The sequence below is a fragment of the Streptomyces sp. NPDC041124 genome (genome assembly GCF_055592385.1).
On the sequence record NZ_JBVIYR010000002.1, the window covers coordinates 1 to 111,327 of the forward strand.

Below are 111,327 nucleotides of genomic sequence, written 5' to 3' on the forward strand. Positions count from 1 at the left end.
GTTAAGCACGCCGCCAGCGTTCGTCCTGAGCCAGGATCAAACTCTCCGTGAATGTTTTCCCGTAATCGGGACGACACATCACGAGAGCGGAACGGCCGGAGGAATAATCCGACCGTTCACAGCGTCCTCGCTGTGTTTTTTCAAAGGAACCTCGACCATCCGTATCCGGATGGACGGGGTATCAACATATCTGGCGTTGACTTTTGGCACGCTGTTGAGTTCTCAAGGAACGGACGCTTCCTTTGTACTCACCCTCTCGGGCTTTCCTCCGGGCGCTTCCCTTCGGTCTTGCGTTTCCGACTCTATCAGATCTTTCCGATCCGATTTCCTCGGCGCTTTCCAGGTTCCCGCTTTCGCGTTTCCCTTTCCGGCGGTTCCGACTCTATCAGATCCTTTCGGGCCTGATTCCCAGTCGGCGGGTTTGCCGTCGAGTCGATGGCTTTCGCCTGTCGGCCTTTCGACATTCACTACGCTAGCCGATTCCCTGGCCCGATTCATAATCGCGCTCTGCGGTGAGCGAATTCAGGCATGCGGACATGGCGAATTCGACCCCGCTGAGGGGTGATCGTAGGTAGTGGGTTGGCCGCTTCCGGCTGCAGGCGAACGCCGTACCCGGGTCAAGCGGCTCGGGCAACACTACGCAACCTCGGCCGAGGAGTCAACTCCGCCGACGCTGCGGCGCATGGGACCGGTACGTACTCACGGTCGGGTCGTCGTCGACCCAGCGGCGGAGACGGTATGCAGGAGTCCGGAAGCCATAGGCGGTGCGTGACAGCCCTCGACTCGGGTGGGGCGCACACCGGCTCAGTTGTTGTCGGACGTCCTGGCTCTCGGGCTCAGTCGGTACGCCGAGACCGTCGGATCACCGGCGAGGTAGAACCGGTGTTGCCAGTCGTGAGCCTTGCTCACGCCTACCCGAGGGCCGACCCGGATGTGCCCGGCAGGTACCGGCTCCCCCTCGGACAAGGTGACCGAGGTGCCGGCAAGGAGGTCCGCGCCGTTGTGCTCGCCGGTGATGCCGAGTGCCTGGCAGAAGTTTCCCGGGCCTCGGGCAAGACGTGGGGTCTCGACCCTTTCCCCTCGCCGCTTGCGTGCCAGGTCTTCCCCGTCGATGACCCTGCCGGCCCGGACGAGGACGGCCGAGGCGATGCCGTCCGTCCCCGTGACGACGTTGGCACACCAGTGGAGACCGTGGGACCGGTAGACGTACAGGTGTCCTGCGGGTCCGAACATGACGGCGTTACGGGATGTCCGGCCTCGGTAGGCATGCGAGGCCGGGTCGGCCGTGCCGGAGTACGCCTCGGTCTCCGTGATGGCGAGACTCACCGCCCCTTCCGGGGTCTTGCAGGTGAGGACGCTTCCGAGCAGCCTGGGGGCGACCTCTTCAGCAGGATGGGCGAGAAGGCCGACGTTCATGCCGACCGCCTCGGGCGGAGGGCGATCGGACCGTCCGGGGTGTTGCGGACCAGGATGCGGCCCAGGAGGTCGAGGGCGACCTCGGTGACGGGGCGGTCGAAGAACTTCCTGGACGGGGGCGTACGGTCGGGGGTCGCGATCATGCCGTCCGAGGGTACTGGAGACGGCCGGTGCCGCAGGGTGTTCACCGGGCGCCGCCCTTGCCGGGGTGAGGGCCGACGGAACCGGCCACGGCCGGATCGCGTTGTTAGGGGTCAGGGTCCTTGCACACAAGCGATGGCAGGACGACAGAGGGAGAGACATGGCGTTCAAGAAGCTGCTGGCGAGTCTGGGAGCCGGCGGGGCCTCGGTCGAGACGGTGCTGCACGAGGTCAACGTCGTCCCGGGCGGCGTCGTGCAGGGCGAGGTGCGGATCCAGGGCGGGTCCGTGAACCAGCAGATCGAGGGTCTGTCGGTGGGGCTGCAGGCCAAGGTCGAGGTGGAGAGCGGCGACCAGGAGTACAAGCAGGACATCGAGTTCACGAAGTCGCAGCTCGGTGGTGCCTTCGAGCTGCAGGCCGGCGCGGTGCACGCGGTGCAGTTCGGGCTGGAGATTCCGTGGGAGACGCCGATCACGATGATCGACGGCCAGCCGCTGCGCGGGATGAACATCGGGGTGAGCACGGAGCTGGCGATCGCGCGGGCCGTGGACTCCGGTGACCTGGACCCGGTCAACGTGCACCCGCTGCCCGCGCAGAAGGCGATCCTGGACGCGTTCATCCAGCTGGGCTTCCGCTTCAAGAGCGCGGACATGGAGCGCGGTCACATCCGGGGCACCCGGCAGAAGCTGCCGTTCTACCAGGAGATCGAGTTCTTCCCGCCGCAGCAGTACCGGGGGCTGCACCAGGTCGAGCTGAGCTTCGTGGCGGACGAGCAGGCCATGGACGTCGTGCTGGAGATGGACAAGAAGCCGGGGCTGTTCAGCGAGGGCAGCGACACCTTCCGTTCGTTCAAGGTGGGGCTGAACGACTACCAGGGGACCGACTGGGCGGCGTACCTCAACCAGTGGCTGTCGGAGGTCGGCAGCAGGCGCAACTGGTTCTAGGCTCGGTTCCGACCGAACGCAGACGATCAGGAGGTACCGAGGTGACCGAGCTCAAGCGGCGGCCGCTCCCCCACGACTTCCATCCGCCGGTGCCGTCGTTCACGGTGACCAGTGACGATGTGACGGAAGGCGCGACGCTCAAGGACGCTCAGGTTCACGCGGCCGGCAACACCTCACCGCACCTGCGCTGGGAGGGCTTCCCGTCGGAGGCCAGGAGCTTCGCCGTGACCTGCTTCGACCCGGACGCCCCGACGGGCAGTGGGTTCTGGCACTGGGTGGTGTTCGACATCCCGGCCTCGGTGACCGAGTTGCCGGTGGGTGCGGGCAGCGGTTCCTTCGAAGGGCTGCCGGAGGGTGCCGTACAGGTGCGCAACGACTACGGCGGCAAGGAGTTCGGTGGCGCGGCGCCCCCGCCCGGGGACGGGCCGCACCGGTACGTGTTCACGGTGTACGCCGTGGACCAGGAGAAGCTGGGTCCGGACTCGGACGCCTCTGCGGCCGCCGTGGGTTTCAACCTGCGGTTCCACACGCTCGCGCGTGCCCACCTGATCGGTGAGTACGAGGTGCCCGCGGAGTCCTGAGCCTTCCGCGCGGCTCCCGGCGTTCACGGAACGTTTGCCCGCCCCTGGTCTTGGAATTGATCAGGGGCGGGCATTTTTGTTTCCGGGGGCGCGGAGGGGGCGCCTCCCGCGGGAGCAGCGGATATTGCGTTGTCCATCCCGGCGTGCCCGGCCAGAGTTGATCCCAGCCCGCCGAGGGGTGGGCCGGTGCACACGGGAGGTGGGCTGGTATGCGGGACACGCTGGTACTGAACGCGAGCTTCGAGCCGCTGTCGACGGTGACGTTGAACCGAGCCGTCGTTCTGGTGCTCCAGGACAAGGCCGTCGTCGAGCAGGCCCACCCCGAACTGCGGATGCGTGGAGCCGCGGTCGACATACCGGCGCCCCGGGTGATCAGGCTCTGCCAGTACGTCAGGGTGCCGTTCCGAAGACAAGCGCCGTGGTCGAGGCGGGGTGTGCTGGTCCGGGACCGGCACCGGTGCGCGTACTGCGGCCGGCGGGCGACGACCGTGGACCACGTGGTGCCGAGGTCGCGCGGTGGGCAGGACACGTGGCTGAACACGGTGGCGTCGTGCGCGGAGGACAATCACCGGAAGGCGAACCGGACGCCCGAGCAGGCCGGTATGCCGTTGCTGCGGGAGCCGTTCGAGCCGACGCCGGCTGATGCGATGCTGCTGGCGCTGGGGGCGGAGGAGTTCGAGGCGTTGCCTGAGTGGTTGGCGCTGGACGCGGCGTGAACGGCTTCGCCTCAGGGGCGTGGGTCGCTGCCCGACCGCGGGTGGGTCGTGGCGTGTCGCGCAGTTACCCGCGCCCCTGAGGAGGTGCCCTAGTCGATGGAGGGCTTCTCGCGGCGTTCCTGGGCCGGGACGCTGGGGGCCGGGGTGTTGTTGCCGCCCATGGCGCCGAAGTTGCCCATCGCGCCGGAGAGGCCCTTGAGGGCGTCGCCGATCTCGCTGGGGACGATCCAGAGCTTGTTGGCGTCTCCCTCGGCGATCTTCGGGAGCATCTGGAGGTACTGGTAGGAGAGCAGCTTCTGGTCCGGGTCGCCGGCGTGGATGGCCTCGAAGACCGTACGGACGGCCTGGGCCTCGCCCTCCGCGCGGAGGGCGGCTGCCTTGGCCTCGCCCTCGGCGCGCAGGATCTGGGACTGCTTCTCGCCCTCGGCGCGCAGGATCTCGGACTGGCGGACACCTTCGGCCTGGAGGATGGCGGCGCGCTTGTCGCGGTCGGCGCGCATCTGCTTCTCCATCGAGTCCTGGATGGAGGTGGGGGGCTCGATGGCCTTGAGTTCGACGCGGTTGACGCGGATGCCCCACTTGCCGGTGGCTTCGTCGAGGACGCCGCGCAGGGCCGCGTTGATCTCCTCGCGGGAGGTGAGGGTGCGCTCCAGGTCCATGCCGCCGATGATGTTGCGCAGGGTGGTGACGGTGAGCTGCTCGATGGCCTGGATGTAGCTGGCGACCTCGTAGGTGGCGGCCCGGGCGTCGGTCACCTGGTAGTAGATGACGGTGTCGATGTTGACGACCAGGTTGTCCTGGGTGATCACCGGCTGCGGCGGGAACGGGACGACCTGTTCGCGCAGGTCGATGCGGTTGCGGATGGTGTCGATGAACGGGACGACGATGTTGAGGCCCGCGTTCAGTGTCCGCGTGTAGCGGCCGAAGCGCTCGACGATGGCGGCGCTGGCTTGTGGAATGACTTGGATCGTCTTGATCAGGGCGATGAAGACCAACACCACCAGGATGATCAGGACGATGATGATCGGTTCCATCGTCGGTTCCCCGAACCCTTCTTGACCTCGGCGCCTAGGGCAGCTGTCGTGCCTGGGAAGATCTCGTTGTTGAAGATCTTGCTGGTCGAGTCTGTCAGACCTTCGGTGCAACTGGGGGATTGTTCGCCGCAGTTGTGTCGTGAGGGGTCACATGACGATCGCCGTGGCTCCCTCGATGTCGACGACGTCCACTTCCTGGCCCGCCTCGTAGGCGCGGTCGGTGTCGAGGGCGCGTGCCGACCAGACCTCACCGGCGAGTTTGATCCGGCCGCCGGAGCCGTCGACGCGTTCCAGGACGACGGCCTGTTTTCCCTTCAGGGCGTCGACGCCCGTGGCGAGTTCGGGGCGTTGGGTGCGGTGTCTCCTGGCGATGGGGCGTACGACGGCGATGAGCGCCGTCGAGACGACGGCGAAGACCACGACCTGGGCGACGGCTCCGCCGCCGAAGACGCCGGAGACCAGTGCCGCGGTGACGGCGCCCACCGCGAGCATGCCGAGTTCGGGCATCGCGGTGATCACGAGCCCGATGCCGAGTGCCGTCGCGCCGATCAGCCACCACAGCCATGCGTCGATGTCCACCCGGCCATGGTAGGACCGCGCACCCGGTCGCCGACAGGGCGCCGATCAGTTTGAACGCGCCGTGCGGCTCGGGGTGTTGCGTCCTGTGGTGCGGTTCAGGCCATCGGCAGGCCCTGGGCGGTCCAGCGGTCACCGACCTGTTCGACGACGAGCGGGAGGCCGAAGCAGAGGGAGAGGTTGCGGGAGGTGAGTTCGAGCTCCAGCGGGCCGGCGGCCAGGACCTTGCCCTGGCGGATCATCAGGACGTGGGTGAAGCCGGGGGCGATCTCCTCCACGTGGTGCGTGACCATGATCATGGAGGGGGCGATCGGGTCGCGGGCGAGCCGGCCGAGGCGGCGTACGAGGTCCTCGCGGCCGCCGAGGTCGAGGCCGGCGGCGGGCTCGTCGAGGAGGAGCAGCTCGGGATCGGTCATCAGGGCGCGGGCGATCAGGGTGCGCTTGCGCTCGCCCTCGGAGAGGGTGCCGAACCTGCGGTCCAGGTAGTCGGACATGCCGAGGCGGTCGAGGAAGGCGCGGGCGCGCTGTTCGTCGATGTCCTCGTACTCCTCCTGCCAGCCGGCGGTCATGCCGTAGGCGGCGGTGAGCACGGTCTGCAGGACGGTCTGCTTCTTGGGGAGCTTGTCGGCCATGGCGATGCCGGCCATGCCGATGCGGGGGCGCAGCTCGAAGACGTCGGTGCCGGGCTTTCCGAGGGTCTCGCCGAGGATGGTGGCGGTGCCCGTGCTGGGGTAGAGGTAGCTGGAGGCGAGGTTGAGGAGGGTGGTCTTGCCGGCGCCGTTGGGGCCGAGGATGACCCAGCGCTCGCCCTCCTTGACCGACCAGGAGACCTGGTCCACGAGAGCCCGGCCCTCACGGACCACGGATACGTCCTGAAGCTCCAGAACATCGCTCATGAGCGCGTTGTCTCCCCTTGCAGTGTGGCCGGTCTCGGCTGTCGCGTACGCCTGGTGGGTCGGTCCGCCGCACCCGTGGGCGCAGCCCTTCATGAAATCTACGCCACTGGTCGACCCGGACATTCCTCCGGTCCGGGTCTTGGGCTCTGTCTAGGGTGTACGCATGCTCTCGGAACCACGCTCTGGACGTCTTGCCGCTTGGGGAAACGCCCTTCTTGCCGGACTTGCCTCGCCGGATGACGCCGCGGTCGCGGTCGTCGGGGAGGACGCGGTGCACCGGGTGGTGGGGCTGCCGGGCGAGGCCGCTCCGGTGGGACTCACGCTGGCGCTGGGGCGGCTGCGGGCGCTCGGGGTGGGCGGGCTGCGGGTGGCGCTGCCGGTGCCGGGACATCCGCTGGGGCTGAGCGGGCCGGCGGAGTTCAACGCGCGTGCGCTCCAGGCGGAGGAGGCGGTGGTCTGTTCGGGGGCGCCGCTGGGGCTGGTGCCGGAGGTGCACGAGGCCGGGCCCTCGGGTGATGTGCGGGTGGAGGTGGTCTGGCACTGTCTGCCGGTGCGGGAGGCGCCGCCTGCGGACGTGCCGTCGCTCGGGGAGGCGGAGCGGGAGCTGGCGGAGGCGTTGCGGGAGGCTACGGAGGTGCTGACGCGGCTGGACGTGGCCGGGTCGGGGCCGGTGGCGGAGGCGGCGATCGACGCGTACCGGGCGCGGGCGACGGCCTCGCGGGGGCGGGATGTGCTGGCGCCGGGGTATCCGCCTCGGGCGGTGCGGGTGCTGGAGCTGGCGGAGCGGGTGGGGGCGTTGGTGTCGCTGGCGGGGGGCGGTGGGCACGGGGGTGCGGTGAGTGCGTCGGAGATGGCGGGGAGGGCGGGGGCGTTGCGGCCGGTGGAGCGGACGGCTCGGCGGGCGCGGGTCGCCGCGTACAACTCCGTTGTGGAGGAGCGGGGGTTCGGGTGAGGGGCGTTCGGTCGGTGCCGGGGCTGGTGGTTCGGGGGCTGTAGCAGCCCGGGCTTGCGGGTGGCCCTGGCGTGGGTGTGGGCCGGGGGGTGTTCGCGCAGCCCGGCGCCGGCGGGGTGCCGTCGCGCCCACCCTCCCCCACTCTCGGCTTCGCTCGAGCGGGAGGTACCACCACCGCCCTGCGGCACGACTGCCCGCGGAGAGCGGAGAGCGGCCCGCGGCCTGCGGAGGGTGGGCCTCGGCGCGACCGCGCGCGAAGAGCGAGGCGGGAGCGGGCCTCGGGGCGACCGTGCGCGGGGAGCGGTAGGGCGCGGCGGGGGCGAAGCTCTGCGCGTGCGGGAGTGGGGGCGGGGAGCGGGTTGTGGCGCGGTCGTGTGCGGAGGCGGGATGGAGGTAGGGGGAGCCCCGGCGCCTCGGTGGGGGGGTGAGGGCCGGGGCTCTGGGGGTGTCAGTGGTTGACGGCGGTGTTGCCGAAGGCCGGGTTGAGGAGGCCGATGACGTTGACGCTGTTGCCGGAGACGTTGACCGGAACGTCGACCGGGACCTGGATGACGTTGCCGGAGACGACGCCCGGGGAGCCGACGGCCTTGCCGTGGGCGTGGCTGCCGTCGGTGGCGGAGGCCATTCCGGTGCCGGCGGCGAGCAGGCCACCGGCCACCATCGTCACGGCCGCTGCCTTCTTCAGGTTCTTCACTTTCCAAGCCCTCCTAGCGACGGCTGCGGCAGGCGCCGCAGCGTGCACTGGAGAACGGCCGGCGCCACCCGGGGATACGGCCATCCGGGGGACATTCCCCCTACGGTATGAATCTCGGACCGGAGGGGAACCTTCCGTCGGGCCGGAGGCGTACCGGGTCAGCCGCTGAGACCGTGGCGCACGGCCCACAGGGCGGCCTGGGTCCGGTCCGCCAAATCGAGTTTCATCAGGATGTTCGACACGTGGGTCTTCACGGTCTTCTCCGAGAGGACCAGGGCGCGGGCGATCTCCCGGTTGGCGCGGCCGTCCGCTATGAGCCCGAGCACTTCGCGCTCCCGCTCCGTGAGGGAGCCCGCGCGGCCCTGCCCTGAACCGGTCTCCTCCTGGGACAGCAGCGCGCCCGCCACCTCCGCCTGGAGCAGGACGTGCCCGGCGTGCACGGAGCGGATGGCTCCGGCGAGCGCGTCGGGGTCGACGTCCTTGTACACGTAGCCGGCGGCGCCCGCGCGCAGCGCGGGGACCACGGTGCGCTGCTCGGTGAAGCTGGTGACGATCAGCACGCGCGCCGGATGCCCGAGTTCGCGGAGCCTGCGCAGGGCGTCGACGCCGTCCATACCCGGCATCTTGACGTCCATGAGGATGACGTCGGGGTGCAGCTCCCCCGCCAGGGCGACCCCTTCCGCTCCGTCCGCGGCCTCGCCCACGACCTCGATGTCGTCCTGCACCTCGAGGAAGGTGCGCAGGCCCCGGCGTACCACCTGGTGATCGTCGACCAGCAGGACCTTGATCGTGTCAGCCACCGGGGACCTCCATCTCGATCGTGGTGCCCTTGCCGGGCGCCGATTCCACGGTCAGCCGGCCGCCGACCCCGCTCGCCCGGTCCCGCATGGAGACCAGTCCCAGATGGCGGCCCGCGCGGCGCACGAGACGCGTCTCGAATCCGCTGCCGTCGTCGGTGACCCGCAGGACCGCCCCGCCGCCCCTGCGTTCCAGGGTGACGTCGACGTGGTCGGCGCCGGAATGCCGCAGGGCGTTGTGCAGCGCCTCCTGGGCGACGCGCAGCACCGCCTCCTCCTGGGCCGCGGGCAGGGCGCGCACGCCGTGTCCGGTGAAGGTGACGTGTGCGCTGTGGGCGCGGTCGAGGACCTGGACCTGGGTGCGGAGCGTGGCGACCAGGCCGTCCTCGTCGAGGGCGGCGGGGCGCAGTTCGACGACCGCCGCGCGCAGTTCCTCGGCGGCCTCGGCGGCGAGGACGGCCACCTGCTGGAGTTCGCCCTTGGCGCGGGAGGGGTCCCGGTCGACGAGGCGGGCGGCGGCCTGGGCGGTGAGCCGCAGGGAGAAGAGTTTCTGGCTGACGGCGTCGTGGAGTTCGTGGGCGAGGCGGGAGCGTTCCTCGGCGATGGTCAGCTCACGGCTGCGTTCGTAGAGCCGGGCGTTGGTGAGGGCGATGGCGGCGTGCTGGGCGAGGATGCCCAGCAGGTCCTCGTCGTCCTCGGTGAAGCCGCAGGTCCCGTCGGTCCTGGGGCAGTTCTTGTTGGCGAGGAACAGGGCGCCGATGACCTCGTCGCCGTCGCGGATGGGCAGGCCCAGGAAGTCGACGAGATCGGGGTGGGCGCTGGGCCAGCCCTCGAAGCGGGGGTCGCGGCGCACGTCGGCGAGGCGCTGCGGGGTGGCCTCGTCGATCATCGCGGCGAGGATGCCGTGCTGCCGCGGGAGGGGCCCGATGGCCTTCCACTGGTCGTCGTCGACGCCGTCGACCACGAACTGGGCGAAGCCGCCGTGGTCGTCGGGCACGCCGAGGGCGGCGTACTGGGCGTCGAGGAGTTCGCGGGCCGAGGCGACGATCGTCTTGAGGACGTCGCGCACCTCGAGGTGCCTGCTCATGGCCAGCAACGCGGCGCTCACCGCGGCGAGGCCGGACCGGGGGCCGTGGCTCATGTCCCTCACGGTACCGGTGGGCGGTGACGGCGCGGATCGGGCGGGCGGCGGCCGTCGGCGGGGCGATGGTCCTAGGTCCCCGGTCCGAAGTGCCCGGCCGGGGGCGTAGGGCCGCGGACCCGTGTGCGCGGCCGCCGGCGTAGGGCGGCGGACCCGGGGACGGCGGCGTAGGGCGAACGGACCCGGGCTTCTGCGTCCCGGGGCCGAGGCGACGGCGGCCGGCCGGTCCCTACGTTGAGGGCACGCCGATCGGGGCGTTGCGGAGGACGAGGGGACGGTTGCCATGCCGGTTGCGATCATCACGGGGGCTTCGAAGGGGCTCGGGGCGGCGCTCGCGCGGGCGCTGGCGGAGCGTGGCTGGGATCTGGTGCTGGACGCGCGGGGGCCGGTCCCGCTGGCGGAGACGGCGGGGCTGGTGTCGGCGCACGGCACGCGGGTGGCGGCGCTGCCCGGGGACGTCACGGACGCGGGGCACCGTGCGGAGCTGGTGGCTGCCGCGTGGCGGCTGGGCGGGGTGGATCTGCTGGTGCACAACGCCAGCGCGCTGGGCGCCGAGCCGCTGGTGCCGTTGGAGGAGCTGCCGCTGGAGGGCCTGCGGCGGGCGCTTGAGGTGAATCTGGTGGCGGCGCTGGGGCTGGCGCAGGAGGCGTTGCCGCTGCTGCGGGCGGCGCCCGCGGGCGCGGTGCTCGTGGTGAGCTCGGACGCCGCCGCCGAGGCGTATCCGACGTGGGGCGGGTACGGGGCGTCCAAGGCGGCCCTGGACCAGCTGGCGGCGGTGCTGGCGGTGGAGGAGCCGGGATTGCGGGTGTGGGCGGTCGATCCCGGCGACATGGCGACGGAGCTGTACGCGGCGGCCGTGCCGGACGACGACGGTCCGCGGCCTGAGCCGGCCGACGTGGTGCCCGCCTTCCTGCGGCTGCTGGACGAGCGGCCGGTGAGCGGACGCTACGGCGCTCCGGCGCTGCTGGAGGAGCGGCGATGACGGTGGTCGTGGAGGTGCCGCAGGAGCTGTCTGCGCGGGTGCCGGTGGAGCAGAGGGGGCCGGGTCTCGAACGGGACTCGGTGCGGCTGCTGGTGTCGCGGGGTACGGAGGTGTCGCACCACGCCTTCGTGGAGCTGCCGCGGCTGCTGCGGGCCGGGGACCTGCTGGTGGTGAACACGTCGCCGACGCTGGCGGCGGCCGTCGACGGGCGGCTCGGTCATGCGGGGGTGGTCGTGCACTTCTCCACGCGGGGTGACGACGGCCGCTGGGCGGTGGAGCTGCGGGAGCCGGACGGGCGCGGCACCACGCGTGCGCGCGCGGGGGCGCCCGCGGGTACAGAGGTGCGGCTGGCCGGGGGTGCCCGGCTGGTGCTGGAGGAGCCGTTGAGCGCGCGGGGCGAGCGGCTGTGGTGGGCGCGGGTGTCGCGGGACGTGCCCGGGGTGCTGCGGGAGCACGGGCGGCCCGTCCGGTACGCGTACACGGAGCGGGATCAGCCGTTGTCGGCGTACCAGACGGTGTTCGCGCTGCCGTCGCCGGACGGTGCGGGGAGTGCGGAGATGCCGAGTGCGGGGCGTCCGTTCACGGCACGGCTGGTGGCGGAACTGGTGAGCCGCGGGGTGCAGTTCGCGCCGGTGACGCTGCACACGGGAGTGGCGTCGGCGGAGGCGCACGAGCCGCCGTACCCGGAGCGGTACGTGGTGCCCGAGGCGTCGGCGCGGCTGATCGGGGCGGTGCGGGCGGGGGGCGGCCGGGTGATCGGGGTGGGGACGACGGCCGTACGGGCGGTGGAGTCGGCGGCCGGGGCGGACGGGGTGGTGCGCGCCGGCGCGGGGTGGACCGATGTGGTGGTGACCCCGCAGCGGGGGGTGCGGGTGGTGGACGGGCTGCTGACGGGGCTGCACGAGACGGCCGCATCGCACCTGCTGATGCTGGAGGCGGTCGCCGGGCGGGAGGCCGTGGAGCGGGGGTACCGGGAGGCTTTGCGCGGGCGTTACCTGTGGCACGAGTTCGGGGATGTGCACCTGGTCCTGCCGCGGTGACCGGGACCACCTCACACAGTGCATTGCTCCAGCAACTGCGGGTGAAAAGTGAGGGTGGCGGGTGTGAGGCCGGGCATAGGGCGCACATCACGTACGAAGCGCCCTAGGAGAGACATACCGTCCGCGTGAGCGGGGCGTACCGCCCCCTCTGCCCCGATTCGCACCTCCCTGATCCACTACCCGGCTTCGTACGTCACACCTTTGCCCGGCGATTTTGCGGCCGCTAAGAATGGCTGCGTCGCTCAGCGCCGTGGGTTCCGATCCGCGGCGTTCGTGCCGGAAGCACCGTGTCCCCACCGGACGGTGAGCGACCTCCGCGCTATTCGAAGAGGTCCGTCCCGCATGTCGAAGAACTTCCTCACCCGTGGTCATAGTCGTGCGCTGACCCGTCACCACAAGCTGGCCGTCGCGGGCGTCGCCGCCCTCGGTGCCGCCGCCATCGGGTTCTCGGCCGTTCCGAGCAACGCGTCCACGACCACCACGAGCGGGGCCGCCTCCGCCCCCGCGGCGAAGGTCTCGTACAGCACGGAGCCGATCCAGGACGTCAAGGCCGACGTCACCGACCGGCTCGCCGCCTCCAGCGTCAAGGTCGAGCAGATCGCGGCGAAGAAGGAAGCCGCGGCCGCGGCCGCGGCGCAGAAGGCCGAGGCCGCCGCGCAGAAGAAGGCCGCCGCCGCTGCCGCGAAGGCCGAGGCCGAGCGGGCCCGCCAGGCCAAGGAGGCCGCCTCCCGCGCCGCCGAGCGCGCCGAGGTGAACACGTCGGCCGCCAAGAGTTACAGCAACACCCTGGACGGCTGGATCCGCGAGTCCCTGGCCATCATGAAGAAGCACGGCATCCCCGGCTCCTACGAGGGCATCCACCGCAACATCATGCGGGAGTCCTCCGGCAACCCCAAGGCGATCAACCTCTGGGACATCAACGCCCGCAACGGCATCCCCTCCAAGGGCCTGCTCCAGGTGATCCCGCCGACGTTCGAGGCCTACCACGTCCCCGGCACCCCGAAGAACATCTACGACCCGGTCGCCAACATCACCGCCGCCTGCAACTACGCGGCCGACCGGTACGGCACCATGGACAACGTCGACAGCGCGTACTGAGGCCGGCGCGGACCTCCGCACGCGAGCACAGACGCCGAAGGGCGGCACCCTCCTGACGGGGTGCCGCCCTTCGGGGCCTCACGGCGCGGGTTACTTGCGCATGACCTCGGGCTCGTGGCGGCGCAGGAAGCGGGCCACGAAGAAGCCGCAGACCACGCCGAGGACGATCAGCGCGCCCATGTCCATCGCCCAGGCGCCGACCGTGTGCTCCCACAGCGGGTCGGTGTCGCCGGCCGTCTCCGGCGGGCTGATCCTGTTGAAGTCCAGCGTGGCGCCCGACGCGGCGACCGCCCAGCGCGACGGCATCAGGAACGAGAACTGGTTGACGCCGATCGAGCCGTGCAGCGCGAACAGGCAGCCGGTGAAGACGACCTGGACGATCGCGAACATCACCAGCAGCGGCATGGTCTTCTCGGCGGTCTTCACCAGCGAGGAGATGATCAGGCCGAACATCATCGAGGTGAAGCCGAGCGCCATGATCGGTACCGAGAGCTCCAGCAGCGTGAAGCCGCCGAAGACCAGGCCCTCCTCGGGGAGCTCCCGGCTGGAGAAGCCGATCACACCGACGAGCAGGCCCTGCAGCACGGTGATCATGCCGAGCACGAACACCTTCGACATCAGGTACGCCGAGCGGGACAGGCCGGTGGCGCGCTCCCGCTCGTAGATGACCCGTTCCTTGATCAGCTCACGCACGGAGTTCGCGGCGCCCGCGAAACAGGCGCCGACGGCGAGGATGAGCAGCACCGTGGTCGCCGTGCCGTTCGGGACGATGCGGCCGCTCTGCGGGTTCGGCGGATTGGGCAGCAGACCCTTGTCCGGCTCGATGAGCAGGCTGACCGCGCCGAGGACGGCCGGCAGGATCACCATCAGGGCCAGGAAGCCCTTGTCGGAGACGATCACCGAGACGTAGCGCCGCACCAGGGTGACGAACTGCGACATCCAGCCCTGCGGCTTCGGCGGCTTCATGGCCTGCATCGCCGGAACCTGTACGGACTGCGGCGCGACCGCGTCGATGTCCGCCGCGTACATCTGGTAGTGCTGCGAGCCCTTCCAGCGGCCCGCCCAGTCGTAGTCGCGGTAGTTCTCGAAGGCGGAGAAGACATCGGCCCAGGTGTCGTAGCCGAAGAAGTTCAGCGCCTCCTCGGGCGGGCCGAAGTAGGCGACCGAGCCGCCCGGCGCCATCACCAGCAGCTTGTCGCAGATCGCCAGCTCGGCCACCGAGTGGGTGACGACGAGGACGGTCCGGCCGTCGTCGGCGAGGCCGCGCAGCAGCTGCATGACGTCGCGGTCCATGCCCGGGTCGAGGCCGGACGTCGGCTCGTCCAGGAAGATCAGCGACGGCTTGGTGAGCAGTTCCAGCGCCACGGAGACACGCTTGCGCTGGCCGCCGGACAGGGAGGTGACCTTCTTGTCCTTGTGGATGTCCAGCTTGAGCTCGCGCAGCACCTCGTCGATGCGGGCGTCACGCTCGGCGGCGGTGGTGTCGGCGGGGAAGCGGAGCTTGGCCGCGTACTTCAGGGCCTTCCTGACGGTCAGCTCCTTGTGCAGGATGTCGTCCTGCGGGACCAGACCGATGCGCTGGCGCAGCTCGGCGAACTGCTTGTAGAGGTTGCGGTTGTCGTAGAGGACCTCGCCCCGGTCGGCGGGCCGGTAGCCGGTGAGCGCCTTGAGCAGGGTGGACTTGCCGGAGCCGGACGGGCCGATGACCGCGATCAGCGACTTCTCGGGGACGCCGAAGGAGACGTCCTTGAGGATCTGCTTGCCACCGTCGACCGTGACGGTCAGGTGGCGGGCGGAGAAGGACACCTCACCGGTGTCGACGAACTCCTCGAGCCGGTCGCCGACGATCCGGAACGTCGAGTGACCGACGCCCACGATGTCGGTGGGGCCGAGCAGTTGGGAGCCGCCCTTGGTGATCGGCAGACCGTTGACGTACGTGCCGTTGTGCGAGCCGAGGTCGCGGATCTCCATGCGGCCGTCGGGCGTGGAGTGGAACTCGGCGTGGTGGCGGGAGACCTGGAGGTCGGAGACGACCAGGTCGTTCTCCAGGGCGCGGCCGATGCGCATCACGCGCCCGAGGGAGAACTGGTGGAACGTGGTGGGACTGCGGTCGCCGTAGACCGGCGGCGCCCCCGCGCCACCACCGGGGCCCTGCTGCTGCGGGATGTGCGGCGCGGGCCGCTGCGGTGCCGCGTGCTGCTGAGGCTGCTGCCAGCCGGACTGCTGGGCCGGCTGCTGCTGCGGCGCCTGCTGCTGCGGCGCCTGCTGGGCCCAGCCGGCGTTCGCGCCCTGGGCGGCGTACGGCTGCTGCGGCTGGGCCTGCGGTACGGCGGCCCCGGCGCCGGTGAGGGTCACGCGCGGCCCGTCGGTCGCGTTGCCCAGGTTCAGCACCGTGTCGGAGCCGAACTCCAGATGGTGGATCCGTTGTCCCTGCACGAACGTGCCGTTGGTGCTGCCGTGGTCCTCGATGACCCAGCTGCGCCCGTTGAAGCTGATCGTGGCGTGACGCCAGGAGACCCTGGCGTCGTCCAGCACGACGTCCCCCTGCGGATCACGTCCGAGGGTGTAGGCCCTGGACGGATCGAGCGTCCAGGTCCGTCCGTTTGATTCCAGTACGAGTTCCGGCACTCCATGCCCCACTGAGTTGTCCCCCGAATTTCCCCCATCGCAGGGAGTCTAGGGATGTCGAACATCGGGGGGAACTATTTCAGGCTCGTCCCCGTGACCGAAAGCCGGGCCTTGTCACGAGCGCGCACCAACGCATCGACGGGGATGCGTCGGCGGGGTTGAAATCGGCCCGGAGAGTGGTAAACCACGCGAGGGGGACAGGAACGGTGTTCTTGCCGCGCCGCGGATCGGGGGGTCTGCCATGAGTGCTGCCACGGGCGTCGGCACTACGGGGCCGGGTCGGCGCGTGCCGTGGGTCGACGTGCTGGTGTCCGCGGTCGCCGCGGTGAGCTGGGCACTGATCGGGATGGCGGGGACCGCGGCGCTCGGGCTGCGGCTGCTGGACGCGGACACGGCCGGTTCGCCGGGGCCGATGACCGTGGCCGTGGTGGCGCTGGGGGCGGGGGGTGCGGTCACGCCGTCCGGTGACCTGTCCGCCCACGGGCTGTCGGGCGCGGAGGTCCGCACGGCCGTCGACTTCACGCCACTGGGCGTGAGCCTCGTCGGTGCGCTGCTGCTGTCGTACTTCTTCCTGCGCTCCCTGCGGGCGGCGGGAGTTGCCGTCTCCCCCGCCGAACTCCTCGCCCGCGCGGGGGTGGTGGTCGCGCTGTTCACGGCGCTGACGGGCGGGCTGGTCCGGGCCGGTCACGGCGTGGTCACCGTCGACGGGGGCGCGCTGGGGCTGGAGGCCCTGCCGGGCCCGGGTGGCGACGAGGTCGAGATCCCGGGGCTCGGGGACGTCGGGGGGCTGCTGCCGGACCGGGCCGGTGATCTCGTCGACGCCTCGGCGTCCGTCGGGTTCACCGTCGACACGGTGCCGACGCTGCTCGGGGGTCTGGGCTGGTCGGCCGGTGTGCTGCTGGCGGCGCTGCTGGCTTCCCGCCGTACGCCGCTGCCGCACGGCTGGGACGCCGTGCACCGGGCGGTACGGCCGGCGGTGTCCGCCGTCGTCACGGTGCTGCTGGTGGCGGTGGCGGCGGGGTACGCCGCGGCGGGATACGCGGCGATCGGCGACGGCCATCCGCGGCGGATCGCGGGGGCGGCGCTGCTGGCGACGCCGAACGGGGTGTGGCTCGGGATCCCGGCCGGTCTGTTCGTGCCGTGGGACGGGAGCGCCGGCGGGCCACTGCTCGGGGTGCTGCCGCATCCCGTGGACAAGCTTCTGCGGGCGGGCCAGGACCGGCCCGTGACGCTGGGGCGGCTGGCCGAGCTCGACGGGCGGGTGTGGCTGCTCGGGGTGGCCGCCGTACTGGCGATGCTGCTGGCGGGGGTGCTGACGGCGGTGCGGACGCCGGTGTCGGCGGAGCGGGCGGCGGTGTCGGCGGAGCGGGCAGCGGAAGCGGCGCGGGCGGCGGGTTTCGCGGGGCGGTGCGCGCTGCGTCTGGGCGTCGCCACGGCGGTGACACTGCCGCTGCTGGTCCTGCTCACGGTGGTGTCCGTGGACGCCTCGGTGTCCGTGCCGGGCTTCGACGCCTTCGACGCGGGCATCGAGCTGCGCGGGCGGCTCGGCATGGCGCTGCTGCTGGGGGCGCTGTGGGGTGCGGGTGCGGGGGCGGCGGGTGCGCTGCTGGCCCGGGCGAGCGGGGCCGCGGGGGCACGGGTCGCGGTTCTGGCACGGGGTGACAGGGCGGCGGCGGGGGCCGTCGGGGAACGGGGGGAGGCCCGGCGGGCGGGTCCGTACGCGCCGGGGGTTCCTTTCCGGCCGCCGAACCGGGACACCAATCCGTATCTGCGGGTGCCGCCGGCTCGTGGTGGCGGTGAGGTCGACATCTCGGGCGCGCCCACCGTCATCGGGCCCGTCGGGCCCGTCGGGCGGAGGCGTGGCCCTCGGGGCGGGGAGGACCGGAGCGGTGGGGAGCGGCCGCCGCTGTGGCCGGACGAGGGGCCACCGCCACCGCCTCCAGCTGCGCCGCGTGAGTCGGAGAGCGGGCGGTGATTCGCGGGTGCGGTCGGCCCCGCCGTGACCGGCTCCTTCGAGGGAAAGCCGGGTGTTGCTGTCCGGGTGGCGGACCTCGGGAGCGCTGGGCACTGGGTGCCGGATACGGTGGGAGGCACCATGAGCGCATCGCAGACCTCCGACGTTCCCACCCTCCTGGTCAAGATCTTCGGCAAGGACAGGCCGGGCATCACCGCCGGCCTCTTCGACACTCTCGCCGCCTACTCGGTCGACGTGGTCGACATCGAGCAGGTCGTCACCCGTGGCCGCATCGTGCTCTGCGCACTGGTGAGCGAGCCTCCCGAGGGCCTGGAAGGCGATCTGCGGGCCACCGTCCACAGCTGGGCGGAGTCGATGAAGATGCAGGCGGAGATCATCTCCGGCAGGGGCGACAACCGCCCGCGCGGGCTCGGCCGGTCGCTGGTCACGGTGCTGGGCCACCCCCTCACCTCGGAGGCGACGGCGGCGATCGCCGCACGGATCACGAAGGCCGGCGGCAACATCGACCGTATCTTCCGGCTGGCCAAGTACCCGGTCACGGCCGTGGAGTTCGCGGTGTCCGGCGTAGAGACGGAACCTCTGCGCACGGCGCTGGTGACCGATGCCGCCAGGCTCGGTGTCGACATCGCCGTGGTCGGGGCGGGACTGTACCGGCGGGCGCAGCGCCTCGTCGTCATGGACGTGGACTCCACGCTGATCCAGGACGAGGTGATCGAGCTCTTCGCCGCGCACGCCGGCTGCGAGGACGAGGTCGCCGGGGTGACGGCGGCCGCGATGCGCGGGGAACTGGACTTCGAGCAGTCGCTGCACGCGCGCGTGGCGCTGCTGGAGGGACTGGACGTGTCCGTGGTGGACAAGGTGCGCAGCGAGGTGCGGCTGACGCCGGGCGCCCGCACCCTGATCCGTACGCTCAAGCGCCTGGGCTATCAAGTGGGTGTGGTGTCCGGCGGGTTCACCCAGGTCACCGATGATCTGAAGGAGCGGCTGGGGCTGGACTTCGCCCAGGCCAACACCCTGGAGATAGTCGACGGGAAGCTGACCGGCCGGGTGACCGGCGAGATCGTGGACCGGGCGGGCAAGGCGCGGCTGCTGCGCCGGTTCGCCGCGGAGGCGGGGGTGCCGCTGTCGCAGACGGTGGCGATCGGTGACGGGGCGAACGACCTGGACATGCTGAACGCGGCGGGCCTCGGTGTCGCCTTCAACGCCAAGCCGGTGGTCCGTGAGGCCGCGCACACGGCGGTGAACGTGCCCTTCCTGGACACGGTCCTCTATCTGCTGGGCGTCACGCGGGAAGAGGTCGAGGCCGCCGACACGCTCGAGCTGGACTGAGACGCGGGGCAGGGGCCCGGCACCGGTGGACGCCGGGTGCCGGGCCCTGGCGTGTCAGGTGTCACTCGGTCGGCGTCCAGTAGTCGACCAGGGTGCCGACGCCGGGCTCGAGGGACTTCCAGGAGCCGGTGAAGGACAGGACGGCGAAGGCGGCGGCGGGGTAGCCGAGGCGGCTCATGCGCGCGCGGGTGTCTCCCTCGGACTCGCCCGCCAGGATGTCGGCGAGCCCCTGGATGCCCGGGTTGTGGCCGACCAGGAGGACGTTCTGCGCGTCGTCGGGGGTTTCGTTGAGCAGGGCGATCAGCTCGCCGGGCGAGGCCTCGTAGATCCGCTCCTCATAGACGGTTTTCGGCCGCTGCGGGAACTCGTGGACCGCGAGTTTCCAGGTTTCGCGGGTCCGTACCGAGGTGGAGCACAGGGCCAGGTCGAAGGAGATGCCGGTGTCGGCGAGCTTGCGTCCGGCGACCGCGGCATCCGTGCGGCCCCGCTCGGCGAGGGGGCGCTCGTGGTCGGACACCGGTGGCCAGTCGGCTTTCGCATGCCGGAAAAGGGCGATCCTGCGGGGTTCTGCGACGCTCATGTAGCTCAGCTTCGCACGAAACAGGCCACGGGGCGCAGGGAGTTGACCGGCACCGTCGAAGGTGTTCACCGGGCTATGAGCTGCTGCGCGCGCTCGACGAGGTGGGCGATGACGGGTTCACCGGCTGCCCCGTGGGCGTCGGCGGGGTTGAGGATCAGGGTGAGCAGTGCCGCGAAGGCGAGGGCGGGCAGGACCAGGGCCCACCAGGGCAGCCGGGTGTCGGCGCCGTCCCGGGGGGCCGGGTGGGGCCGGGTGTGCGTGTGCGCCGACATGAGGGCCTCCGCTCTTCGTGTGTCCGTGACCCGCCGTCGCGGCCACATCTCGAAGGTACGGATCGTGCGGGTCTCAACCCATCCGGTGATCCACCCACTTGACCCTGAGCCTGGCCCCCTAAGGGACAGGGGTGCCAGCACCACCATGGCCGGTACCGACGCCGTAGGACGGGGCACAGGGGGCCGTCACGGCGCGAGGACGGTCGCGATCACGCCGATGACGATGAAGATGGCGAAGAACGTGGCGAAGACGAGCAGCAGCTTGCGCTGGCCGTTCTGCGGGTTCGGGTCGAGGACTGGCATGCGGCCAGTCTCGCATCCCGACGGGCCGCTGTGCGCTTCGGGGGCGTGGCGCGAGTGGTCTGCCGGGTGGGCCGGCTGCCCGGCGGCCCGCGGGCCCCAGCGGGGTCCGGGGTGGTCCGGAGGACTTCCCCGGCCGTGGAGGTGCCGGCTTTTTCCGCCCCCGCCGCCCCTTCCCGTCCCGTCCCTGGGGGCTGCGCCCCCAGACCCCCGTTTGCGCAGTTCCCCGCGCCCCTTGGGGGGGTCAGCGAGTCGTCTCGTCCTCCACCGTGCGGTCGCGGCCGGCGAGGACGCCGACGACCGTCTGCGGGATCATCAGGCCGGCCATCAGGGCGAGCGGCAGCCCCCAGCCTCCGCTGTGCTGGTAGAGCACGCCCACGAGGAGCGGGCCGGGGATGGAGATCAGGTAGCCGGTGCTCTGGGCGAACGCGGACAGCTGGGCCACTCCCCCGCTGGTCCTGGCCCGCATGCCGACCATGGTGAGCGCCAGCGGGAAGGCGCAGTTGGCGACGCCCAGCAGCACGGCCCAGAGCACGGCGCCGGCGGCCGGAGCCACGTACAGGCCCGCGTATCCGGCGAGGCCGCTCGCACCGAGCACGAGCACGATCGGGCCCTGGTGGGGAAGCCGGGCGGCCAGGCGCGGTATGACGAAGGCCAGGGGCACGCCCATCACCATGGTGACCGCGAGGAGCAGGCCCGCCGTGCCCGCGGGGACGCCCGCGTCCCGGTAGATCTGCGCCATCCAGCCCATGGTGATGTACGCGGCGGTCGCCTGGAGGCCGAAGAAGACCGCCAGCGCCCACGCGGTACGGCTGCGGGTGATGCGCAGGGCGGGCGCCTCGGTGGGAGCCCGCATGTCGCGCGGGGGGCCCTCCCCGTCCCGTGCCGGTGCGTGCTCGGCCGGCGTCGCGCCCCGTTCCCGTGCGAAGGCGAGCCACGGCAGTACGGCGGCGGCCGCCAGGCCCGCCCAGACGGCGAGGCCGGACCGCCAGTTCCCTCCGAGCGCGTCGGTCACCGGCACGGTCACCGCGGCCGCCGTGGCGGTGCCCAGGGCCAGGGCCATGGAGTAGAGGCCGGTCATGGATCCGACCCGGTCGGGGAACCAGCGCTTGACGATGACCGGCATCAGGACGTTGCTGACGGCGATGCCCATCAGCGCGAGGGCGCTGGTGGCCAGGAACGCCGCCGTGCCGCCCACGTACGGGCGTATCAGCAGACCGGTGCCGATGGCGGCCATGCCGGCGCAGACCACCGCTCCGGCGCCGAAGCGGCGGGCCAGGCGGGGTGCGGTGACGCCGAAGACGGCGAAGCAGAGCGGGGGCACGGAGGTGAGGAGGCCGGCCACGGTGCCGCTCATGCCGAGGCCGTCGCGGACCTCTTCCAGCAGTGCGCCCAGGCTGGTGATGGCGGGGCGCAGGTTCACCGCGGCCAGCACGATGCCGGCGACGAGCAGCCGTGTCCGCCAGGCGCGTCCCGTTCCGCCACCGGTGGACCCCCGGGCTGCGGACGCGCCCGGCGTGCATGCGGTCGTGGACGTGGGCGTCCGGGTTTCCTCGCGAGCCATGATGCCCATCATAGAATCATGGGATGATTGGTTGTCCATGGCGGAAAGGGCGCCGTACGGGGTCCCGGGCGTGCGAAGGTGTGTCATGCCTTTGAGTCATCCGCGCCGTTCGGCGCTGTCCGAGCAGGTCATCGCCGCACTGCGGGCGCAGATCACCTCGGGCGAGTGGCCGGTCGGCACACGCATCCCCACCGAACCGGAGCTGGTCGAGCAGCTGGGAGTGGCCCGCAACACGGTCCGCGAGGCCGTCCGCGCGCTGGCGCACAACGGGCTGCTGGACATCCGCCAGGGTTCGGGGACGTACGTGGTGGCCACGAGCGAGCTGGCCGGCGTGATGCACCGCCGTTTCGCCGACGCCGACCCCCGGCACGTCGGCGAGCTGCGTTCCACCCTGGAGTCGTCGGCGGCCCGGCTGGCCGCCGAGCGGCGCACGGAGAAGGACCTCAGGCAGATCGACACCCTGCTGCGGCGCCGGGAGGAGGCCTGGGAGTCGGGGGACGCGGAGGCGTTCGTGGCGGCGGACGCCACGTTCCACCTGGCGGTCGTGGCCGCCTCGCACAACGACGTGATGACCGCCGTGTACGCGGATCTGAGCGAGGTGCTGCGGGACTGGCTGCGCGGCGACGTGGGCGGGGACATGTCGCCCGCGGCGCACATGGACCACGGGCGGCTGGTGGACGCGATCCGCGCGGGTGACGCGGCGGCGGCGGCCGGGGAGGCCGCCTCCTATCCGTTCGTGTGCCGTCCGGGGCGGTTCGGTCCGCCCTCCGCCGGCTGAGCGCGGCGTGCAGAGGGCCCGCGTCCCTTCGGGGACGCGGGCCCTGGTGCGGCGTACGGTCAGGCGCCGATGGCGTGCAGACCGCCGTCCACGTGGACGATCTCGCCCGTGGTCTTCGGGAACCAGTCGCTCAGCAGGGCGACGACACCGCGGCCGGCCGGCTCCGGGTCCTTCAGGTCCCACTCCAGGGGGGCACGGGTGTCCCAGACGGAGGCCAGCTCGGCGAAGCCCGGGATGGACTTGGCGGCCATCGAACCGATGGGGCCCGCCGAGATCAGGTTGCAGCGGATCTTCTGCTTGCCCAGGTCGCGCGCCATGTAGCGGTTGGTCGCCTCCAGGGCGGCCTTCGCCGGGCCCATCCAGTCGTACTGCGGCCAGGCGTACTGCGCGTCGAAGGTGAGGCCGACGACCGAGCCGCCGTTCTGCATCAGCGGCAGGCAGGCCATGGTCAGCGACTTCAGGGAGAACGCCGAGACGTGCATGGCCGTGGCGACCGACTCGAACGGCGTGTTGAGGAAGTTGCCGCCGAGCGCGTCCTGCGGGGCGAAGCCGATGGAGTGGACGACGCCGTCGAGGCCGCCGAGCTCCTCACCGACCACGTCGGCCAGCCGGCCCAGGTGCTCGTCGTTGGTGACGTCGAGCTCGATGACCTTGGTGGGCTTCGGCAGCTTCCTGGCGATGCGCTCGGTCAGGGTGGGCCGCGGGAACGCGGTCAGGATGATCTCCGCACCCTGCTCCTGGGCCAGCTTGGCGGTGTGGAAGGCGATGGAGGACTCCATCAGCACACCGGTGATCAGGACGCGCTTGCCCTCGAGGATTCCGCTCATGGTGTTCAGTGACCCATTCCCAGTCCGCCGTCAACGGGAATGACGGCTCCAGTGATGTACGAGGCGTCGTCCGAGGCCAGGAACCGCACGGCCGCGGCGATCTCCTCGGGCTGCGCGTACCGGGCGAGCGGCACCTGCGCCAGGATCTTCGTCTGCTGCTCCCCGGTGAGCTCCCGGGTCATGTCGGTGTCGACGAATCCGGGGGCGACGACGTTGAAGGTGATGTTCCGCGAACCGAGCTCACGGGCGAGGGAGCGGGCGAAGCCGACCAGGCCGGCCTTGGAGGCGGCGTAGTTCGCCTGCCCCGCGGAGCCGAGCAGGCCGACCACGGAGGAGATCAGGACGACGCGGCCCTTCTTGGCACGCAGCATGCCGCGGTTGGCCCGCTTGACGACCCGGAAGGTGCCCGTGAGGTTGGTCTCGACGACCGAGGTGAAGTCCTCCTCGGACATCCGCATCAGCAGCTGGTCCTTGGTGATGCCGGCGTTGGCGATCAGGACCTCGACGGGGCCGTGGGCCTCCTCGATCTCCTTGTAGGCCTGCTCCACCTGCTCGGTGTCGGTGATGTCGCATCTGACGGCGAGGAAGCCGGCCGGCGGCTCACCCGAGCGGTACGTGATGGCGACCTTGTCGCCGGCGTCGGCGAACGCGCGGGCGATGGCGAGGCCGATGCCCCGGTTGCCTCCGGTGACGAGAACCGAGCGGCTCAACGGATCACCCTTTCGATAGCGGTTCTTTCCCCGCCCGAGCACCCGGACGACGGGCGGCGATGACGGACGGCCTACCCGAAAACCTATCGGTCCGCCCCCGCCCCGGGACATTGGGGCACCGACAGTGGCGCTCGCGGCCTCCTGTCGGGTTCCTACAGTTCAGTCCCCGCGGCAGTCCGGCATACCGGGCGCGTGGGCCGGGAGCCCTTCGGCGCGCGCGGTCTCCAGCATCCTGCGGTCGTAGGTCACCACGGCGGTCAGGTCGTCCCGCAGGGACACGGCGCTGGCCACGTGGATCGCGTCCGACGTCCTCAGGCGCCCGACCAGCAGAGCCGCCGCGTCACGGACCTCCCGGGTGAGGAGGATTTCGGTGATCCGGGCGTCCAGGTCCTCCATGACCTTGGGGAAGTGCCCCATCAGGTCCAGGTTCCGTACGGTTTCCACGAAGCCGAGCGTGCTGGTGGCGAGCGGTTCCCTGGCCCGTTCCCGGAGGAAAACGTCCAGCGCGCCCCAGTGACTGCGCCGGGTCATCCAGATGACCAGCGCGGACGTGTCCATGTAGATCAACGGTCGTCCTCTTCACGCTCGGCCAGCAGGAGCGCCACGGGATCGACGTCATCCGGCACCTCGTAGTGCGGCATGCTGTGGCGCTCGGCGGCGGTGACCGGCTTCAGCTTGATCTTCCCCTGCGCCACCAGGTGCGCGTACCGCTCCATGGGACTGCCGGCCGGTGACAGTATCGCGATCACGTTCCCGTGCCGGGTGACCTCGATCGCCTCACCCTTCTCGACCCGGGCGAAGACCGCGCTGGGGTTGTACGAGAACTCGCGGACGGAGATGGTGCTCATACCGTGTCCCCTCACTGCAGGCAGGTTGTGGGTACATATCCCTGAGGTACCTACAAAGCAGCTACAGCGGGGGAACGGTTCCCGTACCCGCCCGCCGGTCCGCGCCCGCGATCCCTACCTCTGCCCGCCCTCGCCGTACGTCCTTCTGCCCCACCCCTTCCCCGCTCCTGCGGTCCGGGCATTTCAGGGGAGCCCGACGCGTGAGACATGGTTCACTGCCTGACGATGGCCACTACAGGCAAGCCCCGAAGGGATCCCCTACCCGTGCCCCATGACATCGATCAGTCATTTCTGGCACTCCCCCTGCGCGCCCTCGCCGATGCCGCCCTCGCCCGTGCGCGGGCGCTGGGGGCGGAGCACGCGGACTTCCGCCTGGAGCGGGTGCGCAGCGCGTCCTGGCGGCTGAGGGACGCCAAGCCCGCCGGGTCGTCCGACACCACCGACCTCGGGTACGCGGTGCGCGTGGTGCACGGCGGGACGTGGGGGTTCGCGTCCGGGGTGGATCTGACCCTGGACGCCGCCGCGAAGGTCGCCTCGCAGGCGGTGGCGATGGCGAAGCTGTCCGCGCAGGTGATCCGGGCGGCCGGGTCCGACGAGAGGGTCGAGCTGGCCGAGGAGCCGGTGCACGCGGAGAAGACGTGGGTGTCGTCGTACGAGATCGATCCGTTCACCGTGCCCGACGGGGAGAAGGCCGGGCTGCTGGCCGAGTGGAGCGCGCGGCTGCTGGCGGCGAGCGGGGTGGACCACGTCGACGCCTCGCTGCTGACCGTGCACGAGAACAAGTTCTACGCCGACACCGCCGGGACCGTGACGACGCAGCAGCGGGTGCGGCTGCACCCGGTCCTCACGGCCGTGTCCGTCGACGACTCCAGCGGTGAGTTCGACTCGATGCGCACGATCGCGCCGCCCGTCGGCCGCGGCTGGGAGTACCTGACGGGCACGGGCTGGGACTGGGACGACGAGCTGGCGCGGATCCCGGAGCTGCTCGCCGAGAAGATGCGGGCGCCGAGCGTCGAGGCGGGGCTGTACGACCTGGTGGTGGACCCCTCCAACCTGTGGCTGACCATCCACGAGTCGATCGGGCACGCCACCGAGCTGGACCGTGCGCTCGGCTACGAGGCGGCGTACGCGGGCACCTCGTTCGCCACCTTCGACCAGCTGGGGAAGCTGAAGTACGGCTCCGAACTGATGAACGTCACCGGTGACCGCACCGCCGAGCACGGCCTGGCGACCGTCGGCTACGACGACGAGGGTGTCGAGGCGCAGTCCTGGGACCTGGTGAAGGACGGCACGCTGGTCGGCTACCAGCTGGACCGGCGGATCGCGAAGCTGACCGGGTTCGAGCGGTCCAACGGGTGCGCGTTCGCGGACTCCGCCGGTCATGTGCCGGTGCAGCGCATGGCGAACGTGTCGCTGCGGCCGGATCCGGCGGGGATGTCGACGGAGGACCTGATCGGGGGCGTGGACCGGGGCATCTACGTGGTCGGTGACCGGTCGTGGTCGATCGACATGCAGCGCTACAACTTCCAGTTCACCGGTCAGCGCTTCTACCGGATCGAGAACGGGCGGCTGGCGGGGCAGCTGCGGGACGTCGCCTACCAGGCCACGACGACGGACTTCTGGGGCTCCATGGCGGCGGTCGGCGGCCCGGGGACGTACGTCCTGGGCGGTGCCTTCAACTGCGGCAAGGCCCAGCCGGGGCAGGTCGCGGCGGTCTCGCACGGCTGCCCGTCCGCCCTGTTCAAGGGAGTCAACATTCTGAACACCACGCAGGAGGCCGGTCGATGAGCGCGCGAACCACCAAGCCGCACGAGATCGTCGAGCGCGCGCTCGAACTGTCCCGGGCCGACGGCTGTGTCGTGATCGCCGACGAGGAGTCGACCGCCAATCTGCGCTGGGCGGGCAACGCGCTCACCACGAACGGTGTGACGCGCGGGCGGACGCTCACCGTGATCGCCACGGTCGACGGCGCGCAGGGCACGGCCTCCGGGGTGGTGTCCCGGTCGGCGGTCACCGTCGACGAGCTGGAGCCCCTGGTGCGGGCCGCCGAGGCCGCCGCGCGGGGCGCGGGTCCGGCCGAGGACGCGCAGCCGCTGGTCGCGGGGGTGGCCCCCTCCCCCGAGTTCACCGAGCCGCCCGCGGAGACCTCCTCCGCGGTGTTCGCCGACTTCGCCCCGGCGCTGGGCGAGGCGTTCGCCCGCGCGCGGGCCGGCGGCCGGGAGCTGTACGGCTTCGCCAACCACGAGCTGGTCTCCAGTTACGTGGGCACGTCGGCGGGGCTGCGGCTGCGGCACGACCAGCCCAACGGCACGCTGGAAGTGAACGCCAAGTCGCCGGACCGCACGCGGTCGGCGTGGGCGGGGCGTTCCACGCGGGACTTCAAGGACGTCGACCCGACGGTGCTCGACGCCGAGCTGGCCGTGCGGCTGGGCTGGGCCGAGCGGCGGCTTCAGCTGCCGGCGGGCCGGTACGAGACGCTGCTGCCGCCGTCCGCGGTGGCCGATCTGCTGATCTACCAGCTGTGGTCGGCCTCGGGGCGGGACGCGGCCGAGGGGCGCACGGTGTTCTCCAAGCCGGGCGGCGGCACCCGGGTCGGCGAGCGGCTGACCGAGCTTCCGCTGACCCTGCGCAGCGACCCGGACGAGCCGGGTCTGGAGTCGGCCCCGTTCGTGATCGCGCACTCCTCGGGCGGCGACCAGTCCGTGTTCGACAACGGGCTGCCGCTGACGGCGACCGAGTGGGTGCGGCAGGGCGAGCTGAACCGGCTGACGACCAGCAGGCACGGCGCGTCCCTGACCGGACTGCCGACCGCGCCCGCGATCGACAACCTGATCCTGGACGGGGGCGGGGACCGCTCGCTCAAGGAGATGGTCGCGACCACCGAGCGCGGTCTGCTGCTCACCTGCCTGTGGTACATCCGCGAGGTGGATCCGGCGACGCTGCTGCTCACGGGCCTGACCCGGGACGGGGTGTACCTCGTGGAGAACGGCGAGGTGACCGGTGAGGTCAACAACTTCCGGTTCAACGAGTCGCCGGTGGACCTGCTCGGCCGGGCGGCGGAGGCGGGCCGTACGGAGAAGACGCTGCCCAGGGAGTGGAGCGACTGGTTCACCAGGGCCGCGATGCCGGCGCTGCGCGTGCCCGATTTCAATATGAGCTCTGTCAGCCAGGGCGTATAACCTCGTAGGCATTCGCATGCGGCCGTCACCCGACCGGCCGTGGACCACCGAGGAGACACGAGAGACGTGACGGACATCGTCGACGAGCTGAAGTGGCGCGGGCTGTTCGCCCAGTCCACCGACGAGGACGCTTTGCGCAAGGCGCTCGCGGACGGTCCCGTCACGTTCTATTGCGGCTTCGACCCGACGGCTCCGTCGCTGCACGTGGGGCATCTGGTGCAGGTCCTCACGCTGCGCCGGCTCCAGCAGGCCGGTCACCGGCCGCTGGCGCTGGTCGGCGGGGCCACGGGCCAGATCGGTGACCCGCGCCCGACCGCGGAGCGCACGCTGAACCCGCCGGAGACCGTCGCGGGCTGGGTCGAGCGACTGCGTGGCCAGATCGAGCCCTTCCTGACCTTCGAGGGCGAGAACGCGGCCACGATGGTCAACAATCTCGACTGGACGCAGAACCTCTCCGCGATCGAGTTCCTGCGGGACATCGGCAAGCACTTCCGCGTCAACAAGATGCTGACGAAGGACTCGGTCGCCCGGCGTCTGGAGTCCTCCGAGGGCATCAGCTACACGGAGTTCAGCTACCAGCTGCTGCAGGCGATGGACTTCCTCCAGCTGTACCGGCGCTACGGCTGCACCATGCAGCAGGGCGGCAGCGACCAGTGGGGCAACCTCACGGCGGGCCTGGACCTGCTGCACCGGCTGGAGCCGGACGCAGCGGCCCACGCCTACGCGACACCGCTGATGACCAAGGCGGACGGCACCAAGTTCGGCAAGACCGAGGGTGGCGCCGTCTGGCTCGACCCGGAGATGACGACGCCGTACGCGTTCTACCAGTTCTGGCTGAACACGGACGACCGGGATATCTCCGGCTACATGCGGATCCTGTCCTTCCGGTCCCGTGCGGAGCTGGAGGAGCTGGAGCGGCAGACGGCGGAGCGTCCGCAGGCCCGTGCCGCCCAGCGCGCGCTGGCGGAGGAGCTGACGACGCTGGTGCACGGCGCCGACCAGACGGCCGCCGTGATCGCCGCGTCGAAGGCCCTGTTCGGGCAGGGCGAGCTGGGTGAGCTGGACGACCGCACGCTGGCGGCGGCGCTCTCCGAGGTGCCGCACGTCAAGGTGGCCGAGCTCTCGGCGGTGGTCGACCTGTTCGCCGAGGTGGGTCTGGTGGCGAGCAAGTCCGCCGCGCGGCGCACGGTGAAGGAGGGCGGTGCCTACGTGAACAACGTGAAGGTGACCGCCGAGGACGCCGTCCCCGCCGCGGAGGACCTGCTGCACGGGCGCTGGCTGGTGCTGCGCCGGGGCAAGAAGAACCTGGCGGCGGTGGAGGTCACGGCCGGCTGAGCCCAGGGCTCGCGAGGGGCGGTTCCCGGCGTGCGCCGGGGGCCGCCCCTCGCCGTCGTACGGCGGCGGGTCAGGCCCGTTCGCTCCGCTCCTTGTTGCGCTTCATCGTGGTGTACAGCATGTCCACGAAGAAGACGATCACGATCGCCGCGATCAGCTGGAAGATGTGCCGGCTCCAGTCGATGCCGCTCGTCGCCTCCACACCGAAGCCCCGTGCCAGGGCGTTGCCGGCGATGGCGCCGACCATGCCGCAGATGGTGGCCAGCCACAGCGGGATGTGCTGCTTGCCGGGGATCAGCACCTTGGCGATCAGACCCAGCACGAATCCCACGATGATCGCCCACAACCAGCCCATGGCTGCCTCCTCGTACGGCTTGACGCGAGCACTGCGACCAGTGTCGGCGGAGAGGCGGTACGCCGCATGTCGGGCGGGCCGTACGTGCTACGGCGCAGGCCGTGCGGTCCGGGCGGGGACCCCGACCCGGGCTCGTGACCCGGGCGGGGGCGGCGTACCGTGGACCTGTCCGGGCCTGCGTTCCCCGACCGGGGCACGGGACGGTCAGGACGGGGAGAGTCCCCTGCGGGCGGATGGTGGAATGTGATGCGGAAGCAGCGTGGCGGCGGCGTCGAGGTGTTCCGGATCACCGGCGCGCGGACGGGTCTGCAGGAGGATGTGCGCGCCCGCCAGCGCCGGTACGTGATCTCGATGGTGGTCCGTACGATCTCGGTCATCCTCGCGGCGACGCTGTGGAACGTGGAGCGGCATGTCGCGATCGTGGCGCTGGTGCTCGGCGCGGTCCTGCCGTACGTGGCGGTGGTGATCGCCAACGCCGGGCGCGAGAATGCGCCGTCCCTGCCGTCGACCTTCGTGACGACGCCGATGAAGCCGATGATCACGCCGTCGCGGACGAATGACGGTGCGGCGGAACCCGATGCGGAAGATGTGGCGTCAGGGCCGGTGCCGGGCGCACGAACGGAGCGGCCCGAGCGGTCGTGAAGATCCTGGCGTGACGGGGCAGGACGGCGAGCGGAAGACACTTCCCCGCCAAGCTCAAGAAAACCTCAGATCAATCATGTGCTTCCGGTGCCGGGGGCGGGGTGACCCGTGACATACTTCGTACGCGCTCCGCATCCCCCGTCGGAGCGACGGACCGACGCCGGGCAGCTCCCCCCGTGGCTGCTCGGCGTCGCCTTTTCCGTCCGGGTTAGGGTCGGCGTGTGATGGTCCCTGATCCCGAGACGCCGATCTGTTCCGCGAAGAGCTGCCGCGCCGCCGCCGTGTGGGTGCTCGCCTGGAACAACCCCAAGGTGCACACCCCCGAGCGGCGGAAGACGTGGCTCGCCTGCGAGGAGCACCGGGAGCATCTGTCGCAGTTCCTCGGGGTCCGGGGGTTCCTCAAGGACGTCGTCCGGTTCGAGGAGTGGGAGGCGCGGGGGGTCTGAGGCGGACCCCTCCACGAAGGACCCTCAGCCCCCGATCGCGGACATCGGCCGGTCCGGCTGGACGAAGGACGGGTCGTCCAGGCCCGCGCCGGCCTTCTTGCCCCACATGGCACGCTTCCAGATGCGGGCGATCTCCTCGTCGCCGGCGCCGGAGCGCAGGGCGGCCCGCAGGTCGGTCTCCTCGGTCGCGAAGAGGCAGGTGCGCACCTGGCCGTCGGCGGTGAGGCGGGTGCGGTCGCAGGCGGCGCAGAAGGGGCGGGTGACGGAGGCGATGACGCCGACGCGGTGCGGGCCCCCGTCGACCAGCCAGCGCTCGGCCGGTGCCGAGCCGCGGGCCTGCTCGCCCTCCGGGGTCAGCTCGAAGCGGGTGCGCAGCGAGGCGAGGATGTCACCGGCGGTGATCATGCCGTCGCGCTTCCAGCCGTGCTGGGCGTCCAGGGGCATCTGCTCGATGAAGCGCAGCTCGTAGTCGTGTTCCACGGCCCAGGCGAGGAGGTCGGGGGCCTCGTCGTCGTTGAGCCCCGGCATCAGGACCGAGTTGACCTTCACGGGGGTCAGGCCGGCCTCGCGGGCCGCGTGCAGGCCGTCGAGGACGTCCCTGTGGCGGTCTCGGCGGGTGAGGGTCTTGAACACGTCGGGGCGGAGGGTGTCGAGGGAGACGTTGACCCGGTCCAGGCCCGCCGCCTTCAGGGCCGTCGCGGTGCGCCGCAGCCCGATGCCGTTGGTGGTGAGGGACATCTGCGGGCGGGGTTCCAGGGCGGCGACGCGCTCGACGATGCCGACCAGTCCGGGCCGGAGCAGGGGCTCACCGCCGGTGAAGCGGACCTCCTCGATGCCGAGGGCGGTGACGGCGACGTCGATGAGGCGGACGATCTCCTCGTCGGTGAGCAGGTCTGGCTTGGCCAGCCACTGCAGGCCCTCCTCGGGCATGCAGTAGGTGCAGCGCAGGTTGCACCGGTCGGTCAGCGAGACCCTCAGGTCGGTGGCCACCCGGCCGTAGGTGTCGATGAGCATGTGGCCCCCTCCCTAGACGCGTGTTACTACCGTCCCGATACCTGCGAGCCTACGTGACACCGCCGACAACCCACAGCGACCCGGTGCGACGAAACGCGCGGCGGCCGCGCCGTGGGACCTTCGGGGTCCACGGCGCGGCCGCCGCGCGAGGGGTGGATCTCAGTGGGCGCCGGTGCCGGTGAGGGACCGGACCTCCAGCTCCGCGTATTTCTTGGCGTCCGGCTCCTCCTTGGACAGGACGGTGCCGAGCCAGCCCATCAGGAAGCCGAACGGGATGGAGATGATGCCGGGGTTCTTCAGCGGGAACCAGGCGAAGTCGACGTCCGGGAACATCGCCTTGGGGTCGCCGGAGACCACGGGCGAGAACAGCACCAGGCCGACGGCGACGATGAGACCGCCGTAGATCGACCACAGGGCGCCCTGGGTGGTGAACCGCTTCCAGAACAGGCTGTAGAGGATGGTCGGCAGGTTGGCGGACGCGGCGACCGCGAAGGCCAGGGCGACCAGACCGGCCACGTTCAGGTCGCGGGCGAGGGCACCGAGCGCGATGGAGACGACGCCGATGAGGACGGTCGCCCAGCGGGCCGCCCGCATCTCCTCCTTCTCGGTCGCCTGCCCCTTGCGGATGACGTTGGCGTAGATGTCGTGCGCGAAGGAGGACGACGAGGCGAGGGTGAGTCCGGCGACCACGGCGAGGATCGTCGCGAAGGCGACCGCCGAGATCGTGGCGAGCAGGATCGCGCCCCAGGCCGAGTCGATGCCGCCCAGGTGCAGGGCGAGCAGCGGCGCCGCGGTGTTGCCGGACGGGTTGGAGGCGATGATCTCCTCCTGGGAGATCAGCGCGGCGGCACCGAAGCCGAGGGCGATGGTCATCAGGTAGAAACCGCCGATGATGCCGATGGCCCAGTTCACGGACTTCCGGGCGGCCTTGGCGTTGGGCACCGTGTAGAAGCGGATCAGGATGTGCGGCAGACCGGCGGTGCCGAGCACCAGGGCGATGCCGAGGGAGATGAAGTCCAGCTTGGTGGTGCCGTCGGCGCCGTACTGGAGGCCGGGCTCGAGGAAGGCGTCGCCCTTGCCGCTGTTCTCGGCGGCGCTGCCCAGCAGGTCGGAGATGTTGAAGTTGAACTTCAGCAGCACCAGGAAGGTGATGAGGAGCGTGCCGCCGATGAGCAGCACGGCCTTGACCATCTGGACCCAGGTGGTGCCCTTCATGCCGCCGATGGAGACGTACACGATCATCAGGACGCCGACGAGGGCGACGATGAGGATCTTGCCCGCGTCGGAGGTGATGCCGAGCAGCAGGGAGACGAGGACGCCCGCGCCGGCCATCTGGGCCAGCAGGTAGAAGATCGACACGACGATGGTGGAGGTGCCGGCGGCGGTGCGCACCGGGCGCTGGCGCATGCGGTAGGCGAGGACGTCGCCCATCGTGTAGCGGCCGGAGTTGCGCAGCGGTTCGGCGACCAGGAGGAGCGCGACCAGCCAGGCGACCAGGAAGCCGATGGAGTACAGGAAGCCGTCGTAGCCGAAGAGGGCGATGGCGCCGGCGATGCCGAGGAAGGACGCGGCCGACATGTAGTCGCCGGAGACCGCGAGTCCGTTCTGGAAGGCGCTGAACTGCCGTCCGCCCGCGTAGAAGTCGGCGGCGTCCTTGGTCTGCCGGCCCGCCCAGACGGTGATGCCGAGGGTCGCCAGGACGAACAGCGCGAACAGGGTGATGATCAGCGCGCGGTGCTCGCTCGCCTCGTTCGCGGCGAGGGTGACATGGGTGATCGCGGGGCTCATGCGCCGCCCTCCATACGGGTCTTGATGGCCTCGGCCTTGGGGTCGAGCTTGGCCGCGGCGTGCCGGGAGTACCACCACGCGATGAGGAAGGTGGTGACGAACTGCAGTACGCCGAAGACGAAGGCGACGTTGATGTTGCCGAACAGCTTGGTGCCCATGAAGCCGCCCGCGTAGTTGGAGAGCAGCACGTAGAGCAGGTACCAGACGATGAAGGCGATGGTCAGCGGGAAAGCGAAGGAGCGGTGGGAGCGGCGCAGTTCACCGAACTCAGCGCTCTCCTGCACCTCGGTGAACTCCTCGGGTGTGGGGAGTTTGTGTTGTTCTGTCGAGGGGGGCGGTGCTTCGGCGGCCACGGAGTCTCCTCGCGGTGCGGTTGTTCGGGCGGGGACGGAAGGCGAGTGTCCTCGCGCTTCCTGCCCAAGGGCACGGCGCCACGCGAGGGGCGGTTCAACTGCCGGCGCTTCTTTTCCCCGGCCGTTTTGCGAAGCCGTTTCCCGCAAATGATTGCTGGCCAGCGAGCGCGCGGGATAACTTCACCCTGCACCACCCCCGTCATGTACCTGCCCGATCACCACCCGTGTCTCGGGCTGGTTTCGTTTCCGGATGTTGTGGAGATCCCATGGCTCATCTGCGTTCCAGACGCCGGCTCGCCCTCGCCGTGCCCGTCGTGCTGTCGCTGACCGCCTCGCTCGGCTTCCTGCCGGCGGCGGCCTCGGCGGCCCCGCAGGCGGTGTCGGCCGAGCAGGCGACGGACGCGCCCGCCCTGGCGTATGTCGTCAACACCAAGGCGGACCGCCACACGATCGCCTCGGTGAAGCGCGCGATCGCCGCTGCCGGCGGGACCGTCGTGGTCACGTACGAGAAGATCGGTGTGATCGTCGTCCACTCGGCGAACCCGGACTTCGGCAAGGAGATCCGCACGGCGCGCGGCGTGCAGTCGGCCGGTGCCACCCGTACCGCGCCGCTGGCCCCCGCCGGGACGACGGACGTCGGCGCCGCCGACTACGTGAGCGCCGCCGAGGCCGCCCGGACGACGGCCGCCTCCGCCGAGACCCCCGGCAGCGAGCCGCTCGAGGCCGACCAGTGGGACCTGCGGGCGATCGGCGCCGACAAGGCGGCGAAGATCAACCCCGGCAGCAGCAAGGTGACCGTCGCCGTGATCGACACCGGCGTCGACGACACCCACCCGGACCTGGCGCCGAACTTCTCCGCCTCCCAGTCGGCCAACTGCGTGGGCGGCAAGGCGGACACCAGCGAGGGCGCCTGGCGGCCGTACACGGCCGACGACTACCACGGCACGCACGTGGCCGGTGAGATCGCCGCGGCCCGCAACGGCATAGGCGTCGCCGGTGTCGCGCCCGGCGTGAAGGTGGCCGGCATCAAGGTCAGCGACCCCGACAGCGGCCTGTTCTACCCGGAGAACGTCGTCTGCGCGTTCGTGTTCGCCGCCGACCACGGTGTGGAGATCACCAACAACAGCTACTACGTGGACCCGTGGCTGTACAACTGCATGGACGACCCGGACCAGCGGGCGATCGTCGACGCGGTCAACCGGGCCCAGCTGTACGCGCAGAAGAAGGGCACCCTGCACCTCGCGTCGGCCGGCAACTCCAACCACGACCTGGCCTCGGACGCCATCGACGACGCGTCGAGCCCGAACGACACCACGCCGGTCGAGCGCACCATCGACCCGAGCGAGTGCTACGACCTGCCGACGCAGCTGCCGGGCGTGGTCACGGTCAGCGCGACGGGCGTGCAGAACCTCAAGTCGTACTACTCCACGTACGGCCACCGTGTCGTGGACGTCGCCGCGCCGGGCGGCGACCGTCGTTACCAGCTGCCGGACACGCCGTCGAAGGACGGCCGCATCCTGTCCACCATGCCGAACGGCCAGTACGCCTTCCTCCAGGGCACGTCGATGGCCGCGCCGCACGCCGCCGGTGTCGCCGCGCTGCTGAAGTCCAAGCACCCGTGGGCCTCTCCGGCCGCGCTGCAGGCGCTGCTGAAGGCCCAGGCGAACAACCCGGGCTGCCCGGAGACGTACGACCAGGACGGTGACGGCACGCAGGACGCGACGTGCGAGGGCGGCGACCGGGTCAACGGTTTCTACGGCTTCGGCATCGTCGACGCGCTGCGCGCCGTCAAGTGAGCGCGCGCCGCCGCGCGTCTCGTCCGCCCGCACCAGTGAACGAAGTGGAGACTTCATGACAGCGTCCCACCCGCGCCACCGTCGCGCGCTCGTCGTCCCGGCCGGAATGGTCATGGCGACCGCGCTCGCGATCCTGCCCGGCACGGCGGCCACCGCCGCCCCGGCGGAGGACCGGCCGGCCGCGGCCGCCACCGACGCCGGCGCGGCCTCGCTCAGCTACGTGGTCAACGTCCGGGGCCAGAACGGCGCGCCGGCGCACGTGAAGAAGGCGATCGCCCGGGCCGGCGGCACGATCGTGGCGTCGTACGACAAGATCGGTGTCATCGTCGTCCACTCCTCGAACGCCGACTTCGCGAAGACGATCCGGTCGGTGCGCGGCGTGGAGTCGGCCGGTGCCACCCGCAACGCGCCGCTGCCGTCGGCGGCCACCCACGACACGGTCACCCCGAAGGTGCTCAGCGCCTCCGAGGTGGCCGAGGCGCAGGCGGAGGCCGCGGCCGGGCAGGACCCGCTCCAGGGGCTGCAGTGGGACCTGCCCGCCATCAAGGCGGACCAGGCGCACGAGAAGTCCCTGGGCAGCCCGAAGGTCACCGTCGCGGTCATCGACACCGGTGTGGACGACACCCACCCGGACATCGCGCCGAACTTCGACCGGGCCGCGTCGGTCAACTGCGTGACGGGCAAGCCGGACACGACCGAGGGCGCCTGGCGGCCGGGTGCTCAGGAGAGCCCGCACGGCACGCACGTCGCCGGTGAGATCGCCGCCGCCAAGAACGGCGTCGGCATGACCGGTGTGGCGCCCGGCGTGAAGGTCTCCGGCATCAAGGTGTCCAACCCGGACGGCTACTTCTACACCGAGGCCGTGGTGTGCGGCTTCATGTGGGCGGCCGAGCACGGGGTCGACGTCACCAACAACAGCTATTACACCGACCCCTGGTACTTCAACTGCGCGGACGACCCGGACCAGAAGGCGCTCCTCGAGGCCGTCACCCGGGCCACGCGGTACGCGGAGCGCAAGGGCGCGGTCAACGTCGCGGCGGCCGGCAACGAGAACTACGACCTCGCGGCCGACGAGATCACCGACCCGGTCTCGCCGAACGACGGCACCCCCTCGGAGCGGGTGATCGACCCCTCCGAGTGCCTCGACATCCCGACGCAGCTGCCGGGTGTCGTGACGGTGTCGTCGACCGGCGCCAAGGGTCTGAAGTCGTCGTTCTCCAACTACGGCCGGGGTGTCATCGACATCGCCGCGCCCGGCGGCGACTCGACCGCCTATCAGACGCCGGCCCCGCCCGCCACCAGCGGCCTCATCCTGGGCACGCTGCCCGGCGGGAAGTGGGGTTACATGGCGGGTACGTCGATGGCGTCCCCGCACGTCGCGGGTGTCGCCGCGCTGATCAAGTCGACGCACCCGTACGCCCCGCCGGCGATGGTGAAGGCCCTGCTGTACGCGCAGGCCGACGCCACGGCGTGCACGGACCCGTACGACATCAACGGCGACGGCAAGGTCGACGCGGTGTGCGAGGGCCCGAAGAACCGCAACGGTTTCTACGGCTGGGGCATGGCCGACGCGCTGGACGCGGTGACGCGGTAGTCCCGCGGGAGGTGTGAGCGAGGGGCCGGGCGGGTGCGCCCGGCCCCTCCGCCGTCCAGGGGGCGCCGTCGTGTCGTCGGTGGCGATGCTGCACAGTGCCGTCATGACTGACATCGCGACCGTCTGGTCCGCCCTGGGCGGCGATCCCGCCCTCCTCTCCCGTGTGTCGGCCGTCGACCGGCCGGGGGTGCTGCCCGCGCGTCTGCCCGTACGGGAAGCGGCGCGCGCCTGTGTGGGCGCGTGCGCACTGGCCGCCGCCGAGCTCGGGGCCCGGCGCGCGGGCGGTGCCGGGGTGCCGCAGGTACGGGTGGACGACGGGGCGGTGGCTACGGCGTTCGTCAGCGAACGGCACCTGCTGGTCGGCGGGCGCGCCCCGGAGAGCTTCGCTCCGCTGTCGCGGTTCTGGCGGACGGCCGACGGGTGGGTGCGCACGCACGCCAACTACCCCCATCACCGGGCCCGGCTGCTCACCGCGCTGGGTCTTCCGCGGGACCCGGCCCCGGCCCCCGAGGCGCTGGCGGCGGTGCTCGCGGAGCGCTCCGCGTCGGAGGTCGAGGAGACGGTGTACGCGGCGGGGGGTCTGGCCGTCGCGCTGCGCACGCCCGGGGAGTGGGCGGCACACGGGCAGGCCGCGGCGCTGCGGTCCCGCCCCCTGGTGGAGCTCGCGCGACTGGACGCGTCTCCCGTACGGGTGCCGGCGCGGGTGGGCCGGGATCCGCTGCTGCCCGCCGCCGGGGTGCGGGTGCTGGACCTCACCCGGGTCATCGCGGGCCCGGTCGCCACCCGCACGCTCGCCCTGCTCGGCGCGGACGTGCTGCGCGTGGACGCCCCCTGGCTGCCCGAACTGCCCGACCAGCACGCCGACACCGGCTTCGGGAAGCGGTCGGCGCGGCTGGACCTGGAGGCGGACCGGGACACCTTCGAGGAGTTGCTCGCGACGGCGGACGTGGTGGTCACCGGATACCGGCCGGGCGCCCTGGACCGGTTCGGGCTGACCCCCCGGGCGCTGGCCCGGCGGCGGCCGGGGGTGGTGGTGGCACAGCTGTCGGCGTGGGGTGCGTACGGACCGTGGGACGGCCGGCGTGGTTTCGACAGCCTGGTGCAGGTGGCCACGGGGATCGCCGCGGTCGAGGGGACGGGGGGACGGCCGGGCGCGCTGCCGGCTCAGGCGCTCGACCACGGCTCGGGCTACCTGCTGGCGGCCGGGGTGCTGCGGGCGCTCGCCGCCCAGACGGACGAGGGCGGGAGCAGGCTCGTCCAGGTGGCCCTGGCGCGGACGGCGGCGTGGCTGCTGGAGGGTGGGACGGGACGCGCGGAGGCGCCGGAGGCCGTTGACGTCCCGCCCGGTCCGTGGCTGGCGGAGACGGACAGTCCCTTGGGCAGACGGCGCTACGTCCTGCCCCCGGTGACGTTCGCCGACGGCCCGCGCGACTGGGCCCGCCCACCGGGCAGTTGGGGATCCGACCCGGCACGCTGGGCCTGACCGCCGGACCACCCGGGCGACGGGCAGGGCACTCCCGGTCCACGCGACTGGACCCGGTCACCGGACGACTGGGAACCTCACGGGGCGCGTCGAGCCCGACCGCCGGACCACGTGAACCCATGGGCGAGGCGCGTCCGGCGCGCACGCGGGCGACGTGCGGGGGCCTCGGGCCGGCATGCGGAGAACCGGCGCGGAGTCCGCGACGGAAAACGGCACCTGGGCTGCCGAGCCACGGAGGCTCCTGTGCGGGCGGGCCGGCGAAGCCGACACGGACGCGGGTCCGCGGGCGCGTGCCCCGGCCGTCCGAGCGTACGCGCGGACGGACAGGGGGTGCGGACGGCGGCAGGCCGGGAGGACCGGTGAAGTCGGCACGCGCTCCGGTCCGCCGAGGTGTACGGGTCGAGACGGAGCGGGGCGTGGGGCCGGGGAGAAGGGTGTGCACGCAGAGGGAGGGACAATGTGCGCATTCCGCCCGCCACTTGCCCTGCCCTTGTGATCTTGTGAAGATCCTGGGGTGACTGTGATGAAACCCAGGTCCGGGGTGACCGGTGCACACAGGGGCGTGCGGCGCCCCGGTGCCGGTCGGGCCGCCGCCGTCATCGTGCTGGTGGCGCTGGGCGCGCTGATACCGCTCCTCGGCCCGTCCCCGGCGCTGCACGGCACCGGGGAGGACGAGGCTCCCGGCACCGGCGGCATCGCCCTGCTGCGCACGGTGCTGTTCGCCGCGCTGGCGATACCCGTCGGCGAGCTGTTCGTGGCCCGGCTGGCCCGTTCCGTACCCGGCGCTCCGCCCGCGCTGCCCCGCGGCTGGTCCACCGCGGCGAACTGCGTCGGCCTGGCGGCCGCCCTCGCTCTCGCCTCCGTCGTGGCCACCGGCAACCTGATCCCCGCCGGCCCCGCCGACATCGACGTCGGCGGGCTGTACGCCTCCCGGGACGGGAAGCTCGCCCTCCTGGAGGTCAACGGCTTCCTCGCGGCGGCCCTGTGCGCCGCCTCCGCCCGTCCCGGCTCACAGGTGTGGCCCCTTGCCGCGATCATCGTCGCGGAGGCGCTGCGCGCGCACCCGGCGACCGAGTACAGCCCGCTGGCCGGCTCCGGGCTGACCCTGGTCCATCTGACCTGCGCGTCGCTCTGGGTGGGCGGCCTGGTGTACGCGCTGCGCACCATGAGGCTCTGGAAGCAGGACGTGGCGGGCGCCGCGCTGCTGGGGTGCTACGCCCGGTGGGCGGCCCTCCTGCTCGCCGCCCTCACCGCGACCGGGGTGGGCAGTTCGCTGCGCCGGATGCCGCCGGAGACCGTCCTCGAGCAGTTGACGGACACCGCGTACGGGCGGGTGCTGCTCGCCAAGGTGATCCTCATGGCCGGTGTCGCCGCCCTGGCGCTGTGGGCGCGGATCCGGCTGGCCCGCGCGGCCGACCCGCTCAGCGCGAGTTCCCCCGCACGGGCGGAGGTGTACGCGCTCGCCCTGGTGGTCGCGGTGTCGGGACTGCTGACGGCGCTTCCGGTGCCGATCCGCTGGTGACCGCGCTCCCGGCGGAGCATCCGTTTTCCCGGGGACCGTCCGGAGATGTCCGGTATTCGAACGGGCGGCCCGCACAGGGCACCTGACGGGCCGCAGTGTCGGTGGGGGCCCGTATCCTCGTGAACCATGCTCGAAGACCTCACCGCCGCAGCCCTCTCCCCCACCGTGTGGCCGGCCGCGTATCCGCAGGGATACGCGGTCGTTGACGTGGAGACCACGGGGCTGGCCCGGGACGACCGCATCATCTCCGCGGCCGTCTACCGGCTGGACGCGCGCGGCGAGGTCGAGGACCACTGGTACACGACGGTCAACCCGGAGCGGGACCCGGGCCCGGTGTGGATCCACGGCCTGACGAGCGAGGCGCTCGAGGGGGCGCCCCTCTTCCAGGACATCGCCGCGGAGTTCGCCTCCCGGCTGGAGGGCCGGGTGCTGGTCGCGCACAACGCCGTCTTCGACTGGCAGATGATCGCCCGGGAGTACGCCCGCACGCGTGGCGAGGCACCGGTGAAGCAGCGGCTGTGCACCATCGCCCTCTCCAAGGAACTGGGACTTCCGCTGCCCAACCACAAACTGGAGTCCCTCGCCGCGCACTTCGGCGTCGTACAGCGGCAGGCGCACCACGCGCTGGACGACGCGCGGGTGCTCGCGGAGGCGTTCCGGCCCAGCCTGCGGGCCGCGGCGGCGGGCGGCGTACGGCTGCCGCTGCACGAGTGCCTGCCGCTGACCGAGTGGACGGACCGGCCCCGCATCGGGCAGCAGGCGGGCCCCGGCGGATACCGGCCCGCCAGTTGGCGCCCGTCGCGCAAGCGGCCCGCCTGCCCCCACCCGAACCCGGGCCGGTACGAACCGGGCAAGCGGCTCAAGCAGGGCATGCGGGTGGCGTTCTCCGGGGACACCTCGACCGAGCGGGACCTGCTGGAGGACCGCGCGACCGAGGCCGGGCTGCACGTCGCCACCAGTCTGTCCCGGCTGACCAGCCTCCTGGTCACCAACGACCCGGACTCGGGCACGTCCAAGGTGGTCAAGGCCCGGCAGTACGGCACCCCGGTGGTCGACGAGGCGGCGTTCGGGCAGCTGCTCGGGGACGTCGAACCCGCGTCGCAGGGCTGAGCGGAGTACGCGGCCGACCCTGCGGACGGGTGATTGACGGGCGACTCGCCTGCCGCCCGCTCGCCCCGCGCCGGGCCGGCGGCCCACCCTGTGCCCCATGGCGACATGCGAAGTCTGCGGCAACAGCTACGGAATGACCTTCGAGGTGCACGCGCAGGGCGCGGTACACGTCTTCGACTGCTTCTCCTGTGCGATCCACCGCATGGCCCCGATCTGCGAGCACTGCCGGGTGCAGATCATCGGCCAGGGCGTCGAGGCCGACGGTCACTGGTACTGCGGCGCCCACTGCGCCCGCGCGGAGGGAAGGGCGGGGATCGTCGACCGGGTGTGAAAGGACGTACCCACCTGAAAGCACCCCGCGGCCGAGGTTGTACGGTCGTGGGGTGTACCGCTTCCTGTTGTCCCGCCAATGGGTGGCCATCACCCTGGCCGGCCTGCTCCTCATCCCCACGATGATCTGGCTGGGCACCTGGCAGATGGACCGCCACGACGAGCGCGCCGCGCGGAACCAGCTGGTCGCCGACGCGCTGGCCGCCCAGCCGGTCCCCGTGGAGCGGCTGGCGTCCCCCGGGCACGCCGTGACGCGCACCGAGCGGTACCGCACCGTGACCGCCGAGGGGCACTTCGACACGGATGACGAGGTCGTCGTCCGCCGCCGCACCAACGCCGACGACGAGGTCGGCTTCCACGTGCTCACCCCCTTCGTCCTCGACAGCGGCCGGGTGCTGCTCGTCAACCGGGGCTGGATCCCCGCGGACGGCCCGAGCCAGACCGCGTTCCCCGAGGTCCCCCCGCCGCCGCGCGGCGAGATCACGATCCGGGGCCGGCTCATGCCCGACGAGACGACCGAGGCGAGCGGCATCAAGAACCTCGAGGGCCTCCCCGACCGGCAGATCATGCTGATCAACAGCGAGCTGGAGGCCGAGCGGCTCGGCGCCCGGGTGCTCGGCGGCTACGTGGCGCTGACGGCTCCCGAACCGAAGAGCGGCACCCCGCAGCCGCTCGGCAGCCCCGGCAACGAGAACGCGGCACTGAACTACGCCTACGCCGTCCAGTGGTGGCTGTTCGCGGTGGCCGTACCGGTCGGCTGGGTGGTGCTGGTCCGCCGCGAGGTCCGGGAGCGGACGGCGGCGTCACCCACGACGGACGACGAGGAGACCGTGCCGGCCGCGGTCTGAGGCACCGCGCGGCGGAGCCGCGCCCCACCGTCGCGGGCCGCGACCCGCGCTCCCCTCCCGGTTCCGGGCGCTCTGTGCGAGAGTGACGCGGCGTACCGGACGGAAGCCACCTGGGACGGGGACGGTGAAGCATGGCCGACGGCGCCATGACCGCGGCGTTCCTCGCCGTGATCGGCGGGGCGTCGCTGCTCGCCGTCACCGCGCGGCGGCTGAGGCCCGGCGACCGGCTGCCGTCGCTGGAGGGCTGGGCGCTGGCCGACCGCAGTCTCGGCGCCGGCTGGACCTGGCTGCTGCTCGGCGGGACGGTCTACACCGCGTACACCTTCACCGCCGTCCCGGGGCTGGCGTACGGCAACGGCGCGCCCGCGTTCTTCGCGGTGCCGTACACGGTGATCGTCTGCCCGCTCGCGTTCGTGCTGCTGAGCCGGTTGTGGAGCGTGGCCCGCCGGCACGGTTACATCACCGCCGCCGACTTCGTGCGCGGCCGCTACGGTTCGCCCCTGCTGGCCCTGGCCGTGGCGCTGACCGGGATCCTGGCGACGATGCCGTACCTGGCGCTCCAGCTGCTCGGCATCCGGGCGGTGCTGACCGCGGGCGGACTGTATCCGCGCGGTGCCACCGGGGACCTCGTGATGGTGGCGGTGTTCGCGGGGCTCGCCGTGGCCACCTACCGGCACGGGCTGCGGGCGCCCACGGTGATCTCCGCGCTGAAGGCAGTGGCGGTGTTCGTCTCGCTGACCGCCGTCTGCTGGCTGGTCCTCGCACGGTTCGGCGGGCCCGGCCCCGTGTTCGACGGGGCGGCGCGCGCCCTCGGCGGCACGGACGCCGCCCACTCGCCGATGCTGCTCACGCCCGAACAGCAGCCCGCCTACGCCACGCTGGCTCTCGGCTCCGCGCTGGCGCTGCTGATGTATCCGCACGTGCTCACCGCCGGGTTCGCCGCCGACGGCCCGCGCACCCTGCGCAAGGTGTCGGCGGGGCTGCCCGCCTGGACCGCGCTGCTGGCGCTGTTCGGGTTCCTCGGCGTCGCGGCCCTGGCGGCCGGGGTGCGGGCGCCCGAGGGCGGCGCCGAGGCGGCGGTGCCGATGCTCGTCGAGCGGCTGATGCCGGGAGCCCTGGCCGGGCTGGTGTTCGGGGCGATCGTGGTGGGCGCGCTGGTGCCGGCGGCGGTGATGTCGATCGCCGCGGCGACCTCCTTCGTGCGGAACGTGTACGTCGAGTACGTCCATCCGACGGCCACGCCGAAACGGCAGGTGCGCGTCGCCAAGGCGGTGTCGCTGACCGCGAAGGCGGGTGCCGTGGCGTTCGTGTTCGGGCTGCGCGACCAGGACGCCATCAACCTCCAGTTGCTCGGCGGGGTGTGGATCCTGCAGATCTTCCCGGCGGTGGCGGTCGGCCTGTACACGCGGTGGCTGCATCCGCGGGCGCTGCTGGCCGGCTGGGCGGTGGGCATGGCCGCCGGGACGTACCTGGTGGTGCGCGAGGGGTTCTCCCCGGTCGTGCCGCTCGGCGCCGCCGGCCGACCGCTGGAGATCTACGCGGGCGTCGCGGCCCTGCTGCTCAACCTGACCGTCGCGGTGGCCGGCACCGCCGCCCTCGCCAGGCTCGGCGTCCCCCGCGGCGCCGACGCCACCGACCTGCCGTCCCGCCTGCCGGCCGGGCGACGTCCGCAGAAAGGAGCGCACCACACGTGAGACGCGGAGAGCATGCCCGTACCCGGACGGCCCCGTCACCGGCCCCCGCGGCGCCCCCGCCCTCCCCCGCGGTCCCGGCCGCACCGCTCGGGCCCGCCGTCACCGCACCGGCGGATCTGGAACGGGAGGCCGGCGTCGCCCGCCTCTTCGAGCTGCACTACTCCTCCATGCTGCGGCTCGCCGTGCTGCTCGGCGCGGACGACCCGGAGAACGTGGTGGCCGAGGCGTACTACCGCATCTACCGCAAGTGGCGGCGGCTGAGGGACGTGGCGGCGGCGGAGGCACGGCTGCGCTCCACGGTCTGTCACCTGACCCGGCTGCGGATCCGCCACCTGCAGGCCGCCCGCCGCCACGAGGAACGCCCGCCCGCCCCGGCCGACGAGACCGTGACCTCCGCGGAGAACACCGCGCTGCTCCGCGACGACCAGCGGGTGCTCATCGACGCCCTCCAGCAGCTTCCGGCCCGCCAGCGCGAGGCGCTGGTGCTGCGGCACTGGCTGGGACTGAAGGAGAGCGAGATCGCCGCCGCGATGGGCATCTCCCGGGGCTCCGTCAAGACGCACACCTGGCGCGGCATCGCCGCGCTGACCCAGGCGATGGAGGCCCGGCGATGAACGACACCGGCCAGGACCGCACGGACCACGACCGTGCCGGAGCGCCCCCGCCGCCGGGCGCGGAGCGCACCGAACGGGAGCTGCGCGACGCCCTGCGGGCACTGGCCGGCGGGGTGTCGCCCGACCCCGACGCCTACCGCACCGCGCGCGGCGAGTGGCTGCGCCGGGAACGCCGGCGGCGGCTCGTCCTCACCGTGCTCGTCGCCGTGGTCTTCACGCTGGCCACACTGATCGGCCTGTGGGTGCTCAACCAGGCCCCGACACGCCCCGGGGTGATCTTCTCCGGCAACGGCGCGGCGGCGGCCGACGGTCCGTCACTCCCCCGGCTTCGGCCCTGATTGCGGCCCCCGAAGGCCGGGAACCCGCACCCCGTGCAACGTATCGAGGACTACGCGCTCATCGGCGACGAACAGACCGCTGCCCTGGTGGGCGCGGACGGCTCGGTCGACTGGCTCTGCCTGCCGCGCTTCGACTCGGCGGCCTGCTTCGCCCGGCTGCTCGGGGACGAGAACCACGGGCACTGGCGGATCGCGCCGGCGGGCGCCGACCGGTGCACCCGCCGCTCCTACCGCGAGGACACGCTCGTCCTGGACACCGAGTGGGAGACCTCCGAAGGGGCGGTGCGGGTCACCGACCTGATGCCGCAGCGCCACCGCGCACCCGACCTGGTGCGGATCGTCGAGGGTCTGCGGGGTGAGGTGACCGTGCGCAGCACGCTCCGCCTGCGCTTCGACTACGGATCGGTCGTGCCCTGGGTGCGCAAGGAGGACGGCCACCGGGTGGCGGTGGCGGGCCCGGACTCGGCGTGGCTGCGCAGCGTGCCGGAGGTGCCCACGTGGGGCGAGGACCTGGGCACCCACTCGGAGTTCACGGTGAAGGAGGGCGAGCGGGTCGCGTTCGTACTGACCTGGCACCCCTCCCACGAGCCGCGGCCCGCGCTGGTCGACCCGTACTCCTCGCTGCGGCACAGCGTCCACGACTGGCAGGCCTGGGCGGCGCTCTGCCGGTACGACGGCCCGCACCGGGACGCGGTCGTCCGGTCGCTGATCACGCTCAAGGCGCTCACCTACCGGCCCACCGGCGGTGTCGTCGCCGCGCCCACCACCTCGCTGCCGGAGGAGCCGGGCGGGGTGCGCAACTGGGACTACCGCTTCTGCTGGCTGCGTGACTCCACGCTGACGCTGAACGCGCTGCTGGCCGCCGGGTACCAGGAGGAGGCGGAGGCCTGGCGCAACTGGCTGCTCCGCGCGGTCGCCGGCGACCCGGCGGACCTGCAGATCATGTACGGGCTGGCGGGCGAGCGGCGGCTGCCGGAGTTCGAGTTGTCATGGCTGCCCGGGTTCGGCGGCGCCACGCCGGTGCGCGTCGGCAACGACGCCGTGAACCAGCTCCAGTTGGACGTGTACGGGGAGGTCGTCGACTCCCTGGCGCTGGCCCGCCGTTCGGGACTGCCGGCGCATCCGGACGTGTGGGACCTTCAGTCGGTGCTGCTGACGTTCCTGCGTACGGCCTGGCGGCAGCCGGACGAGGGGCTGTGGGAGGTGCGCGGCGGCCGCCGCCACTTCGTGCACTCCAAGGTGATGGTGTGGGTGGCCGCCGACCGCTCGGTGCGCGCCCTGGAGGAGGACCCGGACCTCGAGGGGGACCTGGAGGGCTGGCGGGAGCTGCGCGACGAGGTGCACCGGGAGGTGTGCGAGAAGGGGTACGACCCGGAGCGGAACACGTTCACGCAGTCCTACGGCTCGCGCGAACTCGACGCGGCGCTGCTGCTGATTCCCCGGGTGGGTTTCCTGCCTCCCGACGACCCGCGGGTGCTCGGCACCATCGAGGCGGTCCGTGCCGAGCTGGGGCAGGACGGGTTCGTACGCCGCTACACCCCGGACGCCGCGCCCGTCGACGGTCTGCCCGGCGAGGAGGGCACGTTCCTGGTGTGCTCGTTCTGGCTGGCGGACGCCCTGCACATGACCGGCCGGACGAAGGAGGCGCGTGAGCTGTTCGAACGGCTGCTGGGGCTCGCCAACGACGTGGGGCTGCTGGCGGAGGAGTACGACCCGGTGGGCGAGCGGCAGCTGGGGAACTTCCCGCAGGCGTTCAGCCACATCGGGCTGGTGAACACCGCCCTCGCCCTGTTCGGGGACGAGGGGGCAGGATAGGGCCATGGATCTTGGACTGAAGGACCGGGTGTACGTCGTCACCGGGGCGACCCGCGGGCTGGGCAACGCCTCCGCGCGCGAGCTCGTCGCCGACGGTGCGAAGGTGGTCGTCACGGGGCGGGACGAGCAGTCGGTCGCGGAGGCGGCGGCGGCGCTGGGGCCGGGTGCGGTCGGGGTGGCCGCCGACAACGCCGATCCGGAGGCGCCGGCGCGGCTGATCGCCACCGCGCGGGAGCGGTTCGGGCGTTTCGACGGCGTCCTCGTCAGCGTGGGCGGACCGCCGCCGGGGTTCGTCACCGACACCACCGACGAGCAGTGGCAGTCGGCGTTCGAGTCGGTGTTCCTGGGCGCGGTGCGGATGGCCCGGGCGGCGGCGGAGGAGCTGCGTGAGGGGGGTGTCATCGGGTTCGTGCTGTCGGGCTCGGTGCACGAGCCGATCCCGGGGCTGACGATCTCGAACGGGCTGCGGCCGGGGCTGGCCGGGTTCGCCAAGTCGCTGGCCGACGAGCTGGGACCGCGAGGGATCCGGGTGGTGGGGGTGCTGCCGGGGCGGATCGACACCGACCGGGTGCGGCAGCTCGACGCGCTGTCCGCGGATCCGGAGGCCACCCGGCAGGCGGCGGAGTCGAGGATTCCGATGCGGCGGTACGGGACGCCGGAGGAGTTCGGACGGGCGGCGGCGTTCCTGCTGTCACCGGCGGCCTCCTATGTGTCCGGCGTGATGCTGCCCGTGGACGGGGGCTTCCGGCACGGGTTCTGACGCGTGGAGGGCCCGCACCGGGCGCGAGGTGCACGGGAACGGCCGGCACGAGGCACCCGCAGGATCGTGCGGAGCGGTGGGCGCCGGGGCCGGACGGTGTGCGGGAGCGGGGCCGGAGCGGTGTGCGGGGTCAGGTGACGCGTTCCGGGCGGTGTTTCCGGGCCTGCAGGCGGGCCTCCGTCGGGAGTGCGGTGAGGCCGGCCGAGTCGCGGGCGTGGGCGACGGCGCCCATGGTGAGGCCGTGCAGGGCCGCTCCCGGCTCGACGTGCGGTTCCAGGGTGAGCAGCATCCGGGCCCGGGGGGCATCGCGACGGCCGGTGAGCTGGACGTGGGCTCGGGCTACTCCGTCCAGGCGGTTCGCCTCCTCTTCCAGCGCGTGCTCCAGGGCCCGGCCGCGCAGCGACGCGCCCTCGCCGTCGCCGGTGTCGACCAGCACCTCGGCCGGCCGCCGCCGGCGCAGCACCGCGAGCAGCCACCACAGGCAGAGCAGGACCAGGACGGCGAGCACGGCGATGACGACCGGCCACCACCAGCCCTCGTCCCGCCACCGGGTCCGCTCGGACTCGTCCAGGAGCACGTCGTGCCGGCCGTCGTGCAGCCACCAGGAGGGCGCGGGCGCGCCCAGTCCGATCGCCAGCACGGACCCGCCGAGGGCGATCAGCACCAGGCCGGCGATCGCCAGCAGCACACGGTTGACACCCTTGAGCACCGCTACCGTCCCTTCCGTCCGGGCCGCCGCACGCGCAGCGACGGCGCGGAGGGCCGGGCCAGGCCGAGATCTGCGACCGCGTCGTCGAGCACCGCGGTCAGGTCGGTCCGTACGTCGTCCAGTTCGCGGAAGTGCGACACCGCGCGGACGTCGGTGCGGCGTCGCTTCACCCTGACCCGCACCGATTGCACACCGGCCACCTCCATGGTCCGGTCGCGCAGCACCATCGCGGCGGCGTCGCGGTGCAGTGCCGCGCGCACGTCGGGATGGGGGCGGCGCATCGGGAGCAGGGAGCGCAGGCCGGGTGTCACGGCGAGCAGGAACAGCCAGAGCCCGAGCGCGGCCGCGACGCTCGCGCCGGTCAGCACCCAGACGTCGTCCAGGGGCCGCTCGGCCAGTTGCCGGGCCAGTTCCCGGCGCCAGCTCATCCCGTCCCGGTCGGCGCGCACGGCGACGATGTCGTAGAGGAAGACGCCCGTGACCGCCAGGAGCAGCAGCGCGAGCACGCCCGCGGGAACCCGGCGGGCCGACCAGAAGCGCTTGTGTCGCTCGTCGGCCCGTCGGGGCCCGTGCGCCCGGTCGGGTGACGGTGGCGGGTCCTGTGCCACGACCGTGCCGTGGGGTTCGCTCATCGCGTCCTTCCCTGTTCGGCGGTGAGGGCGGCGGCCGGATGCAGCCGTTCCACCTGGACGACGACCTCCGGGACCGTCATGTCCGCCAGGTCGCGCACCCGGTCGACCACACGGCGCCGCACCTGCCGGCAGCGGCCTCCGATGTCGCCCGGGTAGTCGAGTTCGACGTGTACCCGGACCCGGGCGGCGTCGTGGCGCACCGTGACGCTCGCGTGCGGTGGCGCGGCGCCGGGCGGCAGGGTGCCGATCGCCTCGCGGGCCGCCTGCGAGGCGATCTTCGCGACCACCCGGTCGGCGATCGTGGTCGCCCCGCGCTCGCCCGCCGCGACGGCGGCCGGTTCTCCGCCCGTTCCGGCGGCGACCGTGCTCACCGCCGTCACCGCCGCCGTTCGTCACGAGGGCGGAAGAAGTCGCCGAACTCCAGGTCCCCCTCGAGGAACCGCCCGACGACGAAGCCGACGGCGCCGAGGGCCGCCACCAGCAGGAAGGCCCCGAATCCACCGAAGTATCCGGCGAAGCCCAGCGCCATGCCGGCGATCATGCCGACCACGGCCATGTTCATGGTGCGCTCCTCCTCCGCTCAACGGGTCTCATTGGAGGCGGGTCTCCTGTTCCTCCTCTTCCTCCTCCTCGGGCAGTTTCACGTCACTCACCGCGATGTTCACCTCGACCACCTCCAGGCCGGTCATCCGCTCGACCGCCGCGACGACGTTCTCCCGCACGTCCCGGGCGACGTCGGAGATGGACACGCCGTAGTCGACGACGATCTCCAGGTCGAGCGCGGTCTGCACCTCGCCGACCTCGGCCTTCACACCGCGCGTCACCGCTTTGGAGCCGCCGGGCACCCGGTCCCGCATGGCCCCGAAGGTCCGCGACAGTCCGCTGCCCATGGCGTGGACGCCGACCACGTCCCGGGCGGCGAGCCCCGCGATCTTCTCCACGACGCCGTCGGCGATGGTGGTGCGGCCGCGAGTGGCGGGGTCACCGCCGCCGCGCCGGCCTCCGGGTCCTTTGCGCGAGGTGGATTCCAGAGGGTTCTTCTCCAGATCGGAGGCCCTTACCGAGCCTCCGTCGGTCATGTCGCTCATCGCCGTACGTCCCTTCGGTCGTCCTCCTTCGACCACCGTAAGCGCGGTTGCCCGGTCCCGCGCCAGGGATGCGGCAGTCTGGAGGAATGACGGCGGACGAATGGACGCACGCGGTGCGGCGACAGATCGGGCTCGGCAGGATCGTGCCCCTGGGTGGAGCGCGTGACGGTGCGTGGATCACGGAGCGGGCGGCGGCGGTGCTGCTGCGTCGTGCGGTGGCACAGAGTGCGCCCGGCGTGCGCCTGGACGGTCTGCGGCTCGGGCTCGTCCGGCCGGAGGAGGCCGGGGAGCCGCAGGAGCCGGTCGTGCCGGCCCCGCCGAGCGCGCTGCCGCCGGGCCCGTTGCGGCTGGCCGCGGAGTTCGCGGCGACGGCGGCGCGGCCGCTGCCGGTGACGGTGTCCCTGCTGCGCGCGGTGCTGGCCGGGGCCGCGACGGAACGGATCGGGCTGACGGTGACGGAGGTGGACCTGCGGGTGACGGAGCTGCTGGACGCGGACGTGCCGGTGGCGTCCGGCGCGCCGTCGCGCGAGAGCGGGCCGTCCGGGCCGGCGGACCCCGGCGGCCCGGAGACGGGCCGGATCGCGGCGGCCGTGCTCGCCGTCCCGGGGGTGGCCCGGCTGACGGGCACGTCGGGCCGCGCGGTCCGCCTGTCCGAGCACCCGGGGGGCGCCGCCCTCCCCCGCCGCCACGCGCGCGTGGACCTCGCGGTCCGGGCGGACCACCTCCCCCTGGAGGTGGCCCGTGCGGTCCGCGAGGCCGCGTCGGCGGCCCTGCCGGACCGTCCGTCGGTGACGGTCCTGGTGACCGACCTGGAGTGAGCGCGTTTCGGGAGGGGTGTGTTATTCGCCCAGGCCGGACAGGTCGCGCAGGCGGCGGGCCTGGGCGGCCCGTTCGGCGGCGCGCTGCTCGTCGTAGGTGCGGTCCTGGGCGCCGCGCAGGAGGGTCTTCGTCTCGATGACGGCGTCCCGGGGTGCGGCCAGCAGCGCCGCGGCGAGGTCCTGGACGGTGGCGTCCAGGTCGGCCGCGGGCACGGCGAGGTTGGCGAGTCCGGTGTTCACGGACTCCTCGGCCGTGACGAAGCGGCCGGTCGCGCAGATCTCCAGCGCGCGGGCGTACCCGACGAGGCCGACCAAGGGGTGCGTGCCGGTGAGGTCGGGGACGAGTCCGAGGCTGGTCTCGCGCATGGCGAACTGCACGTCGTCCGCGACGACACGCAGGTCACAGGCGAGGGCGAGCTGGAAACCGGCTCCGATGGCGTGTCCCTGCACGGCGGCGATGGACACGATGTCGCCGCGCCGCCACCAGGTGAACGCCTCCTGGTACCCGGCGATGGCCGCGTCGAGCGCGGCGTCGTCGCTGCGCGCGAGGTCGATGAACGAGGGCTCGCCCTCGATCCCCTCGGGGCTGAGCATCTGCCGGTCGAGCCCCGCGGAGAAGGACTTGCCCTCACCGCGCAGCACCACGACCCGGACGGAGCCCGGCAGCAGCCGGCCCGCCTCGGTGAGCGCCCGCCACAGAGCGGGGCTCTGCGCGTTGCGCTTGGCCGGGTTGGTCAGCGTCACCGTGGCGATCGCGTCGTCGACGGTGAGCCGTACGCCGTCCTTGTCGAGTACCGGACCGAGGTCCTGGGCGGACGAAGCCATGGGGCGCCTCCGATGAGTGCGGTCGTCTAAGTGACTGCACAGTAACCACCCGGCCGGTCAGTCCCCCGACCGGGTGGCCACCATCGGTCCTCGTGGCGCCGGGATCACTCCGACGGGGCCTTCTTGCCCCGTGTCGCCCCGCCACGCCCTCGCAGCGTGACGCCCGACTCGCTGAGCATGCGGTGCACGAAGCCATACGAGCGGCCGGTCTCCTCGGCCAACGCCCGGATGCTCGCACCGGCGTCGTACTTCTTCTTCAGGTCTGCCGCGAGCTTGTCGCGCGCGGCGCCGGTCACCCGGCTGCCCTTCTTCAGAGTCTCGGCCACCCGTGCCTCCTCATGGGAAGTGCGCTCTGGTCTCCTCATGATCACCCCTACCGGCCTCCATGGCCACCCATTCGGCAAGGTCGATGAGACAAGGTGGTGACGACGGGAGCGCGTCCCCACGAACGGAATCGACAATTCCGAGGGGTGTCGCCGGTACCTCCCATCGGGTTCTTCCGAGAAGCACCAGGTCAGGAGCGCGCGACGGCCGAGCCCCGGTTCTCCGGGAACTCGGCCGCGACATCGGTGGAGGACACACCCCGGGATGAGGAGATCTCACACGAATGATGGATCACCGATGGGCCGAATGATCCATACGCAGTGGATCACACCTTCGGTCAACCCCCGCTGACGGTCGCGCCGCCTCAGGCCAGGGCGACCAGGTCCGCGTAGTCGGAGCCCCACAGGTCCTCCACGCCGTCCGGCAGCAGGATGATCCGCTCCGGCTGGAGCGCCTCGACGGCGCCCTCGTCATGGGTGACGAGGACGACCGCGCCCTTGTAGGTGCGCAGGGCGCCGAGGATCTCCTCACGGCTTGCGGGGTCGAGGTTGTTGGTCGGCTCGTCGAGCAGCAGCACGTTCGCCGACGACACCACGAGGGTGGCGAGGGCGAGACGGGTCTTCTCGCCGCCTGAGAGGACACCGGCCGGCTTGTCCACGTCGTCGCCGGAGAACAGGAACGAGCCGAGCACCTTGCGGACCTCGACGAGGTCCATGTCGGGTGCGGCGGAGCGCATGTTCTCCAGGACCGTGCGGTCGGGGTCCAGGGTCTCGTGCTCCTGGGCGTAGTAGCCGAGCTTGAGGCCGTGGCCGGGCACGACGGCGCCGGTGTCCGGCTGCTCGACGCCGCCCAGGAGCCGCAGCAGGGTGGTCTTGCCCGCGCCGTTGAGGCCGAGGATGACGACCCGGGAGCCCTTGTCGATGGCCAGGCTGACGTCGGTGAAGATCTCCAGGGAGCCGTACGACTTCGACAGGCCCTCGGCCATCAGCGGGGTCTTGCCGCAGGGCGAGGGCTCGGGGAAGCGCAGCTTGGCGACCTTGTCGGACTGGCGGACCTCCTCCAGACCGGACAGCAGCTTCTCCGCGCGGCGGGCCATGTTCTGCGCGGCGACGGTCTTGGTGGCCTTGGCACGCATCTTGTCGGCCTGCGCGTTGAGCGCGGCGGCCTTCTTCTCGGCGTTCTGCCGCTCGCGCCGGCGGCGCTTCTCGTCCGCCTCGCGCTGCTGCTGGTAGAGCTTCCAGCCCATGTTGTAGACGTCGATGGTGGCGCGGTTGGCGTCCAGGTAGAACACCTTGTTGACGACCGTCTCGACCAGGTCCACGTCGTGGGAGATGACGATGAATCCGCCGCGGTAGGTCTTGAGGTAGTCGCGCAGCCAGACGATCGAGTCGGCGTCGAGGTGGTTGGTCGGCTCGTCGAGCAGCAGGGTGTCCGCGTCGGAGAACAGGATCCTGGCGAGCTCGACGCGGCGGCGCTGACCGCCGGAGAGGGTGTGCAGGGGCTGGCCGAGCACGCGGTCGGGCAGGTTCAGCGCGGCGGCGATGGTGGCGGCCTCGGCCTCGGCGGCGTACCCGCCCTTGGTGAGGAACTCCGTCTCCTGGCGCTCGTACTGCCGCAGCGCCTTCTCGCGGGTGGCGCCCTGGCCGCTCGCGATGCGCTGCTCGTTGTCGCGCATCTTGCGGATCAGCACGTCGAGGCCGCGGGCGGAGAGGATGCGGTCGCGGGCGAGGACGTCGAGGTCGCCGGTGCGGGGGTCCTGGGGCAGGTAGCCGACCTCGCCGGAGCGGGTGACGGTGCCGCCGGCGGGGATGCCCTGGCCGGCGAGGACCTTGGTGAGGGTGGTCTTGCCCGCGCCGTTGCGGCCGACCAGGCCGATGCGGTCGCCCTTGGCGACGCGGAAGGTGGCGCTTTCGATGAGCACGCGGGCACCGGCGCGCAGCTCGATACCGGAGGCGGAGATCACGGACAGACTCCAGGGCGGGTGTGGATTGGCGGTGGGCGGCTGAGGACGTTCCCGCCGTCTAATGCGCGAGGAGAATGGCCATGGGAGCCATTCTAACGGGGCCGTGCAAGCGCTTTTCCGGATGCGTGCGTCCGGGCCGTTGCCGGTGGCCGGTGCCAGACTGGGCGGGAGACGGACATTCCGGTGTACGCGAGACACAGAGGAGTGATCGCCATGGCAGGGACGGGCGGCGGGCGTCCGAGCATCGTTCCGACGTTGCTGTACGGGGACGCGAAGGCGGCGATCCGGCAGCTCACGGAGGCCTTCGGTTTCCGGGAACTGTCGGTGTACGAGGGCGAGGACGGCACGGTGATGCACGCCGAGCTGGTGCAGGGCGACGGGGTGGTGATGCTGGGCTCGAAGGGCGGCGGCGGGGCGTTCGACACGGCGATGAAGGGCGCGGGGCCGTCGGCGGCGTACGTCGTGGTGGACGACGTCGACGCCCACCACCGGCGCGCGGTGGACCAGGGCGCGGAGATCCTCATGCCCCCGACGGACCAGGACTACGGCTCACGGGACTACATGGCCCGTGACGTCGAGGGCAATGTCTGGACCTTCGGCACGTACGCGCCGGAGACCGGGGGCTGAGGGCGCGACCTCGGCGGACCGCCGAAGGGCTGGGGTCGGACCCTGGCCCGAAGGGCCGGGGCGGGACCCCGGCCGGAGCGGGCCAGGGTCCTCCCGCACGGGTCCGGGAGCGGGGTCAGCCGCCGGTGTGGACCTGGAAGGCGGCCCGGCGGACGGCCTTGGCCAGGGCCGGGTCGGGGTGGGCGGCGGCGAGGGCGACCAGGACCTGCACGGTGCGCGGGTGGCCGACCGCGCGGACCTCGTTGAGCAGCGCCGGGACGGTGGGCTGCACCGCCGACTCCAGGTGCCGCACCAGCAGCGGGGCCTCACCGTGGTCGGCGACGGCGGCGGCGGTGTCCACCCACAGCCAGGTGGCCTCCTCGCGGGTGAGCACCCCGTGGGCGTCCTCGGGGTCGGCGCCGTCGTGCTCGGCGAGCCACAGCAGGGCGTACGGCCGCAGCGTCGGTTCGTCGAGCACGGTGCGGACCTCGGGTTCGGCGGGGGCGCCCACCACGCGCAGCGCCTCGAAGGCGAGACCGCGCAGCAGCGCGTCCTCGCCGCGGGCGGCGCGGATGAGCTCGGTGACGGCGCTGCCGACCGGCCGGGCGGCGAGCCAGGCCCGGTATTCGGCGCGGGCCGCGTTGGGGCGCAGCCGGGCGCAGCCGCGCAGCATGTCCTCGGCGCCCTGCTCGATGTTCCCGGCGGGGCTCTGCGCGGCGACGCAGATCTGCTCCAGCTTGACCCACACCGCCCAGCTCCCCAGCGGGGTGAGGGTGGCCTGTCCGTCGCCGTAGGTGAGGGCCCCGACGGAGGCGAGGGCGCACAGCGCCCAGTCGAGCAGCGGCTCGAGCGGGGCGTCGGCGGCGGCCGGCTCGGCGAGGGCGGGGCGGGGCGCGTCGGCCTGCGGCGCGTAGTCGATCTCGCAGCGTTCCGTACGGAGTTCGGTGACGCGCTGCTCCAGGAGGTCCAGGAGCTGCGGCACGGGGACGGGGCCGGCGGACAGCTGGAGGAAGGAGAGCACCTGCGGCATGGCCGTGACGACCTCGGCGACGGCGGCGGGCTCGTACTCCTCGGGCTCGGGGTACGCCAGCGACCAGGCGTCGCACAGGGCCACCCAGCCGCGCAGTACGGCGCTGTCGTCACGGTTCCAGGCGCGCAGCCGCCAGCCGGGGCGGGCGGTGCCGCCGTGCACCTCGACGAGGCCGGCCAGGCGGGCGGTGTCCCAGTCGGCGCGCACCTGAGCGGGGGTCAGGCCGAGGGCCTGGGCCGCCCGCTGCGCGGTCGCCTCGGAGAGGGTGGCCTTGCCGTCGGCGGTGGCCCCGTCTCCGCCGGGGCCGAGGGCGGTGTCGGCCCAGCGTGCGACGCGGGCCGCCGCGGCCAGGCCGGAGCGTGCCATTCTGGCCAGCTCCGCCGGTGCGGGGGTGCCCTCCGGAGGTCGTGGCGCGGGGCGGCGCGCGCGCCGCTGGTTGATCGCTGTGGGGGCGGCGGCCAGGGGTCGCGGGCGGACGAGTCGAAGCCTGGAGTCGCGCGGGATACGGGACGTCACGGATGCAGTCTCGCGGGTGACGGTCCGAAATCCCAAACGGAATGACGACGGGGGCGCGGGGGCGGCCCGCGCCCCGGGCCGGGACACGGTCGCAGCGGCCGGATCAGGCCAGTGCCGCGGGGTCAAACGGAATCCGCGGCACCGGCCTCACATCAGAGGGGTGAGGAAGCGTCGCAGGGCCTCCTCGTAGGCCTCCGGGCCGGCGTTCCACATGGCGCCGTGCGCCGCGCCGTTGACGGTGTGCAGGGTGATGGTGTTCGGGTGGGCGGCGGCCAGGCGGCGGGAGAACCGCCAGGGGGCCACCGTGTCGTCGGGGCCGTGGAAGATGTGGGTGGGGACGCCGATCCGGTCCAGGTGGACGGCGCCGGGGCTGCGCTCGCCGTAGAGGCCGGTGCGGCCCTGAGCGGCGCGCACGGCGAGCGGGAGCAGCGCGCCCGGGGTGCGGTGGGCCGCGGCGAGGGCGCGCAGGGTCGCCTCCCAGCTGAGCACCGGCGAGTCGAGGACGAGACCGGCGACGCGGGCGCGCAGCTCCGAGCGGGCCGCGGTGCGCAGGGCCATGGTGGCGCCGCTGGACCATCCGTACAGGACGACCTGCCGGGCGCCCGAGCGCACCGCGTGGTGCAGCACGGCGTCGAGATCGCGCCACTCGGTCTCGCCGAGGTGGTTGAGTCCGTCCGGGGAGCGCGGCGCTCCGGGGTCGCCCCGGTAGGCGGGGGCGAGCACCGGTAGGCGGAGGCGGTGCAGGAACTCCATGACGTTCATGGTGTGTTCCCTGGTGGTGCCGAGACCGTGGACGGCGATCACCCAGGTGTCCCGGACGTTCGGCAGGAACCACACGGGCACGGGTCCGAGTTCGCCGGGGACCTCGAGGGCGGTGTGGTCCAGGCCGAGGGAGGTGCCCGGGTCACCGACGTGGAGGTTCGGGGTGAGCCAGGCGCGGTCGCCGGGTCGCGGGGTGCCGTAGGTGACGCGTTCCAGCCGGCGGACGACGGTGTCGGCGGATCTGGAGGTGCCGGACAGCACGGGTCCGACGACCGCGTGGAACCCGTCCCCGGTGAGGCCGTAGCGGCCGGGGCGCAGCGCGGCGAGGTCGCGGGTGAGGCTGACCTGGCCGGCGGCGGTGGCATGGACGGTGAGGCGGGGCTCCGTGGGCAGGGGGCCGCCCGGGGGGATCCTGAGGGCGGAGTCGCTGGCGAAGCGGCCGGCGGCCACCGCGGCGGCGCCGGCGCCTATCACGGCGGTGACGGCTGCGGCCGTCGCTCTGACAGTGCGCACGCCTTCCAGTGTCGGGGTGGGGGGTCCCTCCGGCCAGTGGGCGGGGGCTCGGCGGTCCCGCGGACGAGGGTCGGTCCGGCTGTCCGGGTGACTGCGGGAGGGCTCGGGCGGTGTGGCGATGGCCTTCTTCCGCCCCCGCCGCCCCTTCCCGTGCCGCCCCCTCCCGTCCCTGGGGGTTCTGCCCCCGGACCCCCCGTTCACGCGGTTCCCCGCGCCCCTAGTGGGGCTGGCCGTAGTGCCGCAGGTGCTGTTCGACCTCTGTCAGCTGGTCGCGGCTGAGGAGGGTCGGGGTCAGGCCGGGGACGGAGGAGGCGGTGAGCCAGAGGCGGCACATCCATTCCAGCTGGGCCGTGCGGTCGTAGGCCTGGAGGAGGGTCGCTCCGTGGGTGACCGTGCCGTGGTTGCGCAGCAGGCAGCCGGTGCGGCCGTCGAGGGCGCGGAGCATGTTCCCGGCCAGTTCGTCGGTGCCGTACGTGGCGTAGCCGGCGACCCGGACGGGGCCGCCCAGCGCGGCGGCCATGTAGTGGATCAGGGGCAGCTCGTCGACGAGCGTGGAGACGGCCGTGGCGTGCACGGCGTGGGTGTGCACGACGGCGCGCGCGGCGGTGGTGCGGTACACGGCGAGATGCATGGGCAGCTCGCTGGTCGGGACCAGTGTGCCGAGCACCTGCCGGCCGGAGAGGTCGACGCCCGTCACGTCGTCCGCCGTGAGCCGGTCGTACGGCACTCCCGACGGTGTGACCAGCACCGTCTCGCCGACCCGCACCGACACGTTGCCGGAGGTGCCGACGACGAGTCCGTCGGCGACGGTGCGGCGGGCGGTGCCGACGAGTTCCCGCCAGGCGTCCGCCTCCTGCGCACTCGCCCGCCGGGATTCGCCCCGGCCTCCGGTGCCCTCCGCTTGCCGCCCGTCCCGCATCCGCTCCGTCATGCGGCGATCCTGTCAGGCGGCCTGCCCACTGCGCTGTCCGGCGGAGCGTCGACCCCCTCTTACAGTCACCACGATGCCCATTCCAGTTCATCTTCCGTTCACCCTGGTTACCTACGTTCGACCAGCCAATGACTTCGAACGATTGCCTGGGTAAATGGAAAGCTTCTCGCTGATCCTCGCGATTGTGGTGGTAACCGCACTCGCGTTCGATTTCACGAACGGTTTCCACGACACCGCGAACGCGATGGCAACGACCATTTCGACCGGTGCGCTGAGGCCCAAGGTCGCGGTGGCCATGTCCGCCGTGCTGAACCTTGTGGGCGCATTCCTCTCGGTGGAGGTCGCCAACACGATCTCCAAAGGCCTCGTCGACGAGGCGGGCATCCGTCCCGAGGTCATCTTCGCCGCCCTGGTCGGCGCGATCCTCTGGAACCTGGTGACCTGGCTGGTCGGACTGCCGTCCAGCTCCTCGCACGCCCTGATGGGCGGTCTGATCGGCGCCACCGTCGCCTCCGCCGGCTTCGGCGCGGTGCACGGCGACGTCCTCGTCACCAAGGTGCTGATCCCCGCGATCGCCGCCCCGCTGGTGGCCGGTCTCGCCGCGATGTTCGCGACCCGGCTCACCTACCGCCTGGGCAGGAAGGCCGACGGGAAGGCCTCCGCGAAGGGCTACCGCGCGGGCCAGATCGCCTCCGCCGGCCTGGTCTCGCTGGCCCACGGCACCAACGACGCGCAGAAGACGATGGGCATCATCACGCTCGCCCTGGTCTCGGGCGGCGTCCTCGTCCCCGACTCCGACCCGCCGCTGTGGGTCATCGTCTCCGCGGGTGTCGCCATCGCGCTCGGCACCTACCTCGGCGGCTGGCGCATCATCCGCACCATGGGCAAGGGCCTGACCGACCTCCAGCCGCAGCAGGGCTTCGCCGCCCAGACCAGCGCCGCGACGGTCATCCTGGCCTCCTCGCACCTCGGCTTCTCCCTCTCCACCACGCACTCCGTCTCCGGCGCCGTGATGGGCGCGGGCCTGGGCCGCAAGGGCGGTGTCGTCCGCTGGTCGACCGCCACGCGGATGTTCGTCGCCTGGGGTCTGACGCTTCCCGCGGCGGCCCTCGTCGCGGCCGTCGCCGAGTGGATCTGCGGCTTCGGCAGCTGGGGCACCGCGGTCGTGGCCGTCTTCCTGGTCGCCTCCAGCTTCGCCATCTGGAAGATCTCCCGGCGCGAGGTCGTCGACCACACCAACGTCAACGACCACGACGTCCCGGGCGAGGAGCCCGGCGTGGTGACGCAGGCGATGGCCGCCGTGACCCCGCCCCCGGCGGGCATCGTGAGCGAGGAGCTCGCGGCCACCATCCCGGCACCCAACGACCCGGCGTCACCGGCCAAGACCACCGTCTGACCGCGAACCGGTACGAAGGAAGAGAAGCACCATGCAGATCGACTGGGCAGCCCTCGGCTCCGTCTTCGGCGTCAGCCTCGTGGTCACCGTGGCCCTGGTGGCCCTGTTCACCCTCGGCATCACCGGCCTGTCGCGCCGCGAGCGGGCCGCCGCGCAGGGCGAGTCCGCGGTCCTGGCCGTCACCGGCGCCTACGCCTGCTTCGCGGCGTGCGCGGCCGCGGTGGGCTACGGGATCTACCTGATCATGGCCTGACCGCGGACCGGATCATGCCCTGATCCAGGATCGCCACCGTCCGGCGGGCGGTGCGGGAGCCACGGCTCCCGCACCGCCCGCCGACGTGTGCCCGCCTTCGCCCGCGGTTCACCCACCGGAACCCCTCTGTGGATCTCGGCACACTTCAGCCTCGCAGGTCAACGGCAGGTTGACGGCCCTTCGGGGGCCGTGGTGGACTGCCACAGCCAATACGGCGGCAGGAGAGGAAGCCGGTGCGATTCCGGCGCGGTCCCGCCACTGTCACCGGGTGAACACCCGGGAGCCAGGAACTCTCACCGCCGGTCTCGTCGAACCAGGGCGCGGACACCCTGAGTGAGGACATATCGCCATGCGCGGCAGCCTGTCGAGGTCGATCAGCGACACCCCACCCCGTTCCGGGGCCGTTCCCTCCGGATCCGTCACCGGCTGACCCATGGGTGCCGATCGCGTGTTCGCGTACGGCGCCGCCGCCGGCCTCCTCGGCGACCTGCTGCTCGGCGATCCCCGCCGTGGGCATCCGGTCGCCGCTTTCGGGCGGGCCGCGGCTGCCGTGGAACGGGTGCTGTGGCGCGACGACCGGGGCCGTGGCGCCGTGCACACCGCCGTGTGCGTCTCAGGCGCCGTGGCGCTGGGCGGCCTGGCCGCCCGCTGTGTGCGCTCCTCCCCCGCCGCCTCCGTCGCCCTGACCGGCGTCGCCACCTGGGCGGTCGTCGGCGGCACCTCGCTGGCCAGGGAAGCCCGTGCCGTCGGCCGGGCCCTGGAGGCGGGGGACGTCGAGGCGGCCCGGGCACGGCTGCCGCACCTGTGCGGCCGGGACCCGCAGGCGCTGGACGCCGACGGGATCGCCCGCGCGGTGGTGGAGTCGGTCGCCGAGAACACCTCGGACGCCGTGGTGGGGGCGCTCGTGTGGGGCGCCGTCGCCGGTGTGCCGGGCCTGCTCGGCTTCCGGGCCGTCAACACGCTGGACGCGATGGTCGGCCACAAGTCCCCCCGCCACCGCCGTTACGGCTGGGCCTCCGCCCGCCTCGACGACGTCGCCGGCTGGCCGGGTGCGCGGCTGACGGCCGTGCTCGCGGCCGCCGCGGGACCGGATCCGCGCGGCGCGGTGCGGGCGTGGCGGGCCGACGCGCACCGGCACCCGAGCCCCAACGCCGGCCCCGTCGAGGCGTCCTTCGCCGGTGCGCTCGGGGTGCGGCTCGGCGGAACGCTCTCCTACGGCGGCCGGGTCGAGCACCGGCCGGTGCTCAACGGCGGCGGCCGGGCCGTCGCCGTCCCCGACATCGACCGGGCGGTACGGCTGTCACGGCGCGTGGGCTGGCTGGCGCTCGGCGCCGGTGCCCTCGCTCGGAGCGTGTGGAAGGGACGCAGGTCATGAACGGTGGGGGGCTGCTGGTCGCCGGGACCACCTCGGACGCCGGCAAGAGCGTGGTGACCGCCGGGATCTGCCGGTGGCTGGTGCGGCGCGGCGTCAAGGTCGCGCCGTTCAAGGCACAGAACATGTCGCTGAACTCGTTCGTGACCCGGGAGGGCGCCGAGATCGGGCGGGCTCAGGCCATGCAGGCGCAGGCCTGCCGGGTCGAGCCGACGGCGCTGATGAATCCGGTGCTGCTCAAGCCGGGCGGCGAGAGGTCCAGCCAGGTGGTCCTGATGGGCAGGCCGGTCGGCGAGATGAGCGCGCGCGGCTACCACGGCGGGCGGCAGCAGCGGTTGCTGGGCACGGTGCTGGACTGTCTGGAACAGCTGCGGAACACGTACGACGCGGTGATCTGCGAGGGCGCCGGCAGCCCCGCCGAGATCAACCTGCGGCGCACGGACATCGTGAACATGGGGATCGCCCGGGGCGCCGGGCTGCCCGTGCTGATCGTGGGGGACATCGACCGGGGCGGCGTCTTCGCGTCCTTCTTCGGCACCCTCGCCCTGCTGTCCCGGGAGGACCAGGACCTGGTCGCCGGGTTCCTGGTGAACAAGTTCCGGGGCGACGTGTCCCTGCTGGAGCCGGGGCTCGACATGCTGCACGGCCTGACCGGAAGGCCGGCGTACGGCGTGCTGCCCTTCCGGCACGGGCTCGGCATCGACGAGGAGGACGGGCTCCGTGTCTCGCTGCGGGGCGCCGTGCGGGAGTCGGTGGTGGCCGCGCCGGTCGGCGAGGACGTGCTGCGGGTCGCGGTGTGCGCGGTGCCGCTGATGTCGAACTTCACGGACGTGGACGCGCTGGCCGCCGAACCGGGCGTCGTGGTGCGGTTCGTGGACCGGCCGGAGGAACTGGCCGACGCCGACCTCGTCGTCGTCCCGGGGACGCGCGGCACCGTACGGGCGCTCCGGTGGCTGCGCGAGCGCGGGCTGGCCCGGGCGCTGGTGCGCAGGGCGGCCGAGGGGCGGCCCGTGCTCGGTGTCTGCGGCGGCTTCCAGATACTCGGCGAGCACATCGAGGACGAGGTCGAGAGCCGCGCCGGGCACGTGGACGGCCTCGGGATCCTGCCCGTGCGGGTGCGGTTCGCCCGCGACAAGACGCTCACCCGGCCCGCCGGCCGGGCCCTCGGGGAGCCCGTCGAGGGATATGAGATCCATCACGGGGTCGCCGACGTCCTGGGAGGCGAGGCGTTCATCTCCGACGACCATGGCCACAGCCTGGACGGCTGCCGGGTCGGGCAGACCTGGGGCACGCACTGGCACGGCTCACTGGAGTCGGACGGGTTCCGGCGGGCCTTCCTGCGCGAGGTGGCCGCCGCCGCGGGACGCCGCTTCGTCCCGGCCCCCGACACCTCGTTCGCCGCGCTGCGCGAGGAGCAGCTCGACCGGCTCGGCGACCTGATCGAACAGCACGCGGACACGGACGCGCTGTGGCGGCTCATCGAGTCCGGCGCGCCACGAGGACTGCCCTTCATTCCACCGGGAGCGCCCGCATGAGCACTGTGTTGTTGTTGTCGACCGCCGACACGGACCTGTTGGCGGCCCGTGCCTCCGGCGCCCCCTACCGGTTCGGCAACCCGACCCGCGTGGACGTGGCGGAGGAGCTGCCCGCGCTGCTGGACGGTGCGGACCTCGCCGTCGTACGGCTGCTGGGCGGCAAGCGTGCCTGGGAGGACGGGCTCGCGGCGCTGAGGGCCTCCGGGATCCCGGCGGTGCTGCTCGGCGGGGAGAGCGTGCCGGACGCGGAGCTGATGGCGGAGTCGACGGTGCCGGCCGGTGTGGTCGCTCAGGCGCTGCGCTACCTCGTCGAGGGCGGCCCGGAGAACCTGACCGAGCTGGCCCGGTTCCTGTCGGACACCGTGCTGCTGACCGGTGAGGGCTTCGAGGAACCGCGGAAGATGCCGGAGTACGGCGTCCACGGCGAGCGTGCCCAGGAGCGGGGCCGCCCGACGGTCGGCGTGCTGTTCTACCGCGCCCACGAACTGAGCGGCAACACCGCCTTCGTGGACACGCTGTGCGACGCGATCGAGGCGCGCGGCGCCAACGCCCTGCCGGTGTACTGCGGTTCGCTGCGCGGCGCGGACCCGGGACTGTACGAACTGCTGGGACGGACGGACGCGCTGGTCGCCACGGTGCTGGCGGCCGGCGGCACGCACGCCTCGCAGGCGTCGGCGGGCGGTGACGAGGATGCCTGGGACGTCGGCGCGCTGGCTGAGCTGAACGTCCCGGTGCTGCAGGGGCTGTGCCTCACCTCCTCGCGCGCCGCGTGGGAGGAGTCCGACGCCGCCCTGTCCCCCATGGACGCGGCGATGCAGGTCGCCATCCCCGAGTTCGACGGACGGCTGATCACCGTCCCGTTCTCCTTCAAGGAGCAGGGCCCGGACGACGTCCCGGTGTACGTCGCCGACCCGGAGCGGGCCGCGCGGGTGGCCGGGATCGCCGTGCGGCACGCCCGGCTGGGGCACAAGCCGAACGCGGAGAAGAAGCTCGCGCTGGTCTTCACCGCCTACCCGACGAAGCACTCCCGCGTCGGCAACGCGGTGGGCCTGGACACGCCCGCGTCGGCGGTCCGGGTGCTGGACGCGCTGCGGGAGGCCGGCTACGCGGTCGACGGCTACCCCTCCGGCGGTGACGAGCTGATCCACCGGCTCATCGAGGCGGGCGGGCACGACGTGGAGTGGCTGACGGAGGACCAGCTGGCCGCCGCGCCCGCGCGGGTGCCGCTGGCCGACTACCGGGCGTGGTTCGAGAAGCTGGACCCAGAGCTGCGGGACGCGATGACCGAGGCGTGGGGAGAGCCACCGGGGTCGCTGTACGTCGACGGGGACGACATCGTGCTGGCGTCCCTGCGGTTCGGGAACGTCGTGGTGATGATCCAGCCGCCGCGCGGCTTCGGGGAAAACCCGATCGCGATCTACCACGACCCCGACATGCCGCCGTCGCACCACTACCTGGCGGCCTACCGCTGGCTGGAGAACAGCTTCGGCGCCGACGCGATCGTGCACATGGGCAAGCACGGCACGATGGAGTGGCTGCCGGGCAAGGGACTGGGGCTGGGCGCCGGATGCGCCCCGGACGCGGTGCTCGGCGACCTGCCGCTGATCTACCCGTTCATCGTCAACGACCCCGGCGAGGGCACCCAGGCCAAGCGGCGCGGGCACGCGACGGTGGTCGACCACCTGGTGCCGCCGATGGCGCGGGCCGACACGTACGGCGATCTGGCCAAGCTGGAGCAGCTGCTCGACGAGTACGCGCTGGTCTCCGACCTGGATCCGGCGAAGGCGCCGGCGGTGCGCGCGCAGATCTGGACGCTGGTGAAGACCGCCGAACTCCACCACGACCTGCACGTGGACGACCAGCCGGACGACGACGACTTCGACGAGTTCGTCATGCACATCGACGGCTACCTGTGCGAGATCAAGGACGTGCAGATCCGCGACGGCCTGCACGTCCTGGGCGGTGGCCCGGTCGGTGAGCCGCGCGTCAACCTGGTGCTCGCGGTGCTGCGCGCCTCGCAGGTGTGGGGCGGACAGGCGAACGCGCTGCCGGGCCTGCGGGCCACGCTGGCCGAGCACTTCGGGCTGGTGGAGAAGGAGCTGCTGGCCCGGCCCGGCGCCCCACTGGAGGTGCCGGCGGAGCTGACGGGGCTGGTGGACGGTCCCGCGCGGTCGGCAGCCGACGCGGTCGACCTGCTGGAGCAGCTGTGCCGGCGGATCGCGGAGGGCATGGAGGAGCGCGGCTGGGCGGTCGGGGACAGCGCGCCGCTGGTGCGCGAGGTGCTGGGCGCCGAACTCCCGGACGCGGTGGCCGTGGTGGAGTTCGCCTGCACGGAGGTCGTCCCCCGGCTCGCCCGGACCACGGACGAGATCGGGCACGTCCTGCGGGCGCTGGACGGCGGTTACGTCCCGGCGGGACCGTCGGGTTCACCGACGCGCGGGCTGGTCAACGTGCTGCCGACCGGCCGGAACTTCTACTCCGTCGACCCCAAGGCGATTCCTTCCCGGCTGAGTTGGGAGGTCGGGCAGTCGCTGGCGGACTCCCTGGTGCAGCGGTACCTGCAGGACACGGGTGAGTATCCGAAGTCCGTCGGCCTGACGGTGTGGGGTACGTCCGCGATGCGCACCCAGGGCGACGACATCGCCGAGATCCTGGCGCTGCTGGGGTGCCGTCCGGTGTGGGACGACGCCTCACGCCGGGTGACCGGCTTCGAGGTGGTCGGACTGGAGGAGCTGGGCCGGCCGCGCATCGACGTGACGGTCCGCATCTCCGGGTTCTTCCGGGACGCGTTCCCGCACGTGGTGGGGCTGATCGACGACGCGGTACGGGCGGTGGCGGAGCTGGACGAGCCCGCCGGGTCCAACTTCGTGCGCGCCCACGCCGACGAGGACACCGCCGAGCACGGTGACCGGCGCCGGGCCACGGCCCGCGTCTTCGGCTCCAAGCCGGGGGCGTACGGGGCGGGGCTGCTGCCGCTGATCGACGCCCGCAACTGGCGCTCCGACGCGGACCTCGCCGAGGTGTACGCGGTCTGGGGCGGCTACGCCTACGGGCGCGGGCTCGACGGGCGGGCGGCGCGCGGGGACATGGAGACGGCGTTCCGGCGGATCGCGGTGGCGGCGAAGAACGTCGACACCCGCGAGCACGACCTCGTCGACGCGGACGACTACTTCCAGTACCACGGCGGCATGGTCGCGATGGTGCGGCACCTGACGGGCACCTCGCCCGAGGCCTACGTCGGTGACTCCGCCACACCCGACCAGGTGAGGACCCGGACGCTGGGCGAGGAGACGCACCGGGTGTTCCGGGCCCGGGTGGTCAACCCCCGCTGGATGGCGGCGATGCGGCGCCACGGCTACAAGGGCGCCTTCGAGATGGCGGCCACCGTCGACTACCTCTTCGGATACGACGCCACGGCCGGGGTCGTGGACGACTGGATGTACGAGAAGCTCAGCGCCGAGTACGTCTTCGACGCCGAGAACCAGGACTTCATGCGGAAGTCGAACCCCTGGGCCCTGCGCGGCATCACGGAACGTCTGCTGGAGGCGGCGGACCGCGGTCTGTGGGCGGAGCCGGACGCGGACACGCTCGAGCGGCTGCGTGCCACCTACCTGGAACTCGAAGGCGACTTGGAGGGCGACGACAAGTGACCACCCCGTTCCCGTTCACGGCCGTTGTCGGTCAGGACGACCTGCGGCTCGCGCTGCTGCTCAACGCGGTGTCACCGCAGGTCGGTGGCGTACTGGTCCGTGGGGAGAAAGGCACCGCCAAGTCCACGGCCGTGCGCGCCCTGTCGGCGCTCCTGCCGGCGGTGGACGTCGTCCCCGGGTGCCGTTTCTCCTGTGCCCCCGGCTCCCCCGACCCCGCGTGCCCGGACGGGCCGCACGAGCCGGGGGCGTCCGCGTCGCGGCCGGCGCGCATGGTCGAGCTGCCCGTCGGCGCCTCCGAGGACCGGCTGGTGGGCGCGCTCGACATCGAGCGGGCGCTGGCGGAGGGCGTCAAGGCGTTCGAGCCGGGTCTGCTGGCCGACGCGCATCGCGGGATCCTGTACGTCGACGAGGTCAATCTGCTGCATGACCATCTCGTCGACCTGTTGCTGGACGCGGCGGCGATGGGTGCCTCGTACGTCGAGCGCGAGGGCGTCTCCGTACGGCACGCGGCGCGGTTCCTGCTCGTCGGGACCATGAACCCGGAGGAGGGCGAGCTGCGTCCGCAGCTCCTCGACCGGTTCGGGCTGACCGTCGAGGTCGCCGCCTCGCGCGAGCCCGGCCAGCGGGTCGAGGTGGTCCGGCGGCGGCTGGCGTACGACGACGACCCGGCCGGCTTCGCCGCCCGCTGGGCCGGCGAGGAGTCCTCCGTACGGGCGCGGATCGTGGCGGCGCGGGAACTGCTGCCGTCGGTGCGGCTCGGCGACGCGGCGCTGCGGCAGATCGCGGCGACCTGCGCGGCGTTCGAGGTGGACGGCATGCGCGCCGACATCGTGATGGCGCGTACGGCGACCGCGCTGGCCGCGTGGGCCGGGCGCACCGACGTGCTCGCCGAGGACGTGCGGCAGGCCGCGCTGCTGGCGCTGCCGCACCGGCGGCGGCGCAACCCCTTCGACGCGCCCGGACTCGACGAGGACAAGCTCGACGAGACGCTGGAGGAGTTCGGCGGGCCCGGTGAGGACGGGGGCGAGGACGATCCCGACCCGGGACCGGACGGCGGTCCGGGTGGACGGCCGGCACCCGATGAGGGCCCTCAGGGCGAGGGTGACACCGCTGCCCGGCCCGACGCCGGCGAGGGCGGGGAACCGCAGGCGGGGTCCGGTGCCGGGGAGCAGTCCGCCGTACGGGCCGCGGAGCCGTTCCGCACGAAGGTGCTGAACGTGCCGGGCGTCGGTCAGGGAGCCGCCGGGCGGCGCTCCCGCGCACGCACCGAGCAGGGGCGGACCACCGGGGCACGGCGGCCGCGGGGGGCGCTGACCGCGTTGCACCTCGCGGCGACCGTGCGGGCGGCGGCTCCGCACCAGCGGGCACGGGGACGGTCCGGGCCGGGGCTGGTGGTACGCCGGGACGACCTGCGGCAGGCCGCGCGTGAGGGGCGTGAGTCGAACCTGGTGCTGTTCGTCGTGGACGCCTCGGGGTCGATGGCGGCGCGGCAGCGGATGAGCGCCGTGAAGGGCGCCGTGGTGTCGTTGCTGCTCGATGCCTATCAGCGGCGGGACAAGGTGGGTCTGGTGACCTTCCGGGGGTCGGCGGCCGATGTGGCGCTGCCGCCGACCTCGTCGGTGGACGCGGCGGCGGCCCGGCTGGAGTCGCTGCCGACGGGCGGGCGCACACCGCTGGCGGCCGGACTGCTCACGGCGCACGACGTGCTGCGGGTGGAGCGGTTGCGGGATCCGGCGCGGCGGCCGCTGGTGGTCGTGGTGACGGACGGACGGGCGACCGGTGGTCCGGAGCCGGTCGCGCTGGCGGGGCGGGCGGCGCGGCTGTTCGCGGCCGGCGGGGTCGCGTCGGTGGTCGTGGACTGCGAGTCGGGGCCGGTGCGGCTGGGGCTCGCCGGGCGGCTCGCGGGTGAGCTGGGCGGCAGCGCGGTGACGCTGGACGAACTGCGGGCCGATTCGATCGCCGGGCTGGTCAGGGACGTGCAGGGGACTTCGAGGAGGGCCGCGTAGTGCCGAAGGGGCAGCCGAGTGTCGTACCCGACGACGGTCTGACGACGCGTCAGCGGCGCAACCGGCCGCTGGTCGTCGTGCACACCGGCGTGGGGAAGGGGAAGTCCACCGCCGCCTTCGGGCTGGCGCTGCGGGCCTGGAACCAGGGGTGGCCGATCGGGGTGTTCCAGTTCGTCAAGTCGGCGAAGTGGAAGGTCGGCGAGGAGAACGCGCTGCGGGTGCTCGGCGCCTCCGGTGAGGGCGGGACCGTCGACTGGCACAAGATGGGCGAGGGCTGGTCCTGGGTCCAGCGGGATCAGCAGATGGACAACGAGGAGAAGGCCCGGGAGGGCTGGGAGCAGGTCAAGCGGGATCTCGCCGCCGAGACGTACCGGCTGTACGTGCTCGACGAGTTCGCCTACCCGATGCACTGGGGGTGGGTCGACACCGACGAGGTGGTGTCCGTGCTGCGGGAGCGGCCGGGGACGCAGCATGTGGTGATCACGGGGCGGAACGCGCCCGGCGGGCTCGTGGAGTTCGCCGACCTGGTGACCGACATGTCCAAGGTCAAGCACCCCATGGACGCCGGGCAGAAGGGGCAGAGGGGCATCGAGTGGTGACCTCCGTACCCCGGCTGGTGATCGCCGCGCCCTCTTCGGGCAGCGGCAAGACCACCGTCGCCACGGGGTTGATGGCCGCGCTCACCGCGCGGGGGCTCGCGGTGTCCCCGCACAAGGTCGGGCCGGACTACATCGACCCCGGGTACCACGCGCTCGCCACCGGGCGTGTGGGGCGCAACCTCGACGCGTACCTGTGCGGTCCGGAGCTGGTCGCTCCGCTGTTCGCGCACGGTGCGCACGGGTGCGACATCGCCGTCGTCGAGGGTGTGATGGGGTTGTACGACGGGGCGGCCGGTGAGGGCGAGCTGGCGTCCACCGCGCAGGTGGCGAAGCTGCTCCGGGCGCCGGTCGTGCTCGTCGTCGACGCGTCGTCGCAGTCGCGGTCGGTGGCGGCGCTGGTGCACGGGTTCGTGAGCTGGGATCCGGAGGTGCGGGTCGGGGGCGTGATCCTGAACAAGGTCGCCTCGGACCGGCACGAGGGGTTGTTGCGGGAGGCGCTGGACTGCGTCGGGGTGCCGGTGCTGGGGGTGCTGCGGCGGGCCGCGCGGGTGGAGACGCCGTCCCGGCATCTGGGGCTGGTGCCGGTGGCCGAGCGGGGCACCTTGGCCGTCGAGGCCGTCGCGGCGATGGCCGCTCAGGTCACCGGCGGGTGTGATCTGGCGGCGCTGGTCGCGTTGGCGCGGAGCGCGGGGCCCTTGGCGGGTGCGGCGTGGGATGCGGCTGAGGTGGTTTCCTCGCCCCCGCCGCCCCTTCCCTCCCCGTCCCCGGGGGCTCCGCCCCCGGACCCCCGTTCGGCCCTGGACGGGCCTCGTCCTCAAACGCCGGACGGGCTGGGAGAAGGCGGGCCTCGTCCCGAAGCGCCGGACGGGCTGGGAGGAGGCGGGCCTCGTCCCGAAGCGCCGGACGGGCTGGGAGAAGGCGGGCCTCGTCCCGAAGCGCCGGACGGGGGCGGAGGACCCGGGCAGGCTGTGCGGGTCGCCGTTGCCGGTGGGGCCGCGTTCACGTTCTCGTACGCCGAGCACGCGGAGTTGCTGACCGCCGCCGGGGCCGAGGTCGTCGTCTTTGATCCGTTGCGGGACGAGGAGCTGCCGGAGGGGACGGCGGGGCTGGTCGTCGGCGGGGGGTTTCCCGAGGTGTACGCCTCGGAGCTGTCGGCCAACGAGGCGCTGCGCGGGGCCGTCGCCGAACTCGCCCTCGGCGGGGCTCCGGTGGCGGCCGAGTGTGCCGGGTTGCTGTATCTGTGCCGGGAGCTGGACGGGCTGCCCATGTGCGGGGTGCTGGACGCCTCCGCGCGGATGTCGGAGCGGCTGACCCTGGGGTACCGGGACGCCGTGGCCGTGAGCGACAGCGTGCTGGCCGGCGCCGGTGCGCGGATGCGGGGGCACGAGTTCCACCGGACCGTCGTCGAGCCGGGGGCCGGGGCCGAGCCGGCCTGGGGGATGCGGGCGCCCGAGCGGCGCGTCGAGGGTTTCGTACAGCGTGGTGTGCACGCGAGCTATCTGCACACGCACTGGGCGTCCGAGCCCGGTGTCGCCCGTCGGTTCGTGGAGAGGTGCCGGACGTCATGAGCAGCAGGCTGATCGGGGTCGGCGTGGGGCCCGGGGACCCGGAGCTGGTGACCGTCAAGGGCGTCAACGTGCTGCGGGCCGCGGATGTCGTGGTGGTGCCGGTCCTGGACTCCGGGGAACGCGGGCGGGCCGAGGCGACCGTGCTGCACTACGTGCCCGCCGGGAAGGTCGTCCGGGTGGTGTTCGCGCTGAACGAGCGGACCGACCGGGCGCGGCGCGAGGCGGCCTGGGACGCCGCCGGGGAGCGGGTCGCCGGGCTGCTGCGGGAGCACACGGCCGTCGCCTTCGCCACGATCGGGGACCCGAACGTGTACTCGACGTTCACCTATCTCGCGCAGACCGTCGGCGCGTCGGTGCCGGGGACGGTCGTGGAGACCGTGCCGGGGATCACCGCCATGCAGGATCTGGCGGCGCGGTCGGGCGCGGTGCTGACCGAGGGGACCGAGCCGCTGACCCTGGTGCCGGTGACCGCGGGGGCGGCCGTGCTCAGGGACGCGCTGGCCGGGCCCGGGACCGTCGTCGCCTACAAGTTCGGGCGGCAGGCCGGTGAGGTGGCCGAGGCGCTGCGGGAGACCGGGCGGATCGGTGACGCGGTGTGGGGGTCGGCGCTGGGTCTGCCGGAGGAGTCGGTGCGGCCGGCCGCCGAGCTGGACGGGGCGCCGCTGCCGTACCTCTCGACGCTCATCGCGCCGCCGCGGCGTGACGGCGGGCGGGGCGGGAAGCTGTGAGCCGGACCGGGTCGCGTTCAGTGCGCGGCGCCCACCACGAGCCAGATGAACAGCACGCCCGTGATCGTGCACAGCAGGGTGGAGCGGGCGGGGTGCCGGTGGTGGGCCTCGGGCAGGATCTCGGCCGCCGCCAGGTAGAGCAGCGCGCCGCCGAACAGGCCCAGGTAGCCGCCGAGCAGGGGCTCCGGGATCGTGAAGAGGAGCGTGGAGGCGGCGCCGGCGACGGGTGCGGCCGCCGCCGCGAACAGCATCGCCAGCGCACGGCGGCGGGCGTTGCCGTAGACGCGGGTGAGCGTGTACGTGTTGAAGCCGTCCGCGAAGTCGTGCGCGATGACGGCCACGGCGACGGCGGCGCCCATGCCGCCGCCGACCTGGAAGGCCGCCCCGATCGCCACGCCGTCCATGGCGCTGTGGCCGACCAACGCCGCGGCCGCCGTCAGGCCCACCTCGGGGTTGCGGTCGTTGGGGAGCCGCAGGGGCGCGCCGGTGTCCGGCACGGGCCCGGAGGGCCGGGACGTCGACACGGTCTCCCCGGCGCCGTGCGGGGCCTGCCGGTGGGCCAGCAGGCGTTCCACCAGATGGGCGAGGAGGAAGCCCGCGACGAAGAGCAGCAGGGCCGCCGGTACGCCGTGGATCTCGGTGCCGGCCGCTTCCAGGGACTCCGGGAGGAGTTCCAGGCCGACCACGCCCAGCATCAGCCCGCCGGCGAGGCCCAGCACCAGATGGCGGCGGTCGGTCACGCGGTGTGCCGTCCAGCCGCCGGCCAGCGTCATCAGGAACGCGCCGAGCGCGACGAGAACCGCCATGTGCCCTTCGTATCGGATCGGCGGCCCGTCGCGCACGCGTGACAGCCCGCTCGCCGCCCCCCGTCTTCGATCAATCATCCGCAGGAGAGGACCCTTCCCATGACCGATGCCCCGACCGACGCCCCGACCGGTGTCCCCACCGGCAAGGTGACCTTCGTCGGGGCCGGTCCCGGCGCCGCCGATCTGCTGACGTTCCGCGCCGCGCGGGCCATCTCCGAGGCCGATGTGGTCATCTGGGCCGCCAGCCTGGTGCAGGAGGAGGTGCTGCGGCACGCGCGTGAGGACGCGGAGGTCCTCGACTCGGCGGCCATGTCGCTGGAGGACGTCGTGGCCGTCTACGAGCGGGCCCGCGCGGAAGGGCTGAAGGTCGCGAGGATCCACTCGGGCGATCCCGCGCTGTGGGGCGGCACCCAGGAGCAGGTCGACCGGTGCGCGGAGCTCGGCATCGCCACCGAGATCGTCCCCGGGGTGTCGTCCTTCTCCGCGGTCGCGGCGCTCGCGGGGCGCGAGCTGACCATTCCGGAGGTGGCGCAGTCGGTCGTGCTGACCCGGCTCGGCGGCGGCAAGACACCGATGCCGCCCGGCGAGGAGGTCCGCGAGTTCGCGCGGCACGGCACCACCATGGCGGTCTTCCTGTCGGCCGCGCGCAGCGGGCAGCTGGTGCGGGAGCTGCTGGAGGGCGGCTACCCGACGTCCACGCCGGTCGTCGTGGCGTACCAGGCGACCTGGCCGGAGGAACTGGTCGTGAAGTGCACGGTCGGCACGCTGGAGGAGACGGTCAAGGAGCACAAGCTGTGGAAGCACACGCTGTTCCTGGTCGGTCCGGCGCTCGACGCGCGCGGTACGCGCTCCCACCTGTACCACCCCGGTCACTTCCACGGCTTCCGCAAGGCCGATCCCAAGGCGCGCCGGGCGTTGCGTTCACAGGGTGCGAGCACGTGATGACCGTCGTTCTCCCCCGCCCCGTTTCCCTGCCGTGGGGCGTCCGGTCCCACGGCCGTACCGAAGGAGTCGACACGTGATCGGCCTCATCTCCGCCACGGCGGCCGGAACGTCGGCGCGGGACCGGCTGGCCGCCGCGTGGCCGGACCGCACGCGCGTGTACGGGGGCCCGGTGGCGGACGCCGTGCGGGCCGCGTTCGCCGAGTGCGAGCAGCTCGTGTGTTTCCTCGCCACCGGCGCCGTGGTGCGGCTGGTGGCGCCCCTGCTGGACGGCAAGGCGTCCGATCCGGGCGTGGTCTGTGTCGACGAGGCGGCACGGTTCGCGGTGTCGCTGGTCGGCGGGCACGGCGGCGGGGCGAACGAGCTGGCCCGCGCGGTAGGCGAGGTGCTGGGCGCGGAGCCGGTGGTGACCACGGCGACCGACGCCGCCCGTCTGCCCGGTCTGGACACCCTCGGGCTGCCCGTGGAGGGGAACGTCGCCGCCGTGTCGCGCGCCCTGCTGGACGGTGAGGCGGTGGCGCTGCGCGCCGAGGTGGCCTGGCCGCTGCCGCCGCTGCCGGTCGCCGGGGAAGGGGCGTACACGATCCGCGTCACGGACCGGCTGGTCGAGCCCGGTGAGCGGGAGGTGGTGCTGCGGCCGCCGACCCTCGTCGTCGGGGTGGGCGCCTCCCGGGGCGCCCCCGCCGAGGAGGTACTCGGTCTGATCGAGGGGGCGTTGCGCGACGCGGGACTGTCGGGCGCGTCGCTCGCCGCACTCGCCACCGTCGACGCCAAGGCGGACGAGCCCGGCGTCGTGGCGGCCGCCCGGCGGCTGGGGGTGCCCCTGGTGACCTACACCGCCGGGGAGTTGGCGGGTGTCGAGGTGCCCAACCCCTCCGACGCGCCGCTGGCCGCGGTCGGCACCCCGTCCGTCGCGGAGGCCGCCGCGCTGCTGGGCGGGGGTGAACTGCTGGTGCCCAAGCGGAAGTCGGCGGCGCGTCCGGCGATGGCGACCTGTGCCGTCGTACGGCGCCCGGTGCGCGGGAGGCTCGCGGTGGTCGGGCTCGGGCCGGGCGCCCGGGACCTGCTCACCCCTCGGGCGAAGGCCGAACTGCGCCGCGCCTCCGTGCTGGTGGGCCTCGACCAGTACGTCGACCAGATCCGTGATCTGCTGCGGCCCGGCACGCGGGTGCTGGAGTCCGGTCTCGGCGCGGAGGAGGAGCGGGCCCGCACCGCCGTCGCGGAGGCCCGGCGCGGGCAGGCGGTCGCCCTGATCGGCAGCGGCGACGCGGGGGTGTACGCCATGGCCTCCCCCGCCCTGGCCGAGGCGTCGGACGACATCGACGTGGTCGGCGTGCCCGGTGTGACGGCGGCGCTGGCCGCCGGGGCGGTACTGGGGGCGCCGCTGGGCCACGACCACGTGTCGATCAGCCTGTCGGACCTGCACACGCCGTGGGAGGTCATCGAGCGGCGGGTGCGGGCCGCGGCCGAGGCGGACATCGTCGTGACGTTCTACAACCCGCGCAGCCGGGGCCGTGACTGGCAGTTGCCCAAGGCGCTGTCGATCCTCGCCGAGCACCGGGAGCCGGGCACGCCGGTGGGAGTCGTGCGCAACGCCTCCCGTGCGGACGAGTCGAGCCGGCTGACCACGCTGGCCGCGCTGGACCCGGCGACGGTCGACATGATGACGGTGGTGACCGTCGGCAACACGGCGACCCGCGAGATCGCGGGGCGCATGGTCACCCCGCGCGGGTACCGCTGGCAGCAGGAGCCGCGGTGAACCACCTCCCCGCGCACCCACCCACATCCACACCCGAGTCCGAGGAGGACCTGTGACCACCCCGCCCGCCCTGCTCATCGCCGGACACGGCACCCGGGACGACGCCGGAGCGGAGGCGTTCCGCGACTTCGTGCGGGAGCTGGGCCGCCGTCACCCCTCACTGCCCGTCGCCGGCGGCTTCATCGAGCTGTCCCCGCCCCCGCTGGGCGAGGCCGTCGCCGAACTGGTGGAGCGGGGGGTGCGACGGTTCGCCGCCGTCCCGCTGATGCTGGTGTCCGCCGGGCACGCCAAGGGGGACATCCCGGCGGCGCTGGCCCGCGAGAAGGAACGCCACCCGGGGATCTCGTACACCTACGGCCGTCCGCTGGGCCCGCATCCCGCGCTGCTGCGGGTGCTGGAGCGGCGGCTGGCGGAGGCCATGGACCCGTCCTGGGACCCGTCCGGGGTGACGGTGCTGCTCGTGGGGCGCGGCTCGACGGACCCGGATGCCAACGCCGAGGTGTTCAAGGCGGCGCGGCTGCTGTGGGAGGGGCGCGGCTACGCGGGCGTGGAGACGGCGTTCGTGTCGCTGGCGGCGCCGGACGTGCCGGGCGGACTGGACCGGTGCGCGCGCCTGGGCGCCCGCCGGGTCGTGGTCCTGCCGTACTTCCTGTTCACCGGGATCCTGCCGGACCGGGTGCGGCGGCAGACGGCACAGTGGGCGGCGGCGCATCCGGACACCGAGGTACGGTCGGCGGACGTCGTCGGGCCGGAGCCGGAGCTGCTGGACCTGGTGATGGAACGGTACGAGGAAGCCGTGAAGGGTGATCTCAGGATGAACTGCGACTCGTGCGTGTACCGGATCGCGCTGCCCGGGTTCGAGGACAAGGTGGGGCAGCCGCAGCAGCCGCACTTCCACCCCGACGACGACGGGCACCACCACCACGGGCACGGCCACGCCCACTCGCATGCGCACTGATCCGGAGGCCGGCGGACACGACCTGCGCCACCACGGGGACGCCGAGGTCCGCGACGACGGGTCCGCGCTGGTCGACCTCGCGGTGAACGTCCGCACGGACACACCCCCGGCGTGGCTGCGGGAGCACATCGCCGCGTCGCTGTCCGGGCTCGCCGCCTACCCGGACGGGCGGGCCGCGCGGGCCGCGGTGGCGGCGCGGCACGGGCTGCCGGTGGAACGGGTGCTGCTGACGGCCGGTGCGGCGGAGGCGTTCGTGCTGCTGGCGCGGGCACTGAAGGTGAGCCGGCCGGTGGTGGTGCACCCGCAGTTCACCGAGCCGGAGGCGGCACTGCGCCATGCCGGGCACACGGTGGACCGGGTGCTGCTGCGGGAGGCGGACGGCTTCCGGCTGGACCCGGGGGCGGTGCCCGAGGAGGCGGACCTGGTCGTGATCGGCAACCCGACGAACCCGACGTCGGTGCTCCATCCGGCCGCCGGCGTGGCCGCGCTCGCCCGTCCCGGGCGGACGCTGGTGGTGGACGAGGCGTTCATGGACGCGGTGCCGGGCGAGCGGGAGGCGCTGGCCGGCCGGACGGACGTACCGGGGCTGGTGGTGCTGCGCAGCCTCACCAAGACCTGGGGGCTGGCGGGGCTGCGGATCGGTTACGTCCTGGCGGCCCCGGAGACCGTCGCGGAACTGGAGCGCGCCCAGCCGCTGTGGCCGGTGTCCGCGCCGGCGCTGGCGGCGGCGGAGGCGTGCGTGGGGGCGGCGGCCCTCGCCGAGGCGGCGGGGGCGGCGGACCGCGTCGCGGCGGACCGGGCTCATCTGATCGCGGGGCTGCGCTCGTTCGCCGCCCGCGGGGTGCGGGTCGTGGAACCCGCGGAGGGGCCGTTCGTCCTGGTGCGGCTGCCGGACGCGGCGGCGGTACGGGCCCGGTTGCGCGACGCCGGTTACGCGGTGCGGCGGGGGGACACGTTTCCTGGGCTGGGTGAGGAGTGGCTGCGCGTGGCGGTCCGGGGGCGGGGGACGACGGACGGCTTGCTGGACGCGCTGGGCCGGGCGTTGCACACGGCCTGAATCCGCCCCCGCCGCCCCTTCCCGTTCCCGTCTTCCGGGGCGGAGCCCCAGTGTCGGGTCGGGAAGGGGCGGCGGGGGCGAGAGACCTCAGTTCCCGCGGCCCCGGCGGGACACGGCCACCGCCGCGCCGCCCGCCGCCAGCAGGGCCACCGCGCCGCCCGCGACGTACGGGGTCAGCGGATCGCCCCCCGTCTCGGCGAGGTCGGCCTCCGTGGGAGCGGCCCGCTCCGCGCGCGCCCCCTGCGGCTGGACGCCGTCGGCCTCCGGAGCGGCAGGAGCCGCTGCCGCGGGAGCGTCCGCTGCGGGAGCCGCCGGGGTTTCGCACCTGGCCTCGGCCAGGGTGAGGGTTCCCTCCACCTCGGCCACGTTCAGCTTCAACGGGTTGACCGACACCTCGAGCCGGAGGGCGGTGGCGGCGGCCGTGGTCGACGTGGTCCCGGTCTTGGACAGGTCCAGCCGGACCTCGCCGACGCCGGGCACCTCGACGTGGGTGGGACCTCCGGCGGTCAGCGCGACCCGCTTGCCGAGGACCGTCACCGAGGCGGGCAGGGTCGCCGAGGCGTGCGGGCTCCGCCCGGCCTCGCAGACCGCCTTGGAACTCACCGCCTCGAGCTCGACGACCGACAGCAGCGGCAGACCCGGCACGTGCAGGCGGACCTTGGCGAGGCTGGTGGACGCCTCCGCCCGCCCGCCGTTCACCGTCGCCTTCGCGTCAGCGGCCTCCGCCCGCAGCACGCTGAAGGGCTTGCCGCCGTCGACGCCGTCGAGGCTGGCGGTGAGGGCCGTCCTCCGCGCGCTCTCGGGTGCCCGGACCTCGTTGAGGGAGACGGCGAGCGGGGCGTGCACGGTCTTGTCGAGCAGGGCCACGTCGAGCCCGGTGCGCAGGACGGCGGCGCTCGCGCTGCCGCTCTCCCCGGTGGCGTGCGCGGAGCCCGCTCCGCCCAGCGCGGCGGGACCGGCGGTGAGGGCGGCTGCCGCCGCGACGACTGCCCAACGGCGTGCGGGCGTGAGGAAGTTGATGGTGTGCAAGGTGGTGGGACCCCCATGAGACACGACTGGGACCCGGAAAGGATGTCCACGCGAACAGCAGGCCGTCAGCGATCCACCGACTCTTCACTCCTTCGGGGAGAGCCGACGGATCCGTTCGAATCCCGGGGCACGGCTGTTCCCCGCCGTCACCCTCGTGCGCACCACCGGGCGCGCGCCGCTAGCCGACCACGCGCCCGTTGAGCACCACCCGGCGCGGATCGGTCAGTACGGTCACGTCCGCGCGCGGGTCGGCGCCGTAGACCACGAGGTCGGCCGGGGCGCCCTCGTCCAGGCCGGGGCGGCCGAGCCACTTCCTGGCCGCCCAGGTGCCTGCGGCCAGCGCCTCCAGGGGCGGGATGCCGGCCCTGGTGAGCTCCGCGACCTCCTCGGCGGCCAGCCCGTGCGGCAGCGAGCCGCCGGCGTCGGTGCCCACGAAGACGGGGACGCCGGCGTCGTAGGCGGAGCGCACGGTGTCGTAGCGCCGTTCGTGGAGCCGGCGCATGTGGGCGGACCAGCGCGGGAACTTGGACTCGCCGCCGTCGGCGAGTGCGGGGAAGGTGGCGATGTTGACGAGGGTGGGGACGATCGCCACGCCCCGCTCGGCGAACAGCGGGATGGTCTCGTCGGTGAGGCCGGTGGCGTGCTCGACGCAGTCGATGCCGGCCTCGACCAGGTCCCGCAGGGAGTCCTCGGCGAAACAGTGCGCGGTGACGCGGGCGCCCAGCCGGTGCGCCTCGGCGATGGCCGCCTCGACGGCTCCGCGCGGCCAGCAGGCCGACAGGTCGCCGAGGTCGCGGTCGATCCAGTCGCCGACCAGCTTCACCCAGCCGTCGCCGCGCCGGGCCTCCCGGGCGACGTACGCGGTGAGGTCCTCGGGCTCGACCTCCCAGGCGTAGTTGCGGATGTAGCGGCGGGTGCGGGCGATGTGCCGCCCGGCCCGGATGATCTTCGGGAGGTCGTCGCGGTCGTCGGTCCAGCGGGTGTCGGAGGGTGAGCCGGCGTCGCGCAGCAGCAGGGCGCCGGCGTCGCGATCGGTGAGTGCCTGCTTCTCGGCGGTCTCCGCGGGGACCGCTCCGTGCCGGTCCAGGCCCACGTGGCAGTGGGCGTCGACCAGTCCGGGCAGCACCCAGCCGTCGACGGTGCGGACGTCGCGGGCGCCGGCGGGGCGGTCGTAGGAGATCCGCCCGTCGACGACCCACAGCTCGTCGCGGACCTCGTCCGGGCCGACGAGGATCCGCCCCTTCACGTGCAGCACCGCGCGCTCAGTCATACCCGGCACCCTAGCCAGGCCCCGGGACGAGGCGGCCACCCGGTCCGGGGTCTCCTCCTCGGCGTCCGCCACGGCGGGCCCGCCCGCCCGGGAGCCCCGCGGTCGGGCTCCGTGGAGGGTGAAGGTCTACTCTCGACCTCGTCGTACCTACCCGCGCAGCCGCGAAGCAAAGAGAGTCCCGCCGTGACCCACCTCCTCCTCGACCTGCCCCCGATGAACGCCGCGCACTTCGCCTCGATCGAGGACCGCGTGGCACGGCTGCTGAGCACCACGCAGGACGTCGTGATCACGCAGGGTGAGGCGCTGCTGCCGCTGGAGGGCGCGATCCGTGCGACCGCCGGTCCCGGCACGACCGCGCTGAACGTCGTCACCGGCCCCTACGGGCAGACCTTCGGCGACTGGCTGCGGGACTGCGGCGCCACGGTGATCGACCTGACGGTGCCGTTCCACACGGCGGTGACGGCCGAGCAGGTCCGGGCCGCCTTCGCGGAGCACCCGGAGATCGACTTCGTGTCCCTGGTGCACGCGGAGGCGGCCACCGGCAACACCAACCCGGTCGCGGAGATCGGCGAGGTGGTGCGGGCGCACGGGGCGCTGTTCTACCTGGACGCGGTGGCGTCCGTGGGGGCGGAGCCGGTGCTGCCGGACGCGTGGGGTGTGGACCTGTGCGTGATCGGGGCGCAGAAGGCGATGGGCGGTCCGGCCGGGGTGTCGGCGGTGTCGGTGAGCGAGCGGGCGTGGGCGCGGATGGCGGCGAACCCGCGGGCGCCGCGCCGCTCCTACCTGTCGCTGCTCGACTGGAAGGAACGCTGGATCGACGGCGGCCGCAAGGCGCTGCTGCACGCGCCGGCGCAGCTGGAGATGCTGGCGCTGGAGGCGTGCGTGGAGCGCATCGAGGCGGCGGGCCTGGAGACGGTGATGGCCCGGCACGCGTCGGCCGCGGCGGCGACGCGGGCCGGTGCGGTGGCGCTGGGCGGCGGACTGGAGCCGTACGTGCGGGACGCGGCGGAGGCCGCGCCGGTCGCCACGACCCTGCGGGCGCCGTCCGGCACGGTGGCGTCGGACCTGGTGGCCCGCGCCCTGTCCGCCGACCCGGCACTCCCGCTGGCCGCCGGGGGCGGGGCGCTCGCGGGCGAGATGATCCGCGTCAACCACTACGGGCCGGAGGCGAGGCCCGGTGCCGTACGGGCGAGCCTGGCGGCGCTGGGAGCCGCCCTCGGCGCGACGGGCCTGGACGTGGACACGGACGGGGCCCTGCGGGCCGCGGACGCCGCCTGGCGCTGATCCGCCGCGCCTGACGGCGGCCCCGCCCGGAAACGTCGGGCGGGCCACCGGGAGGTTAATTCCAGGGATTCCCGAAAGCATTCGCGCGCATTCCCCCGACGCATTCCATCGCTTATTTTTCTATTATCCGGCGAGTAGCTTCCCGTCTTCTTCTGCCCCGATTCTCCGAGGCTAAACGCCACGATTTCGTGAGCGTCCCGAGGCCCGTCACGGGAGTTACACACTTGTGACCGGTTCCACAAGCGGTCCCTTTTGTGCGGTATGCACCAGGACAAACGGTGCATACCGCCGGGTTCTCGCGCGGACCCGCCCGTACGCGCGATAACACAGATCGAGCTCGTACGTAACCCCGACAGGCGATGCAATTTTGAATTTACCTGGGTAAGTTCAATTTGCATGACTGCCGCACAAGCAGACCTGCAAATCGACCGCCCCACCGTGGCGGACGGAGCCGAGCTGTGGCGAATAGCCAGGGACTCGAAGGTCCTCGACCTGAACTCGTCGTACAGCTATCTGCTGTGGTGCCGTGACTTCGCCGCCACGTCGGCCGTCGCTCGTGACGAGCACGGCGCGCCGATCGGCTTCGTCAGCGGATACCTGCGGCCGGACAGCCCGCGCACCCTGCTCGTCTGGCAGGTCGCGGTCGACGCGTCCCACCGCGGCCGCGGTCTGGCCGCCGCCCTGCTCGACGGTCTGGCCGCCCGGACCGCGGCCGAGCACGGGGTGGACACCGTGGAGACCACCATCACGCCGGGCAACACCGCGTCCGAGCGCCTGTTCACCGCGTTCGCGGAGCGCCACGGCGCTCTGCTGGAGCGCGAGGTGCTGTTCGACGCCGGCCAGTTCCCTGACGGACCGCACGACCCCGAGGTCCTGTACCGCATCGGGCCGTTCGCGCTCTGAGGCGCCCGGCCCGACCCCCCTGAACTTCCGACTCCCTCTGACTTCCCACGCCACCGAGGAGCGATCCGCCGTGACCATCACCCAGCCCGACCTCAGCGTCTTCGAGACCCTCGAGTCCGAGGTGCGCAGCTACTGCCGCGGCTGGCCCACCGTCTTCGACCGTGCGCACGGCAGCCGCATGTACGACGAGGACGGCCATGAGTACCTCGACTTCTTCGCCGGAGCCGGCTCACTCAACTACGGGCACAACAACCCCGTCCTGAAACGGGCGCTGATCGACTACCTGGAGCGGGACGGCGTCACGCACGGCCTCGACATGTCGACCACGGCCAAGCGGGCCTTCCTGGAGTCCTTCCAGAACTACATCCTGCGCCCGCGCGACCTGCCGTACAAGGTGATGTTCCCGGGCCCGACGGGCACCAACGCCGTGGAGTCCGCGCTGAAGCTCGCGCGGAAGGTGAAGGGACGCGAGGCGATCGTGTCGTTCACCAACGCCTTCCACGGCATGTCGCTGGGCTCGCTCGCCGTGACCGGCAACGCCTTCAAGCGGGCCGGTGCCGGCGTCCCGCTGGTGCACGGCACGCCGATGCCGTTCGACAACTACTTCGACGGCAAGGTCGAGGACTTCCTGTGGTTCGAGCGGCTCCTGGAGGACCAGGGCTCCGGCCTCAACAAGCCCGCCGCCGTGATCGTCGAGACCGTGCAGGGCGAGGGCGGCATCAACGTCGCCCGGCCCGAGTGGCTGCGCGCCCTGGCCGAGCTGTGCGAACGCCAGGACATGCTGCTCATCGTCGACGACATCCAGATGGGCTGCGGACGTACCGGTGCCTTCTTCTCCTTCGAGGAGGCCGGCATCACGCCCGACATCGTCACCGTGTCCAAGTCGATCAGCGGCTACGGACTGCCGATGGCGCTCACCCTGTTCAAGCCGGAGCTGGACGTCTGGGAGCCGGGCGAGCACAACGGCACCTTCCGCGGCAACAACCCCGCCTTCGTCACGGCCACCGCGGCCCTGGAGGCGTACTGGGCGGACGGCTCCGCGATGGAGAAGCAGACCCGTTCGCGCGGCGAGCAGGTCGAGCAGGCGCTGATCGCCATCACCGAGGAGAACCTCGCCGACGTCAAGGAGTACCGCGGCCGCGGCCTGGTCTGGGGCCTGGAGTTCCACGACAAGGAGCGCGCGGGCCGGATCGCCAAGCGCGCCTTCGAACTCGGGCTGCTCATCGAGACGTCCGGCCCGGAGAGCGAGGTCGTCAAGCTGCTCCCGTCCCTGACCATCACCGCGGACGAGCTGGACGAGGGCCTCACCGTCCTCGCCCGCGCCGTCCGCGAGACCGCCTGAAAGACACACCCGAGCCGAGGAGGCATCGCAACACCGTGATCGTCCGTTCGTTCAAGGACCTCGAAGGCACCGACCGGCACGTGAAATCCGCGTCCGGCACGTGGGAGAGCAAGCGGATCGTCCTCGCCAAGGAGAAGGTCGGCTTCTCCCTGCACGAGACGATCCTGTACGCGGGTACGGAGACGTCGATGTGGTACGCGAACCACATCGAGGCCGTCGTCTGCACCAAGGGCGAGGCCGAACTGACCGACCGCGAGACCGGGGAGACGTACCGCATCACTCCCGGCACCATGTACCTCCTCAACGGCCACGAGCGGCACACGCTCAAGGTCAAGGAGGACTTCCACTGCATCTGTGTCTTCAACCCGCCCGTCACCGGACGGGAGGACCACGACGAGAACGGCGTGTACCCGCTGCTCACCGAGGAGGTGTGAGTCACCGTGACCACGACGACCACGAACGTCACCGACCTCTATCCCACCCGCGGCGCCACCGAGGTGGCGACTCCCCGGCAGGACCCGGTCGTCTGGGGCTCCCCGGACACCCCCGGGCCCGTGTCGGCCGGTGACCTCCAGGCGCTGGACCGCGACGGCTTCCTCGCCATCGACCAGCTCATCGGTCCCGACGAGGTCGCCGTGTACCAGCGGGAGCTGGAGCGGCTCGTCACCGACCCGGCCGTCCGCGAGGACGAGCGCTCGATCGTCGAGCCGCAGTCCAAGGAGATCCGGTCCGTCTTCGAGGTCCACAGGATCAGCGAGGTCTTCGCGAATCTGGTGCGCGACGAGCGGATCGTCGGGCGGGCCCGGCAGATCCTCGGTTCGGACGTCTACGTCCACCAGTCGCGGATCAACGTCAAGCCGGGCTTCGGGGCCAGCGGCTTCTACTGGCACTCGGACTTCGAGACCTGGCACGCCGAGGACGGCCTGCCGAACATGCGCACCATCTCGGTCTCGATCGCGCTCACCGAGAACTACGACACCAACGGCGGTCTCATGATCATGCCGGGGTCGCACAAGACGTTCCTCGGGTGCGCGGGGGCCACGCCGAAGGACAACTACAAGAAGTCCCTGCAGATGCAGGACGCGGGGACGCCGTCCGACGAGGCGCTGACCAAGATGGCGTCGGAGTACGGCATCAGGCTGTTCACCGGCAAGGCCGGTTCGGCGACCTGGTTCGACTGCAACGCCATGCACGGTTCCGGCGACAACATCACGCCGTTCCCGCGCAGCAACGTGTTCATCGTGTTCAACAGCGTCGAGAACGCGGCGGTCGAGCCGTTCGCGGCACCGATCCGGCGACCCGAGTTCATCGGGGCGCGGGACTTCACTCCGGTGCGGTAGTCGCCGTGACGGCGTGGTAGTCGCGCCACCAGGACCGCGGGCCGGGGCCTCCTCGTGTGGGACAGGGAGGCACCGGCCCGCTGCCGTGTGCGGTGGCGTCAGCCGGACAGGGCGTCGAGCAGCCGGTCCACGTCGTCGGCCGTGTTGTACAGGTGGAAGGACGCCCGCAGGTTGCCCGCACGGTCGGACACCTGGATGCCGGCGGCCGCCAGTTCCGGCTGGAGGTGGCCGAGTCCGGGCACGGACACGATCGGGGAACCGGGCGCGGGCACGGGCGTGTGCCCCAGGTCCGCGAGCCCGGCGCGGAAGCGCTCGGCGAGGTTCAGGTCGTGGGCGCGGACGGCGTCCACGCCGATCTCCTCGACGAGTTCGAGGGAGGCCCGCAGGCCCGCGTAAGTGAACAGGGCCGGGCTGGAGTCGAACCGCCGGGCCGAGTGGGCGAGTTCGGCGACGGGGCCGTAGCAGCTGGCCCAGGGGTGCTCCGCCGCGGCCCAGCTCGCCTGGACCGGCGGAAGGTCGCCGAGGTCCTCGGGCACGACGAGGAAGGCCGCCCCATGCGGTCCGAGCAGCCACTTGTAGGTGATGGCGACGGAGTAGTCGAAGGTGCCGGCTTCCATGGGCAGCCAGCCGGCCGCCTGGGAGAAGTCGACGTAGGTGCGCGCCCCGTGCGCCCGGGCCGCCTCGCCGAGTGCCGTCAGGCCGGCGATCCGGCCGTCGGCGGACTGGACGGCGCTGACGGCGACCAGCGCGGTGCCCGGCCGCACCGAGTCGGCGACCCGCTCCAGCGGAACGGCCCGCACCTTGAGGTCGCCCCGGGTGTGGAACGGGTTGAGTACGGAGGTGAAGTCGTCCTCCGCGGTGAGGACTTCGGCGCCCGGCGGCAGGGAGGCCGCGACCAGCGAGGTGTACAGCGCGGCCGTGGCGCCGGCCGCGACCCGCTCGACGGGGACGCCGGCGAGCCGGGCATAGGCGGCCCGGGCGGCCTCGACGTCGGTGTACAGGGGGTCCAGCGAGCGGCCCTCCACGCGCAGCCGCACGGCGTCCTGGAGCGCGGTCGCCGCGCGGGCCGGCAGCAGGGCGCTGGCCGCGGTGTTCAGGTGGGTCGTCTTCGGGGCGAACTCGGCACGGACGAGGTTCTCCACAGTCTCCATGGGTCCACTGTGCGGCCTCGGGATCTCCCCGTCCACGGCCGGGAGGTGCGCGCTGTCGCCAGGTAGTGCTTACGCGTCCGTCCCGACCTGCGCCTTCCCCTGCTGCGGCACCGCGCATCCGTCCGGGCCGCAGGCCTCGGCTCCGGCGCCGCCGTCGACCAGCCGCAGCGGCGGCCGGTCGCCCCAGGCCCGGGTGAGCGCCTGGGTGAAGACCTCGGCGGGCTGGGCGCCGGAGACGCCGTACGTGCGGTCGATGACGAAGAACGGCACACCGTTCGCGCCGAGTTCCGCGGCCTCGCGTTCGTCGGCGCGGACCTCGTCGGCGTACGCCCCGGGGTCGGCGAGGACCTCGCGGACGGCGCCGGTGTCCAGGCCGGCCTCGCCGGCGAGCTCGACGAGCCGTTCGTCGTCGTCGAAGACGGACCGCTCCTCGGCGAAGTTCGCCGTGTAGAACCGGTCGAGCAGCTCCTCCTGGCGTCCCCGCTCGCGGGCGAAGTGCAGCAGGCGGTGCAGGTCGAAGGTGTTGCCGTGGTCGCGGTCCCGGGTGCGGTAGGGCAGGCCCTCGGCGGCGGCCTGGGCGCCCAGGTTGTCCTCGCCGGCCTGGGCCTGCGCCTCGCTCATGCCGTACTTCCCGGTCAGCATGGTGATCACCGGCTGGACGTCGCCCTTGGCGCGGCCCGGGTCGAGCTCGAAGGAGCGGTGCACCACCTCGACCTGCTCACGGTGCGGGAAGGAGGCCAGCGCCTTCTCGAAACGGGCCTTTCCGACATAGCACCAGGGGCAGGCGATGTCGCTCCAGATCTCGACGCGCATGAATCGGCTCTCTCCAGGGTCGTACGGATACGTACGGGTACGGACGTTCGGGTGCGGAGGCTTTCTCCGTAAATGGATGAACCTTCAAGCAGCCGGTTCCATTCCCGTCAGCTGCCGTCCCGCAGATCACGCGGCCAGTGCGGCCGGTACTCCAGATGGTCGTAGGTCACCACGCAGCCCTCCCCCATCGGTGACTGCGCCATGAAGCCGACCAGGGCGGCGCCGGTCTCCTCCTCGCCGCCGAGGGTGAAGAGCCGGACGAAGGTCCACAGCTTGCCGTCGCGCGAGGCGTGGAAGGCGAAGGCACGGCCGGTGCGGCTCACCCGGAGCCAGACGGAACTGCCGTCGACGGTGAAGGAGTTGGCGTCGTCCGAGTGGCCCCGGGTGACCACGGTGCAGACGGTGGGCACGTCCGGGGAGTACTCCAGGCAGAGCTTGGCCCAGGCCCGCTCGCCGACATGGACGTACAGCACTCCGGCGTCGAAGGAGCCGGCGAAGCCGGCCGTGACCCGCGCGATCAGCTGGAAGTCGCCCTCGGGGGCGCCCAGCAGGCGCGGCGCGTCGGCGGCGGGGTCCAGGGCCTCGCCGGTGGGCGGCACGAAACGGTCCTGCCGGGGTCCGGCCCATCCGGTGAGGACGCCGTCCTCGTAGGACCAGGAGCCGTCGGGGCCGTAGGTGCGCAGGAGGAAGGGGAGTTCGGCGATTTTCAGGTCCATGGCGGAAGTGTCCCAGGCACGGCCCGCCACCGGGGCCGAGGGGTGAGGTCGAAGTGGTACGGCCACATGAACGGCACGAGGGCGAGTCTCCGTCAGTCGACGTCCTCGACGACCCGAGAGGACAGGGGCGTCGGCCGCACATCGTGGACACGCTCGCCTCCCCCGCCGCGACCGTGCGCGGCGAGGAGGCGCGCCGGCGCCTGACGGACCGCGAACGCGAGGTGCTGTCCCTGCTCGGCGAGGACCTGTCCCACGCGGACGCCGGCGCCCGGCAGCACATGAGCGAGGCCACGGTGAAGACGCACGTCAGCCGCATCCTGACCGAGCTCGACCGCGACAACAGGGTGCAGGCGGCGCTCCTGGCCCGGGACGCGGGCCTGGAGCCGACCGCCGCGGGGTGAGCGTCCTCAGCGCTCCAGGGCGCCGTTGAACCTCCGGGGCAGCCCCAGGGGGTTGGCGTCCCTGAGTTCCGGGGGCAGGAGCGCCTCGGGGGTTCCCTGGTAGACGACCGGCCGCAGCCAGCGCTCGATGGCCGTGCCGCCCACCGAGGTGGAGGTGGAGGTGGTCGCCGGGTACGGGCCGCCGTGGTGCTGGGCCGGGGCGACCGCGACGCCGGTCGGCCAGCCGTTCACCAGGACGCGTCCCGCGAGCGGCGTGAGGTCCCGCACCAGTTCGGCCCCGCGGCCCTCGCCGGCCGCCTCCGCGGCGGAGAGCTGGACCGTCGCCGTGAGGTTGCCCGGCAGCCGGGACAGCACACCGCGCACCTCGTCGTCGTCCTCGTAGCGGGCCACCACGGTGACCGGTCCGAAGCACTCCTCCAGGAGCAGGTCGTGCGCGCCCTCCTCGGCCAGCCGGCTCGCGGGCACGGTGAGGAAGCCCGCGCTGACGGTGTGCTCACCGCCCGCGCCGGGGGTCACCGGGGACTCCACGCCGGGCAGCCCGGTGCGCTCGGCGACACCGGCGACGAAGTTGTCCCGCATGCGGTGGTCGAGCAGGACGCCCGCCTCGGTGTCGCTGACCGCCTCCGTCAGGGACGTGAGCAGCGCGTCGCCGGCCGGTCCGGCGGGGGCGAGGACCAGGCCCGGCTTCACGCAGAACTGGCCGACGCCGAGCGTCATCGAGCCCGCGAGCCCGGCGCCGATGGCCTCGCCGCGCTCGGCGGCGGCGGCCTCGGTGACGACGACCGGGTTCAGGGAGCCCAGTTCACCGTGGAAGGGGATCGGCACGGGCCGGGCCGCGGCCGCGTCGAAGAGGGCGCGGCCGCCGCGGACGGAACCGGTGAAACCGGCGGCCGCGACCAGCGGGTGCTCGATCAGCCGGATGCCGGCCTCGAAGCCGTGCACCAGGCCGAGGACGCCGCCGGGGATGTCGTGCCGGGCGGCGGCCCGGCGCAGCACCGCGGCGACCAGCTCGGACAGGGCGGGGTGGTCGGGGTGTGCCTTGACGACGACCGGGCAGCCGGCCGCGAGCGCGCTCGCGGTGTCGCCGCCGGCCACGGAGAACGCGAAGGGGAAGTTGGACGCCGAGTAGACGGCGACGACACCCAGCGGGATCTTGTAGCGGCGCAGGTCCGGCACGGGCGGGGTGGCGGTGTCGTCGGGGTGGTCGATGACGACGTCGAGGAAGGCGCCCTCGTCGACGATGCCGGCGAAGGCGCGCAGCTGGTAGCAGGTGCGGGCGAGTTCGCCGGTGAGCCGGGCCGGGCCGAGCGCGGTCTCCGCGTCGGCGGCCTCGACGAGCCGGTCCCGGGCCGCCTCCAGCTCGTCGGCGGCGGTGCGCAGGAAGGCCGCGCGGACGCCGCGGTCCGTCAGCGCGCCGCGCGCGTCCTGCGCGGCGCGCACGGCGGCGTCCACCTCCTGGGCCGTGGCCTCCACCGCAACCTGTTCCCGCTGCTTCCCGGTTCGGGGGTCGACACTCCAGACTGGTGCTGCTGCCACCGGGGTCCCTCCACTTGATCGCCGCGTGCGATGCCGCAGTATGTACGTCATCCATCAGCGGTGTTCGATATGCTGAACGCTGTCTCTGTAGATGAATGCGCTTCGGAGACTATTTCCCGGCGAACGAAGGGGTCAAGGGCGATGTCGGCTGGCGAGACGGGCGGCGGGGCGCAGGTCAAGTCCGCGGTGCGGACCGTTGAACTGCTCGAATTCTTCGCCGGGCGCCCCGGCATGCACTCCCTGGCGGCGGTCCAGGAGGCCGTCGGCTACCCCAAGTCGAGCCTCTACATGCTGCTGCGCACGCTCGTGGAGCTCGGCTGGGTGGAGACCGACGCGACGGGCACGCGGTACGGCATCGGCGTGCGGGCCCTGCTGGTGGGCACGTCGTACATCGACGGCGACGAGGTCGTCGCGGCCGCCCGGCCCACGCTGGACCGGCTCTCGGACGACACCACCGAGACCATCCACCTCGCCCGGCTCGACGGCACCAACGTCGTCTACCTCGCCACCCGCCAGTCGCAGCACTACCTGCGTCCCTTCACCCGGGTCGGCCGCCGACTGCCCGCGCACTCCACGTCGCTGGGCAAGGCGCTGCTGAGCACGTACTCCGACGAGCAGGTGCGCAAGATGCTCCCGGAGACGCTGCCCGCCCTGACCGAGAACACCGTCACCGACCGGGAGCAGCTCATCGAGGAGCTGCACCAGGTGCGGGAGCAGGGCTTCGCCGTGGACCGCGAGGAGAACACGCTGGGGCTGCGCTGCTTCGGCGTGGCCATCCCGTACCGCACCCCCGCGCGGGACGCGATCAGCTGCTCCGTGCCGGTGGCCCGGCTCACCCCCGCGCACGAACAGATGGTCAAGGACGCCCTGTTCGACGCCCGCGACCGGCTGACCCTGGCCACCCGGAGGCTCTGAACCGTGGACATCGCCCTGCGACCGGTACACGACAGCGATCTGCCGGTCTTCTACCGCCAGTCGAACGACCCGGAGGCGCTGCGCATGGCCGCGTTCACCCCGGAGGACCCGGCCGACCGGGACCGCTTCGACGCCCACTGGGCCCGTATCCGCAGCTCGCCGGAGATCGTGGCGCGCACCGTGCTCGTCGACGGCGACGTGGTCGGCAACGCGGCCGTCTACGGGGAGGCGGGCGAGCGCGAGGTGACCTACTGGGTCGACCGCGCCCACTGGGGCAAGGGCATCGCCACGGCCGCGCTGCGCGCCCTGCTGGCCGAGGTGGACGAACGCCCGCTGTACGCGCGCGTGGCCGCCGACAACGAGGCGTCGCTGCGGGTGCTGCGGCGCTGCGGCTTCACGCTCTCCGGGCGGGCCACGGCGTACGCGCCGGGGCGCGGCGGGGAGATCGAGGAGCTGGTGCTCGCGCTGGAGGGCTGACCCGGCCCTCCCCCGCGCGGCGGAGGCGGATCGCCGCCGCGCAGGACGTGGCGGCGGGCCGCCGCGCGGGAGTGTGAGGGCATGTCGCAGACACTCTCCTCCCCGGTCGTCACCGGCGGCCGCGCGCTCCCCCGCTCCCGCAGGCTGCTGCGTGCCGTCGCCGTCGCCGCCTGCCTGCCGTACCTCGGCCTCAAGACCGCCTGGGTGGCGGGCAGCCGGATCGGCATCCCGGCGGGCAGTCCCCTGCTGGACCATCCCGCCGCCATGGCCGCCGCCAACGTACTGACGATCCTGATGGACGGCGCGGTGATCGTGCTGGCGCTGCTGCTGACCCGGCCGTGGGGCCGCGCGGTGCCCGCGTGGCTGCTCACGGTGCCGATGTGGGTGGCGACGGGACTGCTGGCGCCGGTCATGGCCGGCTATCCGCTCCAGATGCTGGTGCGCGCCCTCGGCGGGAGCGCCGCGGGCACCTCGGGCGGCGGCGAACCCTTCCTGCACGCGTGGGTCTTCACCGTCGTCTACGCCGGGTTCATCGTCCAGGGCCTCGCCCTGGGTGCCCTGTTCGCGCTGTACGCACGGGACCGCTGGGGCCATGTGTGGCGGGGCCGCGTGGGGGACCTGCCCGCCGGGGCGGCGGGGGCGGCGCAGCGGCGCCTCGCGGTGGCCGCCGCCGTGCTCGTGCCGTTCCCGCTGGCGCTGCGGACGGTGTGGGCCTGCGGCGGCACCACCGGGCTGAGCGAGGGCGTCGTCGCGGACCGGGGCAGCGACTTCCACGTCCTGGAGTCCCTGTACGTGGTCTTCCTCCTGGCCGCGGTCACCGGGGGCCTGGTGCTGGCCTTCCGGTGCCTTCCCGCGCTGCCGGTGCGGGTGCCGCTGGCCCTGGCCGGGATCGGGTCCGGTGCCGTGGCCTGCTGGGGCGGCTGGATGGCGGCGGCCGCGCTGGTCGCCCCGGGCGATCCCGCCGACGGTCCGACGGCGACGGTGCTGCTGACCTACGCTGGCCAGATGATCGTCGGCCTGCTCGTCGCCACCGTCGGCGCCCGCTTCCTCGCGGCACGGTCCGCGCGGCACCCGCTGACGTGAGGGCCGTCCTGCGGCCGCTGTTCGGCCGCCGGGCGCGGCTGCGCTGGATCCACCTGATCCTGGGCGGCGCGCTCGCCATGCCGTACGTGCTGGTCGGCTCGCTCGTCGTCGGCCCCCTGACCGGCTCCGGCGAGGTCTTCTCCTCGACGGCCGCGCAGCTCGCCTCGTTCGCCGTCGGTCTGCCGCTCGCCGCCGTGACCTCCCTGTTCCCGCTGACCCGGCCGCTGGAGAGCGCCGCGGTGCGCTGGCTGTGCGGGGTGGACCCGGCCCTGCTCTCCGACGGGCCCGCCCGCGGCCGGGCCGCGAAGGGCCGTACGGCGGCCTGGTTCACGCTGCACCTGGGGCTCGGCGGGATCGTCGCGGGGATGTCGCTGGCGGTGCCGCCGTTCGCGGCCGTGCTGCTCGCGCTGCCGCTCGCGGCCGGACCGGGCGGTCCGCCGCTCGGACTGCCGGAGGTCTTCGGGCACACGTGGGCGGTGGCGCTCGCGCCCGTCGCGGGCGTGGCGTCGCTGCTCGCGACGGCCGCCTGCGCGGCGGGGGCGGGCGCGCTGCTGGCCCGCAGGGCGCCCGCGCTGCTCGGCCCGGCTCCCGAGGACCGGCTCGCCGCCGCCGAGGCACGCGCCGCCGACCTCGCCGTGCGCAACCGGCTGGCGCGCGAGCTGCACGACTCGGTGGGGCACGCGCTGAGCGCGGTGACCCTCCAGGCGGGCGCGGCCCGCCGGGTCCTCGACCACGACCCGGAGTTCGTCCGCGAGGCCCTCACCGCGATCGAGGAGACCACCCGGCGCACGGTCGGCGAACTCGACGCGGTGCTCGCCGTGCTGCGGGACGGTGACGCGCCCGGCACGGCCCCGGCCCCCACCCTCGCCGCCGATCTGGACGGTCTGCTGCGCCGCACCCGGGCGGCCGGGGCGACGGTGACGGCCGCGGTCGGCGCGCCGCTCACCGCCTTGCCGCCGGTGCTCTCCCGGGAGGCCTACCGCATCGTCCAGGAGGGCTTGACCAACGCGCTCCGGCACGCCGGTGCGGACGTCCCGGTGACCGTCCGCGCCGAACTGTGCGCCGGCGGGCTGGAGATCACCGTGGAGAACCCCTGCGCGGGGCCCGCCCCCACCCGTCCCGGCGGCGGCCACGGCCTGGCCGGCATCGAGGCCCGCGCGCGCCTCCTGGGCGGCATGGCGTGGGCGGGCCCGGCGGACGGCACCTGGCGGCTGCGCGTACGGCTGCCCCTGACCCGCCCGCCCGCCGATCCCCGCCCCGCCGCACCGCGTCGACTTCCCGAGGAGGCCCCATGAGCGGCCCCGCCCCGATCCGCGTCGTCCTCGCCGACGACGAGCGCATGGTCCGCTCCGCCCTGCGGGCCATCCTGTCCGCCGAACCCGGCCTGGAGGTGGTCGGTGAGGCCGCCACGGGCGCGGAGGCGGTGTCCGTCGTGCGGGAACGGCGGCCGGACGTCGTGCTGATGGACGTCCGCATGCCGGAGGTCGACGGCATCCGCGCCACCGAGCGGATCCTCACCGGCCTCGACGCGCCACCCCGGATCCTCGTCGTCACCACCTTCGAGAACGACGCGTACGTGTACGACGCCCTGCGTGCCGGGGCCGCGGGATTCCTCCTCAAGCGGGCGGAGGCGGACACGCTGGTCGGAGCCGTGCGGCTGGTGGCCCGCAGCGACACACTGCTGTTCCCGGCGGCGGTGCGCGCCCTCGCCACCGAGCACGCGCGGGCGCGCCCCGCTCCGCCCGCGTGGGTGGCGCGGCTGACCGGGCGCGAGAGCGAGGTGCTGCGGCACATGGCGGGCGGGCTGACCAACGCCGAGATCGCCCGGCGGATGGAGGTCGGCGCGGCGACGGTGAAGACGCACGTGGCCTCGGTGCTGGCCAAGACGGGCACCCGGGACCGCACCCAGGCCGTCATCGCGGCGTACGAGGCGGGCTTCCTGCGCGGGAGGTGAGCGAAGGGCCCTCGTCAGCGAGCCGTCCTTCATGAACGCCCGATGAGAAACCGGCCGGAAGGGAACGATTCCCCCTTTCCCGTTCGTCTGTCCGGACGCGATGAACATGACGATCAGGCGTGTCTCGGTCTGCACGCTGCTCCTCGTGCTCGCCCTGCTGGTCAGGGCGACCTGGGTGCAGTTCTACGAGGGCCGGGCACTGGCGGACGACAGCGACAACCGGCGCAACGCGATCGAGACGTACGCGGAGCCGCTCGGGAACATCGTCGTGGCCGGCGAGTCCATCACCGGTTCGGCGCGGACGGAGGGAGGCGACCTCGCGTACAAGCGCACCTACGACAACGGCCCGTTGTACGCGGCGGTGACGGGTTACGCCTCGCAGGCCTACGCGCCGACCCAGCTGGAGGGGGTCTACGCCGACCTGCTCAACGGCACGGATCCCCGGCTGAGGACGGTGATGGACACCGTCACCGACCGGCGGGCCGAGCCCGGCACCGTGGTGACGACCATCGACCCGGCGGTGCAGAAGGCGGCCTACGAGGCGCTGGGCGACAAGAAGGGCGCCGCGGTCGCGATCGACCCGGGAACCGGCCGGATCCTCGCGGTGGTGTCGACCCCGTCGTACGACCCGGCGTCGCTGACCGACGCCAACACCGCGGGCGCGGCCTGGAAGAAGCTCACCGCGGACCCGGACAAGCCGCTCACCAACCGCGCGCTGCGTCAACCGCTGCCGCCGGGCTCGACGTTCAAGCTGGTCGTCGCGGCGGCCGCGCTGGAGGAGGGGCTGTACGGCTCGGTGGACGAGAGGACCGACAGCCCCGACCCGTACCCCCTGCCGGGCACGGTCAGGGACCTGACCAACGAGAACCCGGACGCGCCCTGCGAGAACGCCTCGATCCGGGTCGCGCTCCAGTACTCCTGCAACAACGTCTTCGCGAAGATGGCCGTCGACCTCGGCGAGGACACGGTGCGGGCGACGGCGGAGAGGTTCGGCTTCAACGACACGACGCAGGACGTGCCGGTGCGCGCCCACACCAGCGTCTACCCCTCGGACATGGAACCGTCGCAGACGGCGCTGACCGGCATCGGCCAGTTCGACGTGACGGCGACCCCGCTGCAGATGGCGATGGTGTCGGCCGCGCTGGCCAACGGGGGCGAGCTGGTCGCGCCGCACATGGTCGGGCAGATCACCGACGGCGGCGGCGACGTGCTGGAGGACCACGACGGGACGGCGTCGACCGAGCGGGTCGTGAGCGCCTCGACCGCCGGGCAGCTCCGCTCGGCGATGGAGACGGTCGTCGAGGAGGGCACGGGGTCGAACGCGCGGATCGCCGGGGCCACGGTGGGCGGCAAGACCGGCACCGCGCAGCACGGTGAGAACAACAGCCGGACGCCGTACGCCTGGTTCACCTCGTACGCCGCCTCCGAATCCTCGGACAAGGAGGTCGCCGTGGCGGTGGTGGTGGAGCAGTCCGACGCGGCCCGCTCGGAGGTCAGCGGGAACGGTCTGGCGGCCCCGGTCGCCAGGGCCACGATGGAGGCGGCCCTGCGGGACTGAACCTTTCCCGCCGCCGGTACGTCTGTACGGACGGGCCGCCCCCATCCCCCCGGGGGCGGCCCGTCCTCTTGCCTCCGGGGCGCTACCCGGCGCCGAGCAACTGCTCGATCGGGTCGATGGCGAAGTACACCAGGAACATCGCCGTCGGTGATGGAGTAGGTGAACGGCATCACGGCGATGGCCAGGAACCGCCGGGACGGCGATCTCGTAGCGGTCCCGGTCGATGTGCTTGACCTGGGTCATCATGTCTTCTGCTGCGCCTGGGACATGCGATGCTCCTGGTTTCCGGGAAGATCGCGGGCGAACGCCGGCCGATTGTGCCCGGATCACGCTGCGTTCGTGTGTGGTTCGTGTGACGGATCGGCATACCGGCGGACCGGACATCGTTCGGCCCTCCGCACAGGTGCGCGAAGAGCGCTGCTACGCTGCGGGTTTCACGCTGTGCGAGGGGAGGTCGCCCGTGGGCGCCGTCGTCGACGACACCGCCTCTGTGGAGTTCCACGCGTTCTTCGAGCGCCATTACGCCGAACTGTCGAGGCTGGCCCATCTGCTGACGGGTGAGGCGGACAGCGCCGACGATCTGGCCGCGGACGCTCTGCTGGCGCTGTGGCACCGCTGGGACCGGGTGCGCGCGGCCGACCATCCGGTCGCCTATGCCCGGGGTGTGGTGGCGAATCTGGCCCGCACCCGGATCCGCAGCGCGGTGCGCGAGCGGCGGAGGGTCGCGCTGTTCTGGTCGCCGCGCGAGGAACGCACCGAGAATCCCGATGTGCCGGGGGTGGTGGACGTGCAGGGGGCACTGCGCCGGCTGCCGTTCCGCAAGCGGGCGTGCGTGGTGCTGCGGCACGCCTTCGACCTCTCGGAGAAGGACACCGCGCTGGCTCTGGGCATTTCGGTGGGTACGGTGAAGAGCCAGACCTCGAAGGGGATGACCGAACTGCAGCGGCTGCTGGGCACGCAGGAGGTGCCACGACGGTTTCAGGCGGCGGTGGCGACGACCGCGCGGGCCGACGAGGCCGCGGGAAGGGACCGATGATGCGGCGGGACGTGCACGAGGAGCTGCGCGCCCGGCTGCGGGAGGCGGCCGGGTCGCACGATCCGGACCGGGAGCGCATCCTGGCGCGGGTGGAACGCGGCATGGTCCGCCCGGCCCGTCCGGAGCACCGGGCCAGGCGTCCGCCGCTGTTCGGCTGGGTGCGGGTGGCCGGAGCCACGGCCGCGGTCGCCGGAGTGCTGGCGGTGGGCGGTTACGCGGTGGCGTCGGCGGTGAAGGACGAGGAGGCCCCGCAGCAGGTGGCCGTCTCACCGACGCCCGCACCGTCCCCGGAGGCGACGAGCCGGCCGCCCGAGCCGCCGCTCAACCCTTCGCCGGACGCCCCGGACAAGCCCCGGGACACGGCTGCCGCCTCCGGGACGCCGGGTTCGTCCGCCGGTCCGGACCGGCCGCCGGCCGGGGTCGAGGACGGCCCGCTGTGGTCGGACGGTTCGGTGGACCCGCACAGCAACGAGTTCTGGGCGCAGAGCAATGTGACGCTCAAGACGAAGGACCGGCTGACCGCGCTCACGGTGGTGCTGCGGATCGAGCAGACCGGCGGGGTGTCGTCCGCCGGCGCCTGGCGTTCGCTGCCCGAGGGCGACTTCGACCTCGCGGTGGACGAGCGGGACGGCTTCCTCGTCTACACCTGGACACTGAAGGACGGGCGTACGGTCCCGGCGGGCGAGTGGGTGTTCGCGGGCCAGTACAACCACGAGCGGGGCGGGCGGGACGCCGGGGGCGACCGGTACACGGCGCACGCCGGCTCCGGGTCGCAACGGCACGCCGTCGGCGGCGACTTCGCTGCGCAGGACGACAAGGACGAAGCGGACGACGAGGATTCGTAGAAAAACTTCGCCGGACGCGGCAACCCTTCCGGCGGCGGTGGCGACCAGGAGACGTACCAACTCCCTTACGCAAGGAATCGGGCATGACTGCACGAGCCGAACAGCGCGCTTCCCACCGCCGCCGCACCACCAAGCGGCGGGCCCTGATCGCCGGGATGTCCGCGCTCGGCATCACGGGCGCCGCGATCGTCACCACGTCGATGCTGTCGACCGCGGGCGCCGCCTCGACCTGGCCGTCCGACACGGGCAGCAAGCCGGTGTCGAAGACCGTCCCGGTCTCCGGTGTCTACGACGGCGGCATGAAGAAGTTCTACGGCACCGGCGCCCTGGGCGGCGACAGCCAGGACGAGGGCCAGGACCCCGTCTTCGAGCTGGCCGACGGTGCCACGCTGAAGAACGTCATCATCGGCACCCCCGCCGCCGACGGCGTGCACTGCAAGGGCAGTTGCACCCTGCAGAACGTGTGGTGGCTGGACGTCGGCGAGGACGCGGCCAGCTTCAAGGGCACGTCGTCGTCGGCGCAGTACAAGGTGATCGGCGGCGGCGCGAAGAAGGCCGACGACAAGGTGCTGCAGTTCAACGGCGCCGGCACGCTCACCGTGACCGGCTTCCGGGTGGAGGACTTCGGCAAGCTGGTGCGCTCCTGCGGCAACTGCAAGAAGCAGTACAAGCGTACGATCGTGCTGAACGACATCGACGTGGTCGCACCCGGCAAGTCGATCGTCGGCGTCAACGAGAACTACGGCGACACGGCGACCCTGCGCAACGTCCGCATCCACGGGGACGGCAAGAAGAAGATCGAGACCTGCGCCCGCTACACGGGCAACAGCAGCGGCAAGGAGCCCAAGAAGCTGTCGCCGGTCGGCCCGTACGGCAAGGCCTGCAACTTCAAGGCGTCGGACATCACCTACAAGTGATCGGCCGGCCCGGCCCCCCGGGCCGGTTCGCGTCGTCCGAGCCCCCCTCGGACGCGCACCGGAGGCCGTGACCGAGCCCCCACTCGGCCGGCCCGCAGAACGCCCCCGCCGGTGACGACCGGCGGGGGCGTTCCCGTACCCGTCCTCCCGGGTCCGGCCCGCTCACAGGACGGAGGCCAGCCAGGCGTACACCTCGTCCTGCATCCCGGCGTCGAAGGCGTGGCCGTGCTCGGGCCAGGTCTCCAGCCGCAGCCGTTCCCCGGCGTCGCAGGCGCGCCAGACGGCGCGCAGCCTGTCGTACGCGGCCCGCACGCCGTCGGCGGGGAACAGGGGGTCGCGTCCGCCGTGGAGGAACAGCATCGGTTTCGGTGCCGCGATGGCCGCCACGTCGGGGATGTCGAGGTGGCGGGCGAGCCCGGGGTGGAGCATGTGGAACGCCGACTGCCCGCGCAGGGTGTTGTTGCCGGGCACCATCATCTCCTTGAGCCCGGTCATCCAGCACACGCTCGCCGCCGCCGCGACGTGGTCGCTGAGCGCCGCGGCCTGCCAGGCGCGGTAGCCGCCCATGGAGAAGCCGACGGCGGCGACCCGGCGGGCGTCCACCCGGTCCAGCCCCGCGAGGAAGGCGGCGGCCCGCTGGTCCTCCCGGGCGTGGAGTCCGGCGAGGGAGGAGCCGAGGTGGTAGAGGTCGCTCGCCAGCGCCTGCTGCTGCTCGTACGCGAGCGGGCCGCGCTCGCCCCAGCCGAGCCCGTCCAGGCAGAGCACGACGTGGCCGCGCCGGGCGAGTTCGTCGCCGGTGAAGCGGCCGCCGTAGTACCGCCCGGCCCACTCCTCGGCGGAGGCGAGCCGGGCGTCGTCGTACCAGGGCCGGACGCACTTCTCCTTGCCGATGTCGAAGCGGGAGCCGTGGTCGTGGAGCAGCAGGACGGCCGGGAAGGGGCCGGTACCGTGCGGGGTGAGCAGGGCGCCGCCCACCCGGGTGCGGCGGGTGAGCGAGAGCGTCACCAGTTCCCGCCGGTACCCGTCCGCATCAGGTCCGCTCGTGTACTCGGGCGCGTACGGGACCGCGTGCTGCTCCGGCACGATCAGGTGCCGCTCGACCACGGTCCGGGCCTCCCGGCGCCACCGCGCGACGTCGCGGACGGGCGAGGTGCCCCAGGCGAGCGGGAAGGTCAGGTCCTCCTTGAGCGCCTGGTGCAGGCCGGGCGGGCCCGGGACGGAGGTCACCCGCGGGGCCTCCAGTCGCCCAGGAACGTCTCCCGGGTGTGGGAGGCGGCCTCGGCGCGGGACAGCTGGGGCCGGTTGCCGGGCACGTCGATCACCGCGCCGGGGCCGGTGTTGCGGTACTCGGCGAACCGCTGCTCCTGCCAGGGGTGGCCGCTGGACATGTTCGTGTACGGCGCGACCGCGTCGATGCCGGCACCGAGCCGGGTCTCCCGGACGGTGAGCATCGGGCGGGCCGTGGGGTCGGAGCTGGGCACCCAGGGGCGGGCCAGCTTGTAGTACCCGTCGGGGGCCTCGCTGCTGATCCTGCTCCTGGTCACCAGGTAGCCGTGGGGGTTGGCGCCGGCGGTGGAGGGCGCGAAGACGAAGCCGTACGGGGCGCTGGTGAGGTCGGGGCGGATCAGGGTGCGGAAGTGGCAGTGTTCGAAGACGGCGGTGGCACGGCCGAAGACGAAGTCGACGTCGCCCTCGACGTAGCAGTGGGCGAAGTACTGGCGGGCGAAGGTGCCCAGGGACGTCGAGTCGGCGTACAGGGTGTCCTGGTGGCCGAGGAACCGGCAGTGGGTGAAGGCGCTGCGGTCGCCCTGCACCTTGAGGGCGACGGCCTGGGTGCCGCTGGTGCCGGGGAGGTCGCCGCGCAGCCAGTCGTTGGCGAAGGTGATCCAGCGGGCGGTGAAGCCGTCGGGGCGCAGGGTGGTGGTGGCCGAGCCGGAGGTGCCGAGGGTGCCGGTGCCGTCGGGCCTGGGCGTGCCGGCCGCGTTGTCGTAGACGATCACCACGTCGCGGGGATCCTCCGAGGCGCCGATCCAGGTCATGCCGGTGCGGTCGGCGTCGACGGAGACGGTCTCGCGGTAGACCCCGGGCGCGATGACCAGGGTCCGTCCGGTGCCGGTCGCGGCGGTGACGGCGGCCCGGACGCCGGTGAAGTCGCCGGCGCCGCGCGGGTGGACGTACAAAGTGCGGGGGGTGAGGCGGGCGGACGGTGAGCCGTAGCGGCCGAACGGGCCGCGGGGCCGGTGGCCCGCCTGCGCGGGCGCGGCGGACACGGCGGACAGGGCGAGCGCGGTACCGGCCGTGGCGCCGGTGAGCAGGAAGTTCCTGCGGGACAGGGACGAGGGCATGCGGGTGCTCCTTGGGTGGCGGCCGGTGCGGGCCGCAGTGGGGGCGGACCGCACCGGCCGGCTGTGGGCGGGGGTCAGCCGATGCGGCCGGCCCCCGCGCCGTGCTTGACCAGGGCCGGGACCGCCCACGCCGGGTGGACCGCGGTGCGCAGGGTGGGCGTCCAGCCGGCGCCGGACCTCAGGGGTGTGCCGGGGAGCTCGGCGTTGTGTGCGGCGATCAGGTCGGTCGGCCTGCCGTTGACGAGGTTGTGGCGGGCGGTGAGCGGCGAGTCGTTCCACCGCTTGAGGATCTTGGCCGGGCCGATGCCCTTCGCCAGGGTGAAGGCGTTGTGCTCGGCGACGAGTTGGGATTCCTTGCCGATGCCGAAGCTGTAGGAGTAGCCGGCCTCGGCCACGAAGTGGTTGTTGTAGACGTCGACCTGGCCGAAGCGGACGCGCGGGGCGCGCTCGACCAGGCCGGAGAACAGGTTGTGGTGGAAGGTCACCTTCAGCCTGCCCCGGTCGCCGGCGGCGGTGGACTCGCTGTCGCTGTTGCCGATGAGGATCGTCTTGTCGTGCTCGGTGAAGACGTTCCAGGAGGCGGTGACGTGGTCGGCGCCCCGGACGATGTCCAGTTCTCCGTCGTGCTGCTGGTACAGCATGCCGAAGTGGGTCGGGGCCTCGCTGTCGGGGTGCTCGCCGTCGGTGAAGGTGTTGTGGTCCAGCCACACATGGGTGGAGCCGTACACGACGGCGGTGTCGTACTCGGAGTTCCAGTTGCCCTTGTCGCCGTCGGTCGGGTCCCACTGCGGGAAGCAGTCGAGAGGGCTCTCCAGGGTGAGGTTGCGGACGATGACGTTGTCCACGCCCTTGATCTGCAGGCTGGCGCCCTTGATGCCGGCGTTCCGGCCGACCCCGATGATCGTGGTGTTGGAGGGGACGTTCGCCTTGATGGCGGTGTCCTGGGCGGCGGCGGAGGCCCTGCGCAGCCCTTCCGGGCTGTCGTCCGGCTCGGCGCTCAGGTCCTGCTCCAGGCCCCAGGTCTCCGGCGCGTACGCCTCCAGGTAGGCGTCGAAGTCGTAGCCGGGCGCGGCGAACGCCTCGCAGCCCTCGAAGACCGCGTCGATGGTCCCCTTCACCTTGATGATCCTCGGTGCGTCTCCGCCGTCCGCCAGGGCCGCCTTGAACTCGGCCCAGGTGCGCACGGTGTACACGTGCTCGCGGTCGGCGGCGGCGCCTCCGGTGGTGCCGGTGCCGTGGGAGGCCCAGCCGTCGCCCGCGCCCAGCGTCTGCCGGGCGGGGTCACGGTGGTGGTGCGAGGGGGAGTGCGCCTGGGCGCCCGTGCCGGTCAGCGCCAGGACGAGGGCGGTGCAGCCGGCCAGCGAGGCGGCTCTCACTATGGCATGCCCATGCCATCCAGATGTGCTCATGGTGCGGCTCTCCTTCTCGTGGTCCGGGGGTGTTACGCGACGGCCTGCGGCCAGGTGATCCACGCCTCGGGGATCTCCGCGTCCAGCCGCCGCACGTCGCGCGGCGCGAGCACCCGGGTGCGCAGCAGCTCCCGGGCGGCCAGCCGCGCCACGGCGATCGCGCCCGGCGGGTTGAAGTGCGTGTTGTCCTGCTCGGACGCCGTCCAGTTGAAGTACTTCTTGGTCTCCTCGGCCCCGAGCTCCTGCCACAGCGCCAGTGACAGCGCCTGGACGTCGAGCAGCGGAACCCGCTCCCGGCGCGCCAGCGACCGCATCGCCGCCGGGTACTCCCCGTGGCTGGGCACGGCCCGCCCGTCCGCGTCGAAGCGCCGCCGCTCGACGGCGGTGGCCAGCACGGGCCGGGCGCCCCGGGCCCGCGCCCCGTCGAGGTACATCCGCAGGTACTCCTGGTACGTCGTCCAGGGCTCGGTGTAGCGGCTGGGGTCGGCGCTCTTCTCGTCGTTGTGCGCGAACTGGACCAGCAGGAGGTCGCCGGGCCGGATCGAGGAGAGGATCCGCTCCAGCCGCCCCTCGTCGACGAAGCTCTTCGAACTCCGTCCGTTCACGGCGTGGTTGGCGACGTCGAGATGCCGGTGCAGCAGGAACGGCAACGCCATGCCCCACCCGGTCTCCGGGGCGGCGTCGGCGTACTTCTGGGCCGCGGTGGAGTCACCGGCGATGTAGAGGGTGCGGTGCCGGCGTCCACCGGCATGGGCGACGCCGGCCGCGGCGAACGCCAGGGGCAGGGAAGCGACGGCAGCGGAGGCGACCTGTCTGCGGCTGAGTGACATGCCGGTGGCCCTTTCGACTGAGTGGGGGACGGACCCGCCTGGGGACGTGGGGCTGCGTCGATGCGGCCCCGCCACGTGGGCGCGACCGGCCGGGGGCGGACCGCGGCCCGGGAACCGGGGGCCGCCCCACGGCGGAACGGACGGTCAGGTCAGCCCATCTGCTCGTCCCACTCGGCCTGTGCCTCGTTCAGCTTCTCGGCCAGCCCGTCCAGGAAGTCCTTCGCGCTCATGTCCCCGAGCAGCACCTTCTGGAAGTTCGGCTCGCTCTCCGCCTTGGACAGCGTGTTCCAGTCCGGCAGGTAGTACGGCAGCTGCACGATGGTCGTCGACCCGTCCGTCAGCGCGTCCGCAGCCAGCTTCGTGGGCTCCGCCTTCGCGATCCAGTCGGCCTTCGCCGCGTCCAGGTGCGCCGGCACCTGCCCCGCCGACTCGTTGAACTTCGAGCTGGACTCCGCCGAGGTGGCGAACTCGATGAACTTCCAGGCGGCCTCCTTGTTCTTGGAGCTCTTGAACAGGCCGACGCCGTCGACCGGGTTGGAGACCTGCACCCGCTTGCCGTCGGGCCCGACGGGCTGCGGGATGCCCCGGAACTTGTCGGCCCCGAGCGCCTTCACGTGATCCTGGTACGAGCCCAGGTTGTGGTTCAGCATGCCAATCTCGCCGGAGTCCCACTGCGCGACCATCTTGGTGAAGTCGTTGTTGAGGTCGGCTGCGGGCGTGACCTTCTTGAACAGGCCCGCGTACTTCTCCAGCGCCGCGACGTTCTTCGGGTCGTTGACCGTCGTCTTCTTGCCCGTGGAGTCCCAGAACGAGGTGATGCCGGACTGCCCGTACATCGCGTCCAGGGCCTGGGCGATCGAACCGGCGCCACCGCGGATGGTGTACCCGAACTTGTTGCCGCCCTTGTCGGTGAGCTTCTCCGCCGCCTCGAAGAACCGGTCCCAGGTGGTCGGCTCCTCCAGGCCCGCCTTCTCGAACAGGTCGGTGCGGTAGTAGAGGACGCCGTTGTTGGCGGAGGTCGGGACGGAGTACAGCTTGTCGTCGCCGCCGCCGGCCGCCCGCAGCGACTCGACCAGGTCCTTGTTGAGCTTGCCGTTCAGGGACGACCCCTCCAGCCGCTCGTCCAGCGGGTCGAGCGCGCCCTGCGCGGCGAAGCCCGCGAGCATCGAGGCGCTGATGCCGCCGACGTCCGGCAGGCCGTCGGCCTGGATGGCGGTGTCGACCTTCGACTGGTACTCGGTGGAGGCGATGCCGACGTACTGGACGTCGATGTCCGGGTTGGCCTTCTCGAAGTCGGCGATGGTCTCCTTCCAGATCTCGGTGCGGACACCGCCGTTGTTGTCCCAGAAGACGATCTTCCCCTTGCCGCTGCCCTCGGCGCCGTCGCCGCCCGCGCCGCCGCCGTCGTCCCCGCAGGCGGTGGCGGTCAGGGCGAGCACGGCCCCGAGGGCGACGGCGGCCGAGGTGCGGCGGCCTCTGCCGGTGCTGCTTCCGAGAATGCTGATCTTCATTGGTCGGCTCTCTTCTTCTGGATACTGATCCTGAACTGCGTGAACGTGGCGGTGCCGGCGTGCCCCTGACCGGAGGGCGCCAGGGCGACCAGACCGAGCAGGGCACCGACCCAGCGCCATGGCGTGGCGGCGAAGACCTGACCGGAGGGGCGCGGGCCCTCCCCGGTGTCGTACGAGAAGCGGCAGCGCGCACCGTCGTCGATGTCGATGCGCAGCCGTGCCCGGCCGTCCGGAGCGGACCGCGGACGGTCGGCGTCCCGTTCCCTCCCCCACTGCCCTGAAGGCGTGGGAGGTGCCCCGATGGCGACCGTTTCGGCGAACCGGTGCACCAGGTGCACCGTGCCGTCCGTGTCCCGCTGGAGTCCGATCCAGCGGTAGGCGTCCCCGAGGACCGTGAGCCCCGCGCGGGCACCGGGTTCCTCGCTGTCGAGCCGTAGCTCCACCTCGACCGTGCACGGGGTGCCGGGCAGCCGCTGGGTGAGGACGTTGGGGAGTGTGCGCAGGTCGTGCGCGTCGGCCGTGCGGACGCAGGTGAGCCGCAGCCCGTCGGCGGAGTGCTGGGTGGCCCAGCCGTCCCGGGGGTTGGCGGTCCACTGCCACTGCCGGCCGTGGCGTCCGCCGGGGAAGTCGTCGTCGGTGGCGGGCGCGGCGGGCGGCTGCGGGGGCAGGTCCGGGCGCCGGTGCTCGGCGACGGGGGCGCCGTCGTCGCCGAGCACCGGCCATCCCTCGGCATCCCAGCGCATCGGCTGGAGGTGCACGACACGGCCGTACGCGCCGCGCTGCTGGAAGTGCAGGAACCAGTCCTCGCCGGACGGGGTGCGCACCCAGCCGCCCTGGTGGGGGCCGTTGACGTCGGTGTCCTTCTGCTCGAGGACGACCTTCTCCTCGTACGGGCCGAAGAAGGCGCGGGAGCGGAAGGCGCCCTGCCAGCCGGTCTCCACTCCCCCGGCCGGGGCGAGGATCCAGAACCAGCCGTCGTGCCGGTAGAGCTTGGGTCCCTCCAGGGTGAACCAGCCGGGGATGCGGTCGCCGTCGACGATCACCTCGCCCTCGTCGAGGAGTCCGGTGCCGTGCGGGTGCATCCGGTGGCCGGTGATGCGGTTCTTGACGCCGGAGCGGGACTTGGCCCAGCCGTGCACGAGGTACGCCTCGCCGGTCTCCTCGTCCCACAGGGGGCAGGGGTCGATCAGGCCCTTGCCCGCCTTCACCAGCAGCGGCTCGGTCCACGGACCGCGGATCTGTGGGGAGTTGACCTGGAAGATGCCCTGGTCGGGGTCGCCCCAGAAGATCCAGAAGCGGTCGTCGTGGTGGCGCAGGGCGGGTGCCCAGACCCCGCAGTCGTGCCGGGGCGCGGCGAACTCGGCCTCGGGTTCCAGGCGTTGCAGGGCGTGCCCGACGAGGGTCCAGTTGACCAGGTCGCGGGAGTGCAGCAGGGGAAGTCCGGGGACGCGGCCGAAGCTGGAGGCGGTCAGGTAGAAGTCGTCACCGACGCGGATCACGTCGGGGTCGGACCAGTCGGCGTTCAGGACCGGGTTGCGGTAGGTGGCCTCCGTCGGGTCGGCGCTCACGCGTTCACCGCCTTGCGGGCCAGGGCCCCGGCCTCGCCGCGGGTGAGCCGGCCGTCGGCGACGACGGTGACGATCCTGCGGACCACGGTCTCACCGGGCGGGAGGGACAGCCGGGCGTCGTGGGCGAGGGAGGAGCCCACACCGGGATATTCCGCGGTGCGGACGAACCAGGGGTCCTGCCGGGTCGGTGCGGTGACCCCGGCGAAGACCAGGGTCCAGGTGGAGCCGGCGAGGGCGATCCAGTCGGCGGTCCCGCCGTGGACCTCGTCCACGCCCTCGGCGCGGGCGGTGAAGACGTCCGGGGCCGTCTCCTCCTTGCGGGCCCGCCAGAAGAAGCCGCCGTAGGCGGCGCCGGGGCGGCCGTTGGTGGCGGGGCTGCCGATGGACAGCGGGCCCGGCGTGATGTTGGTGAGGGAGAAGGTGAGGTCCAGCGCCCAGGCGGTGTCGGTGAGTTCGGTGGCGGCGACGGTGCGGCGCTCGCGCAGCAGTTCGCCGGGCTCGGCCGTCCAGCGCAGCTCCTCGACGAACCCGTCGGGGTCGCGCAGCTGGTAGGCGGTGTGCCGCTGGGAGCCGTGGTTGTCCAGCTCGGTGGGCCCCCGGTCGCGGACGTAGGTGCGCCCGCCCCAGAAGTTGAACCCCTCGACGTCGGGAACGGCGACACCGACGCCGAGGTGGTGTGCGTGGTCGGCCGGGCTGAGCTCGGTGACGGCCGTGCCGGCCAGGGTGGTGACGGGGTGCAGGTAGGGCCGCGGCGAGAGCCGGGTGGGCAGTCCCGGCCGGGTGACGTACCGGCCGACGGGCCGGCCCGCGACGCGCAGCACCAGGTCGTCGCCGGTCATCGGGTGCTCACCTCTTTCGGCAGGTGGTGGGCGGGCAGCGCCCAGGGGGCGCCCAGCTCGGAGTAGAGGGACAGGGTGTCGGCGGCCGCCGCGACGAGGCCGTCGACGCCCGGCACGACCCGGCGTTCCTCGCCGGGGACGCGGTGCCAGGCGCCGTCGGGCAGCGGGGCCGGGTCGGGGGCCTTGCGGATGGCCTCGACGACCTGCATGAAGGCGCCCGTCCCGTCCGGGGTGACCAGCAGGGGTGTGCCGTCGGTGAGGTGGGCGGCGAGGTTCTCCAGCAGGTCGGTGCGGCCGTACCGGGTCTCCTCGGGCCCGTGGCCGGCGCGCTGGAGCAGCACGCGGTCCTGCTTGTACCAGAAGGTGATCCGTCCGCTGGTGCCGTGCACCATGACGTACGGCTCGTCCGCCCGCTCCGCGCACAGCGTCGCGGCGACGGTGACCGAACCGCCCCGCGCGGTGGTGACGCGCACGCAGGAGGTGTCGTCGGACTCGATGTCGTTGGCGCGCAGCAGCTCGGTCTCGATGCCGGCGACGTCCTCGGCGCGGGTGCTCCCGGCGAGGGCGAGGGCGGTGGCGACGGCGTGGGCGAGGGGGTTGGTGAGCGCCCCGTCGATCACGTCGACGCCGTTCAGCCGGCGCCGGCCCGCCCAGGGGGCCCGCCGGAAGTACGCCTCGGGCCGCACCCAGGCGCCGGCCCCGCCGATGCCCACCACCCGTCCGACGGCGCCCTCGGCGACCAGTTCGCGGATCGCGGGCACGGCGTGCGAGCCCAGGGACTGGAAGCCGATCTGGCAGGCGACGCCGGCCGCGGCGACCCCGTCGGCCATCCGCCGGAACTCCGCGTACGAGGGTGCGGGCGGCTTCTCCAGCAGGATGTGCACGCCCCGGGCGGCGGCCGTGAGGGCGAGGTCGGTGTGGGTGGGGATCGGGGTGCAGATGACCGCGACGCGGGCGCCGGTGGAGTCGAGCAGGGCGCCGAAGTCGGGCGACTGCTCGGGAAGTTCGCCGCCGAACTCGTCCTCGGTGAGCGGGGTGAGCTCACAGATGCCGGCCAGCGTGACGATTCCCTTCGCCTCGAGCCGGCGGATGTTCTCGACGTGCCAGCGGCCGTGGCCGCGGGCACCGGCGAGGACGACGGGGAGGGGCGGGACGGAAACCGTCCCGCGGCCGGTCGCGGTCATCCCTTCACCGCCCCCGCGCTGAACCCGGTGATCAGCCACTTCTGGATGAAGGCGAACACGATCACCACGGGGACGGCCGCGATGATGCCGCCGGCAGCGAGTGCGCCGAGGTCGACGCTGTCCGCGCTCATCAGGGTGTTGAGGCCGACCGGGATGGTCTGCTTCTCCTGGTTGTTGAGGAACATCAGGGCGAACAGGAAGTGGTTCCAGGAGTGGACGAAGGCGAAGGATCCGACGGCGATCAGACCGGGCCGCAGCAGGGGCAGGACGACCACGCGGAAGGCCCGGAACCGGTTGCAGCCGTCGACCCAGGCGGCCTCCTCCAGGGAGTACGGCACGTTCTTGATGAAGTTGCTGATCAGGATCATCGACAGGGGCAGCTGGAACACCGTCTCGGCGATGATGACGCTGACCAGCGAGTTGATCATCTGCAGGCCGGCGAAGATCTCGAACAGCGGGACCAGGAGCAGCGCTCCGGGCACGAACTGGGAGCAGAGCAGGGCCAGCATGAAGGCCCGCTTGACCTTGAAGTCGAACCGGGCGAGGGCGTAGCCGCCGGCCAGTGCGACCAGGGTCGTCATGAGCAGGGTGACGACGCCGACCAGCACGCTGTTGTAGAAGAAGGTGCCGAATCCGCGGTCCGTCCAGACCTTCTCGAAGTGGACGGTGGTCATCGGCCAGGGCACCAGCGAGGTGGAGCCGGCCGGGCGGAGCGCGAAGAGCAGGATCCAGTAGAAGGGGATGAGGGTGAAGACGAGGTAGATGCCGAGCGGCAGGTAGATCTGCCAGCGGGGTGCCTCGTCCCAGGCCCGGCGCGTCTTCCTCGCCGGACGCGGCGGTTCGGGGGCGGCCGGCAGGGGCGCGGGGGCGGCCACGGTGGCCTCCTTGGTGATCACTTCTCGCCTCCGAACTTGCTCAGGCGCAGGTAGACCATCGAGCAGAAGAGCAGGATCACGAACGCGACCGTCGTCAGGGCCGACGCGTAGCCGAAGTCGTGTGCGTCCACCGAGGTGTTGGCGATGTAGAGCGGCAGGGTCGTGGTCTCGCCCGCCGGTCCGCCGCCGGTCAGCGTGTAGAGCAGGTCGACGTTGTTGAACTCCCACACCGCGCGCAGCAGCGTGGACAGGATGATGGCGTCCTTCAGGTGCGGCAGGGTGATGTGGATGAACTGCTTGAAGCGGCTCGCCCCGTCGACCTCGGCGGCCTCGTACAGGTCCTTGGAGACGGACTGGAGGTCGGCGAGGATGAGGATCGCGAAGAAGGGGACACCGCGCCACAGGTCGGCGACGACCACGGCCGGGAAGACGGTGGCGGTGTCCGACAGCCAGCTGACTCCGTAGTCGCCGATGCCCATGTCCGCCAGGTACCGGGTGATGCCGGTCTGGGAGTTGTAGAGCAGCACCCAGATCGCGGAGGTCAGCACGCCGGAGACGGCCCACGGTGAGAAGACCAGGGCGCGGCCGAGGGCCCGGCCGACGAAGGTCTGGTTGACGATGAGGGCGAGGGCGAGACCGAACAGCAGCTGCAGGCCGACCTCGACGAACACCCACTTGGCGCTGAAGACGAGGGTGTCCCAGAAGAGCGGGTCCTCGGTGAAGATGCGGGTGAAGTTCTCGAAGCCCGCGAAGCCGTTCCGCCAGGGCTTGGTGGGGTTGTAGTCCTGCAGGCTGTAGTAGAAGACGCTGAGGACCGGGTAGGCGATGAACCCCAGCATGAGCAGGGCGGCCGGCGCGATCAGCAGGTAGGGGAGCTTGCGGGGCGTGGCGGAGGCACGGCGCCGCCGGGGTGGCGTGGGCGGTTTCGCCACGGCTGCGGCTTGGGCCATGACTGTTCTCCGTTTCTCGGGACGTGCTGTGCGGTGCGTGAGCTGAGGTGCTGGAGGAGCTGGTGACGCGGGGGGGAAGCGCTTTCTTCGCGGGTGTGCGGGAGCCCGCCTGGACGGGGCGGGTCAGCCCGCGTAGGGGTCCTGGACCGTGCCCGGCCGGGCGAGGAACTCGAAGTCGCAGCCGGTGTCGGCCTGGGTGATCTGGTCGTTGTAGAGGGCGCCGTAGCCGCGCTCGTAGCGCGCGGGCGGCGGCGTCCACCGCGCCTTGCGCCGCTGGAGCTCCTCGTCGTCGACGTGGAGCCGGAGCACGCGGTTGTCGACGTCGAGGGTGATCGTGTCGCCGGTGCGCACCAGGGCCAGCGGCCCGCCGACGTGCGACTCGGGGGCGATGTGCAGGACGCACGCGCCGTAGCTCGTCCCGCTCATGCGGGCGTCGGAGATCCGCACCATGTCCCGCACGCCCTGCTTGAGCAGGTGGTCGGGGAGCGGCAGCATCCCGTACTCGGGCATGCCCGGGCCGCCCTTGGGGCCGGAGCCCCGCAGGACCAGCACGCTGTCCGCGGTGATGTTCAGGGCGGGGTCGTTGATGGTCCGCTGCATCTGCTTGTAGTCGTCGAAGACGACGGCGCGACCGGTGTGCTTCAGCAGGTGCGGTTCGGCGGCGATGTGCTTGATGACGGCGCCGTCCGGGCAGAGGTTGCCGCGCAGGACGGCGACTCCGCCCTCGTCCGCGACCGGGTTGTCGCGGGTGCGGATGACGTCGTCGTCGTGCACCTGCGCGCCGGCGATCTGCTCGCGCAGGGTGTCGTGGCAGACGGTGGGCCGGTCCAGGTGGAGCAGGTCGGGGATGCGGGAGAGGAAGCCGGGCAGTCCGCCCGCGAAGTGGAAGTCCTCCATCAGGTACTTCTCTCCGCCGGGGCGGACGTTGGCGAGTACCGGGACGGTGCGGGCGACGCGGTCGAAGTCGTCGAGGGTGAGTTTCACCCCGGCACGTCCGGCCATGGCGATCAGGTGGATGACGGCGTTGGTGGACCCGCCGAGTCCGAGGACGGTGGTGACCGCGTCCTCGAAGGCGTCTGCGGTGAGGATGTCGCTCAGCTTCCGGTCCTTGTGGACCAGGTCGACGATGGTCATGCCGGCCCTGGCGGCCATCCGGTCGTGCCCGGAGTCGACGGCCGGGATGCTGGAGGCGCCCGGGACGGTGACGCCGAGGGCTTCGGCGGCGGCGGTCAGGGTGGAGGCCGTGCCCATCGTCATGCAGTGGCCGGGCGAGCGGGCCAGGCCGCTCTCCAGTTCCTGCATCTCGCAGTCCCCGATGACACCGGCCCGCTTGTCGTCCCAGTACTTCCACATGTCGGTGCCGGAGCCGAGCGTCTCACCCCGCCAGTGCCCGGGCAGCATGGGCCCGGCCGGCACGAACACGGTGGGCAGGTCGGCGCTGGCGGCGCCCATCAGCAGCGCCGGGGTGGACTTGTCGCAGCCCCCCATGAGCACGGCCCCGTCGACCGGGTAGGACCGCAGCAGTTCCTCGGTCTCCAGCGAGAGGAGGTTGCGGTAGAGCATCGGGGTCGGCTTCTGGAAGGTCTCGCTGAGGGTGGAGACCGGGAATTCGAGGGGGAAGCCGCCGGCCTGCCACACGCCCCGCTTGACGGCCTGCGCCCGGTCGCGCAGGTGGACGTGGCAGGGGTTGATGTCGGACCAGGTGTTGAGGATCGCGATGACGGGCTTGCCCAGGTGCTCCTCGGGCAGGTAGCCGAGCTGGCGGGTGCGGGCGCGGTGGCTGAAGGAGCGCAGTCCGTCGGTGCCGTACCACTGGTGGCTGCGGAGTTCTTCGGGGGACTTCATATGGACCATCCGGCGGCGATGGAGGCGACTTCGGCGCGCTCGTTCTCGGGCAGCGGCTTGCTCGGCGGGCGGACCTCCCGGCGGCACAGGCCGAGGGAGGCGAGGGCCTCCTTGACGACGGTGACGTTGTTGGCGGAGCTGTTCGCGGCGCGCAGCTCCTCGAAGCGGCGGATCTGCTCCCACACCTTCATCGCGGTCGGGTAGTCGCCGGAGCGCAGCGC

At 72.7% G+C, this 111,327-nt stretch carries 106 protein-coding genes, 3 pseudogenes and 1 riboswitch (1 of these 110 only partly in view); of the genes and pseudogenes, 57 read left to right on the plus strand and 52 right to left on the minus strand.

What is annotated here, in order from left to right; all coding sequences use genetic code 11:
- Positions 1-804 precede the first annotated feature (804 nt).
- Positions 805-1,416 carry a DNA-3-methyladenine glycosylase gene (locus ACZ6A9_RS04345; protein ID WP_468978005.1) on the minus strand — a complete coding sequence of 204 codons (612 nt, stop codon included), beginning with the start codon at positions 1,414-1,416 and terminating at the stop codon, positions 805-807.
- A gap of 14 nt (positions 1,417-1,430) precedes the next feature.
- Positions 1,431-1,559 (minus strand): annotated as a pseudogene (locus ACZ6A9_RS04350) (DNA-3-methyladenine glycosylase); the annotation flags it as partial.
- A gap of 158 nt (positions 1,560-1,717) precedes the next feature.
- Here ACZ6A9_RS04350 and ACZ6A9_RS04355 point away from each other — a divergent pair.
- The 3 genes from ACZ6A9_RS04355 (at position 1,718) to ACZ6A9_RS04365 (ending at position 3,797) form a co-directional block, all read left to right on the plus strand.
- Positions 1,718-2,500, plus strand: coding sequence for a sporulation protein (locus ACZ6A9_RS04355; protein ID WP_468978011.1), 783 nt, complete (start codon positions 1,718-1,720; stop codon positions 2,498-2,500).
- Positions 2,501-2,541: 41 nt separating this feature from the next.
- The gene (locus ACZ6A9_RS04360) at positions 2,542-3,081 is read left to right on the plus strand and encodes a YbhB/YbcL family Raf kinase inhibitor-like protein (RefSeq protein ID WP_468978018.1); all 540 of its coding nucleotides are present in this window, start codon (positions 2,542-2,544) and stop codon (positions 3,079-3,081) included.
- 209 nt (positions 3,082-3,290) lie between these two features.
- The gene (locus tag ACZ6A9_RS04365; protein WP_189595904.1) at positions 3,291-3,797 is read left to right on the plus strand and encodes an HNH endonuclease; all 507 of its coding nucleotides are present in this window, start codon (positions 3,291-3,293) and stop codon (positions 3,795-3,797) included.
- 89 nt (positions 3,798-3,886) lie between these two features.
- On the opposite strand, the gene ACZ6A9_RS04370 is transcribed toward ACZ6A9_RS04365, so the two are convergent.
- The 3 genes from ACZ6A9_RS04370 to ACZ6A9_RS04380 form a co-directional block, all read right to left on the minus strand.
- A complete protein-coding gene (locus ACZ6A9_RS04370) occupies positions 3,887-4,831 on the minus strand; it encodes an SPFH domain-containing protein (RefSeq protein WP_468978029.1) in 945 nt (314 codons plus the stop codon).
- A gap of 147 nt (positions 4,832-4,978) precedes the next feature.
- Positions 4,979-5,410, minus strand: a complete 432-nt coding sequence (locus ACZ6A9_RS04375) for an NfeD family protein (RefSeq protein ID WP_468978035.1) — start codon at positions 5,408-5,410, stop codon at positions 4,979-4,981.
- Between the two features lie 95 nt (positions 5,411-5,505).
- Positions 5,506-6,426: an ABC transporter ATP-binding protein gene (locus ACZ6A9_RS04380; RefSeq protein ID WP_468978040.1), complete on the minus strand. Its 921-nt coding sequence runs from the start codon at positions 6,424-6,426 to the stop codon at positions 5,506-5,508.
- A gap of 40 nt (positions 6,427-6,466) precedes the next feature.
- Here ACZ6A9_RS04380 and ACZ6A9_RS04385 point away from each other — a divergent pair, with 40 nt between their 5' ends.
- The gene (locus ACZ6A9_RS04385) at positions 6,467-7,255 is read left to right on the plus strand and encodes a hypothetical protein (RefSeq protein ID WP_468978046.1); all 789 of its coding nucleotides are present in this window, start codon (positions 6,467-6,469) and stop codon (positions 7,253-7,255) included.
- A gap of 448 nt (positions 7,256-7,703) precedes the next feature.
- Here ACZ6A9_RS04385 and ACZ6A9_RS04390 read toward each other — a convergent pair whose 3' ends face one another.
- The 3 genes from ACZ6A9_RS04390 to ACZ6A9_RS04400 all read right to left on the minus strand — a co-directional run bounded on the left by ACZ6A9_RS04390 (position 7,704) and on the right by ACZ6A9_RS04400 (position 9,887).
- Positions 7,704-7,949, minus strand: a complete 246-nt coding sequence (locus ACZ6A9_RS04390; protein ID WP_190095950.1) for a chaplin — start codon at positions 7,947-7,949, stop codon at positions 7,704-7,706.
- Positions 7,950-8,107: 158 nt separating this feature from the next.
- The gene (locus ACZ6A9_RS04395; protein ID WP_468978056.1) at positions 8,108-8,749 is read right to left on the minus strand and encodes a response regulator; all 642 of its coding nucleotides are present in this window, start codon (positions 8,747-8,749) and stop codon (positions 8,108-8,110) included.
- Positions 8,742-9,887 (minus strand): GAF domain-containing sensor histidine kinase, encoded by a 1,146-nt coding sequence (locus tag ACZ6A9_RS04400; protein WP_468978061.1) that lies wholly within the window; start codon positions 9,885-9,887, stop codon positions 8,742-8,744. The genes ACZ6A9_RS04395 and ACZ6A9_RS04400 overlap by 8 nt, the downstream gene beginning before the upstream one ends.
- Before the next feature lie 283 nt (positions 9,888-10,170).
- On the opposite strand from ACZ6A9_RS04400, the gene ACZ6A9_RS04405 reads away from it, so the two are divergent.
- The 3 genes from ACZ6A9_RS04405 (at position 10,171) to ACZ6A9_RS04415 (ending at position 13,007) form a co-directional block, all read left to right on the plus strand.
- Positions 10,171-10,869 carry an SDR family NAD(P)-dependent oxidoreductase gene (locus tag ACZ6A9_RS04405; protein ID WP_468978066.1) on the plus strand — a complete coding sequence of 233 codons (699 nt, stop codon included), beginning with the start codon at positions 10,171-10,173 and terminating at the stop codon, positions 10,867-10,869.
- Positions 10,866-11,909: an S-adenosylmethionine:tRNA ribosyltransferase-isomerase gene (locus ACZ6A9_RS04410; RefSeq protein WP_468978070.1), complete on the plus strand. Its 1,044-nt coding sequence runs from the start codon at positions 10,866-10,868 to the stop codon at positions 11,907-11,909. Before ACZ6A9_RS04405 ends, ACZ6A9_RS04410 begins: the two co-directional genes overlap by 4 nt.
- Positions 11,910-12,251: 342 nt before the next feature.
- Positions 12,252-13,007, plus strand: a complete 756-nt coding sequence (locus tag ACZ6A9_RS04415; protein WP_468978077.1) for a transglycosylase SLT domain-containing protein — start codon at positions 12,252-12,254, stop codon at positions 13,005-13,007.
- A 90-nt stretch (positions 13,008-13,097) separates the two neighbouring features.
- Here ACZ6A9_RS04415 and ACZ6A9_RS04420 read toward each other — a convergent pair whose 3' ends face one another.
- Entirely contained in the window at positions 13,098-15,635 is a 2,538-nt protein-coding gene (locus tag ACZ6A9_RS04420; protein ID WP_468978082.1) for an ABC transporter ATP-binding protein/permease, read from the minus strand.
- Between the two features lie 241 nt (positions 15,636-15,876).
- Between ACZ6A9_RS04420 and ACZ6A9_RS04425 the strand changes: the two genes are divergently transcribed.
- Positions 15,877-17,610 carry a streptophobe family protein gene (locus tag ACZ6A9_RS04425; RefSeq protein WP_468978088.1) on the plus strand — a complete coding sequence of 578 codons (1,734 nt, stop codon included), beginning with the start codon at positions 15,877-15,879 and terminating at the stop codon, positions 17,608-17,610.
- A 120-nt stretch (positions 17,611-17,730) separates the two neighbouring features.
- On the plus strand, positions 17,731-18,939 hold the full coding sequence (serB, locus tag ACZ6A9_RS04430; protein ID WP_468978094.1) for a phosphoserine phosphatase SerB: 1,209 nt from the start codon (positions 17,731-17,733) through the stop codon (positions 18,937-18,939).
- 61 nt (positions 18,940-19,000) lie between these two features.
- Here serB and ACZ6A9_RS04435 read toward each other — a convergent pair whose 3' ends face one another.
- The 4 genes from ACZ6A9_RS04435 to ACZ6A9_RS04450 form a co-directional block, all read right to left on the minus strand.
- The gene (locus tag ACZ6A9_RS04435; protein ID WP_468978100.1) at positions 19,001-19,519 is read right to left on the minus strand and encodes a SixA phosphatase family protein; all 519 of its coding nucleotides are present in this window, start codon (positions 19,517-19,519) and stop codon (positions 19,001-19,003) included.
- A 65-nt stretch (positions 19,520-19,584) separates the two neighbouring features.
- Positions 19,585-19,791 carry a hypothetical protein gene (locus tag ACZ6A9_RS04440; protein WP_468978107.1) on the minus strand — a complete coding sequence of 69 codons (207 nt, stop codon included), beginning with the start codon at positions 19,789-19,791 and terminating at the stop codon, positions 19,585-19,587.
- Between the two features lie 186 nt (positions 19,792-19,977).
- Entirely contained in the window at positions 19,978-20,094 is a 117-nt protein-coding gene (locus ACZ6A9_RS04445; protein WP_468978111.1) for an SGM_5486 family transporter-associated protein, read from the minus strand.
- Between the two features lie 241 nt (positions 20,095-20,335).
- Positions 20,336-21,667 carry a CynX/NimT family MFS transporter gene (locus ACZ6A9_RS04450; protein WP_468978118.1) on the minus strand — a complete coding sequence of 444 codons (1,332 nt, stop codon included), beginning with the start codon at positions 21,665-21,667 and terminating at the stop codon, positions 20,336-20,338.
- A gap of 73 nt (positions 21,668-21,740) precedes the next feature.
- On the opposite strand from ACZ6A9_RS04450, the gene ACZ6A9_RS04455 reads away from it, so the two are divergent.
- On the plus strand, positions 21,741-22,433 hold the full coding sequence (locus ACZ6A9_RS04455; protein ID WP_468978126.1) for a FadR/GntR family transcriptional regulator: 693 nt from the start codon (positions 21,741-21,743) through the stop codon (positions 22,431-22,433).
- Between the two features lie 59 nt (positions 22,434-22,492).
- Here ACZ6A9_RS04455 and fabI read toward each other — a convergent pair whose 3' ends face one another.
- The 4 genes from fabI to ACZ6A9_RS04475 form a co-directional block, all read right to left on the minus strand.
- Complete coding sequence (gene fabI, locus ACZ6A9_RS04460; RefSeq protein ID WP_468978133.1) at positions 22,493-23,260, minus strand: enoyl-ACP reductase FabI; 768 nt, start codon at positions 23,258-23,260, stop codon at positions 22,493-22,495.
- 5 nt (positions 23,261-23,265) lie between these two features.
- Positions 23,266-23,970, minus strand: coding sequence for a 3-oxoacyl-[acyl-carrier-protein] reductase (gene fabG / locus ACZ6A9_RS04465; RefSeq protein WP_468978138.1), 705 nt, complete (start codon positions 23,968-23,970; stop codon positions 23,266-23,268).
- A 159-nt stretch (positions 23,971-24,129) separates the two neighbouring features.
- A complete protein-coding gene (locus ACZ6A9_RS04470) occupies positions 24,130-24,528 on the minus strand; it encodes a PIN domain-containing protein (RefSeq protein ID WP_468978143.1) in 399 nt (132 codons plus the stop codon).
- 5 nt (positions 24,529-24,533) lie between these two features.
- Positions 24,534-24,818 (minus strand): type II toxin-antitoxin system Phd/YefM family antitoxin, encoded by a 285-nt coding sequence (locus tag ACZ6A9_RS04475; RefSeq protein ID WP_386522671.1) that lies wholly within the window; start codon positions 24,816-24,818, stop codon positions 24,534-24,536.
- 264 nt (positions 24,819-25,082) lie between these two features.
- Between ACZ6A9_RS04475 and ACZ6A9_RS04480 the strand changes: the two genes are divergently transcribed.
- The 3 genes from ACZ6A9_RS04480 (at position 25,083) to tyrS (ending at position 29,332) form a co-directional block, all read left to right on the plus strand.
- Positions 25,083-26,606 (plus strand): TldD/PmbA family protein, encoded by a 1,524-nt coding sequence (locus ACZ6A9_RS04480; RefSeq protein WP_468978153.1) that lies wholly within the window; start codon positions 25,083-25,085, stop codon positions 26,604-26,606.
- Entirely contained in the window at positions 26,603-27,997 is a 1,395-nt protein-coding gene (locus ACZ6A9_RS04485; protein ID WP_468978159.1) for a metallopeptidase TldD-related protein, read from the plus strand. The genes ACZ6A9_RS04480 and ACZ6A9_RS04485 overlap by 4 nt, the downstream gene beginning before the upstream one ends.
- A 66-nt stretch (positions 27,998-28,063) precedes the next feature.
- Entirely contained in the window at positions 28,064-29,332 is a 1,269-nt protein-coding gene (gene tyrS, locus ACZ6A9_RS04490; RefSeq protein WP_468978165.1) for a tyrosine--tRNA ligase, read from the plus strand.
- A gap of 70 nt (positions 29,333-29,402) precedes the next feature.
- Here the strand turns inward: tyrS and ACZ6A9_RS04495 are convergent, their stop codons facing one another.
- Entirely contained in the window at positions 29,403-29,687 is a 285-nt protein-coding gene (locus ACZ6A9_RS04495) for a GlsB/YeaQ/YmgE family stress response membrane protein (RefSeq protein ID WP_468978171.1), read from the minus strand.
- A 246-nt stretch (positions 29,688-29,933) separates the two neighbouring features.
- Here ACZ6A9_RS04495 and ACZ6A9_RS04500 point away from each other — a divergent pair, with 246 nt between their 5' ends.
- The gene (locus ACZ6A9_RS04500; RefSeq protein ID WP_468978177.1) at positions 29,934-30,329 is read left to right on the plus strand and encodes a DUF3099 domain-containing protein; all 396 of its coding nucleotides are present in this window, start codon (positions 29,934-29,936) and stop codon (positions 30,327-30,329) included.
- A gap of 224 nt (positions 30,330-30,553) precedes the next feature.
- Positions 30,554-30,775 carry a hypothetical protein gene (locus tag ACZ6A9_RS04505; protein WP_190096022.1) on the plus strand — a complete coding sequence of 74 codons (222 nt, stop codon included), beginning with the start codon at positions 30,554-30,556 and terminating at the stop codon, positions 30,773-30,775.
- Between the two features lie 24 nt (positions 30,776-30,799).
- Here ACZ6A9_RS04505 and moaA read toward each other — a convergent pair whose 3' ends face one another.
- The 3 genes from moaA to ACZ6A9_RS04520 form a co-directional block, all read right to left on the minus strand.
- On the minus strand, positions 30,800-31,789 hold the full coding sequence (gene moaA, locus ACZ6A9_RS04510) for a GTP 3',8-cyclase MoaA (RefSeq protein ID WP_468978180.1): 990 nt from the start codon (positions 31,787-31,789) through the stop codon (positions 30,800-30,802).
- 159 nt (positions 31,790-31,948) lie between these two features.
- Complete coding sequence (locus ACZ6A9_RS04515) at positions 31,949-33,577, minus strand: solute symporter family protein (protein WP_468978183.1); 1,629 nt, start codon at positions 33,575-33,577, stop codon at positions 31,949-31,951.
- Positions 33,574-33,930, minus strand: a complete 357-nt coding sequence (locus ACZ6A9_RS04520) for a DUF485 domain-containing protein (RefSeq protein ID WP_468978189.1) — start codon at positions 33,928-33,930, stop codon at positions 33,574-33,576. Before ACZ6A9_RS04520 ends, ACZ6A9_RS04515 begins: the two co-directional genes overlap by 4 nt.
- A 266-nt stretch (positions 33,931-34,196) precedes the next feature.
- On the opposite strand from ACZ6A9_RS04520, the gene ACZ6A9_RS04525 reads away from it, so the two are divergent.
- The 12 genes from ACZ6A9_RS04525 (at position 34,197) to ACZ6A9_RS04580 (ending at position 47,834) form a co-directional block, all read left to right on the plus strand.
- Positions 34,197-35,726, plus strand: a complete 1,530-nt coding sequence (locus ACZ6A9_RS04525) for a S8 family serine peptidase (RefSeq protein ID WP_468978193.1) — start codon at positions 34,197-34,199, stop codon at positions 35,724-35,726.
- A gap of 55 nt (positions 35,727-35,781) precedes the next feature.
- Entirely contained in the window at positions 35,782-37,320 is a 1,539-nt protein-coding gene (locus tag ACZ6A9_RS04530; RefSeq protein WP_468978200.1) for a S8 family peptidase, read from the plus strand.
- Positions 37,321-37,423: 103 nt separating this feature from the next.
- Positions 37,424-38,803, plus strand: coding sequence for a CoA transferase (locus ACZ6A9_RS04535; RefSeq protein WP_468978207.1), 1,380 nt, complete (start codon positions 37,424-37,426; stop codon positions 38,801-38,803).
- A gap of 523 nt (positions 38,804-39,326) precedes the next feature.
- Positions 39,327-40,325 carry a CopD family protein gene (locus ACZ6A9_RS04540; RefSeq protein WP_468978211.1) on the plus strand — a complete coding sequence of 333 codons (999 nt, stop codon included), beginning with the start codon at positions 39,327-39,329 and terminating at the stop codon, positions 40,323-40,325.
- Between the two features lie 126 nt (positions 40,326-40,451).
- Complete coding sequence (locus ACZ6A9_RS04545; RefSeq protein ID WP_468978217.1) at positions 40,452-41,435, plus strand: DEDDh family exonuclease; 984 nt, start codon at positions 40,452-40,454, stop codon at positions 41,433-41,435.
- 97 nt (positions 41,436-41,532) lie between these two features.
- Positions 41,533-41,766 carry a hypothetical protein gene (locus ACZ6A9_RS04550; RefSeq protein ID WP_145825068.1) on the plus strand — a complete coding sequence of 78 codons (234 nt, stop codon included), beginning with the start codon at positions 41,533-41,535 and terminating at the stop codon, positions 41,764-41,766.
- Positions 41,767-41,818: 52 nt separating this feature from the next.
- Positions 41,819-42,613 (plus strand): SURF1 family cytochrome oxidase biogenesis protein, encoded by a 795-nt coding sequence (locus tag ACZ6A9_RS04555; RefSeq protein WP_468978224.1) that lies wholly within the window; start codon positions 41,819-41,821, stop codon positions 42,611-42,613.
- A 131-nt stretch (positions 42,614-42,744) separates the two neighbouring features.
- Positions 42,745-44,307: a sodium:solute symporter family protein gene (locus tag ACZ6A9_RS04560; protein WP_468978227.1), complete on the plus strand. Its 1,563-nt coding sequence runs from the start codon at positions 42,745-42,747 to the stop codon at positions 44,305-44,307.
- Positions 44,304-44,921 carry a sigma-70 family RNA polymerase sigma factor gene (locus tag ACZ6A9_RS04565; RefSeq protein ID WP_468978230.1) on the plus strand — a complete coding sequence of 206 codons (618 nt, stop codon included), beginning with the start codon at positions 44,304-44,306 and terminating at the stop codon, positions 44,919-44,921. The genes ACZ6A9_RS04560 and ACZ6A9_RS04565 overlap by 4 nt, the downstream gene beginning before the upstream one ends.
- Entirely contained in the window at positions 44,918-45,259 is a 342-nt protein-coding gene (locus ACZ6A9_RS04570) for a hypothetical protein (protein WP_468978235.1), read from the plus strand. Before ACZ6A9_RS04565 ends, ACZ6A9_RS04570 begins: the two co-directional genes overlap by 4 nt.
- 33 nt (positions 45,260-45,292) lie before the next feature.
- Positions 45,293-47,074 carry a glycoside hydrolase family 15 protein gene (locus tag ACZ6A9_RS04575; protein WP_468978240.1) on the plus strand — a complete coding sequence of 594 codons (1,782 nt, stop codon included), beginning with the start codon at positions 45,293-45,295 and terminating at the stop codon, positions 47,072-47,074.
- Positions 47,075-47,078: 4 nt separating this feature from the next.
- Positions 47,079-47,834, plus strand: coding sequence for an SDR family oxidoreductase (locus ACZ6A9_RS04580; protein WP_468978246.1), 756 nt, complete (start codon positions 47,079-47,081; stop codon positions 47,832-47,834).
- Positions 47,835-47,964: 130 nt separating this feature from the next.
- On the opposite strand, the gene amaP is transcribed toward ACZ6A9_RS04580, so the two are convergent.
- From amaP to ACZ6A9_RS04605, 5 genes are read right to left on the minus strand one after another with little or no spacing between them, the layout of a single operon-like run.
- Positions 47,965-48,543 (minus strand): alkaline shock response membrane anchor protein AmaP, encoded by a 579-nt coding sequence (amaP, locus tag ACZ6A9_RS04585; protein WP_468978251.1) that lies wholly within the window; start codon positions 48,541-48,543, stop codon positions 47,965-47,967.
- 2 nt (positions 48,544-48,545) lie between these two features.
- A complete protein-coding gene (locus ACZ6A9_RS04590; RefSeq protein ID WP_468978256.1) occupies positions 48,546-49,175 on the minus strand; it encodes a DUF6286 domain-containing protein in 630 nt (209 codons plus the stop codon).
- The gene (locus ACZ6A9_RS04595; protein ID WP_468978261.1) at positions 49,172-49,555 is read right to left on the minus strand and encodes a hypothetical protein; all 384 of its coding nucleotides are present in this window, start codon (positions 49,553-49,555) and stop codon (positions 49,172-49,174) included. Before ACZ6A9_RS04595 ends, ACZ6A9_RS04590 begins: the two co-directional genes overlap by 4 nt.
- Complete coding sequence (locus tag ACZ6A9_RS04600; RefSeq protein WP_189555134.1) at positions 49,552-49,737, minus strand: hypothetical protein; 186 nt, start codon at positions 49,735-49,737, stop codon at positions 49,552-49,554. Before ACZ6A9_RS04600 ends, ACZ6A9_RS04595 begins: the two co-directional genes overlap by 4 nt.
- Before the next feature lie 28 nt (positions 49,738-49,765).
- Positions 49,766-50,263, minus strand: coding sequence for an Asp23/Gls24 family envelope stress response protein (locus ACZ6A9_RS04605; RefSeq protein ID WP_468978265.1), 498 nt, complete (start codon positions 50,261-50,263; stop codon positions 49,766-49,768).
- 86 nt (positions 50,264-50,349) lie between these two features.
- Between ACZ6A9_RS04605 and ACZ6A9_RS04610 the strand changes: the two genes are divergently transcribed.
- Complete coding sequence (locus ACZ6A9_RS04610) at positions 50,350-51,081, plus strand: nucleopolyhedrovirus P10 family protein (RefSeq protein WP_468978270.1); 732 nt, start codon at positions 50,350-50,352, stop codon at positions 51,079-51,081.
- Positions 51,082-51,102: 21 nt separating this feature from the next.
- On the opposite strand, the gene ACZ6A9_RS04615 is transcribed toward ACZ6A9_RS04610, so the two are convergent.
- From ACZ6A9_RS04615 to abc-f, 3 genes are all read right to left on the minus strand, one after another.
- On the minus strand, positions 51,103-51,906 hold the full coding sequence (locus ACZ6A9_RS04615) for an enoyl-CoA hydratase/isomerase family protein (RefSeq protein WP_468978276.1): 804 nt from the start codon (positions 51,904-51,906) through the stop codon (positions 51,103-51,105).
- 104 nt (positions 51,907-52,010) lie between these two features.
- Positions 52,011-52,232, minus strand: a complete 222-nt coding sequence (locus ACZ6A9_RS04620; protein WP_468978279.1) for a helix-turn-helix domain-containing protein — start codon at positions 52,230-52,232, stop codon at positions 52,011-52,013.
- Between the two features lie 362 nt (positions 52,233-52,594).
- Complete coding sequence (gene abc-f / locus ACZ6A9_RS04625; protein WP_468978284.1) at positions 52,595-54,193, minus strand: ribosomal protection-like ABC-F family protein; 1,599 nt, start codon at positions 54,191-54,193, stop codon at positions 52,595-52,597.
- A gap of 213 nt (positions 54,194-54,406) precedes the next feature.
- Between abc-f and ACZ6A9_RS04630 the strand changes: the two genes are divergently transcribed.
- Positions 54,407-54,820 carry a VOC family protein gene (locus ACZ6A9_RS04630; RefSeq protein ID WP_468978290.1) on the plus strand — a complete coding sequence of 138 codons (414 nt, stop codon included), beginning with the start codon at positions 54,407-54,409 and terminating at the stop codon, positions 54,818-54,820.
- A gap of 115 nt (positions 54,821-54,935) precedes the next feature.
- On the opposite strand, the gene ACZ6A9_RS04635 is transcribed toward ACZ6A9_RS04630, so the two are convergent.
- From ACZ6A9_RS04635 to ACZ6A9_RS04645, 3 genes are all read right to left on the minus strand, one after another.
- Positions 54,936-56,345 (minus strand): hypothetical protein, encoded by a 1,410-nt coding sequence (locus ACZ6A9_RS04635; protein ID WP_468978296.1) that lies wholly within the window; start codon positions 56,343-56,345, stop codon positions 54,936-54,938.
- A 147-nt stretch (positions 56,346-56,492) separates the two neighbouring features.
- Entirely contained in the window at positions 56,493-57,620 is a 1,128-nt protein-coding gene (locus tag ACZ6A9_RS04640; protein WP_468978301.1) for an alpha/beta hydrolase, read from the minus strand.
- Positions 57,621-57,837: 217 nt separating this feature from the next.
- Positions 57,838-58,551 carry a class II aldolase/adducin family protein gene (locus ACZ6A9_RS04645; protein ID WP_468978307.1) on the minus strand — a complete coding sequence of 238 codons (714 nt, stop codon included), beginning with the start codon at positions 58,549-58,551 and terminating at the stop codon, positions 57,838-57,840.
- Positions 58,552-58,705: 154 nt separating this feature from the next.
- Here ACZ6A9_RS04645 and ACZ6A9_RS04650 point away from each other — a divergent pair, with 154 nt between their 5' ends.
- From ACZ6A9_RS04650 to cobI, 9 genes are all read left to right on the plus strand, one after another.
- Positions 58,706-59,947 (plus strand): inorganic phosphate transporter, encoded by a 1,242-nt coding sequence (locus ACZ6A9_RS04650; RefSeq protein ID WP_468978311.1) that lies wholly within the window; start codon positions 58,706-58,708, stop codon positions 59,945-59,947.
- Between the two features lie 31 nt (positions 59,948-59,978).
- Complete coding sequence (locus tag ACZ6A9_RS04655; protein ID WP_189555144.1) at positions 59,979-60,200, plus strand: hypothetical protein; 222 nt, start codon at positions 59,979-59,981, stop codon at positions 60,198-60,200.
- Positions 60,201-60,376: 176 nt separating this feature from the next.
- A riboswitch (cobalamin riboswitch) is annotated at positions 60,377-60,512 on the plus strand.
- 121 nt (positions 60,513-60,633) lie between these two features.
- Positions 60,634-61,575 (plus strand): cobalamin biosynthesis protein, encoded by a 942-nt coding sequence (locus ACZ6A9_RS04660; protein ID WP_468978320.1) that lies wholly within the window; start codon positions 60,634-60,636, stop codon positions 61,573-61,575.
- Entirely contained in the window at positions 61,572-63,107 is a 1,536-nt protein-coding gene (locus ACZ6A9_RS04665) for a cobyric acid synthase (protein WP_468978326.1), read from the plus strand. The genes ACZ6A9_RS04660 and ACZ6A9_RS04665 overlap by 4 nt, the downstream gene beginning before the upstream one ends.
- Positions 63,104-66,757, plus strand: a complete 3,654-nt coding sequence (gene cobN / locus ACZ6A9_RS04670) for a cobaltochelatase subunit CobN (RefSeq protein ID WP_468978330.1) — start codon at positions 63,104-63,106, stop codon at positions 66,755-66,757. Before ACZ6A9_RS04665 ends, cobN begins: the two co-directional genes overlap by 4 nt.
- Positions 66,754-68,763: a putative cobaltochelatase gene (locus ACZ6A9_RS04675; protein WP_468978336.1), complete on the plus strand. Its 2,010-nt coding sequence runs from the start codon at positions 66,754-66,756 to the stop codon at positions 68,761-68,763. The genes cobN and ACZ6A9_RS04675 overlap by 4 nt, the downstream gene beginning before the upstream one ends.
- On the plus strand, positions 68,763-69,362 hold the full coding sequence (cobO, locus tag ACZ6A9_RS04680) for a cob(I)yrinic acid a,c-diamide adenosyltransferase (RefSeq protein WP_468978339.1): 600 nt from the start codon (positions 68,763-68,765) through the stop codon (positions 69,360-69,362). The genes ACZ6A9_RS04675 and cobO overlap by 1 nt, the downstream gene beginning before the upstream one ends.
- Positions 69,356-70,930 carry a cobyrinate a,c-diamide synthase gene (locus tag ACZ6A9_RS04685; protein ID WP_468978343.1) on the plus strand — a complete coding sequence of 525 codons (1,575 nt, stop codon included), beginning with the start codon at positions 69,356-69,358 and terminating at the stop codon, positions 70,928-70,930. Before cobO ends, ACZ6A9_RS04685 begins: the two co-directional genes overlap by 7 nt.
- Entirely contained in the window at positions 70,927-71,658 is a 732-nt protein-coding gene (cobI, locus tag ACZ6A9_RS04690; RefSeq protein ID WP_468978347.1) for a precorrin-2 C(20)-methyltransferase, read from the plus strand. The genes ACZ6A9_RS04685 and cobI overlap by 4 nt, the downstream gene beginning before the upstream one ends.
- A gap of 17 nt (positions 71,659-71,675) precedes the next feature.
- On the opposite strand, the gene ACZ6A9_RS04695 is transcribed toward cobI, so the two are convergent.
- Entirely contained in the window at positions 71,676-72,464 is a 789-nt protein-coding gene (locus ACZ6A9_RS04695; RefSeq protein WP_468978351.1) for a ZIP family metal transporter, read from the minus strand.
- A gap of 99 nt (positions 72,465-72,563) precedes the next feature.
- On the opposite strand from ACZ6A9_RS04695, the gene cobM reads away from it, so the two are divergent.
- The 4 genes from cobM to cobC all read left to right on the plus strand — a co-directional run bounded on the left by cobM (position 72,564) and on the right by cobC (position 77,180).
- Positions 72,564-73,406, plus strand: coding sequence for a precorrin-4 C(11)-methyltransferase (gene cobM, locus ACZ6A9_RS04700; protein ID WP_468978356.1), 843 nt, complete (start codon positions 72,564-72,566; stop codon positions 73,404-73,406).
- A gap of 76 nt (positions 73,407-73,482) precedes the next feature.
- On the plus strand, positions 73,483-75,165 hold the full coding sequence (gene cobJ, locus ACZ6A9_RS04705; RefSeq protein WP_468978362.1) for a precorrin-3B C(17)-methyltransferase: 1,683 nt from the start codon (positions 73,483-73,485) through the stop codon (positions 75,163-75,165).
- Between the two features lie 52 nt (positions 75,166-75,217).
- On the plus strand, positions 75,218-76,123 hold the full coding sequence (locus ACZ6A9_RS04710; protein ID WP_468978368.1) for a sirohydrochlorin chelatase: 906 nt from the start codon (positions 75,218-75,220) through the stop codon (positions 76,121-76,123).
- Positions 76,113-77,180 carry an Rv2231c family pyridoxal phosphate-dependent protein CobC gene (cobC, locus tag ACZ6A9_RS04715; RefSeq protein WP_468978372.1) on the plus strand — a complete coding sequence of 356 codons (1,068 nt, stop codon included), beginning with the start codon at positions 76,113-76,115 and terminating at the stop codon, positions 77,178-77,180. Before ACZ6A9_RS04710 ends, cobC begins: the two co-directional genes overlap by 11 nt.
- Before the next feature lie 87 nt (positions 77,181-77,267).
- On the opposite strand, the gene ACZ6A9_RS04720 is transcribed toward cobC, so the two are convergent.
- Both ACZ6A9_RS04720 and ACZ6A9_RS04725 read right to left on the minus strand, forming a co-directional pair.
- On the minus strand, positions 77,268-78,209 hold the full coding sequence (locus tag ACZ6A9_RS04720) for an SCO1860 family LAETG-anchored protein (protein WP_468978377.1): 942 nt from the start codon (positions 78,207-78,209) through the stop codon (positions 77,268-77,270).
- 178 nt (positions 78,210-78,387) lie between these two features.
- Entirely contained in the window at positions 78,388-79,479 is a 1,092-nt protein-coding gene (locus tag ACZ6A9_RS04725; protein WP_468978380.1) for an amidohydrolase family protein, read from the minus strand.
- Between the two features lie 183 nt (positions 79,480-79,662).
- On the opposite strand from ACZ6A9_RS04725, the gene ACZ6A9_RS04730 reads away from it, so the two are divergent.
- The 5 genes from ACZ6A9_RS04730 (at position 79,663) to thpD (ending at position 84,348) form a co-directional block, all read left to right on the plus strand.
- Entirely contained in the window at positions 79,663-80,763 is a 1,101-nt protein-coding gene (locus ACZ6A9_RS04730) for a pyridoxal-phosphate-dependent aminotransferase family protein (RefSeq protein ID WP_468978384.1), read from the plus strand.
- Between the two features lie 396 nt (positions 80,764-81,159).
- Positions 81,160-81,666, plus strand: coding sequence for a diaminobutyrate acetyltransferase (ectA, locus tag ACZ6A9_RS04735; protein WP_228968191.1), 507 nt, complete (start codon positions 81,160-81,162; stop codon positions 81,664-81,666).
- Positions 81,667-81,736: 70 nt separating this feature from the next.
- Positions 81,737-83,008, plus strand: a complete 1,272-nt coding sequence (ectB, locus tag ACZ6A9_RS04740; RefSeq protein ID WP_468978391.1) for a diaminobutyrate--2-oxoglutarate transaminase — start codon at positions 81,737-81,739, stop codon at positions 83,006-83,008.
- Between the two features lie 35 nt (positions 83,009-83,043).
- Positions 83,044-83,442, plus strand: coding sequence for an ectoine synthase (locus ACZ6A9_RS04745; RefSeq protein ID WP_468978394.1), 399 nt, complete (start codon positions 83,044-83,046; stop codon positions 83,440-83,442).
- A 6-nt stretch (positions 83,443-83,448) separates the two neighbouring features.
- Entirely contained in the window at positions 83,449-84,348 is a 900-nt protein-coding gene (gene thpD / locus ACZ6A9_RS04750; protein ID WP_468978399.1) for an ectoine hydroxylase, read from the plus strand.
- A gap of 98 nt (positions 84,349-84,446) precedes the next feature.
- On the opposite strand, the gene ACZ6A9_RS04755 is transcribed toward thpD, so the two are convergent.
- From ACZ6A9_RS04755 to ACZ6A9_RS04765, 3 genes are all read right to left on the minus strand, one after another.
- Positions 84,447-85,499, minus strand: coding sequence for an aminotransferase class V-fold PLP-dependent enzyme (locus ACZ6A9_RS04755; protein WP_468978405.1), 1,053 nt, complete (start codon positions 85,497-85,499; stop codon positions 84,447-84,449).
- A 69-nt stretch (positions 85,500-85,568) separates the two neighbouring features.
- A complete protein-coding gene (locus ACZ6A9_RS04760; protein WP_468978408.1) occupies positions 85,569-86,312 on the minus strand; it encodes a DsbA family oxidoreductase in 744 nt (247 codons plus the stop codon).
- 107 nt (positions 86,313-86,419) lie between these two features.
- Positions 86,420-87,028: a DUF1349 domain-containing protein gene (locus ACZ6A9_RS04765; protein ID WP_468978411.1), complete on the minus strand. Its 609-nt coding sequence runs from the start codon at positions 87,026-87,028 to the stop codon at positions 86,420-86,422.
- A gap of 137 nt (positions 87,029-87,165) precedes the next feature.
- Here ACZ6A9_RS04765 and ACZ6A9_RS04770 point away from each other — a divergent pair.
- Positions 87,166-87,429, plus strand: a pseudogene (locus tag ACZ6A9_RS04770) (response regulator transcription factor); the annotation flags it as partial.
- 6 nt (positions 87,430-87,435) lie between these two features.
- Here ACZ6A9_RS04770 and ACZ6A9_RS04775 read toward each other — a convergent pair.
- Positions 87,436-88,965, minus strand: coding sequence for an aldehyde dehydrogenase (NADP(+)) (locus tag ACZ6A9_RS04775; RefSeq protein WP_468978416.1), 1,530 nt, complete (start codon positions 88,963-88,965; stop codon positions 87,436-87,438).
- Between the two features lie 141 nt (positions 88,966-89,106).
- Here ACZ6A9_RS04775 and ACZ6A9_RS04780 point away from each other — a divergent pair, with 141 nt between their 5' ends.
- The 6 genes from ACZ6A9_RS04780 (at position 89,107) to ACZ6A9_RS04805 (ending at position 94,952) form a co-directional block, all read left to right on the plus strand.
- Positions 89,107-89,880, plus strand: coding sequence for an IclR family transcriptional regulator (locus ACZ6A9_RS04780; RefSeq protein ID WP_228968182.1), 774 nt, complete (start codon positions 89,107-89,109; stop codon positions 89,878-89,880).
- 3 nt (positions 89,881-89,883) lie between these two features.
- Positions 89,884-90,357, plus strand: a complete 474-nt coding sequence (locus ACZ6A9_RS04785) for a GNAT family N-acetyltransferase (protein WP_468978423.1) — start codon at positions 89,884-89,886, stop codon at positions 90,355-90,357.
- Positions 90,358-90,438: 81 nt separating this feature from the next.
- Complete coding sequence (locus ACZ6A9_RS04790) at positions 90,439-91,440, plus strand: hypothetical protein (RefSeq protein ID WP_468978425.1); 1,002 nt, start codon at positions 90,439-90,441, stop codon at positions 91,438-91,440.
- Positions 91,437-92,735, plus strand: coding sequence for a sensor histidine kinase (locus tag ACZ6A9_RS04795; protein ID WP_468978429.1), 1,299 nt, complete (start codon positions 91,437-91,439; stop codon positions 92,733-92,735). Before ACZ6A9_RS04790 ends, ACZ6A9_RS04795 begins: the two co-directional genes overlap by 4 nt.
- Complete coding sequence (locus ACZ6A9_RS04800; protein WP_468978431.1) at positions 92,732-93,394, plus strand: response regulator; 663 nt, start codon at positions 92,732-92,734, stop codon at positions 93,392-93,394. Before ACZ6A9_RS04795 ends, ACZ6A9_RS04800 begins: the two co-directional genes overlap by 4 nt.
- A gap of 100 nt (positions 93,395-93,494) precedes the next feature.
- On the plus strand, positions 93,495-94,952 hold the full coding sequence (locus tag ACZ6A9_RS04805; protein WP_468978434.1) for a peptidoglycan D,D-transpeptidase FtsI family protein: 1,458 nt from the start codon (positions 93,495-93,497) through the stop codon (positions 94,950-94,952).
- Positions 94,953-95,034: 82 nt separating this feature from the next.
- Here the strand turns inward: ACZ6A9_RS04805 and ACZ6A9_RS04810 are convergent.
- A pseudogene (locus ACZ6A9_RS04810) lies at positions 95,035-95,198 on the minus strand (NCS2 family permease); the annotation flags it as partial.
- 214 nt (positions 95,199-95,412) lie between these two features.
- Between ACZ6A9_RS04810 and ACZ6A9_RS04815 the strand changes: the two are divergent.
- The 3 genes from ACZ6A9_RS04815 (at position 95,413) to ACZ6A9_RS04825 (ending at position 97,750) form a co-directional block, all read left to right on the plus strand.
- Positions 95,413-95,988 carry a SigE family RNA polymerase sigma factor gene (locus ACZ6A9_RS04815; protein WP_468978436.1) on the plus strand — a complete coding sequence of 192 codons (576 nt, stop codon included), beginning with the start codon at positions 95,413-95,415 and terminating at the stop codon, positions 95,986-95,988.
- Positions 95,988-96,833, plus strand: a complete 846-nt coding sequence (locus ACZ6A9_RS04820) for a hypothetical protein (protein ID WP_468980617.1) — start codon at positions 95,988-95,990, stop codon at positions 96,831-96,833. The genes ACZ6A9_RS04815 and ACZ6A9_RS04820 overlap by 1 nt, the downstream gene beginning before the upstream one ends.
- Positions 96,834-96,916: 83 nt before the next feature.
- Positions 96,917-97,750, plus strand: a complete 834-nt coding sequence (locus ACZ6A9_RS04825; RefSeq protein ID WP_468978438.1) for a pectate lyase — start codon at positions 96,917-96,919, stop codon at positions 97,748-97,750.
- 162 nt (positions 97,751-97,912) lie between these two features.
- On the opposite strand, the gene ACZ6A9_RS04830 is transcribed toward ACZ6A9_RS04825, so the two are convergent.
- From ACZ6A9_RS04830 to ACZ6A9_RS04885, 12 genes are all read right to left on the minus strand, one after another.
- Positions 97,913-98,977 (minus strand): dienelactone hydrolase family protein, encoded by a 1,065-nt coding sequence (locus ACZ6A9_RS04830; protein ID WP_468978440.1) that lies wholly within the window; start codon positions 98,975-98,977, stop codon positions 97,913-97,915.
- Positions 98,974-100,095, minus strand: a complete 1,122-nt coding sequence (locus ACZ6A9_RS04835) for a pectinesterase family protein (RefSeq protein WP_468978442.1) — start codon at positions 100,093-100,095, stop codon at positions 98,974-98,976. Before ACZ6A9_RS04835 ends, ACZ6A9_RS04830 begins: the two co-directional genes overlap by 4 nt.
- A gap of 74 nt (positions 100,096-100,169) precedes the next feature.
- Positions 100,170-101,504 carry a pectate lyase family protein gene (locus ACZ6A9_RS04840; RefSeq protein ID WP_468978446.1) on the minus strand — a complete coding sequence of 445 codons (1,335 nt, stop codon included), beginning with the start codon at positions 101,502-101,504 and terminating at the stop codon, positions 100,170-100,172.
- 32 nt (positions 101,505-101,536) lie between these two features.
- A complete protein-coding gene (locus tag ACZ6A9_RS04845) occupies positions 101,537-102,334 on the minus strand; it encodes a rhamnogalacturonan acetylesterase (RefSeq protein WP_468978450.1) in 798 nt (265 codons plus the stop codon).
- 149 nt (positions 102,335-102,483) lie between these two features.
- Entirely contained in the window at positions 102,484-103,845 is a 1,362-nt protein-coding gene (locus tag ACZ6A9_RS04850; protein ID WP_468978454.1) for an ABC transporter substrate-binding protein, read from the minus strand.
- A complete protein-coding gene (locus tag ACZ6A9_RS04855; RefSeq protein ID WP_468978456.1) occupies positions 103,842-105,413 on the minus strand; it encodes a glycoside hydrolase family 43 protein in 1,572 nt (523 codons plus the stop codon). The genes ACZ6A9_RS04850 and ACZ6A9_RS04855 overlap by 4 nt, the downstream gene beginning before the upstream one ends.
- Entirely contained in the window at positions 105,410-106,252 is an 843-nt protein-coding gene (locus ACZ6A9_RS04860; RefSeq protein WP_468978461.1) for a DUF6807 domain-containing protein, read from the minus strand. Before ACZ6A9_RS04860 ends, ACZ6A9_RS04855 begins: the two co-directional genes overlap by 4 nt.
- On the minus strand, positions 106,249-107,436 hold the full coding sequence (locus ACZ6A9_RS04865; RefSeq protein WP_468978465.1) for a Gfo/Idh/MocA family protein: 1,188 nt from the start codon (positions 107,434-107,436) through the stop codon (positions 106,249-106,251). The genes ACZ6A9_RS04860 and ACZ6A9_RS04865 overlap by 4 nt, the downstream gene beginning before the upstream one ends.
- Positions 107,433-108,332: a carbohydrate ABC transporter permease gene (locus ACZ6A9_RS04870; RefSeq protein WP_468978468.1), complete on the minus strand. Its 900-nt coding sequence runs from the start codon at positions 108,330-108,332 to the stop codon at positions 107,433-107,435. Before ACZ6A9_RS04870 ends, ACZ6A9_RS04865 begins: the two co-directional genes overlap by 4 nt.
- Positions 108,329-109,261, minus strand: coding sequence for a carbohydrate ABC transporter permease (locus ACZ6A9_RS04875; RefSeq protein ID WP_468978471.1), 933 nt, complete (start codon positions 109,259-109,261; stop codon positions 108,329-108,331). The genes ACZ6A9_RS04870 and ACZ6A9_RS04875 overlap by 4 nt, the downstream gene beginning before the upstream one ends.
- 123 nt (positions 109,262-109,384) lie before the next feature.
- Positions 109,385-111,115, minus strand: a complete 1,731-nt coding sequence (gene araD / locus ACZ6A9_RS04880; RefSeq protein WP_468978473.1) for an L-arabinonate dehydratase — start codon at positions 111,113-111,115, stop codon at positions 109,385-109,387.
- Positions 111,103-111,327: the final stretch of a dihydrodipicolinate synthase family protein gene (locus tag ACZ6A9_RS04885; protein WP_468978476.1), read on the minus strand. 684 nt of this gene lie beyond the right edge of the window; only the last 225 of its 909 coding nucleotides appear in the window; its start codon lies off the right edge, out of view — the gene reads right to left on this strand; the stop codon is at positions 111,103-111,105. Before ACZ6A9_RS04885 ends, araD begins: the two co-directional genes overlap by 13 nt.

Coding starts and splice junctions, on each gene's coding strand:
- cobN (WP_468978330.1), top strand. CDS start 63,104: ATGAGCACTGTGTTGTTGTTGTCGACCGCCGACACGGACCTGTTGGCG.
- ACZ6A9_RS04860 (WP_468978461.1), bottom strand. CDS start 106,252: ATGACCGGCGACGACCTGGTGCTGCGCGTCGCGGGCCGGCCCGTCGGC.
- moaA (WP_468978180.1), bottom strand. CDS start 31,789: ATGCTCATCGACACCTACGGCCGGGTGGCCACCGACCTGAGGGTCTCG.
- ACZ6A9_RS04470 (WP_468978143.1), bottom strand. CDS start 24,528: ATGGACACGTCCGCGCTGGTCATCTGGATGACCCGGCGCAGTCACTGG.
- ACZ6A9_RS04380 (WP_468978040.1), bottom strand. CDS start 6,426: ATGTCCGGGTCGACCAGTGGCGTAGATTTCATGAAGGGCTGCGCCCAC.
- ACZ6A9_RS04450 (WP_468978118.1), bottom strand. CDS start 21,667: ATGATGGGCATCATGGCTCGCGAGGAAACCCGGACGCCCACGTCCACG.
- ACZ6A9_RS04615 (WP_468978276.1), bottom strand. CDS start 51,906: ATGGCTTCGTCCGCCCAGGACCTCGGTCCGGTACTCGACAAGGACGGC.
- ACZ6A9_RS04550 (WP_145825068.1), top strand. CDS start 41,533: ATGGCGACATGCGAAGTCTGCGGCAACAGCTACGGAATGACCTTCGAG.
- ACZ6A9_RS04435 (WP_468978100.1), bottom strand. CDS start 19,519: ATGAGCGTCGCAGAACCCCGCAGGATCGCCCTTTTCCGGCATGCGAAA.
- ACZ6A9_RS04600 (WP_189555134.1), bottom strand. CDS start 49,737: ATGAACATGGCCGTGGTCGGCATGATCGCCGGCATGGCGCTGGGCTTC.
- ACZ6A9_RS04580 (WP_468978246.1), top strand. CDS start 47,079: ATGGATCTTGGACTGAAGGACCGGGTGTACGTCGTCACCGGGGCGACC.
- ACZ6A9_RS04440 (WP_468978107.1), bottom strand. CDS start 19,791: ATGTCGGCGCACACGCACACCCGGCCCCACCCGGCCCCCCGGGACGGC.
- ACZ6A9_RS04755 (WP_468978405.1), bottom strand. CDS start 85,499: ATGGAGACTGTGGAGAACCTCGTCCGTGCCGAGTTCGCCCCGAAGACG.
- ACZ6A9_RS04445 (WP_468978111.1), bottom strand. CDS start 20,094: ATGCCAGTCCTCGACCCGAACCCGCAGAACGGCCAGCGCAAGCTGCTG.
- ACZ6A9_RS04610 (WP_468978270.1), top strand. CDS start 50,350: ATGACGGCGGACGAATGGACGCACGCGGTGCGGCGACAGATCGGGCTC.
- ACZ6A9_RS04455 (WP_468978126.1), top strand. CDS start 21,741: ATGCCTTTGAGTCATCCGCGCCGTTCGGCGCTGTCCGAGCAGGTCATC.
- ACZ6A9_RS04485 (WP_468978159.1), top strand. CDS start 26,603: ATGAGCGCGCGAACCACCAAGCCGCACGAGATCGTCGAGCGCGCGCTC.
- ACZ6A9_RS04695 (WP_468978351.1), bottom strand. CDS start 72,464: ATGGCGGTTCTCGTCGCGCTCGGCGCGTTCCTGATGACGCTGGCCGGC.
- ACZ6A9_RS04780 (WP_228968182.1), top strand. CDS start 89,107: ATGTCGGCTGGCGAGACGGGCGGCGGGGCGCAGGTCAAGTCCGCGGTG.
- ACZ6A9_RS04645 (WP_468978307.1), bottom strand. CDS start 58,551: ATGACGGAGCGGATGCGGGACGGGCGGCAAGCGGAGGGCACCGGAGGC.
- ACZ6A9_RS04875 (WP_468978471.1), bottom strand. CDS start 109,261: ATGGCCCAAGCCGCAGCCGTGGCGAAACCGCCCACGCCACCCCGGCGG.
- ACZ6A9_RS04660 (WP_468978320.1), top strand. CDS start 60,634: ATGGGTGCCGATCGCGTGTTCGCGTACGGCGCCGCCGCCGGCCTCCTC.
- ACZ6A9_RS04545 (WP_468978217.1), top strand. CDS start 40,452: ATGCTCGAAGACCTCACCGCCGCAGCCCTCTCCCCCACCGTGTGGCCG.
- ACZ6A9_RS04805 (WP_468978434.1), top strand. CDS start 93,495: ATGAACATGACGATCAGGCGTGTCTCGGTCTGCACGCTGCTCCTCGTG.
- ACZ6A9_RS04495 (WP_468978171.1), bottom strand. CDS start 29,687: ATGGGCTGGTTGTGGGCGATCATCGTGGGATTCGTGCTGGGTCTGATC.
- ACZ6A9_RS04365 (WP_189595904.1), top strand. CDS start 3,291: ATGCGGGACACGCTGGTACTGAACGCGAGCTTCGAGCCGCTGTCGACG.
- ACZ6A9_RS04400 (WP_468978061.1), bottom strand. CDS start 9,887: ATGAGCCACGGCCCCCGGTCCGGCCTCGCCGCGGTGAGCGCCGCGTTG.
- ACZ6A9_RS04535 (WP_468978207.1), top strand. CDS start 37,424: ATGACTGACATCGCGACCGTCTGGTCCGCCCTGGGCGGCGATCCCGCC.
- ACZ6A9_RS04475 (WP_386522671.1), bottom strand. CDS start 24,818: ATGAGCACCATCTCCGTCCGCGAGTTCTCGTACAACCCCAGCGCGGTC.
- ACZ6A9_RS04355 (WP_468978011.1), top strand. CDS start 1,718: ATGGCGTTCAAGAAGCTGCTGGCGAGTCTGGGAGCCGGCGGGGCCTCG.
- fabI (WP_468978133.1), bottom strand. CDS start 23,260: ATGAGCGGAATCCTCGAGGGCAAGCGCGTCCTGATCACCGGTGTGCTG.
- ACZ6A9_RS04655 (WP_189555144.1), top strand. CDS start 59,979: ATGCAGATCGACTGGGCAGCCCTCGGCTCCGTCTTCGGCGTCAGCCTC.
- ACZ6A9_RS04540 (WP_468978211.1), top strand. CDS start 39,327: ATGAAACCCAGGTCCGGGGTGACCGGTGCACACAGGGGCGTGCGGCGC.
- cobC (WP_468978372.1), top strand. CDS start 76,113: ATGCGCACTGATCCGGAGGCCGGCGGACACGACCTGCGCCACCACGGG.
- ACZ6A9_RS04865 (WP_468978465.1), bottom strand. CDS start 107,436: ATGACCGCGACCGGCCGCGGGACGGTTTCCGTCCCGCCCCTCCCCGTC.
- ACZ6A9_RS04370 (WP_468978029.1), bottom strand. CDS start 4,831: ATGGAACCGATCATCATCGTCCTGATCATCCTGGTGGTGTTGGTCTTC.
- ACZ6A9_RS04605 (WP_468978265.1), bottom strand. CDS start 50,263: ATGAGCGACATGACCGACGGAGGCTCGGTAAGGGCCTCCGATCTGGAG.
- ACZ6A9_RS04415 (WP_468978077.1), top strand. CDS start 12,252: ATGTCGAAGAACTTCCTCACCCGTGGTCATAGTCGTGCGCTGACCCGT.
- ACZ6A9_RS04760 (WP_468978408.1), bottom strand. CDS start 86,312: ATGCGCGTCGAGATCTGGAGCGACATCGCCTGCCCCTGGTGCTATGTC.
- ACZ6A9_RS04820 (WP_468980617.1), top strand. CDS start 95,988: ATGCGGCGGGACGTGCACGAGGAGCTGCGCGCCCGGCTGCGGGAGGCG.
- ACZ6A9_RS04650 (WP_468978311.1), top strand. CDS start 58,706: ATGGAAAGCTTCTCGCTGATCCTCGCGATTGTGGTGGTAACCGCACTC.
- ACZ6A9_RS04790 (WP_468978425.1), top strand. CDS start 90,439: ATGTCGCAGACACTCTCCTCCCCGGTCGTCACCGGCGGCCGCGCGCTC.
- ACZ6A9_RS04500 (WP_468978177.1), top strand. CDS start 29,934: ATGCGGAAGCAGCGTGGCGGCGGCGTCGAGGTGTTCCGGATCACCGGC.
- ACZ6A9_RS04725 (WP_468978380.1), bottom strand. CDS start 79,479: ATGACTGAGCGCGCGGTGCTGCACGTGAAGGGGCGGATCCTCGTCGGC.
- ACZ6A9_RS04850 (WP_468978454.1), bottom strand. CDS start 103,845: ATGAAGATCAGCATTCTCGGAAGCAGCACCGGCAGAGGCCGCCGCACC.
- ACZ6A9_RS04515 (WP_468978183.1), bottom strand. CDS start 33,577: ATGAGCCCCGCGATCACCCATGTCACCCTCGCCGCGAACGAGGCGAGC.
- ACZ6A9_RS04560 (WP_468978227.1), top strand. CDS start 42,745: ATGGCCGACGGCGCCATGACCGCGGCGTTCCTCGCCGTGATCGGCGGG.
- ACZ6A9_RS04345 (WP_468978005.1), bottom strand. CDS start 1,416: ATGAACGTCGGCCTTCTCGCCCATCCTGCTGAAGAGGTCGCCCCCAGG.
- ACZ6A9_RS04845 (WP_468978450.1), bottom strand. CDS start 102,334: ATGTCACTCAGCCGCAGACAGGTCGCCTCCGCTGCCGTCGCTTCCCTG.
- ACZ6A9_RS04570 (WP_468978235.1), top strand. CDS start 44,918: ATGAACGACACCGGCCAGGACCGCACGGACCACGACCGTGCCGGAGCG.
- ACZ6A9_RS04835 (WP_468978442.1), bottom strand. CDS start 100,095: ATGCCCTCGTCCCTGTCCCGCAGGAACTTCCTGCTCACCGGCGCCACG.
- ACZ6A9_RS04385 (WP_468978046.1), top strand. CDS start 6,467: ATGCTCTCGGAACCACGCTCTGGACGTCTTGCCGCTTGGGGAAACGCC.
- ACZ6A9_RS04505 (WP_190096022.1), top strand. CDS start 30,554: ATGGTCCCTGATCCCGAGACGCCGATCTGTTCCGCGAAGAGCTGCCGC.
- serB (WP_468978094.1), top strand. CDS start 17,731: ATGAGCGCATCGCAGACCTCCGACGTTCCCACCCTCCTGGTCAAGATC.
- ACZ6A9_RS04425 (WP_468978088.1), top strand. CDS start 15,877: ATGAGTGCTGCCACGGGCGTCGGCACTACGGGGCCGGGTCGGCGCGTG.
- ACZ6A9_RS04840 (WP_468978446.1), bottom strand. CDS start 101,504: ATGAGCACATCTGGATGGCATGGGCATGCCATAGTGAGAGCCGCCTCG.
- ectA (WP_228968191.1), top strand. CDS start 81,160: ATGACTGCCGCACAAGCAGACCTGCAAATCGACCGCCCCACCGTGGCG.
- ACZ6A9_RS04410 (WP_468978070.1), top strand. CDS start 10,866: ATGACGGTGGTCGTGGAGGTGCCGCAGGAGCTGTCTGCGCGGGTGCCG.
- cobM (WP_468978356.1), top strand. CDS start 72,564: ATGACCGATGCCCCGACCGACGCCCCGACCGGTGTCCCCACCGGCAAG.
- cobI (WP_468978347.1), top strand. CDS start 70,927: ATGAGCAGCAGGCTGATCGGGGTCGGCGTGGGGCCCGGGGACCCGGAG.
- ACZ6A9_RS04525 (WP_468978193.1), top strand. CDS start 34,197: ATGGCTCATCTGCGTTCCAGACGCCGGCTCGCCCTCGCCGTGCCCGTC.
- ACZ6A9_RS04665 (WP_468978326.1), top strand. CDS start 61,572: ATGAACGGTGGGGGGCTGCTGGTCGCCGGGACCACCTCGGACGCCGGC.
- ACZ6A9_RS04405 (WP_468978066.1), top strand. CDS start 10,171: ATGCCGGTTGCGATCATCACGGGGGCTTCGAAGGGGCTCGGGGCGGCG.
- ACZ6A9_RS04590 (WP_468978256.1), bottom strand. CDS start 49,175: ATGAGCGAACCCCACGGCACGGTCGTGGCACAGGACCCGCCACCGTCA.
- ACZ6A9_RS04530 (WP_468978200.1), top strand. CDS start 35,782: ATGACAGCGTCCCACCCGCGCCACCGTCGCGCGCTCGTCGTCCCGGCC.
- araD (WP_468978473.1), bottom strand. CDS start 111,115: ATGGTCCATATGAAGTCCCCCGAAGAACTCCGCAGCCACCAGTGGTAC.
- ACZ6A9_RS04765 (WP_468978411.1), bottom strand. CDS start 87,028: ATGGACCTGAAAATCGCCGAACTCCCCTTCCTCCTGCGCACCTACGGC.
- ACZ6A9_RS04825 (WP_468978438.1), top strand. CDS start 96,917: ATGACTGCACGAGCCGAACAGCGCGCTTCCCACCGCCGCCGCACCACC.
- ACZ6A9_RS04630 (WP_468978290.1), top strand. CDS start 54,407: ATGGCAGGGACGGGCGGCGGGCGTCCGAGCATCGTTCCGACGTTGCTG.
- ACZ6A9_RS04800 (WP_468978431.1), top strand. CDS start 92,732: ATGAGCGGCCCCGCCCCGATCCGCGTCGTCCTCGCCGACGACGAGCGC.